This window comes from Spirosoma endbachense (genome assembly GCF_010233585.1).
Taxonomy (GTDB): Bacteria; Bacteroidota; Bacteroidia; order Cytophagales; family Spirosomataceae; genus Spirosoma; species Spirosoma endbachense.
This window is the reverse complement of the sequence record NZ_CP045997.1, coordinates 9,696,808-9,812,150: the sequence shown is the minus strand read 5'-3', so window position 1 is coordinate 9,812,150 and position 115,343 is coordinate 9,696,808. Positions and strand designations below refer to the sequence as shown.

The 115,343-nt window shown below is 48.3% G+C and carries 78 protein-coding genes, 2 pseudogenes and 1 riboswitch (1 of these 81 running past the window's edge); of the genes and pseudogenes, 39 read left to right on the top strand and 41 right to left on the bottom strand.

Features of this window, described 5'->3' with window-relative positions; genetic code table 11:
• The 3 genes in view from GJR95_RS39440 to GJR95_RS39430 are tightly spaced (at most 37 nt apart) and all read right to left on the bottom strand, a layout consistent with a single transcriptional unit that may run on beyond the window.
• Positions 1-60 carry the start of a nuclear transport factor 2 family protein gene (locus GJR95_RS39440; protein ID WP_162391094.1) on the bottom strand. Its footprint begins 369 nt before the window's first position, so only the first 60 of its 429 coding nucleotides appear in the window; it begins with the start codon at positions 58-60; its stop codon lies beyond the left edge, outside the window.
• A 37-nt stretch (positions 61-97) separates the two neighbouring features.
• Positions 98-1,420, bottom strand: coding sequence for a serine hydrolase domain-containing protein (locus GJR95_RS39435; RefSeq protein ID WP_162391093.1), 1,323 nt, complete (start codon positions 1,418-1,420; stop codon positions 98-100).
• 35 nt (positions 1,421-1,455) lie between these two features.
• Entirely contained in the window at positions 1,456-1,965 is a 510-nt protein-coding gene (locus tag GJR95_RS39430; RefSeq protein ID WP_162391092.1) for a hypothetical protein, read from the bottom strand.
• Positions 1,966-2,427: 462 nt separating this feature from the next.
• Between GJR95_RS39430 and GJR95_RS39425 the strand changes: the two genes are divergently transcribed.
• The 3 genes from GJR95_RS39425 (at position 2,428) to GJR95_RS39415 (ending at position 6,951) form a co-directional block, all read left to right on the top strand.
• Positions 2,428-4,068 (top strand): TldD/PmbA family protein, encoded by a 1,641-nt coding sequence (locus GJR95_RS39425; protein WP_162391091.1) that lies wholly within the window; start codon positions 2,428-2,430, stop codon positions 4,066-4,068.
• A gap of 83 nt (positions 4,069-4,151) precedes the next feature.
• Positions 4,152-5,492 carry a TldD/PmbA family protein gene (locus GJR95_RS39420; RefSeq protein WP_162391090.1) on the top strand — a complete coding sequence of 447 codons (1,341 nt, stop codon included), beginning with the start codon at positions 4,152-4,154 and terminating at the stop codon, positions 5,490-5,492.
• Between the two features lie 163 nt (positions 5,493-5,655).
• Positions 5,656-6,951, top strand: a complete 1,296-nt coding sequence (locus tag GJR95_RS39415) for an FAD-dependent oxidoreductase (RefSeq protein WP_162391089.1) — start codon at positions 5,656-5,658, stop codon at positions 6,949-6,951.
• Here the strand turns inward: GJR95_RS39415 and GJR95_RS39410 are convergent, their stop codons facing one another.
• Complete coding sequence (locus GJR95_RS39410) at positions 6,952-7,776, bottom strand: SGNH/GDSL hydrolase family protein (protein ID WP_162391088.1); 825 nt, start codon at positions 7,774-7,776, stop codon at positions 6,952-6,954.
• Between the two features lie 319 nt (positions 7,777-8,095).
• On the opposite strand from GJR95_RS39410, the gene GJR95_RS39405 reads away from it, so the two are divergent.
• The 6 genes from GJR95_RS39405 to dnaE all read left to right on the top strand — a co-directional run bounded on the left by GJR95_RS39405 (position 8,096) and on the right by dnaE (position 21,884).
• Positions 8,096-8,707: an RNA polymerase sigma factor gene (locus tag GJR95_RS39405; protein WP_232541012.1), complete on the top strand. Its 612-nt coding sequence runs from the start codon at positions 8,096-8,098 to the stop codon at positions 8,705-8,707.
• Between the two features lie 81 nt (positions 8,708-8,788).
• Entirely contained in the window at positions 8,789-9,862 is a 1,074-nt protein-coding gene (locus tag GJR95_RS39400) for a FecR family protein (RefSeq protein ID WP_162391087.1), read from the top strand.
• A 195-nt stretch (positions 9,863-10,057) separates the two neighbouring features.
• Positions 10,058-13,666, top strand: a complete 3,609-nt coding sequence (locus GJR95_RS39395; RefSeq protein ID WP_162391086.1) for a TonB-dependent receptor — start codon at positions 10,058-10,060, stop codon at positions 13,664-13,666.
• 15 nt (positions 13,667-13,681) lie between these two features.
• Entirely contained in the window at positions 13,682-15,457 is a 1,776-nt protein-coding gene (locus tag GJR95_RS39390; RefSeq protein WP_162391085.1) for a RagB/SusD family nutrient uptake outer membrane protein, read from the top strand.
• Positions 15,458-15,552: 95 nt separating this feature from the next.
• On the top strand, positions 15,553-17,703 hold the full coding sequence (locus GJR95_RS39385) for an outer membrane protein assembly factor BamB family protein (RefSeq protein ID WP_162391084.1): 2,151 nt from the start codon (positions 15,553-15,555) through the stop codon (positions 17,701-17,703).
• A gap of 545 nt (positions 17,704-18,248) precedes the next feature.
• Entirely contained in the window at positions 18,249-21,884 is a 3,636-nt protein-coding gene (gene dnaE, locus GJR95_RS39380) for a DNA polymerase III subunit alpha (protein WP_162391083.1), read from the top strand.
• Positions 21,885-21,887: 3 nt separating this feature from the next.
• Here dnaE and GJR95_RS39375 read toward each other — a convergent pair whose 3' ends face one another.
• Positions 21,888-22,331: a hypothetical protein gene (locus GJR95_RS39375; RefSeq protein ID WP_162391082.1), complete on the bottom strand. Its 444-nt coding sequence runs from the start codon at positions 22,329-22,331 to the stop codon at positions 21,888-21,890.
• Between the two features lie 272 nt (positions 22,332-22,603).
• Here GJR95_RS39375 and GJR95_RS39370 point away from each other — a divergent pair, with 272 nt between their 5' ends.
• The 5 genes from GJR95_RS39370 to GJR95_RS39350 all read left to right on the top strand — a co-directional run bounded on the left by GJR95_RS39370 (position 22,604) and on the right by GJR95_RS39350 (position 30,505).
• A complete protein-coding gene (locus tag GJR95_RS39370) occupies positions 22,604-23,623 on the top strand; it encodes a fasciclin domain-containing protein (RefSeq protein ID WP_162391081.1) in 1,020 nt (339 codons plus the stop codon).
• Between the two features lie 212 nt (positions 23,624-23,835).
• On the top strand, positions 23,836-26,904 hold the full coding sequence (polA, locus tag GJR95_RS39365; protein ID WP_162391080.1) for a DNA polymerase I: 3,069 nt from the start codon (positions 23,836-23,838) through the stop codon (positions 26,902-26,904).
• A 556-nt stretch (positions 26,905-27,460) separates the two neighbouring features.
• On the top strand, positions 27,461-28,636 hold the full coding sequence (locus GJR95_RS39360) for an MFS transporter (protein WP_162391079.1): 1,176 nt from the start codon (positions 27,461-27,463) through the stop codon (positions 28,634-28,636).
• A gap of 94 nt (positions 28,637-28,730) precedes the next feature.
• Positions 28,731-29,693, top strand: coding sequence for an SPFH domain-containing protein (locus GJR95_RS39355; RefSeq protein WP_162391078.1), 963 nt, complete (start codon positions 28,731-28,733; stop codon positions 29,691-29,693).
• Between the two features lie 89 nt (positions 29,694-29,782).
• Positions 29,783-30,505, top strand: coding sequence for a universal stress protein (locus GJR95_RS39350; RefSeq protein WP_162391077.1), 723 nt, complete (start codon positions 29,783-29,785; stop codon positions 30,503-30,505).
• 115 nt (positions 30,506-30,620) lie between these two features.
• Here the strand turns inward: GJR95_RS39350 and GJR95_RS39345 are convergent, their stop codons facing one another.
• Entirely contained in the window at positions 30,621-31,064 is a 444-nt protein-coding gene (locus GJR95_RS39345) for a GNAT family N-acetyltransferase (protein ID WP_162391076.1), read from the bottom strand.
• Positions 31,065-31,222: 158 nt separating this feature from the next.
• On the opposite strand from GJR95_RS39345, the gene GJR95_RS39340 reads away from it, so the two are divergent.
• The 5 genes from GJR95_RS39340 (at position 31,223) to GJR95_RS39320 (ending at position 48,124) form a co-directional block, all read left to right on the top strand.
• The gene (locus tag GJR95_RS39340) at positions 31,223-35,290 is read left to right on the top strand and encodes a hybrid sensor histidine kinase/response regulator transcription factor (protein ID WP_162391075.1); all 4,068 of its coding nucleotides are present in this window, start codon (positions 31,223-31,225) and stop codon (positions 35,288-35,290) included.
• Positions 35,291-35,607: 317 nt separating this feature from the next.
• The gene (locus tag GJR95_RS39335) at positions 35,608-42,027 is read left to right on the top strand and encodes a putative Ig domain-containing protein (RefSeq protein WP_162391074.1); all 6,420 of its coding nucleotides are present in this window, start codon (positions 35,608-35,610) and stop codon (positions 42,025-42,027) included.
• Between the two features lie 308 nt (positions 42,028-42,335).
• Entirely contained in the window at positions 42,336-46,412 is a 4,077-nt protein-coding gene (locus tag GJR95_RS39330) for an ATP-binding protein (protein ID WP_162391073.1), read from the top strand.
• Positions 46,413-46,842: 430 nt separating this feature from the next.
• Positions 46,843-47,421, top strand: coding sequence for an RNA polymerase sigma factor (locus GJR95_RS39325; protein WP_162391072.1), 579 nt, complete (start codon positions 46,843-46,845; stop codon positions 47,419-47,421).
• Positions 47,422-47,677: 256 nt separating this feature from the next.
• On the top strand, positions 47,678-48,124 hold the full coding sequence (locus GJR95_RS39320) for a LytR/AlgR family response regulator transcription factor (protein ID WP_162391071.1): 447 nt from the start codon (positions 47,678-47,680) through the stop codon (positions 48,122-48,124).
• Positions 48,125-48,316: 192 nt separating this feature from the next.
• Here the strand turns inward: GJR95_RS39320 and GJR95_RS39315 are convergent, their stop codons facing one another.
• The 4 genes from GJR95_RS39315 to GJR95_RS39300 all read right to left on the bottom strand — a co-directional run bounded on the left by GJR95_RS39315 (position 48,317) and on the right by GJR95_RS39300 (position 50,814).
• A complete protein-coding gene (locus GJR95_RS39315; protein WP_162391070.1) occupies positions 48,317-48,793 on the bottom strand; it encodes an OsmC family protein in 477 nt (158 codons plus the stop codon).
• A gap of 12 nt (positions 48,794-48,805) precedes the next feature.
• Positions 48,806-49,438 (bottom strand): FMN-binding negative transcriptional regulator, encoded by a 633-nt coding sequence (locus tag GJR95_RS39310; RefSeq protein WP_162391069.1) that lies wholly within the window; start codon positions 49,436-49,438, stop codon positions 48,806-48,808.
• A 107-nt stretch (positions 49,439-49,545) separates the two neighbouring features.
• On the bottom strand, positions 49,546-50,178 hold the full coding sequence (locus GJR95_RS39305; protein WP_162391068.1) for a LysE family translocator: 633 nt from the start codon (positions 50,176-50,178) through the stop codon (positions 49,546-49,548).
• 6 nt (positions 50,179-50,184) lie between these two features.
• Complete coding sequence (locus GJR95_RS39300; protein WP_162392033.1) at positions 50,185-50,814, bottom strand: pyridoxamine 5'-phosphate oxidase family protein; 630 nt, start codon at positions 50,812-50,814, stop codon at positions 50,185-50,187.
• Between the two features lie 149 nt (positions 50,815-50,963).
• Between GJR95_RS39300 and GJR95_RS39295 the strand changes: the two genes are divergently transcribed.
• Positions 50,964-52,487: an aminotransferase-like domain-containing protein gene (locus GJR95_RS39295; RefSeq protein WP_162391067.1), complete on the top strand. Its 1,524-nt coding sequence runs from the start codon at positions 50,964-50,966 to the stop codon at positions 52,485-52,487.
• Here GJR95_RS39295 and GJR95_RS39290 read toward each other — a convergent pair.
• The 3 genes from GJR95_RS39290 to GJR95_RS39280 all read right to left on the bottom strand — a co-directional run bounded on the left by GJR95_RS39290 (position 52,449) and on the right by GJR95_RS39280 (position 54,376).
• Entirely contained in the window at positions 52,449-52,709 is a 261-nt protein-coding gene (locus GJR95_RS39290) for an Ada metal-binding domain-containing protein (protein WP_162391066.1), read from the bottom strand. The genes GJR95_RS39295 and GJR95_RS39290 overlap by 39 nt on opposite strands.
• Positions 52,706-53,401 (bottom strand): 2OG-Fe(II) oxygenase, encoded by a 696-nt coding sequence (locus tag GJR95_RS39285; protein WP_162392032.1) that lies wholly within the window; start codon positions 53,399-53,401, stop codon positions 52,706-52,708. The genes GJR95_RS39290 and GJR95_RS39285 overlap by 4 nt, the downstream gene beginning before the upstream one ends.
• Positions 53,402-53,509: 108 nt before the next feature.
• Positions 53,510-54,376 (bottom strand): bifunctional transcriptional activator/DNA repair enzyme AdaA, encoded by an 867-nt coding sequence (locus tag GJR95_RS39280; RefSeq protein ID WP_162391065.1) that lies wholly within the window; start codon positions 54,374-54,376, stop codon positions 53,510-53,512.
• A 141-nt stretch (positions 54,377-54,517) separates the two neighbouring features.
• Here GJR95_RS39280 and GJR95_RS39275 point away from each other — a divergent pair, with 141 nt between their 5' ends.
• From GJR95_RS39275 to GJR95_RS39240, 8 genes are all read left to right on the top strand, one after another.
• The gene (locus GJR95_RS39275) at positions 54,518-55,081 is read left to right on the top strand and encodes a Crp/Fnr family transcriptional regulator (protein WP_162391064.1); all 564 of its coding nucleotides are present in this window, start codon (positions 54,518-54,520) and stop codon (positions 55,079-55,081) included.
• A 112-nt stretch (positions 55,082-55,193) separates the two neighbouring features.
• Positions 55,194-55,643, top strand: a complete 450-nt coding sequence (locus GJR95_RS39270; protein WP_162391063.1) for a hypothetical protein — start codon at positions 55,194-55,196, stop codon at positions 55,641-55,643.
• Between the two features lie 28 nt (positions 55,644-55,671).
• Positions 55,672-56,400, top strand: a complete 729-nt coding sequence (locus GJR95_RS39265; protein WP_162391062.1) for a DUF4386 domain-containing protein — start codon at positions 55,672-55,674, stop codon at positions 56,398-56,400.
• 265 nt (positions 56,401-56,665) lie between these two features.
• Complete coding sequence (locus GJR95_RS39260) at positions 56,666-57,403, top strand: (Fe-S)-binding protein (protein WP_162391061.1); 738 nt, start codon at positions 56,666-56,668, stop codon at positions 57,401-57,403.
• Positions 57,403-58,794, top strand: a complete 1,392-nt coding sequence (locus GJR95_RS39255; protein WP_162391060.1) for a lactate utilization protein B — start codon at positions 57,403-57,405, stop codon at positions 58,792-58,794. The genes GJR95_RS39260 and GJR95_RS39255 overlap by 1 nt, the downstream gene beginning before the upstream one ends.
• A gap of 75 nt (positions 58,795-58,869) precedes the next feature.
• Entirely contained in the window at positions 58,870-59,463 is a 594-nt protein-coding gene (locus tag GJR95_RS39250; protein ID WP_162391059.1) for a LutC/YkgG family protein, read from the top strand.
• A gap of 414 nt (positions 59,464-59,877) precedes the next feature.
• The gene (locus GJR95_RS39245) at positions 59,878-60,126 is read left to right on the top strand and encodes a hypothetical protein (RefSeq protein ID WP_162391058.1); all 249 of its coding nucleotides are present in this window, start codon (positions 59,878-59,880) and stop codon (positions 60,124-60,126) included.
• A gap of 289 nt (positions 60,127-60,415) precedes the next feature.
• Positions 60,416-60,658 (top strand): hypothetical protein, encoded by a 243-nt coding sequence (locus tag GJR95_RS39240; protein ID WP_162391057.1) that lies wholly within the window; start codon positions 60,416-60,418, stop codon positions 60,656-60,658.
• Positions 60,659-60,687: 29 nt separating this feature from the next.
• Here the strand turns inward: GJR95_RS39240 and GJR95_RS39235 are convergent, their stop codons facing one another.
• The gene (locus tag GJR95_RS39235) at positions 60,688-60,951 is read right to left on the bottom strand and encodes a helix-turn-helix domain-containing protein (RefSeq protein WP_162391056.1); all 264 of its coding nucleotides are present in this window, start codon (positions 60,949-60,951) and stop codon (positions 60,688-60,690) included.
• A gap of 363 nt (positions 60,952-61,314) precedes the next feature.
• Positions 61,315-61,557 (bottom strand): type B 50S ribosomal protein L31, encoded by a 243-nt coding sequence (locus tag GJR95_RS39230; protein ID WP_162391055.1) that lies wholly within the window; start codon positions 61,555-61,557, stop codon positions 61,315-61,317.
• A 602-nt stretch (positions 61,558-62,159) separates the two neighbouring features.
• On the opposite strand from GJR95_RS39230, the gene GJR95_RS39225 reads away from it, so the two are divergent.
• Complete coding sequence (locus GJR95_RS39225) at positions 62,160-64,640, top strand: ribonucleoside-diphosphate reductase subunit alpha (RefSeq protein WP_162391054.1); 2,481 nt, start codon at positions 62,160-62,162, stop codon at positions 64,638-64,640.
• 119 nt (positions 64,641-64,759) lie between these two features.
• Here the strand turns inward: GJR95_RS39225 and GJR95_RS39220 are convergent, their stop codons facing one another.
• The 6 genes from GJR95_RS39220 to GJR95_RS39195 form a co-directional block, all read right to left on the bottom strand.
• Positions 64,760-65,374: a hypothetical protein gene (locus GJR95_RS39220; RefSeq protein ID WP_162391053.1), complete on the bottom strand. Its 615-nt coding sequence runs from the start codon at positions 65,372-65,374 to the stop codon at positions 64,760-64,762.
• A gap of 170 nt (positions 65,375-65,544) precedes the next feature.
• A complete protein-coding gene (locus tag GJR95_RS39215) occupies positions 65,545-67,014 on the bottom strand; it encodes a sulfatase-like hydrolase/transferase (protein WP_162391052.1) in 1,470 nt (489 codons plus the stop codon).
• 48 nt (positions 67,015-67,062) lie between these two features.
• Positions 67,063-68,757 (bottom strand): RagB/SusD family nutrient uptake outer membrane protein, encoded by a 1,695-nt coding sequence (locus GJR95_RS39210; protein WP_162391051.1) that lies wholly within the window; start codon positions 68,755-68,757, stop codon positions 67,063-67,065.
• Between the two features lie 13 nt (positions 68,758-68,770).
• A complete protein-coding gene (locus tag GJR95_RS39205) occupies positions 68,771-72,328 on the bottom strand; it encodes a SusC/RagA family TonB-linked outer membrane protein (protein ID WP_162391050.1) in 3,558 nt (1,185 codons plus the stop codon).
• Between the two features lie 213 nt (positions 72,329-72,541).
• On the bottom strand, positions 72,542-73,564 hold the full coding sequence (locus tag GJR95_RS39200) for a FecR domain-containing protein (RefSeq protein ID WP_162391049.1): 1,023 nt from the start codon (positions 73,562-73,564) through the stop codon (positions 72,542-72,544).
• Entirely contained in the window at positions 73,561-74,184 is a 624-nt protein-coding gene (locus GJR95_RS39195) for an RNA polymerase sigma-70 factor (protein WP_162391048.1), read from the bottom strand. The genes GJR95_RS39200 and GJR95_RS39195 overlap by 4 nt, the downstream gene beginning before the upstream one ends.
• Positions 74,185-74,732: 548 nt before the next feature.
• Between GJR95_RS39195 and GJR95_RS39190 the strand changes: the two genes are divergently transcribed.
• Positions 74,733-75,200, top strand: coding sequence for a protein-tyrosine phosphatase family protein (locus GJR95_RS39190; protein ID WP_162391047.1), 468 nt, complete (start codon positions 74,733-74,735; stop codon positions 75,198-75,200).
• Between the two features lie 223 nt (positions 75,201-75,423).
• On the top strand, positions 75,424-77,001 hold the full coding sequence (locus GJR95_RS39185; RefSeq protein WP_162391046.1) for a M20/M25/M40 family metallo-hydrolase: 1,578 nt from the start codon (positions 75,424-75,426) through the stop codon (positions 76,999-77,001).
• Between the two features lie 43 nt (positions 77,002-77,044).
• Here the strand turns inward: GJR95_RS39185 and GJR95_RS39180 are convergent, their stop codons facing one another.
• From GJR95_RS39180 to GJR95_RS39145, 8 genes are all read right to left on the bottom strand, one after another.
• Positions 77,045-78,151 (bottom strand): DUF5074 domain-containing protein, encoded by a 1,107-nt coding sequence (locus GJR95_RS39180; protein ID WP_162391045.1) that lies wholly within the window; start codon positions 78,149-78,151, stop codon positions 77,045-77,047.
• A gap of 104 nt (positions 78,152-78,255) precedes the next feature.
• Positions 78,256-78,957, bottom strand: coding sequence for a Dph6-related ATP pyrophosphatase (locus GJR95_RS39175; RefSeq protein ID WP_232541011.1), 702 nt, complete (start codon positions 78,955-78,957; stop codon positions 78,256-78,258).
• Positions 78,954-79,487, bottom strand: coding sequence for a bifunctional adenosylcobinamide kinase/adenosylcobinamide-phosphate guanylyltransferase (gene cobU / locus GJR95_RS39170; RefSeq protein ID WP_317167033.1), 534 nt, complete (start codon positions 79,485-79,487; stop codon positions 78,954-78,956). The genes GJR95_RS39175 and cobU overlap by 4 nt, the downstream gene beginning before the upstream one ends.
• Positions 79,432-80,400 carry an ABC transporter substrate-binding protein gene (locus GJR95_RS39165; RefSeq protein WP_162391043.1) on the bottom strand — a complete coding sequence of 323 codons (969 nt, stop codon included), beginning with the start codon at positions 80,398-80,400 and terminating at the stop codon, positions 79,432-79,434. Before GJR95_RS39165 ends, cobU begins: the two co-directional genes overlap by 56 nt.
• Positions 80,401-80,563: 163 nt before the next feature.
• A complete protein-coding gene (locus GJR95_RS39160; protein WP_162391042.1) occupies positions 80,564-81,151 on the bottom strand; it encodes a DUF6580 family putative transport protein in 588 nt (195 codons plus the stop codon).
• Positions 81,152-81,218: 67 nt separating this feature from the next.
• Positions 81,219-83,219 (bottom strand): TonB-dependent receptor plug domain-containing protein, encoded by a 2,001-nt coding sequence (locus GJR95_RS39155; RefSeq protein WP_162391041.1) that lies wholly within the window; start codon positions 83,217-83,219, stop codon positions 81,219-81,221.
• Between the two features lie 149 nt (positions 83,220-83,368).
• A riboswitch (cobalamin riboswitch) is annotated at positions 83,369-83,558 on the bottom strand.
• A 120-nt stretch (positions 83,559-83,678) separates the two neighbouring features.
• A complete protein-coding gene (locus tag GJR95_RS39150; RefSeq protein WP_162391040.1) occupies positions 83,679-85,055 on the bottom strand; it encodes a M16 family metallopeptidase in 1,377 nt (458 codons plus the stop codon).
• 84 nt (positions 85,056-85,139) lie between these two features.
• The gene (locus GJR95_RS39145) at positions 85,140-86,483 is read right to left on the bottom strand and encodes a M16 family metallopeptidase (protein WP_162391039.1); all 1,344 of its coding nucleotides are present in this window, start codon (positions 86,481-86,483) and stop codon (positions 85,140-85,142) included.
• A gap of 181 nt (positions 86,484-86,664) precedes the next feature.
• Here GJR95_RS39145 and GJR95_RS39140 point away from each other — a divergent pair, with 181 nt between their 5' ends.
• The gene (locus GJR95_RS39140) at positions 86,665-88,953 is read left to right on the top strand and encodes a GH92 family glycosyl hydrolase (protein WP_162391038.1); all 2,289 of its coding nucleotides are present in this window, start codon (positions 86,665-86,667) and stop codon (positions 88,951-88,953) included.
• An 80-nt stretch (positions 88,954-89,033) separates the two neighbouring features.
• Here the strand turns inward: GJR95_RS39140 and GJR95_RS39135 are convergent, their stop codons facing one another.
• The 5 genes from GJR95_RS39135 to GJR95_RS39115 are packed head-to-tail and all read right to left on the bottom strand — an operon-like array spanning position 89,034 to position 100,247.
• Positions 89,034-91,745 carry an ABC transporter permease gene (locus GJR95_RS39135; protein WP_232541010.1) on the bottom strand — a complete coding sequence of 904 codons (2,712 nt, stop codon included), beginning with the start codon at positions 91,743-91,745 and terminating at the stop codon, positions 89,034-89,036.
• Between the two features lie 59 nt (positions 91,746-91,804).
• Entirely contained in the window at positions 91,805-94,504 is a 2,700-nt protein-coding gene (locus GJR95_RS39130) for an FtsX-like permease family protein (protein WP_162391037.1), read from the bottom strand.
• A 59-nt stretch (positions 94,505-94,563) separates the two neighbouring features.
• Entirely contained in the window at positions 94,564-97,263 is a 2,700-nt protein-coding gene (locus GJR95_RS39125) for an ABC transporter permease (protein WP_232541009.1), read from the bottom strand.
• A 12-nt stretch (positions 97,264-97,275) separates the two neighbouring features.
• Entirely contained in the window at positions 97,276-99,912 is a 2,637-nt protein-coding gene (locus GJR95_RS39120) for an ABC transporter permease (RefSeq protein ID WP_162391036.1), read from the bottom strand.
• Positions 99,909-100,247 carry a PadR family transcriptional regulator gene (locus GJR95_RS39115; protein ID WP_162391035.1) on the bottom strand — a complete coding sequence of 113 codons (339 nt, stop codon included), beginning with the start codon at positions 100,245-100,247 and terminating at the stop codon, positions 99,909-99,911. The genes GJR95_RS39120 and GJR95_RS39115 overlap by 4 nt, the downstream gene beginning before the upstream one ends.
• 370 nt (positions 100,248-100,617) lie before the next feature.
• On the opposite strand from GJR95_RS39115, the gene GJR95_RS39110 reads away from it, so the two are divergent.
• Complete coding sequence (locus GJR95_RS39110) at positions 100,618-101,403, top strand: SDR family oxidoreductase (protein ID WP_162391034.1); 786 nt, start codon at positions 100,618-100,620, stop codon at positions 101,401-101,403.
• Between the two features lie 2 nt (positions 101,404-101,405).
• Here GJR95_RS39110 and GJR95_RS39105 read toward each other — a convergent pair whose 3' ends face one another.
• On the bottom strand, positions 101,406-102,017 hold the full coding sequence (locus GJR95_RS39105; RefSeq protein WP_232541008.1) for a DUF1684 domain-containing protein: 612 nt from the start codon (positions 102,015-102,017) through the stop codon (positions 101,406-101,408).
• 157 nt (positions 102,018-102,174) lie between these two features.
• Here GJR95_RS39105 and trxA point away from each other — a divergent pair.
• Positions 102,175-102,501 (top strand): annotated as a pseudogene (gene trxA / locus GJR95_RS39100) (thioredoxin); the annotation flags it as partial.
• 71 nt (positions 102,502-102,572) lie between these two features.
• Here the strand turns inward: trxA and GJR95_RS39095 are convergent.
• The gene (locus GJR95_RS39095) at positions 102,573-103,055 is read right to left on the bottom strand and encodes a hypothetical protein (protein ID WP_162391032.1); all 483 of its coding nucleotides are present in this window, start codon (positions 103,053-103,055) and stop codon (positions 102,573-102,575) included.
• A gap of 201 nt (positions 103,056-103,256) precedes the next feature.
• On the opposite strand from GJR95_RS39095, the gene GJR95_RS39090 reads away from it, so the two are divergent.
• Complete coding sequence (locus GJR95_RS39090; RefSeq protein ID WP_162391031.1) at positions 103,257-104,603, top strand: D-arabinono-1,4-lactone oxidase; 1,347 nt, start codon at positions 103,257-103,259, stop codon at positions 104,601-104,603.
• 68 nt (positions 104,604-104,671) lie between these two features.
• Here the strand turns inward: GJR95_RS39090 and GJR95_RS39085 are convergent, their stop codons facing one another.
• Complete coding sequence (locus GJR95_RS39085; protein WP_162391030.1) at positions 104,672-106,270, bottom strand: Na+/H+ antiporter; 1,599 nt, start codon at positions 106,268-106,270, stop codon at positions 104,672-104,674.
• Between the two features lie 265 nt (positions 106,271-106,535).
• Between GJR95_RS39085 and GJR95_RS39080 the strand changes: the two genes are divergently transcribed.
• Entirely contained in the window at positions 106,536-107,066 is a 531-nt protein-coding gene (locus tag GJR95_RS39080) for a gluconate 2-dehydrogenase subunit 3 family protein (protein ID WP_162391029.1), read from the top strand.
• Positions 107,067-107,165: 99 nt separating this feature from the next.
• On the top strand, positions 107,166-108,881 hold the full coding sequence (locus GJR95_RS39075; RefSeq protein ID WP_162391028.1) for a GMC oxidoreductase: 1,716 nt from the start codon (positions 107,166-107,168) through the stop codon (positions 108,879-108,881).
• Positions 108,882-109,028: 147 nt separating this feature from the next.
• On the opposite strand, the gene GJR95_RS39070 is transcribed toward GJR95_RS39075, so the two are convergent.
• A complete protein-coding gene (locus tag GJR95_RS39070; RefSeq protein ID WP_162391027.1) occupies positions 109,029-109,265 on the bottom strand; it encodes a GlsB/YeaQ/YmgE family stress response membrane protein in 237 nt (78 codons plus the stop codon).
• Positions 109,266-109,459: 194 nt separating this feature from the next.
• On the opposite strand from GJR95_RS39070, the gene GJR95_RS39065 reads away from it, so the two are divergent.
• Complete coding sequence (locus tag GJR95_RS39065; RefSeq protein WP_162391026.1) at positions 109,460-112,582, top strand: PVC-type heme-binding CxxCH protein; 3,123 nt, start codon at positions 109,460-109,462, stop codon at positions 112,580-112,582.
• 127 nt (positions 112,583-112,709) lie between these two features.
• Positions 112,710-113,645, top strand: a complete 936-nt coding sequence (locus GJR95_RS39060; RefSeq protein WP_162391025.1) for a hydroxypyruvate isomerase family protein — start codon at positions 112,710-112,712, stop codon at positions 113,643-113,645.
• Between the two features lie 99 nt (positions 113,646-113,744).
• Here the strand turns inward: GJR95_RS39060 and GJR95_RS39055 are convergent, their stop codons facing one another.
• The 3 genes and pseudogenes from GJR95_RS39055 to GJR95_RS43015 form a co-directional block, all read right to left on the bottom strand.
• Positions 113,745-114,053, bottom strand: a complete 309-nt coding sequence (locus tag GJR95_RS39055; RefSeq protein ID WP_162391024.1) for an isoamylase early set domain-containing protein — start codon at positions 114,051-114,053, stop codon at positions 113,745-113,747.
• A gap of 146 nt (positions 114,054-114,199) precedes the next feature.
• Positions 114,200-115,183: an AAA family ATPase gene (locus GJR95_RS39050; RefSeq protein WP_162391023.1), complete on the bottom strand. Its 984-nt coding sequence runs from the start codon at positions 115,181-115,183 to the stop codon at positions 114,200-114,202.
• A gap of 42 nt (positions 115,184-115,225) precedes the next feature.
• A pseudogene (locus GJR95_RS43015) lies at positions 115,226-115,343 on the bottom strand (IS701 family transposase); the annotation flags it as partial.

Below are 115,343 nucleotides of genomic sequence, written 5' to 3'. Positions count from 1 at the left end.
CGACTGAGCTCGTACCAATTGGACGAGGAAGAAAAGGGAGAGTGTAAGGACGTATTTCATGATCTAAAAAGAAATGAATGCCGGATTCCTACCGTATTTAGTTAGCCTGCATCTGCGTGATTGCCTGGTAGACCAGTATTTTGAATTTATCGTTCAGATCGCCATAACTATTCGGGACTTTCTGGGTGTATAGTAGCCCTACAATGCCTTCTTTGGGATCAACCCAGTAGGTTGTGCCGAAGAAACCTCCCCAATCATACGACCCCTGCGATACCGGCAGGCGAGCCGCACTGCTCTCCGAGGTGATGGAAAATCCTAATCCGAATTTATTGGCTCCCTGATTCAGAGCGCCAATCTGATTCGTCGTGATAAGGCGTACCGTTGTCGGGCTAAGGATGCGCTTCCCGTTGTATTCGCCCCCGTTCAGCATCATTTGGAGAAAAATAGCGAAGTCGTAGAGCGTAGAGGTCAAACCGGCTCCCCCCGAATAGTATGTACCCGGTTTATTCGGATAATCGGCTGATATACCATTTTGAGACGGCATTAGCCGAACAGACTTGGTTGAGTCTTCGGTATACACTTTTGTCAGACGATTCTGCTTCGTTGCGGGCAGGTAAAAATAAGTGTCGTTCATGCCCAGCGGATCAAACAGCCGTGTTCGCAGAAACTGATCGAGCGACTGGCCCGAGAGTACTTCTATCAGATAGCCGACGACATCAACGCTGAGACCATAGCTCCAGCGGTCGCCGGGATGATGGATGAGGGGTAAGGTTCCCAGCCGGTTCATGGCATCGGCAAGGGTTCCGTCGGGTGTCCCGATACCGCTCGGAATTTTATTCTTGGCATAAATCGCAACTGCTTCTTTCGTACCGATACCTGGGTAACTGATGCCCGACGTATGCGTGAGCAAATGCCGAATGGTAATTTCGCGCTTGGCAGGAACGGTCGTGTAAGTCGTATCTTTCTCGTTGTACTTGTCCAGCACTTTCGGGTTTTTAAAGGCCGGAATGTACTTCGAAATTGGGTCATCGAGCAGAAATTTACCTTCTTCAAACAAGATCATCAACCCAATGCTCGTCAGTGCTTTTGTTTGTGAGGCAATCCGAAAAAGAGCATCCCGTTTGAGGGGTGTTTTCGCCTGAATGTCATCCTGCCCGTACGCTTTGTGATAAACGATTTTCCCATGTCTGGCCACTAGCACTGCCACACCCGCCTGACGCCCCCTGGCAATGTAATCGTTGATCACAGCATCGATTCGCTGAAGCCGGTCTGTACTCATACCAACGGATTCTGCCGGAGCATCCTGCAAAAGAGATGACCTGGTCGCTCCGTTTGCCGATGCAGCAGGCGTACTGGTATTCTGTGCGGAGGAAGATAGAAAAAAACCGGCCAGCAGGCCGGTTAAAACGAATGTTTTCATGAAAGAACCGGAGTTAGGAAGCGGCACGAAGATAGTTATTTTCGTGAGCCCGTATAGATCTCCGTCCGTCTGATTGGGGAGCCATCTTTCAGCGTTTCCGTCGTTGCCGTAATGGCAATCGCATTCTTACCAGATGCCTGATCGACCCCGAAGACGCCCGTTGCTTTATACGTACCTGTGTATGTATTGCTGGGCGGGATAAAAATCTGGCTGCTTGACTTATCAATTATCGTGAAATTAGCGCCATCGAGTTCAGCGGTCACTTTATACGATTGCTGCCCTGATTCAATATACAGTTCTTTCGGATTTGACCCCTTCGTAACGACAATACTCGCTGTTCCGTATTCGGGATTGAATGTTACCGCGCCTACAGTAATAATACTTTGGTAACCTTTGTCTCCGCCGTCATACGTTCCTACGTACTGATCGCGTGGATCAACGTCGGAGCCTGAGCTGGATTTCTTACAGGCGGTCGTAAAACAGCCAATAATAGTTACAGCAACAAGCATTGTGCGGAGTGATCGAAAGGCATTTCGATTAGCCATGATTAAATTTAGATATGGGTTATATTTACAAGCTGTCTATCAAACGCCGTGCCGGGATTGTCAAGTATAGACTACCGTAAAAAGAGCAAATTTAGATACGTTTACGAGATGGCGTCGTTTCAATAAAATTTTTTAGTCGCTTGCTTTTAGTCTCCACAGCAAAATTGACTTTAAACCAGGTTCAGCGAATAGCCTAAGAATAAATCGGTCCAGGTTACTTGTTAATGAATATACCAGTCTAGTGTGAAAGTCTAATAGTTTGATATTTTATTTTGATATATTAATTAATTTTAGAATTTTATCTATAATAAATGAGAATAAGTTGAAATAATATTGCGATACTATTTTGAATAGCCTACTTTTCCTCCTTGTTCAATTGCCTCTGTTTAGCAACAGTGCTGATTGCTGTCTATTGCGCTAAACAAATCAGTTAGTTGTAAACCAAAACGCAGGAAAACAATCTTGAATCGAAGAGATTTTATGTACGTAACGGGAAAAGGTATCAGTGCATTAACGCTGACACAAATTCCCGTTTTTGGTCGTCAGGTATCGCCCGAAGCCCTGCTGAATCCGGGCCTGGATGTATCCGTAAAAAAAAGGCTGGCCGATGCTGCTCTGAATGCCGCCAAGTCGAAAGGGGCAACGTATGCCGATGTCCGCATCGGCCGCTATCTCAACCAATTCGTAATTACCCGTGAAGACAAGGTTCAGAGCATTACCAATACGGAGTCTTATGGTGTAGGTGTGCGTGTCATTGTCGATGGCTGTTGGGGGTTTGCTGCTATCGGTGATGCGAAGACAGAAGCCGAATTGGCAAAAGCCGCCGAAAAGGCCGTAGCGATGGCAAAAGCCAATGCCATGCTTTCGGAAGAGCCTGTGCAATTGGCTCCTCAGAAAGGCTTTGGCGAAAGAAACTGGAAAACGCCGATTCAGAAAAATGCGTTTGAGATTCCTATCAAGGAGAAAGTGGACCTGCTGATGGCGGTCAATGGGGCAGCGTTAAAAAACGGAGCCAACTTTGTGAACTCCCAATTATTTCTGGTTAACGAACAGAAGTATTTTGCCTCCTCAGATGGTTCTTATGTCGATCAGGATATTCATCGACTTTGGCCTGGCTTTACCGTAACGGTTATCGATCCCAAGAGCGGTAAGTTTGAAACAAGAGATGCCCTCAGCGCCCCAATGGGTATGGGCTATGAATACCTGCAGGTTAATCCGAGTGATAAAATAACGGGCATCACGACCCGGTATAACCAGGGCTATGACATGCTGGAGGATGTTGTAGCGGCTGCCAAACAGGCCAAACAAAAACTCACGGCTAAATCGGTTGAAGCGGGTAAATACGACCTGGTGCTCGATCCATCGCACACCTGGCTGACCATCCACGAATCGGTTGGGCACCCGCTCGAACTCGACCGTGTCTTAGGCTACGAAGCCAATTTTGCCGGAACCTCATTTGCCACCCTTGATAAATGGAAAACCAAACGTTTCAATTATGGTAGTAAGCAGGTCAACCTCTTTGCCGATAAAACACAGGTTGGTTCGCTGGGAGCTGTTGGTTACGACGATGAGGGCGTGCAAACAAAGCGTTGGGATCTGGTCAAAGATGGGATTCTGGTCAATTATCAGGCTATTCGCGATCAGGTCCATATGCTGGGTGAGAGCGAGTCGCAGGGATGCTGTTATGCCGATAACTGGGGGTCTGTTCAGTTTCAGCGCATGGCCAATGTGTCGCTGGCCGCCGGGAAAGAACAACTGTCTGTCGATGAATTGATTAAAGACGTGAAAAAAGGTATCTATATCATTGGCGACGGTTCGTACTCAATCGATCAGCAGCGGTATAACTTCCAGTTTGGAGGGCAATTGTTCTACGAAATTAAAGACGGTCAGATTGTCGGCATGCTCAAAGATGTGGCCTATCAGTCAAATACGCAGGAATTCTGGAATTCCTGCGTCAAGGTCTGCGATGAACGGGACTATCGGTTGGGCGGGTCATTTTTTGATGGAAAAGGACAGCCCATCCAAATCAATGCCGTTTCTCACGGCAGCGCAACGGCTCGTTTCAACGGTGTCAATGTGATTAATACCGCCAGAAAAATCTAATCGCTTTCCGGAATGTGGTTTACGATAGGGCTTATTGCGTTGGCTGCTGTAAACCAGATACCGTAAGAATCAAATCGATAACCATGTCTATAATTCTTCCCGAAGCTGACGTAAAAGCCCTATTGGCTAAAGTGTTAACGTATTCCAAAGCTGATGAATGCGAGGTGAATTTACAGGGCGAGGAATGGAGCAATATTCGGTATGCCCGTAATAAAGTCTCAACCTGTGGCTCATTGGTTTATAAGCGGTTAGCCGTACAGTCGGCTTTTGGTAAAAAAGTTGGGGTGGCTACCATCGATGAATTTGACGATGCCTCGCTGGAAAAAGTTGTGCGCCGATCGGAGGAACTGGCCAGGCTGGCTCCCGAAAATCCTGAATACGTCGAATTGCTGGGCCCTCAGTCATATTTACCACCGAGCGGCTTCTTTGATTCAACGGCTACCATTTCAGCGGAAAATCGGGCCAAAGCCGTTGCCCAAAGTATTCAGATCGCCCGTTCGAAAAACCAGACTGTGGCCGGTTATCTGGAAGATCGGGTTGGCTACTCAGCCATAATGAATAATAAAGGCTTGTTTGCCTATTACCCCCGAACGATCGTAAACTTCAGTTCGACGATCCGTACCGAAGACGGAACCGGCTCGGGTTTTGCCGCTCAGGGAGTGAGCGATTTTACGAAGCTGAATACCAACTCCTCAACCCAGATTGCCCTTCAGAAAGCCCTTGGCTCTGTAGGAGCGCGAGCCATTGAGCCGGGTAAATATACCGTTATTCTGGAACCGCTCGCGGCTGCCGTACTGCTCGAACACCTGTTCCGTAGTCTGGATGCCCGTAGTGCCGACGAAGGCCGCTCGTTTCTGAGCAAACCCGGCGGGAAAACGAAACTCGGGGAGCGGATTATGGACGAGCGGGTTACGATTTATTCGGACCCGACTAATCCGGAGTTGCCCGCTTCACCCTGGTCGTCGGATGGTCGGACTCAGGAGAAAATCAACTGGATCGAGAAAGGAGTGGTCAAAAATTTATCGTATTCACGTTTCTGGGCCCAGAAAAAAGGCGTAAAGGCGGTACCGCCCCCGACCAATTTCATGATGGCAGGAGGGAGCGCCACGCTGGAAGAACTGATCAAAACCACACAACGTGGTATTTTGGTAACCAAATTCTGGTATATCCGCTCCGTTGATCCTCAATCGCTGTTGGTCACCGGTCTGACTCGTGATGGGACATTTTACATTGAAAACGGTAAAATAAAGCATCCTGTCAAGAATTTCCGGTTTAACGAAAGCCCGGTTATCATGCTTAACAATCTCGAAACACTCGGTAAGGTGGAACGGGTCGTGAGTAGTGAAGGCTCATTTGCCAACTACCTCATTCCGGCCATGAAAATCAGGGAGTTTACGTTCACATCCCTTTCCGATGCTGTCTAGGATCACTCCGTTAATTTCCTTTCGCTTATAATCATAGGACTTTGGCTTCGAGCCATAGAGCCGTGCCACGGTTACTGGTAATGCGCAAACAAACCACGGTCTGCCGTGCGGTGGCACGGCTCTATGGCCCGAAGCCAAAGTCCTAAATCAATGAATTGATAACATGGCAATCAACAGCCAGAATGAAGTTAAGCCAGGGCACATCGACCGACGCCAGTTATTGACGTATGGTCTCCAGGGCGCAATGCTGAGCGCCTTAGGAACCGCTTTGCCTTTAGAATCGCAGGCGGGTACGGCATCGTTCATCAAACAGCCTGCGAAAAATGGGAAGATTGTGGTTGTGGGCGCGGGAGCGTTTGGTGGCTGGACGGCTTTGCATTTACTGCGAAAAGGGTATAAAGTAACGCTCGTTGATCAATTCGGACCTGGTAACAACCAGTCAAGTTCGGGTGGAGAAACCCGCTTGATTCGGGCCTATTACAGTGATCCCATATACGTCGACATGGCGATGCGCGCCATCACACTCTGGAAGGAGAACGAGCCTCGCATGGGGCAAAAACTTCTGCACCAGAATGGATTGCTCCTGTTCAATTATCCATCCAGCAAAGCTGAATCGGAAGCCGCTGTGGCCATCTACAAAAAGGCTGGCCTGCCCCTCGAGAAAGTAAGCCTTGATGATGCCGTCAAACGATGGCCGCAAATAGGAACAGAAGGACTGGATCATGTGATGTACGATCCAACGGCGGGTTATCTGGATGCCCGCAAGGGATGTCAGGCGGTGTGTGATTTGTTTGTCAAAGAAGGCGGTACGTTTCTACAACAGCAGGTAAAACAGGAATCCATTAAAGGCGGCAAAGCAACTTCGGTGACCCTTGCCAATGGCAATGTGCTTGAGGCCGATCAGTTCCTGTTTGCCTGTGGGCCGTGGTTGACGCGTCTTTTCCCGGAACTCACGAAGAAACTCGCCGTGACCCGAGCGTTAGTTTTCTTCTTTGCAAGCCCGGCGGGTCAATCCGACCTTATGGAAAATAAACTGCCGACCTGGATGGATCGGGACATGACCGGCCCATTCCGCTCCTTTGGTGTGCCGGGAAGTGATTTTCGTGGGTTCAAACTGGGATTAACTCCCCCAGACAATAACGTTACCGATCGATTTGATACCTACAATCGCTCAGTAAAACCAGAAGAACTGGATATGGCATTAAACGTAATTGCCAGACGGTTCCCTAAAATGGTTGGCCAGCCACTGATCGAGCAACGTGTCTGCCAGTATACCAGCACCCCCGACACCGATTTTATTCTGGATACACATCCCGGCGCCAATAACCTATGGGTAATGGGTGGCGATTCGGGCCACGGCTACAAACAGGGTGCTTCGTTTGGTGAAATAGCCGCCAATACCGTTGCAGGAGAGCGGGAGAAATTAGAAAAGTTTGGCCTGAAACGATTGATTGGATAGCTAGTATCTTTTCATGGCCTTTACCAATTTACGGCTGATCAGGGCGTATCCTTTATCGGATGGGTGCAGACCATCATACGTTCGGTCTATCGCGTCAACCGGATACGGATACTCGTCCTTTTCAGGATCAAAGGGCACATCAATGAATTTAGGATAGGGATAATTGGTGTAAACACCCGTCTCCGGATTTTTCAGTCGCTTATACTTAACGAGCTTTTTTAGCTGCAAGCCATTCTGGTGATAAAGATCAACGACCTCAAATTTTTCGTGACGGCCAATGGAATCGATGGCATTGGCGATGGATTCGAGGAATTGCCCGTTTTTGGCTTTATATGAGCCAAAAGCGTTATTTTTCATATTGGCCAGATAGACAAAATCCACCCGTTGCATGGGAGTGATCAACAGGATATGCGCTTGCGGGTTAAGACTACGTAGTTTGTCGATAATAATCCGGAACGAGCCATACACAGTCGTGCTCCCTGTATTCCGTTGATAATCGTCAAAACGACCCAATGGCCGGCCAGCCCACCAATCGTTGGTGCCCAGAAAGACCGAATAAATATCCGCTTTTGTCAATCCTAACTTCTCAATTTCCTGCGCAATCTTAATAGCAGTCCAGCCATTGTGGCCTTGATTGGTGTAATGAATATAGGGAAGTTGTTCCGTAACTCGGGTCATGTATCCTTTTGTAATCCGATTCCCGGTTTCGTCCCGATGCTCATTCAAGTACGTGATCGAATCACCGATCGCGATCCAGGTAAGCTCTTTGGGTTTAAAGGAGCTGATTAGACCAATCAGTGCAATGAGTATTAGCCAATTTCTCATGTTCATTTTAGTTGATTCGGCATAGCTATGCCAATAATGCGTTTTTATCTGATGCCTTCGTACAAAAAAGAGGGTTTTCGTGAACGAATAGACTAGTGAAGTAATTTGCACTAAAGCAACTATAAAATTGAAACCTATTGAAAAATATTTTATAGCCGAAATGGAAAATTTCTTATAGTATACTTATTGGTTAAGACATATAATCTTCCCTTTTGAATACAATCTGTTCGTAATCACTAAAACTAATTAATCGAAGCTGTTTTTGTATAGCTTCGATTAATTAGAAGAATAATAGGGAAAAATCGCATTATTTTGTGGCGTGAAAGATATTGGAGCATCCGATCAGGAAGATCGACTCTATTGGAATCGTTTCAGGAATGGTGAGGAGGTCGCTTTTGCCTGGATCTACCAACGCTTTGTTCGCGTGCTGTATAGTTATGGCATGAAAATTAACCGCGATTCGACCGTGGTTGAGGATGCCATTCAGGATTTGTTTACCGATCTGTGGCGTACTCGTTCTCAACTGGCTGAAGCCAAGTCCGTTCGATTTTACTTATTTCGCTCGCTACGCCGTAAAATTCATCGCTCGCTCCGTCCTGAGGATGAATATACCAAACCATTTAATCCCGAAGCCGATTATGAGCAACCTACCCTGGACTCAGTAGAAGCAGATATAATTTCTGAGGAAGAAATTGAGATTCAAACCACTCAGCTTAAATCCTGGCTGACCTGTTTGCCTGCCCGTCAATATGAGGCTTTACTGCTACGCTATTATCAGGATTTTAGTTATTCCGAGATAGCCGCCATCATGAATATTAGCGAACAAGGGGCCCGTAATGTGATCCAAAAAGCACTACATACCCTGAGAAGACTGGCGTTCATGGTCTGCCTTTTAGGCATTGGCTGGGGACTTAAATTTTTTTATAGTTAAATAGGTTTAAATCGAGTTAAAGCAGTCTCTTTCTTAGTGAGTTGAAATAATGTACTATTCTCACTAAAAAGAACTGCTTTGATGTACCAGAATTATACGACTGATGATTTTTTGCAGGACCCCGCTTTTCGGAAATGGGTGTTGCAGGGAACGCCCAGTGACGATGCTTTCTGGGCTGACGTTTTGCTAAACTTTCCTCGTCAACGGGATTCCATCCGGCAGGCGCGGGAATTTCTGCTTACTTTACATGGGCAGGTCGAGGCTGATTTTCCGTCGGAACAGCAAGTTGACTTAATCTATAAGCGAATTTTAGAAAATAAGCAGGAAACGCCCGTTCGTCCTTTACATCAATGGTCGGGTTGGTGGGTCGCGGCCTCCATTAGCCTACTTATTGCAGTTGGAGGCTGGTGGTTTACGCAGAAAGATACCTCCCGAATCGCCTATTCTGATGCGACAGTTCCCCTTGATTCCAGGCTGTTTGAGCAAGTCGTTAATACGACTGCCACCGTCCAGATAGTGAACTTGCCTGATGGAAGCCAGGCATCACTGGAACCCCGTTCACAACTTCAGTATCGAAAAGCATTTGCCGATACCATCCGAGAGGTTTTCCTGGTCGGAGAAGCTTTTTTTGACGTACAGAAAAATCCAGCCAAACCCTTTCTGGTCCGTGCGAATGCCATTACGACGAAGGTACTGGGCACTAGTTTCCGCGTGAGCGCCTATGACCAGGATCAGCAAATCAAAGTAATGGTGAAAACTGGGCGGGTATCTGTTTTCCCGACCCAAAGCCGAAAACATCCTGATCCTGAACAGGACGGACTCATCCTGACTCCGAATCAGCAAGCCGATTTTACAAAAACGGACGCTCACTTTACCCGTACTCTCATCGACAAACCAATCCCGATTATCCCGCAAACTGAGTTGCAGCAGTTTTCATTTCGGAACGCACGCTTGCCTGAGATTTTGCAGGCCATTGAAAAAACGTATGGGGTAGAGCTCATTTTCGACGAGCAACAACTGAGCAATTGCCGACTGACAACTTCGCTGGACAACGAAAATTTATTTGAAAAAATGGATATACTCTGCGAAGCGATTGGGGCCACCTATAAACTTGTAGATGCCCAAATTATTATCGAGAGTAAAGGCTGTGAATAATCCAATTCTGAACGTATCCAAACCTACCTGCCTATGCCACAATAGCTCAATCCGATAATCCATTAAAAAAACCGGTAACGGTTCCAGCGTTACCGGCTTCTAAATGACCTTCTCTACTGACATAACCAGTATCCCGTTCCAGCGGGTGTGAAGGTTCGTTTTTGTGTCTTTCAATTACAAAAACCCGTCAAATCAATGAAAAAAACAGTACGAATCAAAAAAAAACTGATTCACCTCATGAAACTATCGCTCCTGCATATTTCGATAGCGATCATATTCGCAGGGGTGTCTTTGGCTCGGGAAGTTACAGCCCAGGAACTCTTGGATCGAAAAATAAACCTGCGAATCACTAACCAGGACTTTATCAGTGTTCTGGCAAGTATTGAGAAACAGGCGGAGGTAAAGTTTACCTACCGATCCAAACTCGTGATGGCTACCCAACGTATGACGTTTACTATCGTCAATGAATCGTTAGGGCAAGTGCTGGACCGGCTGCTTCATCCCCTACAAATCAAGTATAAAGTCATTAAAAATCAGATTGTTTTATCGCCCTTGACGACGCAATCCGATGAAGTAAGGATTCAATATGAACCAGATTCCGACACAGAATCAATTGCGGATATATCCGTTTCTGGTACCGTTACGGACGAAAAAGGCGAAGCACTACCGGGCGTCACAGTAGTGGTTAAAGGGACTCCGCGTGGCACAACAACCGATGCGGGCGGTGTGTACCGAATTAGCGTTACCGATGCGAGCTCAGTTTTACTATTCAGTTTCGTCGGCTATACGACAAAAGAGGTTTCGGTAGGAAACCGAACCGAAATCAAGGTGCAACTGGAAGCGAGTAACAACCAACTCACCGAAGTAGTCGTAACGGGCTATACCACCCAACAGAAAAAAGACATCATCGGGGCCGTATCCGTCGTGAAAGCCAGCGACCTGAATGCTACACCATCTGCAAATTTGATAGCCCAATTGCAGGGCCGGGCAGCCGGGGTTACGGTCAGTAGCACCGGCGATCCAGGTAGTTCGGCCTCTATCCGTATCCGTGGCTTTGCCTCCTATGGAAACAACAATCCACTCTACGTAATCGACGGCGTTCCAACCACCGATGCCTCGCGTATTAATCCGCAGGATGTAGAATCGATCCAGGTGTTGAAAGATGCCTCCTCGGCATCGATCTATGGGGCCAGAGCTGCCAATGGGGTCATTATTATAACGACTAAAGGCGGAAAAATGGGCAAAACGACCCTTACCTACGATATGTATTATGGTATTCAGTCAACCCCGCTCAACCGAATTCCTAAGCTGTTAAACACGAGTGAATTACTGACGTATCTGGATAAAACGACCGCATCCACGTTTGTGGACCCGATTTTTGGTCAGCATGGGTCATTTGCCATTCCTGATCGCTACATCGTTAGCAATGGATTCAAAGGGGGCGTCTCAGCCAGTGACCCGCGCGCAAATCCAGATTTATATACCATTGCTGATTATACGAATCCGTACCAGATTTTTCAGACCAGTCCGGGTACCAACTGGTTCGATGCTATGTCGCAAAAGGGCATTATTCAGAGCCATCAGCTAACGGCTAGCGGAGGCAACGATAAATCGACCTTTTCGCTGGGCATGAATTATTTTAATCAGCAGGGCACCTTCAAAAATACGGGCTACGATCGGTATTCACTACGACTTAATTCCAGCTTTAGTCCCACTAATTTTTTAACCGTGGGGGAAAATATTCAGGTTTCGTACGACAATCGGCGGGGCGATGCTACCGTCATTGGCGAAACCAGTGCCTGGGCGTATGCGCTCCGAAGTGCGTCCTTTATACCCGTTTATGATAGTAAGGGCGGCTACGGGGGCTCACTCGTTGGAGGAACTGCTGGCGTTGGCTATAATCCGGTATCGTATCTGGAGCGCCGGAAAGACTGGACAAATCAGAATCTGAGAGCGTTTGGGAATGTCTTTGCACAGGTGAACATCAATAAAGACCTGGCCTTGCGAACCTCTATCGGTGTTGATGCACGTAATGGAACGCTTCAGCGGGCCTTTTTAAAAGAATACGAGGCCAGCCAGTCACGACGAGTGACCCAGTTGACCGAGGCTTCGAATAATTACCTGAGCTGGACATGGAGCAACACGCTGACGTACCAGAAAAAGATTGCTCAGTTGCACGACGTAAAGGTTTTGCTCGGTACCGAAGCCATTAAAAATACAGGACGAGGTTTGTTTGGGGCCAAGAGTAACTATGATTTTGAGTCCAACAATTTCCTGTCGCTCAATACGGGTTTGCCGCAGTCGCTGGGCGATGTTAGTGCCAACGATGCTGATATTAACCGGAATACGCTGCTATTCAGCAATTCACTCTTTTCCTATTTCGGTCGGCTCGACTATATTTTTAAAGACAGGTATTTGTTGAATGCTACCTTTCGTCGGGATGGATCATCGCTCTTTGGACCCAATGTACGCTATGCCAATTTCCCGTCTCTCGGTGTCGGCTGGCGTATTTCCGACGAAGCATTCCTGAAATCGTTTAGCTGGCTCAATGAGTTAAAACTACGCGCTGGCTGGGGTCAGATGGGCAGTATTTCCAACGTGCCCGCCTTCAATCAGTATTCAACCTACAGCGCTTCGCCGGGCAGTAACTACTACGATATTAATGGGATTAATATCGGCTCAACGCAGGGTTATGGGGCTAGTTCACAGGGTAATTTGCTAACCAAATGGGAAACCACCGAAACCACCAATCTTGGTCTGGATGCCACCATAATGCAAGGCAAATGGAGTTTCGCCGTCGACGTGTATACAAAAAACACGCGTGACTTACTGGTGCCTAGTCTGCGAAATGGACTGGAATTGCTGGTAACCAAGCCATTGGTCAATCTGGGAACCATGCGCAATACAGGTATAGACCTGCAAATAACGAATCAGGGGCGTATCACATCGGAGTTGAAATATGATGCGACCCTGACATTTACCCACTACAAAAACCAGCTGACCAAACTCAACGACGAAAATACCGCGCAGCTGGTAGCCGCGAGCCGGATAACCAATGCCCTGATTACAACGCAGGGACAGGCTGTCTCGTCCTTTTACGGGTATCAACTAGATGGTTTTTATAATAGCCAGGAGGAGGTTAATGCGGGCCCTAAAATCAATGGTGCATCGGGTGTAGTAGGTTCCTGGAAATATAAAGACATAAACGGAGATGGTAACATCACTACTGCCGACCGAACCGTGCTGGGGTCTCCCCATCCCAATTTTCAAATGGGACTGAACCTCGGCTTTAGCTGGAAGGGATTTGATCTCAGCAGTTTTGTATTCTGGAACCAGGGAAATCAGCTCTATAATTATACCAAGTACTTTACCTACATGGGTGTGTTGGGAGGTTCCGTTGCTTCCGGGAAATTATATGATGCCTGGACACCCGAAACTGCCGCTACCGCCAAGACGCCCCAATTGGGTGTAGGAGCCACCAATGGCTATACGGCCTTCGTGACGGGCAATTCGAGTTCGTTTTACGTAGAGAATGGGTCGTATCTGCGGGGTAAAACCATCCAGTTGGGCTACAGCTTTCCCAAAACGTTACTGAAGACCATTAAGCTGAGTAACCTTCGGATATACGCGCAGGCGCAGAATTTCTTCACCATTACCAAATACAGCGGAGCTGATCCTGACCTGGGACTCGTATCGGGCGCATCGGTTGAGCAAACAGCCAGCAGCGACCAGAATCTGGGCGTTGATTATTCCGGGTATCCCAATCCGCGTCAGTTTTTATTGGGCCTAAACGTATCCTTTTAACTCCGCCATTCCGCTATGAAACCGATTCTAAATTATACGGCACTCACCTTATTGCTTTCGCTGGCTACCCTTTCGGCCTGCAAACAACAATTTCTTGACCTGGGGCTCCAGGGCGTTTATAACGAAAGCGATCTACTTAGCAAAAAAGGGATCGATGGGTTTTTAATTGATGCTTATGCTACGCTAGATGGAAATTTATCGGCCAACTTCCTGGGCCTTAGTGGAACCTACAACTGGATATGGGGCAGTATAACCGGGGGAGATGCCTATAAGGGCGGCACTAATTTCACCGACCAAAGCGAAATTAACCAGGTGATGCAGTATGCAACCCCCACCACGAACTCCCAATTACTGGCCCGCTGGAATGGTATTTTCGATGGTATTGGCCGGACCAATATCGTCTTGAAAGAACTGGCCAAAGCAACCGATCCTGCCCTAACGGATGCCCTGAAAAAACAGATCGAGGGCGAGGCTCGTTTCCTGCGTGCTTTCCATCATTTTGAGGGAAAGAAAATCTTTGGCAACATTCCCTTCGTGGATGAAAAAGCCACTGATTATAAAATCCCGAATACCGATGCGAGTGGTAACTATGTCAACATCTGGCCTCAACTGGAAACCGACTTTAAATTCGCTTATGATAATCTGGACGAAATGAAAACGGGGAAAGGCCGGGTCAATAAATGGACGGCCGGGGCGTATCTGGCCAAGGCGTATCTGTATCAGAGTAAATTCACGGAGGCCAAGGCACTATTTGATGTTATCATTGGTCAAGGTAAAACCAGTCAGGGTGTAAAGCTGGACTTAACGACGGGCTTTGGCGAGAACTTTCGGATCGCGACACAAAACAGTAAAGAGTCGATGCTGGAGGTACAAAGCGCCATTGGTGATGGAGCCAGCGACAATACGAACGGGTTTCGGGAAGCCATCCTTTGTTACCCCAACGGTATTGCAGGTGGCACGAACTCCTGGTTTTACCGACCGTCACAAAACTTGGTCAACGCGTTCCGCACCGATGAAAATGGCCTGCCCTTACTTGATACGTATAACGATGTCGATGTTACGTCGAATGAGATGGTGCCGGATGCCAGCTCGTTTACGCCCTACGCGGGTAATCTGGACCCTCGTTTAGACCATACTGTTGGGCGCCGGGGTATTCCCTATCTGGACTGGGGTATGATGACGGGGGTTGCTTTCACGGCCCCTCCTGGTGAGTCGATTACCAATGGTGGGCCATTCACGGGTAAGAAGCACGTTTTCGCGTCGGTCGAGTATAGTTCGGGGCAGGTGGTCCGGGCTAGTTTTGGCATTGCCAGCGCCTTGAATTATGATTTGATGCGGTTTGCCGACGTGTTATTGATGGCGGCTGAATGCGAAGTAGAAGTCGGTAGTCTGGATAAAGCGCGTGAATACGTCAATCGCGTTCGTGCCCGAGCTGCGGCTTCACCCATCAAAACGCTGGACGGAACCGCCAATGCTGCCAGGTATGTAGTTAGTCCCTATGCTACAGCCTGGGCCAGCAAAGAGGTTGCCCGAAAAGCCGTTCGCTTTGAACGGAGAATCGAGTTAGGAATGGAGGGGCACCGCTTCTTCGACCTGGTTCGCTGGGGCATTGCCGATCAGGTTATTAACACCGAATATTTACCTAAAGAAAGTGTGCGCCGTTCGCTGGCCTTGGGCAGTGGCGTTAAGTTTACCAAAAACAAAAGTGAATACCAGCCCATTCCGGATTATGCTATCACGCAAAGTTTTGTTGCTGGCAAGCCAACACTTAAACAGAATCCTGGTTATTGATCGTCCTGTGTCGAAACCATAGTTAGACAAGGGTAGCTCAACGATAAGCTACCCTTGCCAAACATTTCTCCTGAATCCATTTGTGTATAAGTGTAATGAAACGCAGTACTCTTCCTTTTCTTTTTCTAGTTGCCGTTAGCTTAACGGCTGCCCAACTGATCTATATACCTGGAGAAACTGAGTCGGTAACCGACTGGCCAGAGTATTTAGGCGGGCCAGACCGGAATCATTATTCAACGCTAACCCAGCTCAATACAGGTAACGTTAATCAGCTTAAGGTTGCCTGGGAGTATCATTCCCGCGACTCGGGTCAGGTACAGTGCAACCCGATTATTGTGGATGGCACGCTCTTCGGCGTAACGGCATCGAATCAGCTATTTGCGCTCGATGCTGCTACGGGTCAGCAGAAGTGGCGTTATGTGGAACCAGCCACCAAAACGTTCAATACCAACCGTGGTGTTACCTATTGGAAAAGTAATAAAGCCGGAGACACCCAACCCGCGCGGCTTTTGTATGCCTATGGCTCCTGGCTATATGCGATCAATGCCCAAACCGGAGAACCGATTTCTGGCTTTGGCGAGAATGGCCGGGTGAGTCTGAAAGTCGGATTAGGGGAATCGGCGAAGGATAAATTTGTGATTTCCAACACGCCGGGTACGCTTTTCGAAGATTTATTAGTCATGCCCCTACGCGTTTCGGAAGGAGCGGATGCGGCCCCCGGTTCGATTCAGGCGTTTAATGTTCGGACGGGTAAATTAGCGTGGGTCTTTCACACCATTCCGCACCCAGGCGAATATGGGTATGAAACCTGGCCTAAAGACGTCTATAAAAATACGGAAGTAGGAGCCGCCAATAACTGGGCGGGCATGGCGGTCGATCGTAAGCGTGGAATTCTGTATGTACCGACGGGTTCGGCCGGGTTTGATTTTTATGGCGGAAATCGTAAAGGCCAGAACCTGTTCGCCAATTGTTTACTGGCACTGGATGCCCGGACCGGCAAACGAATCTGGCATTACCAGCTGGTTCATCATGATATCTGGGATCGCGATTTACCGGCTCCACCTAACCTGATTACTCTTCACCAGAAGGGCCTGTCTGGATCCATAAAAACCATTGATGCGGTAGCCCAGGTAACCAAGAGCGCCCATGTCTTTATTTTTGACCGCGTAACGGGTAAGCCACTTTTCCCGATTCGAGAGATGCCTGTTCCTATATCGTCCTTGCCGGATGAAGTGGCCTGGCCAACGCAACCTGTTCCCACCTTACCAGCCCCTTTTGCCCGGCAAACCATTGCCGAATCGGAATTAAGTCCCTATGCTACCAACCGTGATACGCTGATAGCGCAGTATCGACGGGCAAAAAAAGGCCCGTTTCAGCCGTTAAGCAAAACGCCAACGCTACTGTTGCCAGGTGCCGACGGTGGGCCGGAATGGGGCGGTGCTGCCGTTGATCCCGAGGGCATTATGTATGTCAATGCCAACGAAATGGCCTGGATGTTTAGCCTGAGTGCAACGCCCAAAGTGGATGAACTGGCTCATTTAAGTCCCGGTCATCGACTCTATACAACCTACTGCGTGGCTTGTCATGGGCCAGATCGAAAAGGGAATCCGTCAAGCGGTTATCCATCCCTGGTGAACATCAGTCAACGGCGCGACCGGGAGTATGTAGCCAGGTTAATTACCAGCGGTAAAGGAATGATGCCGGGCTTCTCAGTTATTACTACCGCGCAAAAGCAGGAACTACTGGCGTTTTTGTTTAACGATGAAAAAGTGGAAACAGTAACTATGACTCCTGGTACGCTCACTAAACCTGGCCCCTACGTTCCTTATCGTTTCAACGGATACACGAAATTTTTAGATAGTAAAGGATACCCTGCCATCAAGCCGCCCTGGGGAACGTTGACCGCTATCAACCTCAATACAGGGCATCAGGTTTGGCAAAAGACGCTGGGCGAGCTCCCCGAATTAACGAAACAGGGTATTCTGCCAACTGGCACCGAAAACTACGGTGGCCCTGTCATCACAAAGGGAGGTTTACTATTTATTGCGGCTACTAAAGATGGAATGTTTCGGGCTTACGACAAGAAAACGGGCAATTTATTGTGGCAGACCCAACTGCCAGCAGCCGGTTTTGCCACGCCCAGCACGTACGAAGTAAACGGGAAACAATATATCGTAGTTGCCTGCGGAGGGGCAAAGTTAGGCACTCGCAAAGGGGATAGTTACGTAGCCTTTGCTTTGCCCTGAAACGGATTTCCCTATTAACGATCTCGCCTTTACAATGTCAAAAAATAATGAGCTTAAAAATTAGGATTAAGGATGGTTCGTAAAGCCCCGGTGGGATGTCTGCCGGGAGTTTTATTTATTCACTCAGATAGATCCCAAATCCATATGCTGAAATCGGTTGTCCGTTTTCTGCCTAATGTTGATCACCAGGTACGGCCAACTTCGCAATGGTTTGTGTGAAAATTCAATTGAACGTTTTCCATTTTATAAACTACAAGGCTGAATCGATAGATAAGCTGTTTTTAGTTTGCCGATCGAGGAGTTAATAAACCATTTACTATGTGTTGTCTTTAATCTTACTGGCCAACCGTTAAGTCGACCAATAAGATAGAATAGATAAAGCCAGGCTAAGGCGATTCTCTTTCAGGCTTTTACCAAATTCTTTTCAAAAATCCCCGCTCCTCATTACCTGTTGACCGTTCAGTTTGCCTATTTTTACAGAGGAACGAATCCCGTAAATCCGGGAAATCGACTAATACCGGCCGCGTCGGCGGTCTGATCAGACTATGCAATTTTCTCATCTCCACTGCCATACTCAATACTCGCTGCTCGATGGGCAGGCCGACATTAAAAAGCTGATTAAGAAAGCTAAAAATGACAACATGCCTGCCGTTGCCATCACCGACCACGGCAACATGTTTGGCGTGTTTGAGTTTGTGGCCGAAGCCAGCAAGCAGGGTATCAAACCCATTGTTGGCTGTGAATTCTATGTGGTAGAGGATCACACCATCAAACAGTTTACGAAAGAAAAGAAAGACATTCGATACCACCAGCTTCTGCTTGCCAAAAATGCTCAGGGCTATAAAAATCTGGCGAAACTCTGCTCACTTGGCTACATGGAGGGCCTTTACGGCAAATACCCCCGTGTTACGAAAGCACTCATCGACAAATACAAAGAGGGGTTGATTGCTTCTACCTGTTGTATTGGCGCGTCGGTGCCGAAAACCATTCTGAAAAAGGGCGAGGAGGCTGGTGAAATAGAGTTTAAATGGTGGCTGGACCGCTTCGGTGAAGACTATTATGTCGAATTACAACGGCATGAAATTCCGGATCAAATCAAGGTCAACGAAGTGCTGGTGCGGTTTGCCCGGAAATATAATGTCAAAATCATTGCCTCGAACGATTCGCATTACGTCGATCAGGACGACTGGGTAGCGCACGACATTCTGTTATGTGTGAATACCAACGAAAAGCAAAGCACGCCGTCGATGAAGGAATTCAGCGACGACGAGGTGATGCCCAAAAATACCCGCTTTGCCTTCTTCAGCGACCAGTTCTATTTTAAGAACACGCAGGAGATGACGACGTTGTTTAAAGATCTGCCCGAAGCGATCGATAACACCAACGAGATTGTAGGTAAGGTAGACACGCTGAAGCTGAAGCGTGACATCATGCTGCCCAACTTCCCGATTCCACAGGAGTTTCAGCAGCATACCGACGATGTGCTGAACCAGTGGGAATACCTGCGCCACCTGACCTATACCGGAGCCAAAGAACGCTATGTAGATATTTTGCCGCATATCCAGGAGCGTCTTGATTTTGAGTTGTTTACGATCAAAACAATGGGCTTCGCCGGGTACTTCCTGATCGTATCTGACTTCATCAAAGCCGGGCGTGATCTGGGCGTTATGATCGGTCCGGGTCGTGGATCAGCGGCTGGGAGTGCCGTGGCCTATTGCACAGGTATCACCAATATCGATCCCATTAAATACGACCTGCTGTTCGAGCGGTTCCTGAACCCCGACCGGAAGTCGATGCCCGATATCGATACAGACTTCGATGACGAAGGCCGTCAGAAGGTGATTGATTATGTCGTGCAGAAATACGGCAAGCAACAGGTTGCCCAGATCGTTACCTACGGCACAATGGCGTCTAAATCGTCGATCAAAGACGTCGCCCGTGTCATGGATCTGCCCCTTCAGGATGCCAATGCGGTTGTGAAACTCGTGCCCGACAAGCCGACCTACAACATGACGCTCAAGCGCATTTTTGAGGACCCGATTGATGGGCCGGGTGGTTTAGCGAGCGTTATTCAGCCCGAAGAGGTCGATAATGTGAAGCGAATGCGTGCGCTCGAAGCAGGCGACAAGAGTGCGGCCCAGGCCATGCGAATCGTCGACTATGAAAAGGTATCGGCAGTACTCAAACAGGCCCGAAAACTTGAAGGTACGGTTCGTAATACGGGCCTGCACGCGGCTGGGATCATCATCGCGCCCAGCGACCTGTCGGACATCGTACCGGTGTCAACCTCGAAAGATACGAACCTGATTATTACCCAATATGAGGGTAAAGTCATTGAGGATGCGGGCGTTATCAAGATGGACTTTCTGGGCCTGCGTAACCTTACGATTATCAAGGAATGCCTGCGGCTCATCAAGCAAAATCATGGTGGTTTTCTCATTAATGGCGTGGAAACCGGCATTGATGATATTCCCCTGGATGACGAAGAAACATACAAACTCTTCCAGCGGGGCGAAACCAATGCCGTGTTTCAGTTTGAATCCGACGGCATGAAAAAGCACATGAAGGATCTGAAGCCTGACCGCTTTGGCGACCTCATTGCCATGAATGCCCTTTATCGACCGGGCCCGATTGCCTATATTCCGAACTACATCAACCGCAAACACGGTCGCGAGGAAGTTAAGTACGATATGCCAGAAATGGAGGAGTATTTGGCTGATACGTACGGTATTACGGTTTACCAGGAGCAATTGATGCTGCTGTCGCAAAAGCTCGGAAACTTCACCAAGGGCGACGCTGACGTACTGCGGAAGGCGATGGGGAAGAAAGACAAAGCCACGCTCGACAAGATGAAAGGGAAATTTATGGATGGCTGTACGGCCAACAATCTTCCCCTGAAAGTCTGTGAAAAGGTCTGGACTGACTGGGAAGCTTTTGCTTCCTACGCGTTCAACAAATCGCACTCGACCTGTTATGCATTTGTTGCCTATCAGACGGCCTACCTCAAAGCACACTACCGGGCCGAATACATGGCTGCGGTGTTAACGAGCTGCCTGGGTACCATCGACAAGATTACGTTCTTCATGGAAGAATGTAAAAATATCAACATTCCGGTTCTTGGACCCGACGTAAATGAGTCGGAGCGGTTTTTCGGGGTAAACAAAAACGGAGAGATTCGATTCGGGCTGGGTGGTATCAAAGGCGCGGGCGACGCGGCTGTAGAGGCCATCATTGAGGAGCGCAAAGCAGGTGGGCCATTTAAAGATATTTTCGACTTTGCGATTCGGGTCAACCTTCGAACCGTGAACAAGAAAACGTGGGAATCTCTGGCCTATGCTGGTGCTTTCGATAGCATCGACGAATACCACCGGGCGCAATATTTTGAGATGGCTGAAGGCGACACTTCCCCATTTCTGGATAAGATCATTCGGTACGCCAACAACTACCACGCCGAGAAAGCTGCCGCTCAACAGTCGCTGTTTGGCGCCATGATGAATGGCGAACCAATGCTGGCCCGCCCCAAAGCGCCAACCGTAACGGAATGGAATCAGATCGAAAAGCTGAAGTTTGAGAAAGACGTTGTTGGTTTTTACATCACTGGCCACCCACTCGATGAATTTAAGCTCGAAATGGAGGGGTTCTGTAACTGTACCCTGGGCAACATTTTCGAGACAAAACAGCCCGAAATAAAAGTTGGCGGCATTGTATCGGCCGTACAAATGCGGATAACCAAAAGCGGAAATCCGTTCTGTATTTTTAAAATAGAAGACTATAACACGTCCCTTGAAATGGCTCTTTTCGGTGACGACTACGTCCGATTGGTGCAATACATTGAGGTTGGGCGTTTCCTGCACATTACGGGTAAGACGCAAAATAAATGGGGCTCTGAGCAGTTGGAGTTTAAGCCGGTAAGTATCCGGTTGCTGAACGATATGCGCGAAAAATTCTGCAAGGAACTGCGTGTATCCTTAACGATCGACTCGTTGAACGCGCAACTGGTTGCCAAAATCAATGAGCTTGTCAATGCACATCCCGGCACTTGTACGCTCTCGCTCAACGTAGTTGACCACGCCGAGCGTATCGAGGTCAGTTTGCAGTCGCGTACACTGAAGGTCTCACCGGCTAACTCCCTGCTCCGATCGCTGGAAGCCATGGAGGGCGTAACCTGTAAGGTGGCGTAGAGGTCAGCGACAGTCTGTCTTATTCAGAACATATTCATAGCCGCGTGTAGGTTGTTTGAGCACCCATACGCCCTGTTTTTGAACTCGTTCACCTTCGTGCCAGGTAATGGCATCGGCTTTAAGATGCAGGTCGAGTGCGTAGCGTTGAACGACACCTTCGCCCGAGCGATCCCAATTGGCCTGAATCTGATTACCCTTGATCGTTCCCTGAACAGGGCCTCGTGCCCGATCTTTTTCATAGGGATTAATGTCCAGATAGCCAGTGGCCTTCGTTCCATTCATAATTAACCGTATGGTTGTCGTATCGCGTTTTAGTATCTGTTGAAAGCAGAGGGTGTCAGGGGCTACTGCTGTTTCAGCGGAGGTAGTACTTGCTGATTCTTGCGAAGGACGGCCCTGACAACCGAAGAGGAGGCTTGTTGAGATAATAATCAGTGTAATACGCATGGTACGTCAACTAATTTGGACGATTGAGTTTTCTGAATAACGTCGAATATTCCTGATGGTTTATAGGGTAAGGCTGATAAAGTATGAAAAAGGAGTCAGGAAGTCCGTTAAGTCACCTTCTGCCTCAGAGCGAAATGGAAATTATAAATTGCTTATTCGTTTAACGCCTGATAAATATTTAAGAACAAAGTCGATAAATAGTCGTTTTTTTGCAGGATGGGGTTAACGACTCATGCCCTGATCCTTTTTTTTACACCAACTCCCAATCAATCATGACCAGTAATCAATACTCGCCCTCCGGACGAAAGTGGGGCTTGTTATCGGCTCTTTTAGTTGCGCTGATTTTTACGTTCTCTGCCTGCAAAAAAAATGATGATAACACACCAACCGTTCCAACGATCTATGATTTAATCAATAATGGCAATGGTACTACGAACCAGTTTACGCTGTTCAAAAAGGCTATTACCCGTGCCAATTTGGCTGGTGCATTGAGGCAACCAGGCACCTATACTGTTTTTGCTCCGACAGACGCTGCCTTTAAGCTATTAGGTCCTGCTTACGCTGATACAGTAGCAATTAATAATATTCCTATAGTGCAGTTAACAGCCGTTCTTCAGTACCACATACTCAGCACAAAGACAGAGTCGGCGGCTATACCGACGGCACTGCTAACACCCGTTCCGACGCTTGGTGGATCATCGTTGTATCTATCAAAAGTAGCCTCAACATCGGGGACCTCCAGTAGTATATCTGCCAATGGCGCACGAATCGTTCTGGCAGATCAACAAGCCAGTAACGGTGTAGTGCACGTAATAGATCGGGTATTGGTTCCACCGATTCTGGGCGATCTGGTTGGTACTATTCAGGCTATACCCGGATTATTTCCAACCGTATCGTTTACGTTCCTACAGGCTGCTGTAGCCAAAGTAGGGGCGGCTAGTTCCTTAACGGGTACTACACCATTGACCGTATTTGCGCCAACCGATGCCGCCTTTACCGCTGCTATACCCACTATTAAAACAGTAGCAGACATAAATGCGCTACCAGTAGCTACATTAGGCCAGATTCTTCAGTACCATATTGTACCGGGCCGGGTGTTTACACCGCTGATTTCCAGTGGATCAAGTTTGACGACTGCCCAGACCGGTACAATTACCTATGCTGCCAGCACAACGGCAATAACCGTAACCGGTAAAGGAAATGGGGGTACAGCATCGAATATTATATTTCCTGACATTCCGGCAACAAATGGCGTCATCAATGTTGTTGATCGATTGTTGCTGCCTCAGTAGATAGGTTAGTAACCTTTCTTCCTGCACAAGCCGAGCCCATATCAGAGCTCGGCTTGTGCGTTTTTGTGCGTTTTATGGCTGTTTGGGAGGAATCAAAACCCTGCTCCATCTGTTTTGTTTATAAGGATAAAGCATCAAATTGTTAAACCGAAATCGCGGGATTGTCCGTAAGACTTTCGACCTTTGGCACCTTGACTTGTGACCTGTATCGAATGGCTAAACCACAAAAAAAACTCTTTCTGTTAGACGCGCTGGCTCTGATCTATCGCGCTCATTTTGCCTTTAATAAATCGCCCCGTATTTCGTCGCGGGGCGTAAATACGTCAGCGATCTTTGGATTCATGAATGCCATGATCGAGGTATTGACCAAGGAAAAACCCACCCACATTGGTGTTGCATTCGATTCATCGAAGAAAACATTTCGGCACGAACAGTTTCCAATGTATAAGGCCACCCGACAGTCACAACCCGAAGACATCAGTGTGGCTACACCGTATATCAAGCAGATTGTTGAGGCCATGCACATTCCGATCCTGATTCTGGATGGCTATGAGGCCGACGATATAATTGGGACCATCGCAAAAAAAGCAGCTCTGGCTGATTTTGAGGTCTATATGATGACCCCTGACAAAGATTATGGGCAATTGGTTGAAGAGCATGTCCATATCTACAAGCCTGCGTTCATGGGGAAACCTGCCGAAAAACTGGGCGTAAATGAGATTCTGGAACGCTGGCAGATTGAGCGGATCGAGCAGGTAACGGATATGCTTGGCCTCATGGGCGACTCGGTCGATAACATTCCGGGAATTCCGGGAGTTGGTGAAAAAACGGCGCAAAAACTCATTGCCGACTTCGGTTCAGTCGAAAATCTGATTGCCAACGCCGACCAGTTAAAAGGTAAACTCAAAGAAAACGTTGTCAATTTTGCCGATCAGGGCCTCCTCTCGAAGCAATTGGCAACCATCCATCTCGATGTGCCGGTTGCTTTCGATGAAGATCACCTGCGTCATACAGAATATGACAAACCACGGCTGGCCGCACTGCTGGACGAACTGGAGTTCCGGCAGATGAAAACCCGCTTACTGGGCGGCAATTACGACGAAAAACCACTCCCCGAAGCTTTCAAGAATACGGCACCAGCCCAAATGAATCTGTTCGATTCACCCGGCGGGGACACGCCTGCGTTTCTGCCTTTCCCGAATATGGGAGCCCTGAAACCATCAGGTGCTAATGATTTGCCGTTTGATTTTGGCTCTGGCGATGCAGTGGCTACACCAACAGGCAAACCGAAAGAGAAACGGACCAGCGTTAAAGCCCCAGCTGCTTCTGCGTCGGCTGCAACGCCGGATTTCGTAACTGATTCTGCCACGATTGAGGATGGCGAACGTGTTGCAACTGAGCAGGACCAACCCGCTTACCTTGATGTGTATCCTGACTATGAGATCGATGAGGTACAGCCTGAGCGCCGGAGGAATATATTATCGGTAAAGCACGATTATCGCCTGGTCGATACGGCCGAACTGCGGGCCAGCCTGGTGCATTATCTGAGTCTTCAGGAAAGTATCTGTTTTGACTCCGAAACGACTGCTATCGATCCGGTAGAGGCCGATCTGGTTGGTCTATCGTTTGCTTATCGCACCGGCGAAGCGTTTTATGTGCCCGTTCCGGAAGACCGTGACGAGGCTCAGGCCGTGGTCGATCAGTTTAAGCCGGTATTCGAAAATCCGACCATTGGCAAGATCGGGCAGAATCTGAAGTATGATCTGTTGATGCTCAAAAAATACGGTGTCGAAGTGCAGGGTAAGTTGTTCGATACGATGATTGCCCATTACCTCATCGAGCCGGAGATGCGCCATAACATGGATATGATGGCGATGACGTACCTGAACTACCAGCCCGTTGAGATTGAGGCATTGATCGGCAAAAAAGGTAAAGGCCAATTGACGATGCGGGAAGTCGATGTGCAGAAAGTGGTCGACTATGCAAGCGAGGATGCCGATATCACCCTTCAGCTAAAAGAAGCCTTTGCGCCCCGACTTGAAAAGGACAGCCTATACAAACTCTTCGACCAGGTCGAAATGCCGCTTGTACAGGTGCTGACTGACCTTGAATTAGAAGGCGTTGCGATCGATACCAATGCTCTGGCTGAATTATCGGCGACGCTTGAAGTAGACATGCGGCAAGTGCAGCAGGAGATCTTCGAGATTGCGGGCGAATCATTCAATATCGGTTCGCCAAAGCAACTGGGTGAAATCCTGTTCGATAAACTCAAGCTCGATAAGAACGCCAAAAAGACCAAAACCGGCCAATACGCTACGGGCGAGGAGATTCTGTCGAAACTGGAAGCCGAGCATGAAATTGCCCGCAAGATTCTGGATTACCGCGAATTGATCAAACTCAAAAACACCTACGTTGATGTCCTGCCGTTGCTGATCAGTAAACGTACCGGGCGGATTCATACGTCGTTTAATCAGGCTGTTGCATCGACTGGGCGCTTGTCGTCGGTTAATCCTAATTTACAGAATATCCCGATCCGGACACCACGAGGGCAGGAAATTCGAAAAGCCTTTGTGCCGCGCGGACCGGAGTTTGTGATTATGTCGGCCGATTATTCGCAGATTGAATTGCGGATCATGGCGGCCTTCAGTGGCGACCAGACCATGCTTGACGCCTTCAACAATGACGTAGATATTCATACACAAACGGCCAGTAAAGTCTTTCACGTGCCGATCAGTGAGGTGACGACCGAGATGCGCCGGAAGGCTAAAACCATCAACTTTGGGATTATCTATGGTATTTCGGCCTTTGGGTTAAGTCAGCGCTTAAAAATTCCGCGTAAGGAAGCGGCTCAAATCATTGACGAGTACTTTGCCGAGTTTCCGGCTGTAAAAGCCTATATGGACCAGAGCGTCGAAAAAGCACGAGGGTTTGGCTATGCCGAAACGATTTTGGGGCGCCGTCGGTATCTGCGCGATATCAACTCACGAAACCAGACTGACCGGATGTTTGCTGAGCGGAATGCGGTCAATGCGCCGATCCAGGGCAGTGCGGCCGATATGCTCAAGATTGCCATGATTCGTATCCATGAATTCATGCAGGCCGAGCGGTTAAAGTCGAAAATGATTCTGACCGTTCATGATGAACTGGTGTTCGATGCTCACCGTGACGAAATCGACCTGCTGCGTGATCGTGTTGCCGACATCATGAGAAATGCGATTCCAATGGCCGTGAAGATGGAAACCGGAATTGGCATTGGTGAAAACTGGTTACTGGCTCACTAACCTGTTTTATGCTGTAGGCGACTTTTTTTTTGTGTTGGTTAAGCGATACCATCAAACAGGTAATCATTCAAAATCCCCAGCCTGAGTCAGGCTGGGGATTTTGTAATTACACCACTTCTGATCACGAATTTTCTTCGGGAATGTGAGATAATTTACAAATATTACATACGTTCAGTGTGTTTATATAGAGATTAGGAATTGAATAATACGAAGATTATGCTTTAATGCGTCTATACAGTTTAAAGGATTCTATCGCTTGTTATTTATCATGGACAGCCATTGTATTCCGCGCAAAGTAGCCTTATGAAATTGCTCTTATTTAGATAATAGTGCCATTTAGAGCTAAATGGAAGCGCTGTACTTTAGAAAAAGTAATGCTACTCCTGTTTAATAGTCCATTCAATTGCACCGGCTGGCTAATAAATTAGATCATTTATAGAACTGGGAACGTTTTTGTACTTTTTTTATTTGCCTGATAGAGTAGCCTTCGTTTTAAGGAGGCTACGGTGCGTTTTAGAGGTAAAACGCACGAGCTGTCAGAAAAAAGTAGCTGCAAATGAAAAAGAGTTTATTGCCTCTCGCCATCGGAGGCTTCGGCATTGGAATGACCGAATTTGTCATGATGGGCATTCTGCCTGATATTGCGAGTGCACTACGCATCTCGATTCCCGTTGCTGGTCATTTAATCTCGGCTTATGCGCTTGGTGTCGTGTTAGGCGCTCCGTTGCTGGTTGGGATTGCCGGAAATTATCCGCCTAAAAAGATTCTACTGGGCCTGATGGCCATCTTTACCTTTTGTAATATCCTGTCGTCATTTGCCCCCAATTATGAAACCATGATGATAACCCGGTTGCTATCGGGCCTGCCGCATGGTGCGTTCTTTGGTGTTGGGGCGGTAGTGGCGAGCCGATTAGCGGGTAAGGGCAAAGAAGCACAGGCCATTTCGATGATGTTTGCCGGGCTTACCATTGCTAATATTATTGGTGTGCCGCTGGGCACCTACATTGGTCATACCATGAGCTGGCGCATAACATTTGTGGTTATTGCGGCTGTTGGGCTGATCACCATGTTCTGCATCCAGAAACTGCTTCCTGCTATGCCGGTAGTCGGCGAATCCAATCTTCGCAAAGACCTCAAACTGTTTACCCATGTAGAACCCTGGCTGATTCTGGGCATTACGGCTATTGGTACAGGCGGGCTATTTGCCTGGTTCAGTTATATCGCTCCGTTATTGACCGAAGTTGCTCATTTTAGTAGCGACCAGATCACCTGGATTCTGGTCCTGGCCGGTTTAGGTATGGCCGTGGGTAACCTGATTGCCGGGCGTATGGCTGACTTTATTTCACCCATTAAGGCCACGGCTTTATTCCTATTGCTGATGGTAATCTGTCTGTTACTTGTCTATGCGGTTGCGCCCTTTAAGGTGCCGCTGCTGATCATGACCTTCATTACGGGAGCCATTGCTTTCTCATTGGGTGCACCGATTCAGATTCTGATGATCCGGGCCTCCAATGGGTCCGAAATGCTGGCTTCATCGGTTAGTCAGGCGGGTTTCAATATCGGTAACGCGTTGGGTGCTTATCTGGGCGGTATGCCAATTGCAGCCGGTTTAGGCTATTCGTCTCCTCAATTGGTAGGAGCTATGCTGGCATTTACCGGGTTTGTACTGGCTATGATGGCCTACTTCCGGCAAAAGAGTGTTGTTAATTACGAACTAGCGCATGGCAACTAGGAACTGACCGATCTAACAAATTTTTCATACGTGTATTAGCGGATTCTGTACCTTAACACAGAATCCGCTTTTTTGTGTTTAACCACGTCACTATATGAGCTTTTTAGGCATTTTTGCCGTCCTGGCAATCATCATTATTTATTTGTCCATCGTTATCGTGCAACAGGGTACGGTGGCTGTTGTAACAATTTTCGGGAAATATGCCCGTGTTCTGGGTCCGGGTCTGAATTTTAAAATTCCGTTTATTGAGGTTATTTACCGACGTATTTCCATTCAGAATCGCTCCGTTGAACTGGCATTTCAGGCAATTACGGCCGATCAGGCAAACGTGAACTTTAAAGCAATGCTGGTCTATTCGGTACTGAATCAGGGCGAAGAAACCATCAAAAATGTTGCCTTCAAATTTATCGATGAAGCCTCGTTTATGCAGGCGTTGATTCGAACCATCGAAGGATCGATCCGTAGCTTTGTTGCCACCAAACGCCAGTCAGAAATTCTGGCACTACGTTCTGAAATTATTGAACACGTTAAGGCTCAGCTTGATACGCTACTCGAAAGCTGGGGTTACCACCTGACTGATCTGCAATTGAATGACATTGCCTTCGATGAGGTAATTATGCGGTCGATGGCGCAGGTAGTGGCTTCGTCTAATTTGAGAGCAGCTGCCGAAAACGAAGGCCAGGCTTTGCTGATCACAAAAACGAAAGCCGCTGAAGCCGAAGGTAACGCCATTAAAATCTCGGCTGAGGCTGAAAAAACAGCCTCTCAATTGCGTGGTCAGGGTGTTGCCCTGTTCCGGGAAGAGGTAGCGAAGGGTATGGCCGAATCGGCTAAAGTCATGACCGAGGCTAATCTGGATGCATCACTGATCCTGTTCTCAATCTGGACAGAAGCCATTAAGCACTTTGCCGAAAATGGCAACGGTAATGTCATTTTTCTGGATGGGTCAACTGAAGGCATGGATAAAACCATGAAACAGTTACTGGCTGTCGAGAAAATGAATAGCGGTAGCGGAACAGGGCGGATCATAACGCCACCAGAAGAGTTAAAGAAGTAGCCGTGCGCTGAAAAAGCAATAAAATTGGATGATTGTCGGGAACGTTGAGCCTTTCGTTTGTTCATCTAACAAACCCCTGTTCACCAAGTATGACAAACCTGCTTTTTCCTACCGATTTTTCGATAACTTCCGCGTCAGCCCTCAACTGGGCACGGCTATTTGCTCACAAAACAGGTGCAACCATAACGCTACTGCATGTCAATCAACCCATGATTCCCGATTCGACCCTGCCAACGATGGGTGAACCTGGTCTGGGGTTGCTGGCAGCGCAGGAAGTGGAACAGATCAGCCAACAGCGATTAAAGCAACTCCAAGCCGATTTAAAACTGGAAGGACTATCGGTGCGAACAGAATGGCGGATCGGTATAGTCGATGATGAAATTCTGGATGTCGCCAAAGAAATTTTGGCCGATCTGATTGTGATGGGTCGAAGCGATTTAAGCACATTTTTTGATCGCCTGGCGGGCAGTGCCGCAACCGACGTAGCCGACGAAGCCATTTGTCCGGTGTTAATTGTGCCGATTCCACCCGAAGGAGAGCCTGTTCGACCGGCTCAGGTGCGGACAATTGCCTATGCTATGCAGTCGCAAACCACACAAAGTACAGTATCTGAACAAACCGACTCGCTGATCAAAGCATTTGATGCACACCTTTCGGTTTTAACGGACGATCAACTCGATAACGCCCATACTGACCTGATTGTCATGCAGCTATATCCACAATCGGGTTTTCTGGACAACCTACTCCATCCGAACCACACTGCGCGCCTGATCGAAAAATCGACAGTACCAGTACTGGTCTATCATAAATAAGCTAGTACTCAGCCAATTTAAACCTATAAGCCGGGCCGCCGATGCGGTTTCAAAAACCGCATCGGCGGCCCGGCTTATAGGTTTGTAATCAATCGACAATCTCACAGTGTATTGCCTACTGCAAATTGAGCGTCATGAAGTAGAGATCAAGGCCCGGAGCCCAGACATTCGGCTCGGTATACTGAAGCTGAAAGCCTGATTTCTCGAAAAATTGGTACGCGACCTGAGAGGTTCGGCATTCCACAAGCTGACTTCCTGATCGTTGGCGAATAAGCCCGAGATTATACGCTAATAAGGCTTTTCCAACCCCTAAACCCTTCGCATCCGGATCGGTAAGAATCCAGCAAATCCGGCTAACCTGCCCATCCGAAGTTATATAGTGGCCACAGGCACCAACCACTTGCCCGTCGTGGTCGGCCACGAAATAAGGATCCGTATTTGTTCGGAGAAATTCAGCGTACTCACCCAGTTCATTCACACCAAATGCCGTTGGTATGTTCTTTCGGAACGCAGCCAGCAGCTGGCCAGAATCAGAGCTTTTAAACGGACGGATCAACATCAGTGTGCTACACCGGGGCTTTTAAGGTAAAATACTGCAGGTTATACAAATCTACCGAATGATCTTGTTCGCCGGGTTTACAATGGAACGTTTATTGCTGAGAGTCACTCAGAGATGGCCATATTTACGTATTATTGGCCGTAAATTTGGCATTGTAAATGCGTGTAGTCTTTTTCCTCTTTTTTCTACTTCCGTTTACCCTGTTTGCCCAGCTTAAAGGCTGGCAGGAGCTTACCATTTCGGATGGCCTGTCGCAGGGAATGATCTTCGATCTGAAGCAGGATCAGAAAGGGTTTCTGTGGGTAGCCACTAAAGATGGGCTCAATCGTTATGATGGGCATAATTTCAAGGTATTCACCCATGACCCCTATAATGACTACAGTATTTCCGACAATGCCTGTTCGGCTTTACTACTGGATCGACATGGACGGCTTTGGATCGGTACACTCAACAAAGGTCTTAATCTCTACGATGACCGGACCCAGCGATTTTACCACATTACGCTTGGTGATGAGTCGTCGACAAAGTCCAATAATCATGAAGTTCAATTGCTCGACGAAGACCCCGAAGGCAATATCTGGGTAAGTACTTCGGTAGGAAGGTCGTTCAAAATTCAGTTACCGGCATCGCTTCAGCAGGGGTTTCCCGATCAGGCCAACTTTACAAAGCAAATCCAGCTAATTTCCCTTCGCCTGAATAGTGAGCAAATAAATCAACCCCACTTTCATTTCAGTTTTAAAGCCAATGGCCAGGGAATAACCGGTGTGGATAATGGCGTGTATGCGTTTAATTGGCGCAATCCGGCTTCATTTTCGAAACTTAATCTGTTTGTCGGCGAGACGCCAACCATTTTTGATCTTTATGAAGATCCCATTCAGGATTTTCTGTTTGTCAGCACCGGTCAACAAATCAAATGCTGGCATCGGGGCTATTCAAAAACGATTGCATTGCCCAACTCGTCTCCCTACGGTGTACGTATCAAATCTATTGATAAAAATACCCTGGCCATCTCAACGGTCAGTCACTTGTGGCTACTGTCAGCTTCCCAGCTGTTTGGTAAAGACAGCCTGACCGTCGGCGATGCGTTTGTACAGTTTCCCCCTAATCTGTTTGCAATTACCACCGTTCTCCGGGATAAGACGGGCAATATCTGGGCAGGGACCAGTGGCTACGGCCTCCGGAAATTTAACCCTAGTGTTAAACAGTTTCATTCATACCTACCCAAGACATCCCTTTCGCATTTGTATGTAGATCAGCAGGGACGGACGTATGCCCGCTACCAATTCGCGTATGGTCAGTTGGATCGATCGACAGATCGGCTGTTGCCTTTTCTGGATGAACGCCTTCCGGAAGCCGACAAACGGCAGCGCTATTTTATGCAGGATCGGCAGGGCTTTTTCTGGGTGTCTAATGCGCATTTTAAAACCCACGAGCAGCACCTGTTCAAATTCTCCAGTACGTGGCAATTGCTCAAAAAATATCCGCTGCCTGCCGGAATAGAATTCGGCTTTTGGGCCAACCAGACCCTCGAAGATCCATCCCGAAACCTGTGGATCGGAGCCATGAAGGGGAAGTTGCTCCGGTTCAATCCACAGACAGAAACGTTTCAGGTATTCAGCTATCTGGCCCAGAATGAAACGGAAACCTACGCGCTGTTGCGGGAGCCCAACGGATCATTCTGGATAGGGACGCAGCAAGGGCTTATCAAAGCCGACCATCTGCTGACAAAACCGACGTATTCGTACTACAGAAACTCGGCCACGAATCGCCAGAGTTTGAGCAATGATTTTGTATCCAGTCTGGTCAATGATCCCAGTGATCCTGCCCGCTATTTATGGGTCGGTACGAAAGGAGGGGGGCTGGACCGGCTCGATAAGAAAAACGGGCAATTCGAACACTTTACAGAAGCACAGGGGTTGCCCAATAAAGTAATCTATGGGATTTTAACCGATTCATTTGGTCATCTCTGGCTAAGTACCAATCGGGGTTTATCGCAGTTCAATCCCAAAACAAATCAGTTCCGCAACTACACCCAGACAGATGGGCTTCAGGACGATGAGTTTAATACGGGGTCTTTCTTCAAAACAGCGTCGGGAGAATTGCTTTTTGGCGGTGTCAATGGCCTGAACAGCTTTCGACCCTCCGAACTCGCAGGGGCAAGCCAATCAATTCCAATGGTGAATATTATTGGGTTGAAGGTAAATAATAAACCAGTTGAGGCCGGAGGAGTCGATGACGTGTTAACGCATGGAATAGAATATGCCCAGCGACTCGACCTGTCACACGACCAAAACCTCCTCACGTTCGAGTTCGGGCTGATGGATTACACCAATTCTGACAACAATCGGTATCGCTACCGGCTGGATGGAATCGACAACGATTGGGTGGAGGCTGGAACGAATCGTTTTGCCAATTATGCTCAGCTGCCTGGCGGCAAGTACCGGCTGGAGGTGATGGGTTCGGCCGATGGCGAAGTGTGGAGCAAATCCGTTGAACTCCTGATTCGAATTCATCCGCCATTCTATCGAACCTGGTGGGCTTATCTGCTCTATGCGCTTATCGTTGCGGTGGTGGGCTGGCAGCTATACCTGTTCCAGACCCAGCGGCTCCTGCTTCAACAGCAGGTTGATTTTGAGCAGAAAGAAGCCAGTCGATTATCGGAGCTGGACGCGCTTAAGACGCAGTTTTTTACCAACATTTCACACGAGTTCCGAACACCGCTCACGTTGATTCTTGGTCCATTGGGTAATCGGAAAAACAAGCCACTCCGCGAGGCCGACCTGTCGATGATGGAACGAAATGGCCATCGGTTGATGACGCTGATCAATCAACTGCTCGATTTGAGCAAATTGGAGGCTCGCGAATTGACTACCGAATCGGAGCCGGGTGACATTGCGTCCTTTTTTCGGATTATAGCCAGTTCATTTAGCTCGCTGGCCGATAACCGTTCCATTCAATTCAGTTTTGCCCAGAGCCGATCTGCCTTCTGGGTGAATTTTGACCGGGATAAGCTGGAAAAAATTGTGACGAACCTGCTCTCCAACGCCTTTAAGTTTACGCCCGATGGCCATACCGTGCGCATGGATGTTTCCTATCAGACTGAAGGTAAAGCGGGTTTTGTGACGCTACGGATTGAGGATACCGGTATTGGCATCGATTCGGCCAACCTGCCCAAAATCTTTGATCGGTTTTATCAGGTCGATAGTAAATACAGCCGGAATTATGAGGGAACGGGTATTGGCCTGGCATTGGTCAATGAATTGGTGAAGGTTCTACAGGGTTCGATCTCAGTAGCCAGCACCGAAGGGATGGGCACTACATTTACGGTTCGTTTACCGTTGGTGATACTGAATGAACCAGAACATAGCACAGCCGTTACGGGTCCGTCCCCGGCTAAGCTGCCTCAGCGAGTGCTTGTGCCAACAACGGCTGGGACCCCCATACCAACTATACCACAGGAACAGGTGTTAACTACCGAAAATGTGCTGCTCATCATCGACGATAATGCAGATATCAGGGCCTATATACGGCGCATTTTTGAAGCAGATTTTCAGGTGATCGAAGCCGAAGATGGACAGGATGGTCTGGAAAAAGCAACCGCTGTAACGCCCACGATTGTTATCTGTGACCTGATGATGCCTCGACTGGACGGCTTCGGCTTTTGCCGGATACTGAAAAACCAGGAAGCTACCAGCCACATTCCGGTGGTGATGCTGACGGCTAAAGCGACCCTCGAAGATCGCCTGGAAGGTTTTGAGCTGGGCGCCGACGATTACCTGACAAAACCCTTCAATACCGACGAGATCCGGGTACGGGTTCGTAACCTGCTCGATAAACAGGAGCGGTTGCGGCACTATTTCAGTCATAACCTCCTCCTGCCTAAAACTCCGCCAATACCTATCCGTTCGCAGGAAGAAACGTTCCTGCAAAAGGTCCGTGAGATTATCGACCGCCATTTGGGCGACAGTAGTTTCGGCGTTGATCAGTTGAGCCAGCACATGAACCTGAGTTCGTCACAACTACTCCGTAAACTCAAGGCATTGACCAACCTGACTACCGTAGAATTTTTGCGGCAGTACCGGCTGGAGCGAGCTGCCGTTTTGCTGGCAGAACGGTCGGGAACCGTTTCTGATGTTGCCTATCAGGTAGGCTTTGAGAGTCTGCCTTACTTCACGAAAGTATTTCAGGAGCAGTTTGGCGTACTTCCTTCTGAGTATACAGTTTAGTGTTCTTTGGTTGTAAAACTGCAAAAAGGCCCTAATAAGGGCCTTTTTTTTTACTTATGCTGGAAATGAGGAAAAGAATGCCGGATTTGTGCTAACACCTGCGCTGGCTAAAGAATCACATTTGTGCCTGGCTTACTGCCTGCCTCTAAAACAAATCTACCATGTACAACTACACGATGAAATCGAAAAACCCATGACTGCCTGTTGATCGATTGGCAGCCACTATGTACATCAATGGCCTGCCCTATTGGTAGCAACGTCACCATTCTTTGTGTTGACCCGACCATTTCCTGAGTAAAATACTTATCTCAATCTTTATGAAACTAAACGTTTACTTTCTCTTTCTCGCGCTGAATTTATGTTTTTCGCAGCACCTCTTTGCCGGTAACAAATACTGGACAGGTAATACCAATACGGATTGGAATACCGCCAATAACTGGAACCCTGTGGGGGTACCCACTGCATCCGACAACGCTTTTATTAGAGGTGGAACCGGAAACCCTGTTATCGCAGCCGGAACAACCGTTACTATAGCCAGTATACAAATATATGAAAAAACGCTGACAATAAGCGCAGGGGCAACCCTCAATGTGAGGGGTGATGGAACCCTTTTTCGGTATGTTGACCTGAATGTAAGCTCAACACTGATCAATTATGGCACCCTTGCTATGGAAGCTGCTGGAGGTGGGCCTGTTGCTGGTGTATTCGGCCCCGGCGATGACCACTCACTCGTAGAAAATTATGGTCTTATACGGATAAATTCGTCCAATAATAGTACGGCGGTTGAAATGGGGGGGCCGGTTGGAGGTACTACCTCTTCTGCTATAATCAACAACTATGTCTGTGGTCAGTTTATCGTGGTTTCCTATAATATTTTACTGACCGATATTGCTAGATTTAATAACAATGGCTATACGTTTGTAGGTGGAAGAATTAGTTTTAACGGTGGCGGTGGCGTATTTACCAACAATGGTGTATTAAAGTACGGCTCGGCGGGGACAATAACGAGTAACAATGGGTCTGTTATAGTCAATGACAACCCGACTAATAGTACCATCTTCACCTATACCGGTACGTTTTTAGGAACAGTGAATGGTATTTATAAAAACGCAAATGCCACCGCGTCAGCGGGTACATTCACCGCACCCAACACGTTTGCACCTTCGGGTCTATCTGCCGGCGAACAAACGCTCTACGCCAAAATTACCCCGTCGGGTGGGGGCTGCACGTATATAGTACCGTTTACCTATACCTATGCAGATCCACCCAATTTTACAACCAGTCCTACTACAAAAAGTGTTTGTTCGGGCAGCAGTACTACCTTCACTGTTGCGGCTTCTAATGCTACTGGCTACCAATGGCAGGTCAATACCGGTGGTGGTTTTACGAATTTGACTAACACGGCTCCCTACTCAGGCGTCACAAACACGACCTTAAGCATCAGCAATGTAGCAGGGCTCAATAGTTATCAGTATCGCTGTGTGGCTACGGGCGCTGGCGGCTCCACCAACTCCAATTCGGCTACGTTAACCGTCAATCCGCTACCGACAGCTAATATACTCACTCCGTCAAGCACAACGGTTACCTGTAGCACGCCGAGTCTGTCATTGACGGCCACGGGGGGCGGCACCTACCGCTGGGACAATGGCACTACCAATGCATTACGTACAGTCACTGCATCAGGAACCTACTCAGTTACTGTCACATCAACTGGTAGCTGTACGGCGGTGGACAGTCAGGTCATCTCGGGCAACACCACCGCCCCCACGGCCAACATTCTGGCTCCGGCCAGCACGACCCTGACCTGTACGACGACCAGTCTGAGCCTGACAGCCACGGGGGGCGGTACGTATCGCTGGGATAACAACTCGACCAGCGCCACCCGTACCGTGACTACGGCAGCCACTTACTCAGTGACGGTGACGGCCCCCAACGGGTGTACGGCGGTGGACAGTCAGGTCATTTCGGGCAACACCACCGCTCCATCGGCCAACATTCTGGCCCCGGCCAGCACCACCCTGACCTGTACGACGACCAGTCTAAGCCTGACAGCCACGGGGGGCGGTACGTATCGCTGGGATAACAACTCGACCAGCGCTACCCGCACGATCACCACAGCGGGTACTTACTCGGTGACGGTGACTGCCCCCAATGGCTGTACGGCAGTGGACAGTCAGGTCATCTCGGGCAACACCACCGCCCCCACGGCTAACATTCTGGCCCCGGCCAGTACCACCCTGACCTGTACGACGACCAGTCTGAGCCTCACAGCCACGGGGGGCGGCACGTATCGCTGGGATAACAACTCGACCAGCGCTACCCGCACGATCACCACAGCGGGTACTTACTCGGTGACGGTGACTGCCCCCAATGGCTGTACGGCGGTGGACAGTCAGGTCATCTCGGGCAACACCACCGCCCCCACGGCCAACATTCTGGCTCCGGCCAGTACCACCCTGACCTGTACGACGACCAGTCTGAGCCTGACAGCCACGGGGGGCGGCACGTATCGCTGGGATAACAACTCGACCAGCGCTACCCGCACGATCACCACAGCGGGTACTTACTCAGTGACGGTGACTGCCCCCAACGGCTGTACGGCGGTGGACAGTCAGGTCATTTCGGGCAACACCACCGCTCCATCGGCCAACATTCTGGCCCCGGCCAGCACCACCCTGACCTGTACGACGACCAGTCTGAGCCTCACAGCCACGGGGGGCGGCACGTATCGGTGGGATGACAATTCGACCAGCGCCACCCGCACGGTGACCACGGCAGGGGCCTATTCGGTGACGGCGACTAGTCCAATTACTGGATGCTCAGGTACGGCCAGCACAACTGTAGTTAGTACAACGGCTTCGGTATCAGTAAGTAATCCGATCGTTACGACGGCCACCCTGAGTACTGCCTTCAGTCAGACCTTCACCGCTTCAGGTGGAGTGGCACCATTTAGCTTCAGTCTGGCCAGCGGCAGTTTGCCTTCAGGATTAAATCTGAGTCCTGAAGGTGTGTTGTCGGGTATCCCTACCCAGAGTGGACCTTTCACGATCACGGTCCGGGCTGCTGATTCCAATGGTTGTTCAGGTGAGGGAGCAAGCTATCCGTTGACTGTGCTTAATGCAACGCCGACGATTTCCGACTTTACGGCAAGTCCTGATCCGATTTGTGTAGGTGGCCAGGTGACTTTCAGTGCGAACATTGCCAATGTAACGGGTAGTTATGCTTACACGCTGACGAACGGTAGCAGCACCACGACGGGCACTAGCTCTAACCCCAGCTTCGGCCAGAATTTGACGACTCTGGTGGCCGGTATCCAAACCTTTACGTTGACGGTGAACAGCAATGGTCAATCTGCCACGGCTACCTATGAATTGACTGTCAATGCTCCTCCCACGTCCACGCTGATGGCCAGCAATAGTGGTGTGTTGACCTGCGCTCAGTCCAGTCTAACGCTGACGGCCGAGGGGGGAGATGATTATACCTTTAGTGGACCCGGCATTCTGAGCCAGAATGCCGAAACAGGCGTCGCGATAGTCAACGCATCGGGCGTCTACTCGGTGACGGTGACCAATACAGAAACGGGTTGTTACAGTACGACAACGACGACGGTAAGTAGCTCGACGGCAGCCCCATCAGTGAGCATCACTCCTTCGGGTGCGACCCTAAGCTGTGCCAGTCCGAGTGTGAGCCTGACAGCGGTGGGCGTAGGAAGTGTATTGTGGAACACAGGCTCGACCAATCCTATTTTGACGGTGAGTTCAGCGGGGACGTATTCGGTGACCTTGACCTCGGGCAGTGGCTGTACGGCTGTGACCAGTGTGGAGGTGAGTGCCGACCAAACCGCTCCTTCTGTGAGCATCACTCCTTCGGGTGCGACGCTGAGTTGTGCCAGTCCGAGTGTAAGCCTGACAGCGGTGGGTGTAGGGAGTGTACTATGGAACACGGGCTCGACCAATCCTATTTTGACGGTGAGTTCAGCGGGGACGTATTCGGTGACCTTAACCTCGGGTAGTGGCTGTACGGCTGTGACCAGTGTGGAGGTGAGTGCCGACCAGAGTGCGCCCTCAGTGAGCATCACTCCTTCGGGTGCGACCCTAAGCTGTGCCAGTCCGAGTGTGAGCCTGACAGCGGTGGGTGTAGGAAGCGTATTGTGGAACACGGGCTCGACCAATCCTATTTTGACGGTGAGTTCAGCGGGCACCTATTCGGTGACCTTAACCTCGGGTAGTGGCTGTACGGCTGTGACCAGTGTGGAGGTGAGTGCGGATCAGAGTGCGCCCTCAGTGAGCATCACTCCTTCGGGTGCGACCCTAAGCTGTGCCAGTCCGAGTGTGAGCCTGACAGCGGTGGGTGTGGGAAGTGTATTGTGGAACACGGGCTCGACCAATCCTATTTTGACGGTGAGTTCAGCGGGCACCTATTCGGTGACCTTAACCTCGGGTAGTGGCTGTACGGCCGTGGCCAGTGTGGAGGTGAGCCAACAACCGGCCCAGACTATCGCCTTTACCCAGCAACCGGCTTCATCCTCCAGTGTCACGGTGGGCGCTAATGTCACTACTGCTGTCTCGGTCACTGGCAATCCTACCGCTTTCCAATGGTATAAAGACAACCTGAGTAACCCCGTTGGTGGGCAAACCTCGGCTACGCTGACCCTGGCCAATGTCCAGCTCTCCGATGCGGGTAGCTACATGGTGGTAGTCACGGGCGCTTGCAATAGCCTCACCTCCAATGCGTTTGGTTTGTCGGTGACGCCCGTCCAGACGGCGCCCTTCGCCATCACGGCCGTGACGACGGTAAGTTGTACACCTATTCTGCCGAACCGCTTCAGTGTCAGCTTTACGCCCCGCTACAGCGGACTCAATGGTCAACCGCTGTCTTTCTCGGTGGCCAACGAATTGCTGCCCACTACCGAGTCGGGGCCTTATACCCTCCAGCTCTATACGGATAATCCGATCCTTACTCTGAAGGCTACTCAGGGAGGTACTCCACCCGAAGCCAGTTATAGCTACAACTGGCTGGAGGCCTGCCGCACCTCGGAGTCGCCCAACACGCCCCCTCGAGTTGTGAGTACGTTGAGTAGCCAGACGGCCACAGCAGGCACCTATTTCACCTATGTGATTCCTGAAGGTACCTTCACCGACACCGAGACGCCCCTGAGTCTGCGGCTCTCGGCCAGTGGGTTGCCAGCAGGCCTGGGTTTTGCGGGAGCCACGCTGAGCGGGATATCGTCAACAACAGTAGGTTCACCTTTCACGATAAATATCACGGCTACCGATCCGGGTGGGCTTTCTGTGAGCACTCCGTTGTTATTAACGGTGCTGCCTGCCACGACGACCCCACCACCGACTCAGCCTTTTGCGATCACAGGGGTAACCACGATCAGTTGTACGCCAGTGGCTGACCGGATCAACATCAATTTTGCCCCTCGTTATGCCGGGCTGACCGGTCAGTCGATTGCCTTTGAGATCGTTAATGAGCTGGCTCCGACGACCGATCCGGCTCCTTACTCGCTGACCTTGTATAGGGACAATCCGGTGCTGACCTTAAAGGCGACCCAAACAGGAAGTGTTGAGGTGGCTAGTTTCAGCTACAACTGGTTAGCGGCCTGTGCCAGTGCGGGACAGGATAACACGCCCCCTCGCGTGAACAGTCCGGTGGGTAATCAGACGGCTGTAGTGGGGCAGGGGTATAGTCTGAATCTGGCCAATACGTTTGCCGATCAGGAGACACCGAATCAGATTACACTGGTGGCCAGTGGGCTACCAGCAGGGCTGAGTCTGGTGGGTACCCAGATTTCGGGTACGCCGAGCGTGAGTGGGGTCTCGACAGTGGTACTGACGGCGACCGATCCGGGCAGCCTGAGCACGAGCACGAGTTTTGTCCTGACGGTGGTCGGGGTTGGGCCGAGCCCATTGACGGTGAACCTGCAAGCGAGTCCGAGTCAGTTCCTGACCAATGGGTCAACGACGTTGACGGCGAATGTGTCGGGGGGAACAGGTCCATATAGTTATGTTTTCTCGGGTCCGAATAGTATCAGCCCTACCGGCAATTCGGCAACCGTGTCGGGGCTAAGTGCGGGAGTGCAGACTTTCATGGTGATGGTGAGCGATGCGACCTCACCGGTTTCCCAGACGGTAACGGCCATGGTTAGTGTGACGGTGAATGAGCCGGGTAACCCGCCAACGGGTGTGTTCAGCATCACGGGCGTAAACACAGTAAGTTGTGAGGTGGTGAGTGCCGGTCTGCGCCGATTGACCTTTACACCGTTGTATGGAGGGGTAACAGGTCAGCCCATCAGCTTCCGGGTGGTCAATGAGCTGGCGTCTACAACAGCCAGTGGGCCTTACAGTCTGAATCTATACACGGATAATCCGAGTATCACCCTGAAGGCGATCCAGCAGGGAAGTGATGGAGAAGCGAGCTATGTCTACAACTGGCTGGCAGTGTGCTCTACAGGTGCTCGGGTAGGGGTAGAAGCTGCGGCTCGTTTGACCGTAGAGGTGCTGGGTAACCCGGTAGTAGGCGACCGTGCAGAAGTCCTGATAAAAGGTGCTGGTTCCCACGAGGTTGGCCTACGGGTAGTGGATACTCAGGGGAATGTGGTCAGCGAGAGGACAATCGGTTCAGGCGAGTTGTCTCAGCCGCAGACAGTGCAGTTGGGCCAGCCAGTGGGTCAGTACATCCTTCAGGTTAGCACGCCTATTCAGCGTCAGACGGTTAAGATTCTCAAACGGTAAACCTGATGGACTAATACCGGCACCAGCGTGCCCAAATTGATTCATGGAGGCTGCTAGTACTGACTTGACCTGGTCAGTGCTAGCAGCCTTTTTTTGCCCTTTTCTCTGGTTGAGCACATGGCAGAAAGAGACTGGTGCAATTTATCCATTAGTCATCTCATCATTGGATCATCTACATCCCTTCGATTTTTTCGTATTATTGACCAGGGCTTTCGTTTCGAGCCGTGCCACGGTTAATCATGACACTCTAAAATAACCGTGGCACGGCTCGAAACGAAGCCCTATTGACTATAAATTGAGCATTTTAAATGCGGGTCCTCTACTTTCTGTTTTTACTTCTTCCTGGTGTACTCCTTGCCCAGCCCAACGGCTGGCAGGAATTAACTATTTCCGATGGTCTGTCGCAGGGGATGATTTTCGATCTAAAACAGGATCAGAAGGGATTTATCTGGGTAGCTACCAAAGATGGACTAAACCGCTTCGATGGGTATAATTTCAACGTATTTACTCATGATCCATATAACAAATACAGCCTTTCGGATAACAACTGCTCAACGATGCTGGTCGATAGCCGGGGGAGGCTGTGGGTGGGTACCCTCAATCAGGGACTGAATCTGTTCGATACGCGTACCCAGCGGTTTTATCATCTCGATATTCGTGATCAGGCGTCTTCCAATGCAGGAAATTATGCCATTAACTATCTGTTCGAGGATCCACAGGGGGCTATCTGGGTGATTGCGGAGGAGACTAAATTGATTAAAATCAGTTTAGCTACTTCGCTTAAAAACAGCTTTCCCAATCACGCTAATTTTGCTGATCAGGTTCAACTCACACAGATTCCGATCGATAAGAAGAAGACGGGTGGCATTGGGCACATTAGTTTCCGTCCCGATGGTCAGGCTGTGTTGGTAGGCAATACCGGTTTACTGTCATTTAACTGGCAATACCCTCAGAAAGGAAGTACGTTCACTCTTTTTACGGATGAATTCCGGGGGGCTTATACCGTATACACCAATATAAATCAGGATGCGTTGTTTGGCCTTAAAGACAATAAAATCCTCTATCGTCAGCATGGCAGGCTGAAAACTATTTATCTGCCGAAAAATGAGGATGCCGTCATTAGAGAGATCAATCCGAAAAAAATGTCTATTGCTCAGGGTGGGCTCTTGTGGTTGATCTCGCCTGATGATCTCATGGTACAGGACAGCCTGACGGCACGCAATGCGTTTACCGCCCTGCCCGGCAATCTCTATGCCATTACTACGCTGCTCGAAGATAAGACGGGCAATATCTGGCTGGGTACAAGTGGCTATGGTCTTCGAAAATTCAACCCCAAAATCAAACAGTTTCATTCGTTACTGCCTGATAAAACCCTTTCTTATCTGTATGCCGACCGGAAGGGCCGGGTTTATGTACGGCATGAGTTTGCGTATGAACAACTTGATCGGGCTAATAACCGGACACAGTCTTTCCTGCCTGATGGATTGCCGCCCGTTGATAAACGGCAGCGTTATATGATGCAGGATCGTCAAGGAACGTTCTGGGTATCGAACACGAACTTCCAGACGCACGAAATGTATCTGTTTAAGTTTAGTGCCGATTGGCAACTCCTCAAAAAATATCCTCTGCCCCCCAATACGTCGTTTGGTTTCTACAATAACCAGACGGTTGAAGACAAATTCGGTAAGCTTTGGATTGGAGCCATCAATGGCAAGCTTCTTCAATTCGATCCCCAGACAGAAAAATTTCAGATTTTCTCGTATCAATCCCTGTTACCGCAGAAAGGAGCCGAAATAGAAACCTATACGATCTACTTCGATCAGGACGGTACGCTCTGGATCGGTACCCAACAGGGGTTGATACGGGCCGATCACCCACAGACCAGGCCGGTTTTTTCACTCTTTAAAAATAGCCAGACGAACCGTCAGAGTTTGAGCAACGATTTTGTGTTGAGCCTGCTCAATGACCCAAACCAGCCCGCCCGCTACCTATGGGTAGGTACCAAAGGCAGCGGGCTGGATCGTCTGGATAAACAGACGGGCTACTTTGACCATATCACTGAAAAACAGGGATTGCCCAATAAAGTAGTGTATGGAATACTGGCAGATGAGTTCAGGAACCTCTGGCTAAGTACTAACCGGGGCTTAGCACAGTTCAACCCCAAAACTAAAACGTTTCGCAACTTCACCAAAGCCGACGGCTTACAGGACGATGAGTTCAATACGGGCTCCTTTTTCAAAAGCCAATCGGGCGAGTTGATGTTCGGGGGCATACATGGGCTAACGACCTTTCGGGCAGCCGACTTGGTTCGGGCCAGTGGCCCGGCTTCACGAGCACATTTGATTGGTTTGAAAGTCAACAATGAAACCGTTGACGTGGGCAGCTCCGATGGGATACTGACCGAAGGAATCGAGTACAAGCAACAGCTCAATCTGTCGCATACCCAGAACCTGATCACGTTCGAATTCGGGCTGATGGACTTTGCGAACTCAGCCAAAAATCAATACCGCTACCGGCTCAATGGGATTGACCGGGATTGGGTATCGGCGGGTACCAACCGCTTTGCCAACTATGCTCAATTACCACCGGGCAACTACACTTTTCGGATGATGGGTTCGGTTGATGGCGAAGTCTGGAGCAAACCTGTCGAACTCCAGGTACGAATTCATCCGCCATTTTATCAAACCTGGTGGGCTTATTTGCTCTATGCGATAATTATTGCAGTGGTGGGCTGGCAGCTCTACCGGGTTCAGACCCAGCGACTATTGCTCGAGCAACAGGTTGTTTTTGAGAAAAAGGAAGCGAATCGGTTAGCAGAACTGGATAGTCTGAAAACCGAGTTTTTTACCAATATCTCTCACGAATTCCGTACCCCCCTAACCCTGATTCTAGGGCCACTGGACAACCTGAAAAAACAATTTCCTCATCATCCTGAACTGACGCTGATGGAGCGAAACGGCCATCGGCTGATGACACTGATCAATCAATTGCTCGATCTGGGGAAACTGGAAGCGGGTGAGTTAAAGCCCGAATTGGAACCGGGCGATATGGCTGCTTTTTTTCGAATGATAGCCGGTTCATTCAACTCCTTAGCCGAAAGCCGTGGAATCGCGTTTTCATTCGATCAAAATCAAACGACGTGGTGGGCTCGTTTTGACCGGGATAAACTGGAAAAAATAGTGACGAACCTGCTCTCCAACGCCTTTAAATTTACTCCGGCGGGCAACAACGTCAGCATGAACCTGCATTATCCCGACGAAGGGGCTGGGAATCAATTGCTAATAACGATTCAGGATACCGGCATTGGCATTCCACCCGAACATGTGCCTAATATTTTCAACCGATTTTATCAGGTCGATGGCAAGCTAAATCGTACGTACGAAGGCACTGGTATAGGGCTGGCACTGGTCAATGAACTGGTCAGGGTGCTGAATGGCACGATCGACGTTGTCAGCGCCGAAGGTCTTGGCACCACATTTACGGTTGCACTGCCGCTGATGACGATCGATAGAATGCCGGCATCCTGGACTGAACTCTCCTTGTCTGCTCCTATTGCATCCGTATCAGTACCAGCGGAAACGGAGAATCTGGACCCCTCCGCGCCTGGAACCGCTAACATTCTGCTGATCATAGACGATAACGAGGACATCCGGTCGTATGTACGTAGTATTTTTGAGCAGGATTATCAGATCATTGAAGCCATTGATGGACAGGACGGCCTCGAAAAAGCGACTACTGCACTGCCCGACATGGTTATCTGCGACCTCATGATGCCCCGGCTCGATGGATTTGGGTTCTGCGAGGCACTGAAAATGCAGCCAGCCACCAGTCATATTCCTGTGATCATGCTGACGGCCAAAGCTACTGTCGAAGACCGAATCGCAGGCTTTGAACTAGGCGCCGATGACTACCTGACCAAACCTTTCAACCGGTCTGAAATTCAGGTCAGGGTACGCAATCTGATCGAGCAGCGCGAACGCCTGTACCAGTGGTTTTCTATGAGCCAGCCCACTCCGGATAGCCAGATAAACATTCCGGCTCCATTAACGGCTGAACAGCAGTTTATCGACCGGATGACGGCGCTTGTTATTCCGCACATAGATAATACCGGATTTACCGTTGAGGAACTGGCCGAAGCCGCCAACCTAAGCAGGGTGCAACTTCACCGTAAGCTCAAAGCGTTAACCAACAAACCTGCTACCTCCTTTATCCGGGATATCCGGCTTGCCAGGGCCGCCGAACTACTGACCGAAGGCCAACAGAACGTAACCCAGGTGGCTTATTCGGTTGGTTTTGACAACCTGTCTTACTTTGCCAAAGTGTTTCAGGAGCGTTATGGCGTCTTGCCTTCGCAGTATGGAAAGCCCACGTCAACGTTGGGTTAAGCCCGTTCACAGAACATTGTTTTGTCTTTATTGGTCCTTGAATTCGTCTGTAAAGCAGTCGATGTGGTGTCAGTTTGAAGAAACTGACACGGAAAGGTTTCTCAAAACCGACAGGGGAGAACGGTTCACTGTGGTGATTCTCCAAACCTCATCCAGACTATACACTCGGTTTTAAGAATCGCCACGGCGAACCGTCCGCAGGGGTCTGGTTTAAGGCCCTGACCTCACACCAAAGGGACATTTTTGCCATTTAAGCCCGGATTTTCGGGCTTTTTTATTGTCATGTAACATAAGTGCTAATGAATGCAACGAGTGTGTTAGCAGACCAACCATCAGTGCCGCAACTTGCGGACTTATTGACAGGGCTGATTGATCCATTGAATCGCTTCATGTCTTTTACTTACTCACTTTATAGAATTTTTCTGCCGCCATGAAAAAAACACGTTCAGCCGACAACCAGATAATCGATACGTTTCAGACCAGTTATTCAGACAACAGCTTTGAGATACTCTATAACCAATATGCCCATAAAGTGTATCGGACGTGCCTGGCCATGACTAATGATTCCGCCGACGCTCAGGACTATACCCAGGACATCTTCATCAAGGTATTTGACAAGTTGAACTCCTTCCAGAATCGCTCCTCATTTTCTACCTGGCTGTATGCCATTTCATACCATTATTGTCTGGATCGGCTTCGGTTAAACAAGCAGCTTAAAACCGAGCCATTGCCCTATGATTTATCGGATACGCTATCTGACGAGGAACTGATTGATGGCATACCAGGTATACGCCTGAAGGAGGTGGTAGAACGGCGGATACAAGCTCAGGAGCTGGCCCTTATGAAACTACCGGACGAGGAGCTAACCCTACTTCGACTAAAGTATGAACAGGGCTTATCAATTCGAGACCTTAGCGAATACTACAAGTTGTCGGAAAGTGCGGTAAAGATGCGTCTGAAGCGAACACGTGATAAACTACAGGCAATACAGACTAGTATAGATTGCTAATAACTCAGTCAGGATGACTGACCATACGATGTGAGTTAAAATCAGGCCTTTCGCTTCGAGCCGTGCTACAGTTAATGGTCCTACTTGTGATAACCGTGGCACGGCTCGAAGCGAAAGGCCTGAAAATGTAACATGAGTGTTAAGGATTGCAACGCTTGTGGTAGCAGACGTATATGGATTGGCTTTATTTATCTGCCAATTTCAATCCATCCATTGAATCAACGAGTCTTTTCAACCTTCCTCTTTTTAGTATGTTATGAAACAATCGCTCCTACAACCCGGAGACATGCTCAAAATGCACGCCCATAAAACGGGCAAAATTAGCCGCCCGATAGCTGATCTGATGTTTTTACAGGCCACCGGTAACTATAGCTGGCTTCACTGGAAAGATGGGCAACGGATGCTGCTTCCCCGCACCTTAAAATACTATGAACCCCAGTTGCCTAAAGAGTGGTTTATACGGACTCATCGAAACTGCATCATCAACCTCCAGTACATAGCCTATCTGGGGCCTGTGCAGCCGGATAATACCGGTCTGGTTTACCTGCATTCGGGCGATGTGCTGCCGGTGTCGCGTCGTCGGTGGGTGGCCATGCAAAAAATTTATCGGAACCTGTCTGCCAACGATAATGGCTCGACGACCGGAACGGCTAGTATTTCCCTCGATTCGCTCCTTCCGGATTATCTACCAGGCGATCAATAAAAAAACTATTGTCCGTTTAATAGAGCGGTGCTGTTTTTTCGGTCGTAAATGCGTTTTCTTTTCAGCTACTTAGCTCAGTCCAAATGAAAATAAAATTTACTTTTTCTTCTTTTTCCTGGATTTAAGCAACCATCCGTATTCTGTTATTTAAACCTATAAGGTTTCAAAAACCTTATAGGTTTGTAATCACGACTATTTTTCTGCGACTCTACAGATGGGTTTATGATAAACCGGGAAATTACAGGAATTGGCAATAAAGCATAATTTGTTAGCCTGATGATGCAATTCGTTCGCTTTGGCAATCATCGCTTCGTCGGTGACAAGTACGACCGGCGAAAGCGTTACTTCACTGAAATGGCCGCCACCGTCTGGCGTCTCTATCATTGTTCCTGTTGCCTGATCCGTATAATCGACAACAACAACGCCTGCTTCGGCACACAAATGCAGGTACCAGAGCATATGGCAGCTTGCCAGGGAGGCAACAAGCAATTCTTCCGGATTGTATCGGCTTTTATTGCCCCGAAACGACGGGTCCGATGACGCAGGAATGTCAGGTTTGTTTTCGGCCGAAACGACATGATCTCTGTCGTATGAACGGTAATTGGTAGTCCCTTCTCCTTTATTTCCGGTCCATCGAGTGGTTAATGCGTACGTGTGTTGCTTTGCCATAGTGCATTCGTATTACTTGTCAATCGTTGGTCGTCGGGTAGCCATTTCGTTGGCCATTTTTTCTGCATCAGCATTACCCGTCTGACGTAGTTCGGAGATAATGGACTGGTAGTTTTTGTCGTCTCGATTTTGGCTGAGCTTAGCCGCTCCCTGCATCGTATCAATGGTCATTTTGAAAGCGACTACGCCACGCATTTGTTTCCGAACGTAGTCTGCGGTCATACTTTCAACGGATACCGGATGCCTTGAATGAGCCTCATAGCGATCTACCTGCTGGCGCAGAAAATCAAGGGTTTCATCGTCGCTTAGCATGCTCGTTCGCCCAGTAATATGCACCGACAGATAATTCCAGGTGGGTACATTAACATGATCGTACCACGAAGAGGAAATGTAGCTATGCGGCCCCGAAAATACGGCCAGTGCAGGTCTATCCTGTCCCAATAGTTTCCATTGCGGATTGGCTTTGGCCAGGTGGCCAACTAATTGAAATTGGCCATCGGTATCAGCCAGAAGTTCAATGGGCAGATGTGTGGCTACCGGAATACCATCGTGGCCCGTCGTAACAAGCAACGCAAAGGAGTTATCGCGGATGAACTGCAACAGTGTAGGGCGGTCGGTTTCCTGAAAGGCGTGTGGTATATACATTGTCGTATAGTTGTTGATATCGGCTATTGATTATTGCATGACTTTGGCTTCGAGCCGTGCCACGGTTTGGCACCGTGGCACGGCTCTTTGTGAAAGGCCTGTATTGTTTATTTCCCTTTGTCGATTGCCATGCGCACAGCCAATCCTGTCAGAATACTGGCCATAAACCATTTCTGCACCCGAATATAAACCGGACGAGCCTGAAACCAACTGGCCATCCGGGCGGCCGATAATATGATAACCATATTGACTGATCCACTAATGGTTAGCTGAATCAAGCCCAACTGAACGTTTTGAGTCAGTAACGAACCGTATTCAGGGTGCGTAAACTGCGGAAAAAATGATAGATAAAACAGGGCTACTTTCGGATTGAGCGCATTGGTCAGCAGGCCCATCCGGAATAGCTTCCAGTCAGAATCGTGCGATAGAGCTCGCGTCTGGAAGGGGGAAGAACTGCCGGGTTTAACGGCTTCCCAGGCTAGGTAGAGCAGGTAGCCGACACCGAGCCATCGTAATACGTCATACGCCAGCGGAATTGCCAGAAACACGGCTGATAACCCAAAGGAAACCAGAAAAATATGACCCAGAAACCCAGCCAAGACACCGGCAAGCGACACTAAACCTGCACGCCGTCCCTGGGTGATGGAGCGGGAAATCAGGTAAATCATGTTCGGTCCGGGGCTGAGTACGAGACCCAGCGCAGCCAGCGCAAAAAGGAGTAATTCGTTGGCAGGAATCATCTTGTGTCAAGCGTTCTGTAAATAATCAGGCAATGGTGTCCCTAGGCTATTTTCGGCAGCAAGCGGGGTTAATCGCACTGTCTGCATTGGAATTACACCCGCCCAGGTTGGCAGGCCCTCATCTTCAGGGTCGTCATTGGGGCCACCGGTGCGTACTTTGGCCGACGCTTCGGCCAGCGAAAATGCCAGCACGGTCGTTTTTCGCATTTCACTGCTGGTCGTTGGGCGCAGATCGTCCCAGCGACCGGGAATCAAGTGATCGGTAATCAGTGCCAGCGCTTCCATGCGTTCGTTCTCGTCGGTTACTTTCTCAGCAGTTGCAAAGATGACCACCGAACGGTAATTGACCGAGTGATGAAACGCCGATTTGGCCAGAACAAGTCCATCCGTCAACATCACTGAAATGCAGACCGGACCACCCTGTTCGATTGTACGAATGAAGTGGCTGCCAACAGACCCGTGGATATAAACCCGGTCGCCTTTTCGGGCGAATGCGGTTGGAATGGCCATCGGTTGACCATCGACGGCGAAGCTAACTGTGCAAAAAAGGGCTTCGTCCAGAATGGGGTGAATTGTGGCTTCGTCGTAATGAGCACGCTTGGCTAAACGACTGGGTGTTGTGCGGGCGGTTTGCATCGTTGGTGATTTTTTAGGCAGGACGTTTGATACGGATAAGTAGACAACAACTTTCCCAAAATCAGGTGCCCTGTTCTTTTTCAAAACAAATGTCGTTATTTGCCGGTCTACTCAAGTCGTCCAGTTTTTAGATTTCTGCTAGTCCGGTTATGCCGCCATTCAAATCGCTGATTCAGGTTGACAAGACATTACCTACCCCAGTTTTTCTACAGTTAAGCGAACAACTGGGCCAGCTTATTCGCGCAGGAACGCTCGTGGCTGGCCAGCGATTGCCCGGAACGCGTCAACTGGCCGACTTACTTGAGTTGAACCGGCAGACGGTTGTAGCCGCTTATGATGAGGGTTTGGCACAGGGCTGGCTCGAAAGCCGGGCTGGTAGCGGCACCTATGTGGCCGCTCATTTTCCTGACATTAAGCCGCAGCTATTGGCGAGCAACGATAGTACAGCCAGCGTTTTGGGAACGGATAGCACCGGAACACAGCCGGGTTATGCCTTCGATTCGCTCAATTTTCTGGTCAGGCCCGTGTTGACTAACTCAGCCGGTTTACACCTCGACGATGGGTTTCCAGATATTCGACTGGCTCCAATGGACGAATTAAGCCGGGCTTATCGCTCGTATTTCCGGTGGGGAAATCCACAGACTCATTTCGGTTACGGCGATACCAAAGGGCATTTGCTGTTACGTGAACAGCTTTCTCTTCATCTAAACGAAACCCGAGGGCTACGGACCACACCCGAGAACATACTCATTACTCGCGGAAGCATTATGGGTTTGCACCTGACGAGCCAGGTTTTACTGCGATCCGGCGACATCGTCGTAACTGGCGAAACGACCTGGGCAGGTGCTACGATGAATTTTCGAAAAACCGGTGCCACGATCCTGACCGTTCCTGTCGATCAACATGGTTTAGACGTTGATGCACTGGCTCGTTTGTGTGAGCAAAAGAACACTATCCGGATGGTATTTGTGACTCCGCACCATCATTATCCAACCACGGTGACACTCCGACCCGATCGGCGTATTCGGCTCCTGCAACTGGCTGAACAATACCGATTTGCCATTCTGGAAGATGACTATGATTATGATTTTCATTACCTGAGCCGCCCGATTCTCCCCCTGGCGAGCGCCGATCGGGAAGGAATGGTTGTTTATGTCGGTTCGTTGACGAAGTCGGTTGCTCCGGCTTTTCGGATTGGCTATGTAGTGGCCCCAACTGCACTGATCGATGAACTGGCCCGGCTACGGCGTATCATTGATCGACAGGGCGATCCTATGCTGGAGTTTGCTATTGGCCAATTACTTAAAACCGGCGATTTGAAACGTCATTTTCGCAAGGCCCTTCGCACCTATCACGTTCGCCGGGATCGGTTCTGCGAGCTGCTAACCAGTGAATTGGCACCTATTGTTCAGTTCACGAAACCCGATGGGGGTATGGCCGTATGGGCGCGTTTCGATCCGGCGATCGATATGGATGCGTTGGCTACCCGTGCAGGCCAGAAAGGTCTTTTTCTGTCGAGTGGTGTGTTTCATAATCCACCCGGCCAGCAGTTGCATGGTACTCGATTGGGTTTTGCGTCGAGCACAGAGGAGGAACTGGAGCGAAGCGTGATGGTACTCAGGAATGTACTAGGTTCAAGTTTTGGATTTCCAGGCTTTATACGCCCCTGGTAAACACACAGCACACGGTCGATACCCCAGTTCAAGTGCTTCTGCTTCATTCCAGAAAAACACTCGGTTTTCGGGCTTCATGCGTTTCCCGGCCCGGCAGTCGAGCCGACCGTAGATCTTACCGGGACGGTTGCCGCCCAGCGTAATGAGGCACTGCTGGAGTAAGTCTAACAGTTTTCGACGCTGGGCAAATGAAGATGATCCTAAATCTGTATGTCGAATCATGCGGCATCGTGAAAAATAAGCCCCACATTAACGCGTGTTCCGGTTCGCACTTCACTAACTCCGTGCCGCATGGCTACGCGGTAATAGCCACGAGTGCCCTGGGCGGGTCTGTATTTAGTCGTGAACAATAGAACCTGCCCTTGTTCTGGCAGCAATACCGTTGCTTTTGACTGCATCCTTGGGCGCTGTTCGAGCATAACGAACTCTCCACCCGCATAATCCTGGCCCGGCTGGCTCAGAAAAAGGACAGCCTGAAACGGGAAATAAAGCTCACCATACATATCCTGGTGAAGCGCATTCCAGTCGCCAGGGCCGTATTTCAGAATCAGTGGCGTTGGGCGGGTTTGTCCGGCTGCGTGGCAGGTAGAAAGCCATTCGTTAAGATCGGTTGGGTAGCGCAGGTTAATCCCCAACTTTTCATTCCAGTCATTGGCAATGGGTGCTAACTGAGAGAACAACTCATGCCGAAGCGTATCGACAACTGATGGTAGGGGGTAGCTGAAATATTTGTATTCGCCACTGCCATAGCCGTGATTCTGCATGACGATGCTTTTTCGATACAGGTTTGGCGCATCAAATAAGTCTGCCAGTTCACGACATTCTTCGGATGAGAGGAGTGAAGGCAGCAGGGTGAACCCGGTTTGGGATAGGTCAGACTGGAAATGGGGCCAGTCAATTGTTTTTTGAGTCATCATATGAGTTACACCAAGAGCATAAAGGAGCGACGAAAATCACAAAACCCTTGACGCTAATTATGGGACATTCGTTGCTACTTTGTGCTCTCCTTGTTCTATAAAATCTTAACTGTCAAGCCGCGCAGCTTCCCAGCCAAGCATGGCCTGTTTGCGTTCCGTTCCCCAGCGATACCCGCCAAACAGCCCGGTTTTTTTGATGACCCGGTGGCATGGTATCAGGTAACCGACCGGATTACTACCGATGGCTGTGCCGACTGCCCGCGAAGCTGTGGGTTGACCGATGGCTTCGGCAATCTGGTCGTAACTCGCCAGTTTGCCTTCCGGGATTTTAAGCAAGGCTTCCCATACTTTTAGCTGAAAGGCAGACCCGCGTACTAGAACAGACAGCGGTTTGTCTGATTTCTGGGGGAAAGCTTCCGTGGTCATACCATCAGTTGTTGGGAAAATCTGGTCAGCCAGAAACTGAACAGCTGTTGGGTCGTGATGGAGCGATGCTTCGGGCCATGCTGTTGCCAGAATGCTTTCGGGATCGTTTTCATCGTTCAGGAAATGCAAAAGAGCGATTTTTTCATTGATGGCCCCTAAAAGATAGTCGCCAAATGGGCTATTGAATACGCCGTATGACAGATCTAGGCCAGAGCCAGCCTGTTTGAATTGCCCCGGTGTAACGCCTTCGATGGTTACGAATAGATCGTGCAATCGACCCGTACCGGAAAGGCCGGAATCATAAGCGACATCTGCCAGAGGATCACCCTTGCGAAGCCGGGTTTTGGCATGTTCGAGGGTTAGGTATTGGCTAAATTTCTTGGGGCTTACACCAGCCCATTCCGTAAATAACCGCTGAAAATGAAATTCGCTCATATTCACTTTCTCCGCCAGTTCGCTTAAGGACGGTTGTTCCCGAAAATGGGCCGTCAGGTGTTCGATGGCGCGGGCAATCTGCTGATACGTGTGGGTGCTGTTCGTTGTCATAGTAGTTGTGTTTTGACTCTACAAAAGTCGCTATAACCCAACGGGTAGCAAACCCGATTCTTGCGGAGTTTTCCGGGTGATTGTTTCACGGAAAAATCAGCAATTTTAGCTACTTTGCTGATCATACCGACTCATAAACAGATGGATATACTCCGGGAGTTTCTTCAGGAAAGTGGATTCGATGCCGGGGAGCAATCTTCAATTATTGGTCAGTTTCATCGTCGGGAATTAAGTAAAGGTAATCTTTTTGCCCAGGCCGGACGCGTTTGTGATCAGCTGGCGTTTGTCGAGAAGGGATTGTTCCAGTTTTTTGCGGATCGCGACGGCGACGAAATTACAACGTACACGGCGGGTACTGCCGATTTTGTTGTATCGCTGGGTAGCTTTCTGAAGCAGCAGCCTTCCCGCGAATCCATCCGAGCCCTGACCGATAGTGTGCTATGGAGCATTAGCCGACAATCGTTCAATCAATTACGGCAGACTATTCCCTCGTTTGAGCTGTTCTATATGGGCTTGCTCGAAGATCAGATCAACTGCATCGAGGAGAGTCGCTATAATCTACTGACACTCTCTGCCGAAGAGCGCTATCAGAAACTAATGACCGATGAACCACATCTGTTGCAGGAAGTGCCACTTCAATACCTCGCTTCCATTCTTGGTGTTACTCCCCGTCACCTGAGCCGTATCCGTGGTCAGATTCGATAGCTAACGATCAATCATCAGGGCAAGCTCACTGAGCGATCTGGACATTTGTCTAAGAGATTGGCCTTTCTGGCAGGCCACCTTTGTATCGTCAACCAATTAACAAAAAGACGATATGAAATTGCCACTAGCAATCGGGTTATTATTTCTGAGCTATTCCACATTGGCTCAGCGCTTTCCGCGTAATGAATTCAGTATTAACGGCTTTCGGAACCCGTCTATTGGGTTGGAATATCGCCGGGGTCACGTTTCCGCTCATGCGGGCTACTACGTAACAAGTTTCACCGCCGGTATCACGACGCAATTTACCAAAACAGGCCTTACGTACTGGTTTCTGCCGGTTGGTCAACGCGAAAACCCATCCTCGTTTTATGCGTCGGTGTCGTATCTGCGCGGCCTCAACCGGGACTATGAGCGGCAGAACGCGGCTTCGGCTGAGGTTGGCTTTCGATGGATGGTCTGGCGTGGACTGAACCTGCGCCTGGGTGTGATCGCCTTAGCCAGCGATGGAAAAGACCTTAAAATCAATCCTACACCTGGCATCAGCTATTCCTTTCACTGGTAATCCGAACAAGCCTTTCCAACATACACAGATGAAAACATCCACAATGCCTGCTAATCGACTCATTGGAAACCTGCTCATTCTCGGCGTTATGCTGGTGATGATTCCTTACACGACGCTAACGATTGTGTTCGATTATCCGGATATTCTTCGCCAGGAACCCGGTGTTATTCTGACTCGCTTCCATACCGGGGGGGCCTCCCTGATTGGTGTTTGGTGGCTATTCGCTATCGGCGGATTTCCGTTGCTGCGAGCCTATGTGCTCATTGGGCAGAAATTTGAGAAGCAGGTATATGCCCTGCGATGGGCTACAACTCTGGGCGTAATTTCGGCTCTTGTTCAGCTTATAGGACTTCTTCGATGGCCGTTTGTTGTGCCCGTTTTAGCAACTCAGTACGTTACGACCACCGATCTGGCTACCCGGCACGCAATCGTTGTTGCCTTCAAGGCTATTCACCAGTATGGCGGTGTGGTTCTGGGCGAACATCTGGGACAATTACTGACCATTGCTTACACACTATTGCTCTCCAGAGCTTTTGCGCAGATAGACTTGTTTCCCAAATGGATAATCTATTTAGGTTATGTTGCTTCAGGCATTTATTTGCTGGCTCAGGGGGATTTATTCGCTACCGTAATTCCGGGCTTTCCAACCTGGGGGCTGGCTGGTTTACTGGGTAGCAGCCTGTGGTTAATCTGGCTGCTGGTTGTTGGTGTCTGGTTTCGGCGGTTAGCCGATGTCGCCAATGAATGGGGTGAGTAGTATTTCTTGCCAAAATACCTGCATAAAAAATAACGGTGAGACCATGTTATCAGGCATCCATTTTAAAGCGTAAACGAATTAAGAGCCAGTGTTTTACATCAGCCGGGCGTAGCTGCGATCCTTTGAACGAGATTTGTTGTGCAGCCTTATCAGTGAAAACAGCTATGGTCCGGGCCGACTTGACCGATAATTGTTTAGTAAATAGATCGACTTCAGGGCTTTAGACTGGAAGAGAGCCTTAGCAAACCTGATTCTATATTATTTTATGACTGTCGGACTTTTCATTCCCTGTTATGTAAACCAGTTTTACCCCCAGGCAGCCATAGCAACGCTTCAGTTGTTGCGGAAAGTAGGGGTTGAAGTAGTCTACCCATCTAAACAAACCTGTTGTGGACAGCCGATGGCCAATTCAGGGTTTGAGCACCTGACGCAGGAATGCAATGATCTTTTTCTGGAAAATTTTTCCAAATTCGATTACATCGTAGCCCCTTCGGCTAGTTGCGTATTACACGTTAAGCAACACCTGCATTCGGCAACTGATCCGGCGGAGGCAGACCGTGTTCGGTCAAACGTATACGAACTGGTCGAGTTTTTAACCGATGTCTTGAAAGTAGAAAACTTGCGGGCCCGATTCCCTCACAAAGTAGGAATTCACCAGAGTTGTCATGGATTGCGTGGTCTTTATCTGGCCCAGATGAGCGAGCTCAATGCCCTGCCCTTTTCCAAGCCTGTCCACTTGCTGAATATGGTAGAAGGTCTGGAACTGGTTACGCTGGATCGCCCGGATGAATGCTGCGGTTTTGGTGGGACGTTTTGCGTGGCCGAAGAAGCCGTATCGGTAAAAATGGGAAAAGACCGGGTAACCGATCATACAAAAAATGGGGCCGAGTACATTACGTCCGTCGATCTTTCCTGCCTGATGCATCTGGAAGGGATTCTGCACCGGAATAAGAGCGCCATTAAAGCTGTACACATTGCAGAAATATTAAACTCGACCTTGTGATGGAAAAAGGAATGAAAGATCATGCTGCTTTGGCCGAGGCTTTTATCAACGACGAAGAGCGCGTCGACTGGCACGACGGAGCTCTCTGGTGGATCAGACAGAAACGGGATATTGCCTCCAAACAAATTCCGGAGTGGGAGGATTTACGCGAAACCGCATCCCGAATAAAGAATAATGTACTCTCTAATCTGCATGACTACCTGTTGCAGTTTGAAGCCAATGCAACCTTGAATGGGATAAAAGTACATTGGGCCGCCGATGCCGAAGAACACAACGCCATTGTGTATTCCATCCTGAAAGACAAAGACATTAAACAGATGGTAAAGAGCAAGTCCATGCTCACCGAAGAATGCCATCTGAATGAATACCTGATTGAACGCGGTGTCGATGTCATTAACTCCGATCTGGGCGAATATATTCAGCAGCTTGATAATGAGCCACCGAGCCACATTGTGCTGCCCTGTATTCACAAACGAAAAGAGGAAATCGGAGAGATTTTTCATGAACACCTGGGTACCGAGAAAGGCGTGTCGGACCCGACTACGCTGACGCGATTTGCCCGCCGACACCTGCGCGATGTTTTTATTACCCGACGAGCAGCCCTGACTGGGGTTAATTTTGCCGTGGCCGAAACCGGCGAGTATGTAGTCTGCACCAACGAAGGAAACGCCGATATGGGTGCTCATTTATCAGAAGTGCAGATTGCCTCTATGGGGATCGAAAAAATCATTCCTAAAAAGGCCCATCTCGGCGTATTTTTACGGTTACTCGCCAGAAGTGCTACCGGGCAACCCATCACCATTTATTCGAGCCATTTTAAAAAACCACGTGAAGGCCAGGAAATGCACCTGATTCTGGTCGATTTGGGAAGAAGCCGTCAGTTGGGCCGGGTCGATTTTCGGGATTCATTGAAGTGTATCAAATGCGGAGCCTGTATGAATACGTGCCCCGTTTACCGGAAAAGTGGAGGGCTTAGTTACCACAATACGATTGCCGGTCCTATCGGTGCTATTCTGGCTCCTAATCTGGACATGAAAAAGCACGCCGATCTGCCCTTTGCGTCGACGCTCTGCGGTTCCTGCTCGAATGTCTGCCCCGTAAAGATTAACATTCACGATCAGTTGTATCAATGGCGTCAGGTTATTGTTCGGGAGGGTTATGCCGCCAATACGAAAGTGCTGGGTATGAAAGCGATGGCCTGGACGTTATCGTCGCCGACATCGTATTCCACGTTGGGTAAAGCCGGACGATGGGTTTTAAATAACATTCCGTTCGCGGTAAACAACAAGTTCAATCCCTGGTACAAACAACGTGACATGCCAGATGGACCGAAGGAGTCGTTTGATGCGTGGTATGCTAAAAACAACAGCCAGGATAGCGAAAAGGATTAAATCCTGATCATTGTCTGGAAAACATTCGTTTGATAATCAATAGAATAGTGTAATTTTTAACCGATAATGCCTGAAATGAGCAGCAGAGAAAATATTCTGGCCGCTGTTTTGAAAAACCAGCCTCCCGCCAGTCCGTTGCCCGATATTGGTTTTTTGAAAGGCAACGCAGGCGATGTGGTGGCTCAGTATAGTGGTGTTTTTACCAGTATTGGCGGGAATGTATTTTTGGTAAAAAACCTGGCAGCCGTTGATGCCCTGATCAGAGAAAACTTCGATGCCACAAAGCGTATTATAACCACCCTGCCAGAACTGGGTAATTCGTTTGAACTGCTTTCTGCCACTGTTGATCCGCATACGTTTGATGATGTCGAGGTAGCGGTGATCGAGGCCGAGTTGGCAGTTGCTGAAAACGGTGCGGTCTGGCTTCCGGAGCAACGGATGGGGCAACGGATTGTCCCCTACATCTGCCAGCATCTAGTGGTGGTTGTGGCGGCCGAAACTATCGTTCCTACGCTGCATGAAGCCTATGGTCAAATTGGGTTGGGGCAATACGGTTTTGGGGCTTTTATTGGAGGGCCCTCCAAAACGGCCGATATTGAGCAGGCGCTGGTGATGGGAGCACACGGGCCTATCACGATGACAGTATTTATTTTGGATCAGGTCAACTAGTGCATCCAGGCATTAATCCGGCTTTACGGGTGAGTGATTCAATCCGTACAGTTGCTGAGATAGTACCTGTTTAGCAGTTAGTAGCGTGGGGCCGGGTTTATTGACGTGAGGTCAGGTTCTTCAACCTGACCTTTGCAGCTTGAGAAACCGCATCGAACATGAACGACTAGGTTTTGAGAATCACTTCGACGAACCGTTGCATCGGCAAACCGTCCTCACTGTGTCGGTTTTAAGAAACCGACACCACATCACCACCCAAACTATGGCTATGGATTATGAAGGTGTAAGCTGTTCATACACTCAGGTTACAGTTCATATTGGCTTTCGACCGTTGAATCATATTTTTTTTGTGTATAGAAGGTAGGATAATTAATTTTGGCCGCAATTATAAACCCGGGCATTTTTGAACAAGTCATGAGTGTTGTCATCAAACCAACCGTCAGCAATATTATCAATCTTTGGTTTGGCGCGGATACGCCGATTCGGCAGTATAGAATTAAATTGAATCCTGATTTATGGGTAGCCTGCCAGAACATCGATCAGGATTTTTGTCCACCCTCAAAGATACAGCAGACGGAGAATTACCGGAAGTCGGATAAAGTAGCGTTCGCTAAGGCAGTGCAGGAGCAATTAGGGTATATCGCAGGGTCAAACGATAACTAATCCAACTCTTCAGGTAAGTGAAAAAAGCCAGGATCGAATCCTGGCTTTTTTCAGTTCTGATCGAACTTAAGCGGAATAAGCTGGCAAAACACTAAAATTATTAGTTTAGGTAAAGCTTTTTGTAAGCTACAAGGGTTGGTATAAGTTACTGGTTATCTGGGTATTTGCCTTTTTTGTGAAACTAATGTGTTTTGCTATTTATTTTTTTTCTTTAACATTTAAAGACTTGCAGAAATCCGCCTGTAGAATATATTCGTATATAGCCGCAGATAACAAATAGTGTACGCCTATGCAGTACGTATCCGTATTTACGTTATTCGCTCTACCTGTGGCTAAAGGGTTCTCATCGCTCCAACAGGCGACAGACTATCTTCGCAGAGCCAATGCCGATCAGGACCTTTCCCCACTTGGGATCTATGATGCCAAAATGGGGCTGGTAATACCATACATGAGCGACGGTTATTCACTCATTGATACCGACGAAAGCCTGATTATTCGACTGGCTCAGGAGCATATTGAGCACATTGCCTGACAGCAACGATCACTGACCGTAGACCGTCGCTATATGGTGAGTCGATTGATAACCAGATCGGGGTTTTCCCGTTCGTATTCGTCAATGCAGTCCATTCCAGCGTCGGTTAGTTCATAAAACGTCTGCTCTTCATTGCCTTCATTACAGATGTTTAGCAATCCACTGCGAACCAACCCTGTGATAAGGTAGCTAACCAGCGTACGATCAAAATTGGTGTGCTCAGATAATTGAGTTCGGTTCACGCAGTGACGTGTAGCTGTAAGAATGTTGTATTGGCCAAACGTAAGTATCATGGTAGTTGCCAAAGTAGTATATAGCGTTAAAAAGGAAGGTTAAGTATCTATCTATAGGATAACTCGACAAAATGCGGGCCAATGTACGCTGTAACGGAGAAAATTATAAAATAAGATCTTTTTACTAACTTTTTTTAGACTGGCTCAGCCTCCTGAAAGAACTGTTTTAACTGCCTTTTTTCTTGACTTCTGCTACATCATGGGTAGCCCCATCCTGCAATAGTTGTGCAACGTGCTGATTTATTAATTGCTACTTTTCGAAAATGCCCATAAAAAAATCTGCCAGGCTAAAACCTGGCAGATTTAAATAGAATTCTAAAAACAATCACACGTTTTTAGGGGAAGATATAGCTCTTCTCAAACTTACTTCGTGCCGTAGCGCTTGCGGAACTTGTCCACACGACCAGCTGTATCGAGCAGCACGTTCTTACCTGTATAGAATGGGTGCGACTGCGAGCTAACTTCAATTTTAACGAGCGGATAGGTTTTCCCTTCAAACTCGATAGTGTCTTTTGTTTGAACCGTCGAACGTGTCAGGAATTTGTAATCGCTCGACAGGTCGTGGAATACCACTTCGCGGTATTCCGGGTGAATGCCCTTTTTCATGATTAATCTCAGTTTCTTGTCATCTTCTCGGTTTCCGACCGAAAAGGACTGCAAAGGTACGGCGTTTCGGGCGGATTGGCAAACAGTTTTAGTGGTTCTTTTTGGGTTTGATTATCAACCGGATAGATGTGTCCCGTTGCCTAATAATGGCGTAATAAAGGATTGTTACTATTCCGTTTTTTGCTTATCTTTAAGAACGTTTACGCTTCTTCATTCCGACTCGCTTCACTTGCCTTAGGCGTGAACCGGTCAGTAAAATCGCTCTTTTATTTTTTTTAGCATAGCTCTCCTACCGGGTATTGTTAAGTCGCTAAGCATTACGGCTTAACAATTTCTTAACCTGTCTGGTAGAGTTGCACGTTTCAATGAATTGCGAAAACACCCGAACCTTCGGGGTTGCTTTTCCGTCTATTTCAATAGAACTTTAAAACTCCGGCCCAATTGGGCTTCGTTTGAACGAAATGGTTTTATGCTCCTGGTTACTTCTGTGTTCTCCTCATTGGAATCATACGTGTCAATCTTAGCTTAAGTGAAACCACTGAGTCGGTGTTTTTAATTGCATTCAACATTTTTTTACTATATAAAAACTAACCCAAACGCTCATGTACGTAATCAAACGTGACGGACGCCGGGAGTCGGTCAAGTTCGACAAGATTACCGCCAGGATCGAAAAACTGTGCTACGGCCTTGATCCGGCTTATGTTCAGCCTGTTGAGGTCGCCATGAAAGTGGTTAACGGTCTCTACGATGGTGTAAAAACCACCGAGCTGGACAATTTAGCCGCCGAAACAGCCGCTTCGATGACCACCAAGCATCCCGATTATGCCATTCTGGCCGCTCGGATTGCTATTTCGAACCTGCACAAAGAGACGAACAAATCGTTCTCCGGAACCATCAAACGGCTATATACGTATGAAGACTCTAAAACCGGCGAAAATGCAGCGCTGATTTCGAAAGAGGTTTATGAGGTTGTCCGTCAACATGCGGCTCTGCTCGACTCAACGATCATCTACGATCGGGATTATGGCTATGATTATTTCGGCTACAAAACCCTCGAAAAATCGTATCTGCTGAAAATCGACGGTCGCATTGCCGAACGTCCGCAGCACATGCTGATGCGCGTAGCCGTTGGTATTCACATGGAGGATATCGATGCGGCTATTGAGACCTATAACCTGCTGAGTGAAAAGTGGTTTACGCACGCAACGCCAACGCTGTTCAACGCCGGAACGCCAAAGCCGCAGATGTCGAGTTGCTTCCTGTTGACGATGAAAGATGATTCCATCGACGGGATCTACGATACATTGAAGCAAACCGCCAAGATTTCGCAGTCGGCGGGTGGTATTGGGTTGAGTATCCATAATGTCCGTGCTACAGGAACGTACATTAAAGGCACCAACGGAACGTCCAACGGGATTGTGCCGATGTTGCGCGTGTTTAACGATACAGCCCGCTACGTAGACCAGGGGGGCGGCAAACGTAAAGGTTCATTTGCGGTCTATCTGGAACCCTGGCACGCTGATGTTTATGACTTCCTGGATCTGAAAAAGAATTCAGGTAAGGAAGAAAACCGTGCCCGTGACTTGTTCTACGCTCTCTGGACACCCGATCTTTTCATGAAACGGGTAGAAGACAACGACGTTTGGTCGCTGTTTTGCCCACACGAGTGCCCCGGTCTGGCCGATTGCTATGGCGACGAATTTGAAGCGTTGTATACGCGCTACGAACGCGAAGGCCGTGCCCGTCGGACAATAAAGGCACAAGATTTGTGGTACAAGATTTTGGAGTCTCAGACCGAGACTGGCACGCCCTATATGTTATACAAGGATGCTGCCAACAAAAAATCGAACCAGAAAAATCTCGGCACCATCAAGTCGTCGAACCTGTGTACCGAAATCATCGAGTACACCGCTCCCGACGAAGTAGCGGTTTGTAATCTGGCGTCGATTGCCCTGCCGAAGTTTATCAAACGTGATCCGGATGGTGTACTGCGGTTCGATCACCAGAAACTGTATGAGGTCACGAAAACGGCCACACGCAACCTCAACAAGATTATCGACATCAACTACTACCCAGTTGAAGAAGCGCGTCGGAGCAACATGCGTCACCGGCCGATTGGACTGGGCGTACAGGGGCTGGCCGATGCATTCATCATGCTGCGGATGCCGTTTGAGTCGGATGAAGCGCGTCGCCTGAACGAAGATATTTTCGAAACGATCTATTTCGGCGCTATGACTTCTTCGATGGAGCAGGCTAAAGAATACGGTCCGTATGAAACCTGGAAAGGTTCACCAATTTCGCAGGGGCAGTTCCAGTTCGATATGTGGGGTGTAAAGCCTAAATCGGGCCGCTGGGATTGGGAAAGCCTACGCAAAGAGGTTGTAGAACATGGTGTTCGGAACTCGCTGCTGCTGGCGCCAATGCCGACCGCATCGACCTCGCAGATTCTGGGCAACAATGAGTGCTTCGAGCCATATACGAGCAATATCTATACGCGTCGCGTACTGTCGGGTGAGTTTGTCGTGGTAAACAAGCACCTATTGAAAGATCTCGTGAAACTAGGTCTGTGGAATGATGTGATGAAGAATAACCTGATTCTGGCCAACGGCTCGATCCAGGCTATTCCGAACATACCGCAGCATATCAAAGATCTCTATAAAACGGTTTGGGAGATCAAGCAGAAGCATATCATCGATATGGCTGCCGATCGGGGTGCGTACATCTGTCAGTCGCAGTCGCTGAACATCCACATTCAGGATTCGAACTTCGGCAAACTGACATCGATGCACTTCTATGCCTGGAAGGCGGGTCTGAAAACGGGTATGTATTACCTGCGGACGAAGGCTGCTGCCGATGCGGTGAAGTTCACGGTTGTTCAACCACAAGCCGAGCCACAACTGGAGCCCGTAATGGCCGAAGCGGTAACTGTCGAAAAACCACTCGACTACGTACAATACGCTAAAGAGCACGCTCAGAACACAACGCCAACACCCGTACCGATGGTGACGGATCTTGAACAGCAGTATGCGGCTATGACCTGCTCGCTGGATGATCCGGAAGGTTGTGAGATGTGTGGCTCGTAGGCGTCTGGACTGATAAGTTGCTAACCCATAACGCCCGGCTGTGTTCGACATGTCCGGGCGTTATGGGTTAATTTTTAGGCTACTTTTATTGGTCCGATTTTTAAGGAATTGGCACAGTTTTAAAAGCGATAGCCTGCATTTACCCCTACGTTTAGTACGGTTTCGCCATTCTCATAGTTTTGAAAAGAGGTTCTTACGCCGGTAATCCATCGGGGACTAACATTTAGCTCCCCTTCCAGAACCACAGTATAGCCTATAGTCCACTGATTCCGAGGACGTTGGTAGGCAATTGGAATTAATGCATACTGATTACCTGTTGGTAGGCCTGGGCTATCTACCAGACGTAAACCAAATGAGCTAGGAAAAGACTCGGATAAGAAGCGTATGGATGGCCCAACACCCAGCCTGATTTTATGTCGCTCAAATCGCATTGGGGAAACAAAAAGGTTAGCATCCAGCGCAAAAGAAGCCTTTACAAAACGGAATTCCTGATAAAATCCATCGGCCATAAGCCGATCCACTTTTGACCCGTAGCCGACATGTAAAGAGGGGGCAAACGTCAGGAATCGGTTAATGCTGCGGTTATACTCATTGTAGTAGTTGACTCCGATCCGATCGCCACGACCAAACAAAACGTAAGTAATTCCGGCTTTGACACTGCTACGAATATTGCCCTGACAAACGGCTAAGTGGCTGTTGGCTAGCAAGACCAGAACAAAAACAAGTTTTTTCATTTGAGTAAGTCCGTTTTCATAGAGCCTTTTTCTAGGCAAAAAAATTATACAAGTATATTAAAATAAATATAAAGTATAAGAAGATTGAAAGGTTTATCTAGAAAACGGACTGGGTTTTGTTTTTACATGTCTAGCGTTGCATACAAGGAATTACATTAAAGTCTCTTTTCCTAAGAGCTGCCTAGTAGCGCCTTAAGATCCAGTTTGTCATTAAATTGCTGTTGCTGCTGGATAAGTTTAGCTTTCAGTTTCTTCAAAATTGGTTGACTTGAGGGAAGCTGGGCAATGTCCTTCATTTCTTCGGGATCGTCTTTTAGATTGAACAATAGCATTTTCCCGGCTGCCGGATACACAATCAGTTTATACTGTTCTGAGCTTACCATCCGCTGAAGGTCGGTGTAGCATCCATAAATACTTGGATAGTTGCTAGGAGCGCTATCGCTTTTTAGCTGTGGCAGCAGACTGTTGAAGAAAACCCGTGATGGCTTTTCTATACCCGCCAATTCCAGCGACGTGGCCATGATATCCTGCAAATACACGGTCTGATGCCTTTTCGCGTTCTTAACGATTTTGGGTCCACTAATAATCAGAGGGGGACGGACACTATGTTCGAACATATTTTGCTTGCCCATCAGGCCGTGGTGGCCTATCGAAAGGCCATGATCGGCGGTAAAGAAAATATAGGTATTTTCGAGTTTACCACTTTTTTCCAGAGCCTCCAGAATCCGTCCAATCTGTTCGTCCATGTATGAAATGCTGGCGTAGTATTCCTGGATATTCTTTCTGATGGCGTAAGGAGTTCTCGGAAAAGGGGCCAGCACTTCATCCCGTAAGTTCTTTCCGCAGCCTATTGCATCTTTATAAGGATACTCATCTAAATAACTCGCTGGCAGTTTAATTTGCTCAACGGGGTACTTATCAACCCACCTTTTAGGGGCTTGTCTGGGGTCATGAGGGGCATTGAAGGCCAGATACATGAAGAAAGGAGTCGATTTTTTTGACGCGTCGTTGAGGAAACCAACTGCATCGTCGGCTAGTACTTCGCTCCAATGTTTGCCCCCTTTCCAGTATCCTCCGTACTCCTCCTTCCAGGGTGCCCAGGTCGTGTCCTGTGTTGATAAAGGGCGGTTATAGCCCTCTGGCGCCTGATTGGGCATACCCCCCCGTTCGTGTGCAACATGGTCGAAAAGTTGGGTTACGTCTGTTTTTACGTGCCATTTTCCGGTCATGTAGGTTTCATAACCCGCCTGTTTCATCTGCTGAGGCCAGAAGCCCTTGGCCTGTTTCAACGGTTCATAATCCTTTTCCTGTTGCTGGACATCCCAAACGGATAATCCTGTAAGCAGCATGGACCGGCTTGCAATGCAAACTGCTGGCTGAAAGGACCCCATATTATAGGCGTGAGTAAAGGAGGTACCGTTGTTTACAAGCCGATCCAGATTAGGTGTAATGACCTGTTTGTCACCTAAGGCGTGAATCGCGTTGTAGCGAAGGTCATCGGCAAAGATGAACAGGATGTTTGGTTTCGGGGCAGGGGGATCGAGGGTATTTTTAGGAATTCCTCCCCAAATAACCAGAGACAGGGCCCCCAGTAACGGTAACTGGCAATATAATTTAAGAAAATTTGGTTTTGTAGTCATAATAAAAAATTTGGTTTTGTAGTCATAAAAAAAGTAAAGCGGGATAAATCACCAACCTGGATTTTGTTTCAAATTTGGATTAAGGGTAAGTTCATCGAGGGGTAGTGGCAGGAAATAGTTTTTAGCTTCGTCGAAGGTGCGGCCAGCGGGCAATGAGGTGGCATAAGGTAAAATGTACCCTTTGTCGTTAAGAAAAATAGATTTGCCCACCACAGCTTTTGGGTAGTGCTTCTGAACGAACTTCATCCCAAGGACAGGCTTATTCAGGAGCTTACCAGCCTTCCAGCGAACCAAATCATCGAATCTTAATCCTTCAATTGCCAGTTCAACCCTGCGCTCCCGTCTTATTTCATCGATCAATACGGGGATGTCGGAGAAGTCAGACCGTATATCTTTGACTAACTGACTTATAATCATGTTCGGCATGCCCACCCTTTTTCTCAGCAGATTGATCGTATTGTCGATCGTTGTCTGGGTTGCTAAGCCCAGTTCTGCGTTAGCCTCGGCATTGATGAGCAGCACCTCAGCAAAGCGATAAATCGGTGCATCAAGTAGTCCATTCTGAATGCGGACAAATTCGGCCTGGTCGGCTACCCAATACTTCTGCAACTGATAGCCGGAAGGTACTATACCCACCCCGCTAAAGCCCGAACCCGGAATGGCGGCCCCTCCGAAGCCAGCCTGGATACCCGTTCCCGGATAAACGACCGTTTGCGTTAGCCGGGGGTCTCGATTTTTCATTTCAACCTGAACACTGTCATCACCCAGATACAATGGACTCTGAGATATTGGCTTCCCGTCGCTCGCTAAATACGACTCAATCAATGATTTTGAGACGCTGGTGTTGAAATTGTTCAATTGAACATTCCAGGAAGTAGCCGTACCACTAAGACCAGTCAAGTAGGCCCGGTAGAACATTACCTCTTTGTTGGTACTCAAATCGAGCGAGTTGAAAAGTGCCGCATAGTCGGCATTGGGATTACCCGTGGCGTTTAATTGATACCCTTTGTCAGCCATGATCTGGCCCGAAGCAGCTACTGCCTCCTGCAAGAATTTTTCGCTGCCAGCCAGGTTGCGGTACTTTCTGAACGTTCCTTCATAGAGACAAATCCGTGCTTTAAGCAGCAGAGCCACATCTTTGTTGATGCGCCCTGGCTCAGCTATACTCCTGGCTGGCAGGTTGGCAATAGCGGTATTGATAGTAGCCAGCAACGAATCCATGACGAGAACCCGGCTATCGCGGGGGGCGTATAACTCAGTTGAATTGATAGCCAAATCTTTGGAAAGCCAGGGTACATCACCAAAGCTTGCCACCTTTTCGAAGTAATCCTTTGCTTTAAAAAAGCGGATTTCGCCGGCATACCTGTCTTTGATTTCCTGACTTATCGGCGTTCGATTGTATCGGGTCAGAAAGTAGTTACAGGTTCTAATCACGCTCCAGTCCCAGCCGCCACCTGATGCTGGGACTATATTTTTGCCCGCAGCAACCAGGTCAAAATTTAGGGGAATCATATTGTCGCTCTGACTGTCACCTAAAATCAATGGACTTTGAGAGGTTGCAGTAGCATGCCCCACAAAGGTGCGATATAGGTCGTTGGCATACTGTTTCAATTCATTTTCATTGTGCCAGAAATTAGTCTCGCTGAGCGAATCGGTAGGAGTAAGGTCCAGAAAACTATCTGAACACGCCGAGGTCAACAGCACAATGGTGGCAAGCAGGAGTCTTGAGACGTATTTTTTCATGAGAAGAAGCACCTTAGAGAGACAGTTGAACACCAAATGATACCACACGCTGCAACGGATAAAAGACGCCCACGTCACCGGTTCCGGTCACTTCCGGGTCGAAATTTCCTTTTAGGCTCGTCCATTCCCAAACATTTTGTCCGGTTACGTATATACGAGCCTGCGACAGTTTTATCTTCTGAAGTAGCGTTTGAGGTAATGAATAGCCCAGCGAAATATTTTTCAGCCTCATATAAGCCGAGCTTTGCAGGTAGCGAGTTTGGGGTAATATGTTGTAGGTAGAACCGGAGCGATAGATCGGGTAGTAAGCGTCCGGATTTGTTGACGACCAGGAATTCTGGTATACTTCCTTCGTACCGACAGCCGCTCCGCTATTAATGGCACCCCAGAAATAACTACCCTGGGGAACAAAGTCGCGCTTTCCAACGCCTTGAAGGAGTATATTCAGGTTGAAATTGTGCCAGGTAAGATTCCCCGTTACACCATACTGATACTTTGGTGTCGTGTTCCCGATAATGCGCTGGTCGCCCGGATTGCTTACTGTATTGGCTCCTCGAGTAATGATTTTATCGCCATTTAAATCGGCGTAATGGACATCACCCGCTCCCCATTTGCCTGAGTTGCCAAGCTGGTCCTGATTGGCAGCCGCCGACACTTCACTGTTAGCCTGAAACAGACCTGACGATTCAAAACCCCAGATTTCGCCCACTTTCTGACCTACGTAATAGTTATTGATCAGCTTGTTTGGGTTGTTGTCAAACTTAGAGATGACTGCCTGATAATTGGACAACACGATGCCTAAATCGTACCGCAGGGGGTGAGTTGAGCCAATCTGATCACTCCATTTTAGGCTTAATTCGAAACCGGTGGTTTTCAGTTCGGCACCGTTGCGTTGGGGAGCTGCTGTACCTAACACGGCCGGTAACCGGTCGCCGGCAACCAACATTCCTGATGTGATTCGTCGGTACCAGTCGAAGCCGACGTTTAACTTGCCCCATAGGTTGGCATCTGCCCCAAAATCAAGCGTAGATACTTTTTCCCAGGTTAAATCAGGGCTAACCAGGCCCGGAGCCTGAATGCCTGATGGTAATGTACTGCCAATGATGAAAGGCACTTGCAGGTTAATTCCAAAAAGGGAAACATAGGGGAAGTTGTTAGCCAGCAGCTGATTCCCTAAACTGCCGTAAGAAGCCCGGAGTTTCAGGTCCTTAAGTCCCCGGCTTAGCGGTTCCATAAATTTCTCTTTGGAAACCCGCCACCCTATCGAAACGGACGGGAAGTAGCCAAATCTACGACCGGTTGGGAAACGGGAAGTTCCATCGTAGCGGCTGTTCAATTCGACTAAGTACTTGCTTCGATAATCGTAGTTGAACCGCGCAAATACACCCCTGATGGCCCATGCTGTCTGTTGATCGGAGGTGGTGATGATACCTGTGGCCAGATTCAGAACGGGGGCACTTATGCTGATCAAATCCTGCTTTCTGACAGAGGCAGTCGTCAGATTGTACCATTCCTGGTTATAGCCAATCAGCGCTGAAATTTGATGATCCTGCTTTATAGATGTCTTATAGTCCGCAAATAAATTACCCGCGAAATAGCCTGATGTAGTAAAATCCCGTTGCACGAATGAGGGAGATGTGCCAGATATCTGAGGGATCCAGGTATCCCGGATGTAGGGGAATGCCACCTGGGTTTCTTTGATATCCTGTCGCATGGACGTATAGGCGAAATTACCACTGATTTTCAATCCATCAATAACATAGGCGTCAGCATTTACGGCATAAATGCCTGTTGATGAGGTATTTACTTTACGAGAGCCACTTTCGAGGAAGTTAACGAAGTTTTCTGTCGCGATACCTTCACCTACCGGAGAATTGGCAGGTGTTTTAACCGGAAATAAAACCTGAGGCTCTCCCCGAGTCATCTGCTCCCACCAGTCTGACCCCTTATTGGGGTATTTGTGAGGTTCATCGTAGGTAGTGGATATATAGTTTGCTTTGGCACCTACGGTCAGCCAGCCTGTTAATTCGGTACTGACGCTCGTAGTAAAATTATATCGTTTGAATACATCGGTAGCTGTTGTAAACAAACCATCCTGTTTCAATGAACCGGCCGAAACGTAATACGAGGTTTTGGCATTGCCCCCGTTTATGTTGAGGGTATGGGTTTGTCCGGGTGCCCATGGCTTCACCATTGCCTCAATTACATTATTGGAAGCGTTCCAGAAAATCTTGCCGTTTGGCAGAATGTGATAGCTGGGGTTATTGACCGGATCGCTGCTGTAATCCTTTACCCACTTTACCTGATCATCCGTGTATTTCTGGGTGCCGTTTAAATTTAGTTGAGCAACGTTCTGTGATTCCAAGTATTCCTGAGTACTCAGGAGGTCAGGCAGATAGGTAGGCCGGTTGAATTGCAGGCTACCGGCGTAACTAATAACAGGTTTTTTATCTTTACTCCCCTTTTTCGTCGTTACTAAAATAACCCCAAATGCCCCGCGTGCTCCATAAATTGCAGCAGAAGCTGCATCTTTCAACACGGTGATTGTCTCCACATCGGCCGGATTTAACAGATTCATGTCCATCTGAATGCCATCAACTAACACCAGGGCGCTACCGCCCGACAAGGATGTGTTACCCCGCACATTAAAGGTCGGGCTGGCATTGGGATTACCGTCGGGGTTTGTAACGTTCAGGTTTGGGATTAATCCCTGCAATGCCTGCCCAAGTTTAGTGATCGGTCGACTTGTCAGAGCCTCGCTACTTACCTGAGCAATAGCACCCGTTACGTTTTCTCTCTTTTTTGTTCCATATCCGACCACAACTACCTCATCGAGTGACTTATTCGTCGTCACCATGTGAATATCGATCGTTGTCCGGTTTCCCGTCAATACTTCCTGCGATACATAACCGACAAAGCTAAATACCAGTGTTGTAGTAGTCGCTTCGTCGTTGCGGCCGGAAATACTCAGCTTGTACTGCCCTTTGGAATCGGTTGTCGTACCCCGCTGAGTTCCTTTTACCACAACACTTACGCCCGGCAGGGCCTCATTTTTTTCGTCGGTAACAGTCCCTGTGACAACAATGTCGGCCATTTCCATATGTGCTGTCAGTACAGCTTGTGGCTGTATACCATCCAACTGGTTCAGGGCAGGAATTGTCGTTGGACTAATGCCTGACTGGTCCATATCGGTCGATGCCGAGCGGAGCCTTTTGTTGGCGCTATTCGACAGAATAACGTAGTTGTTTTTTATCTTCCGATAGTGCAGGCCAAAGGGTTGAAGCAGCGTTTGCAAACTGGCTTCGAGTGTTGCCTGGGGGCGAGCCGCTGCTACTGGTACAGTCAGGCTTTTCAGGAAACTTTCTTCGAATAGAATATTGACGTGATACCGTTCTTTCAACTGTTGAATAACATCCGACAGGCGGTATGTTTCGGATTGATGAATAACGGTACGGTGGGTATTCTGGGCTAGCATCTGCGCCGTGACAGGCAGTTTTCCGATCATCAATAAACTCAACAATAAAAAACGAAAGGTTTGGCTATACCCCTGTTTACCAAGAAGTCGGTTCATACGATACTACGATTAGAGGGTGATTGGAAAGCAGTAAACACTATAAATCATGTATATTTATAGCCTTACTTTTGATAAATAGATACAAAATACGTCACCTACCCTAATGAAAAAGTGTAATTTTTTGAGAAAAAAAATAATAAAGTAAATAGTGAAAAAACAGTATGTCGTAGTGCTGACTTGTCGATGCAGGGAAACAACTGCTTCGCCAACTTACTGGGTGAGTACATATACCGTTTTGGATTGGTCGATATGCAGATTCATCATCAATGTCAACGCCTGGAGTAAGTCATCGGCAGTTTCAGCCTGGAAAGTTCCAGACACGTTACGGACCTTCAGGTCGGATTGAGGAATTTTTACCGTCACACCGAAAATGTCGTGCAATTGATTGGCAACATCTGCTAGCGGAGTATCGGCGAATACAAATCGATGATCGTGCCAGGTTACGCGAGTGGGTGTAATGGACGGATGCTGCATTTTCAGATGCCCCTGGGCAGATACGGTTGCCATGTCGCCTGGCGTGAGTACGACTGGACGGGCCGTGCGGGGAGTGTTCAGTTCAATGCGACCACTTTCCAGTACAATTCGTGTAGTGTTCCGGCGGCTGTTGATGACAAATACGGTTCCCAGTACCTCCACGGTTGTCTTGTCAGGTGTTTCTACCATGAATCGCTGTCTGTTGGGTTGATGAACGATTCTAAATTCAGCTTCACCATCCAGCCAGACTCGCCTTGTCCCTCGTGAAAAGCCAAACCGGGCGTACTTTACCGAAGAATTAGCCCCTAGCAAAACTCTGGACCCATCTGGAAGCGTTAACGACTGGATTTGTTTATATCCATTGCGCTGAGTCGTGTAATACCAGTAGTTGGTAGTGATCCAAAGGCTAATGAGTAGCGCGACTGAAGCGGCCATCCACAGGAACCCGCCTGATTGCAGCCAGTGCGTCGGTTTATGACTGGAAATGGATTTGAAATAAACTTCATGCCCACTGAGTTCGGTTGGTTCAACTGAAACGGATTGCCCCATAAATTGGGAAAAATGGTGACGAGCTGCATCCATGTCCGGGTAAAACTGCGGATGTAAGCGTTCCCATTCGTCTAAGTACGTATAGTACAGCGTATTTCCTTCGTCGGTCTCTAGCCAGGCTTCGATGGCCTGACGTTCTAAAGGAGTGGCTTGCCTGGTAAAATAAGTGAATACAATGGCTTTGGTTGGCCCTGGTTGAGAATGGTTCATGGCTGTAGAACTTTGCGAAAAAGGACCAGAGCTTTGGTCATATGGGCCTCGACTGTTTTGATTGATATATGAAGTTCGTCGGCAATTTCCTGATTTTTACGACCCTCGAACCGGCTCAACAGAAACACCTGTCGAACAGAGGGGGTAAATGCATTAATTACTGCTTCAATCTGTGCGCTGAGCTCATCGAACTGAATCTGTTCGTTGGGAAGCGTAGTCAAACCTATCCGGTCAGCTTCCGTGATTGATTCCTGCGAGATTATTCGTCCAGCTTCCCGTTTTAGGTAAAGCAAACAATTTTGACGAACGGCCCGATAGAGGTACGCCCGGTATGAGAACGTAATACGCTCGAACAGCCTTTTCTGCCAGAATACCTGAAACAGATCGGCCACGATATCTTCGGCCAGCATCTTTGAATAAACGTATCGGACGGCATGACTGCAGAGCGGCTCGTAATACCGACGGAATAGCAGATCGCAACCCTGATAAGGATCGCTTTCAAATGACCGCCGAATAAGCAGTTCATCATCTGGACCAACCGATATGGTTTGACTACACGCAGTTGAGCGCAATGAACAACTGGACAAACTGTCCTCCGGCGAAGGATTGGAAGATATCATAGTTCGGCTGTTACGTGGGTTCTCTGAAGATACCATTTAGACGAGTTACCCTAATGGCTCGTAAAAAAAGTACGAATCAGGCCTGGCGTTAAAAGTGAAACAATAAGTGTTAAGCGATTTAGCCGGTACACTGAAGCGGATAAAAAGCTACGATTAGACGATCAAGTGTGGCTTTTGGACAATTTGATTCGATGAATACACTTTTAAGACGATAATTACCAGGTGCCTGAGCCAGCTATGCCCTATGTTTGGATCATAGTTGCCGGGAATACATTGATGAGAATGGCCAGGACTGGAAGACAAGTCAATACTATTGTGGCTAGCTAGTAATAAGGGATGCTACTTCTGGAACAGACCTTACGCTTTTACCGCTCAATGACTCGCTACATTTTCAAAAAAGTGTAGTTTATAACCTTATACGAACTAGTCCTTGCCGCTACGTAAATACAGAAGGAGGCTAAAGAGATTAATCACTAGCTTTGGTTATTGACACCAGAGCCGGTTTTAACGGGTCGATACCCTATAAAAACTAGTAAAACCTACATGATATGGAATTGTACCAGATTGATGAAAGAGGTTCTTTATTTATTTCGCCTTCCATCGATAATTGGGAGCCAATATCGCAGCTTACTATTGATGTAGTATTTAATCTGGACTATACGCTGGATCAGAATATTCCGGAGGAAATGAATAAAACACTTTATATCTTTTTCCCATTCGAAGATAGAGAGTTACCCGATCTCCAGAAATTGCATGCCCTGGCTCAATTTGGGGCCAGTTTGATTCACGATGGCCATCAGGTTTTGTCACACTGTGGTATGGGACATAATCGTTCGGCTCTATTGGCGGGCCTCATCCTGACGTATCTGGGCTTCAGTGGAAAAGATGCTGTTCGTATGATTCAAGCCAGAAGACAGGGTGCTCTGTATAATAAAATGTTTGCTGCCTATCTTGAAACGATACCAGCCTCTAAAACAGATCCTGTTTCAGATCGTCCGATTTCGTTGTTTAATTAACGTATCGCTTTCTCGCAGTTTTCTGTAAATAATCAGCATATGGCTAGGGTCCAGTCTTTTCTGCACAACCATGTAGTCAATAGCTGTACTGCTTATTAGTAGGAGATTTGTTGGATTATTTAAAATTTTATACTGGAAATTGAATTATAGTTGATAGAATATTTGTGTATAACGCCTTTTTGTCTTACTTAGCTGTATTCTTCCTGAAAGACTCCTCTTTAGAATGGCTACCAGACAAAAAGAATCGGCAACCCGATTCATTATTCATGTAATCACGGCCGCTTTCTGGCTTGGCCTCATCCAGTTGCCCTCGGGCCTTGTTGCCCAGAAATTGAGTCCCCAAAAACTGGATGCCCTTGTCGATAAGCAGATGTGGCTGGCCATTGATGAACTCAGCGATTATGTGTCCCTACCAAATGATGCCGTTAACCCAGCCAACATTCTCAAAAATATAGCCTGGACTGAAAAGGCGATGACGAAGCGGGGTTTTCAGACAACGGTGCTTAAAACCAATCAATTGCCTTTAGTTTTAGCGGAGAAAACGTTTCCGAAAGCTACTCAAACGGTTTTGTTCTATTTCCACCTGGATGGCCAGCCCGTACGACCCAGCGAGTGGAATCAGAAAGACCCTTTTGTGACGGTGCTTAAAGAAAAAACCACCACTGGCGAATACAAAGACTTAAGTGGCAACTTGCCCAAAACGGGGGTTAACGACGAGTGGCGCCTGTTTGGCCGTTCTACCTCGGATGATAAAGGGCCAATTATAATGATGCTCAATGCCCTCGATATTCTCCAGACCGAAAAGCAAACCCCGCCTTTTAACATCAAGATCATTATTGATACCGAGGAAGAGAAAGGGTCGGGCGGGTTGAAAGGGGCGTTGGCTTCCTATAAAAACAAATTGCAGGCCGATTTTATGATTGTGATGGATGGCCCCATGCATTCGTCTAATTTACCGACCCTAACGTTCGGTTGCCGGGGTAATGCGGGTTTCACCATAACTACCTATGGGCCAGTTACGCCACAGCACAGCGGGCATTTTGGCAATTATGCCCCAAATCCGGCATTTCGGCTGGCCCGGCTGATAACGTCAATGAAAGATGAGCAGGGGCGGGCCTTGATTCCGGGATTCTACGACGGCATTACGTTTGACGACGAGACCAAAAAAATCATGGCGGCTGTGCCCGATAATAAACAGGCTATCAACAAGGCGCTGATGATCGTTGAGGAAGAGAAGGTAGGAAATAACTATCAGGAGTCTCTGCAATATCCATCGCTCAACATTAAGGGAATGAAGGCGGCTGTAGTTGGTAAAGGGTCTGGAACCATTGTGCCCGAAGAAGCCGTAGCGACTTTCGATATTCGCCTGGTGCCCGAAACCGACGGTAAACGGATGGTCGAACTGGTTAAAAAGCACATCGAAAAGCAGGGCTTCACCGTGCTGGATCATGCACCAACGCCCGAAGAACGGCTAAAATATGCTCAGATCGTTTTTTTTGAGGGTAATGCCGGTACGCCCGCTTTTCGCACAAATATCAACGAACCGATGGGCGTTTGGCTACGTAAAGCTGTATCTGATGGATTTGGGAAAGAGCCGGTAATAATTCGGATTATGGGCGGAACGGTGCCTGTTGTGCCATTCATTCAGGCACTTCAGGTTCCTGCGGTCATTGTTCCCTTAGTGAATATGGATAACAATCAGCATAGCCCGAACGAAAACCTAAGGCTTGGCAACCTGCGAACCGGTATAAAAACCTGCCTTTCTATTCTTACTGAACCACTTCAGCAAAGGGCTCATTAATTCAGGATAGTTTTGTCGAAAGATTAATCTTAACAGGCATGGCTCACCGAAAAAAGAATCGGGTAGGGGCAATGTCGGCCTTGATCGAATCGACCAATGCGCCACTTGGCTGGTAGCGTATTGCATATCCTGGCTGATTCGCTGAGGGTGTTACGGCTGCATAAAGCAAACCTCTGGCATCATATGGATCGACACTTAAGCCGCTAAATAGCCGGCGGATAAATGGCGTATTGGCCTGAATAGTCACATCGTTGATTGAAAAGCGATAGGTTTCGCCCTTTAACTTACCGTTGTCGGCCGGATCATTGAAGGAATTGACGAAGAAAAAAATCGTTTTGTCGGCGTTTAAGGTAATTGCACTGGGTGTTTTAGGACCTCTACCCACTTTAAGCCGGGTCTCGACTATTTTGCTCGTCGGGTTAATCCGAACCATCTCATTGGTTGATGATGCATAGGCCCACAGTTTCTTATTGGCATCAAAGGCAATCGGGTTGGCATTTACGCCCGCGTCAATGCCCGGCTGAACCACTTCATCCGTATCCGTATTAATAACGGTCAGGACCTGCTCCCCACCAACGCTCCCCACAAAGACCTCTTTGTTGACAAGTACCATACGCTCCGCACCTTTCGTGACCGGAATTTTCTTTACAACAGTCCGGGAACCCAGATTCAGGACCAGAATATAGCCGGGTTTAGTATACGTGTTTGCCCCACTGCCGGTTGCATCCCAGCAGCTGATATAGGCTTTATTGGGACCAGCATAAACAACGAATCGTGGATTTTCAACATCAGGAGCCTGGAAGGTTGCCAGCGATTTGAATGTGCCTGACTCAACAATTTCAACTTTATCTTGTCCGCCCGCATTATTATCGACCAGAATGACGCCTTTACCGTCAATTTCTGTGTAATCCTGAACGGTGCCTCCCAGCGCTCTACCATTGGCAGCGTTAAAAATATCTACTGTTGGCGTAGCGGTATTGCGGGCTATGAAGGAAATTGACCCGTTGCTGGCACCAGGAGTGCCTGCATTGACGATATAAGCGCCTTCTTCATAGGGCGAAGGTGGGGCATCCTCAACTTTGCAGGCTCCGGCAATAAGCGTTAATAAGGCAATGCTAATACCGCTGAGTAAACGATTACTACTTGTCATGAAACTGTACAACTGGGCTCTTTTTATTCAACAAAGAACAGATTTATTGAGAATAAACCCTATCTGAAGCCTTTTTTGTTTTTAACTAACCACCCGAAGTTCCGTCAATTCAGTTGCAGATCAGCAAAATAATAGGTCGATGTCACTTGCTCGCCAGTGGCCGTTTTAAACGAATACGTTTTGGTTACCGTACCGACAACCTGTACGCTTATTGGCTCAGCAAAATAGGGAGCCTGATAGACGAAGGTATGGAATTCGCCATTTTCTCCGCAGGGATCGACGTTCTGTGGCAGGTCATCGACAAACGACTGATCGAGGATGCGTCCGCAAAAGGACTCGTCGAGGTATTGGCTATTGACACTAACAACGATCGTTGAAAAGCCTGCTGCCCAGAATTCATCGAGCAATTGACGGGATGGAATACGCCAGAGTGGAAAAACCCCGGTCAGGTTCTTACTGGCCAATTGAGTTTCACGCCACTTTCGTAAGTCCTCCAGAAAGATATCGCCGAAAATCGCATGAGTGACCCCAGCGGCAACGAGCGGCTCCAGCGTATTGGCCATTCGTTGCTCGTAATCGCCCATTGAGCTTTCTTCAGGCAGATAGAGTTTAGTCTGCGGTAAACCCAACTGCTTTGCCTGGGCATCAAGTAAATGTTCAGGCACACCGTGCATCGAAATGCGCCGGTTAGCCGCATTCAAAGTCGTCAATAGTGTTTCGATCTGATAATCGCCTGCCTGAAGTAGTTGCCACAAGGCGAAGGCCGAATCTTTCCCGCCCGACCAGTTCATGATTGCTTTGGTCATAAAACAGGTGTTTTGACAGGTAGAGGCAACCCGCTAACCATGAGCGTAACGGCATCAGCCTGGCTGGCTACGTACTGATTCGCCCACCCCTGTAGGTCGGTGAATGCTCGACCTATAGCCGTTTCGGCGTGTACGCCCATGCCTAGCTCATTGGTGACGATAATAAACCGACCTGGTAGCTTCACCAGTTCGTCAACCTCTTTTTGAAAGAGCCTCAATGACTCGGTAACATCGCTTTTTGTATCGCCAAAAAAGTTAGTCAGCCAGAGCGTCACACAGTCAATAACGACCGTCTGACCAGAGATAGGAAGCTGACTGACCTGGCGAAGCTCTTCAAAGACGGTCCATTCCGGGCCACGATCCTGCTTATGATGCGATACCCGCTCCGCAAACTCATCGTCCCATATCCTGGCCGTTGCTACGTAAACCGGTGTCGGACTCCATTCGCGGGCCAGTTGCTGTGCATATCGGCTTTTACCGCTCCGTGCTCCGCCCGTAACCAGATGCAGGTACGCCTGTCTTGGAGGCATATAAGTCATAAACTTTTGATTCTAAAGCAGCCGGAATAGCGAATATATCAGGGTGGAAGCAAGCTGCCAGCAGTTCGATACCATCCACTAGCGTTGCCGCTGAAGGCTGGGTGAATAAATCATAGTCGGCAATGTAAACCGCTTGATTGGCTACGGCTCGTAAGCTATGCCAGCCGGGTTGTTTCTCAAGTAAGGGTAACTCCTGTAGGGTGCGTTCTGTGGTGAAGCCACACGGAGCAATTACCAGTACTTCCGGATCATACCGGCGTACTTTTTCCCAGGATGTAACGATGCTATCACCCGATGGATTACCCAGCATATCGATGCCACCCGCATACGCAATCTGATGCGGAATCCAGTGGCCACAGTTGTAGATTGGCGCCATCCATTCCATAACCATCACCCGTTTGGGCAACACCCGCTTTGCCCGCAGTCGGTCAATGACAGCGTCAATTCGGGTGCGCAGCCCTTGCAGATAGGTGTAAGCCGCTTCTTCGTGGCCTAGCGCCGATGCAATTGTTATCGCGGTATCGAATACATCGGTGAGACTTTGAGGAGTCAAAGCGACAACGTTGGGCATGTTGGGCAAGCGGTCAAGTACCGCCTGCGTGCATTTCGTATCGATCTGGCACACCTCGCAGACGTCCTGCGTGAAAATTACATCGGGAGCGATCTGATGCAGTTTCTCTTCTTCAACGTAATAGAGGCTTCTTCCCTCAGCTTTTGAGGCTGAAAAAATCCGGTCGATCTCTTCACTACTGTAATCGTGACCTTCCAGTACGCATCGTACTAAAATTTCGTTTTCGGCGCGAGAGGGCTCCGGGCATTCAAACGTAACCCCATACAGCAAATCCTGTAGGCCCATGTCATAGACCATCTGCGTAGCTGCGGGCAGAAAAGAACAAGCTTTCATAAAGATGAAAGAGCGAATGAGTGAAAGAATGAATGAGTGATTGAGTGAAGCTCGGGCTGTCTTGCAAACCTAGCGATGAACAAGGCAATAGCAACCTGCATCCTGCGGTTAGGTCAACTATAAGTTCACTCAAAACAACAGGATGCAGGCTATTCCTAAATCATCAGGCTATTGCCAGTTTGGGGTAGCGTGTTTGTAGCCATTCGAATGCGCCGAAGAATAGGGCACTATAGGCTAAAGTACCGGCCAGAAAATTACGCATGTACGGAAAACCTTGTGCAATGCATTGCAACCAACCGGCGAAGTCGCGCGATAGGGGCAGGTTGGTGCGCATATCCAGACCACCGGCCAGCCAAACGCTGGTGTCGGCCAGGAGCCAGTGCGACACGGACCCGATCAGGGCGGCTATAAGCACATTCTTAACCGACACTTTTTGCAGCAATACCTTGCCATACCAAACGATCAGGGCAAAAATGCCATAAATCCAGTACCAGCCATTATACATTATACCGAACTGCCCGTTGTAGAGTACCACATTGATGACCAGATCGCTCAGAAACAACGTTATCAACGGTAGACCGAATGCTTTCCAGTAATTTTTGAAATACGATCCACCAAAGAGCGCCATCGCGCCAATGGGCGTAAAGTTAGCCAGCGGTAAGCACTGCGCCGAGTTGGCAATCCGAAGAACGGCCGCCAGCACAATGAACAGCAGTAATACTGTAAAACGAGGATTAAGTTGTTGCTTCATATGCACTTCAAATATTTTCTTGTAAAACAAAGAGCCTGAAGCTCCCTGTACGCTTTAGTTTAACCACTTACCAGGTAAAGCGGACGCCAACGCTGGCGTTTCGACGGCGGGTATTGTAGCCGTAAATATCGTAATACGTTTGGTCAAATACATTACGAACGTCGGCATACAAGCGCAACAGTGGGGTAAGTTTCCCTTCCGCATAGAGATCGACCGTTGTATAAGCGGCAAGCGTTATATTGTCGGTATTGAATGTTTCGCTGTTGTAGAAACGATCGGTACGTTCTCCTATCGACCGAATTGTTGCCGAAACGAACAGTTTCGGAATAAAACGGTAGCCTACGGTTAGATTTACCTGCGTTTTCGGGCGCCGGAACAGGTTATTGTACGTTGTATCGCGACCCGCCACCTTCGTCTTCACCTCGCCTGTGAGCAGCATAACGTTCCCTGTTAGCGTCAGTTTATTCAGTTCGGTTTGCGCTTCTACTTCCAAACCATGATCATGCTGGCGGTCGAAGTTAATGTATCGACCGTACGGAGCTGAATTCAGCGATTCAAAGAACAGGACGTCCTTAATCTGCCGGTCGAAATAGGCAGCACGTACCCAGGCGTTTCGGCTACGGGTAAATAGCTGAACGCCCACTTCCGTTGACCAGCTATGTTCGGGACGAAGCGCTTTGTTGCCATAGGGCGAAAACAACTGATATAACGTTGGAGCCCGGAAACCGGATGACAGGTTGACAAATACTTTAATCCGGTCAGAAATCAGGTACGACGGATTGAAGGAATAGGTAAATACGTTGCCATACAGCGAATTGCGGTTATATCGACCCCCTAATTCAACGGATAAACCCTGGTAAGGTGTCAGAATTCCCGTAGCATAGACGCCTACCTGCCCGATCCGGGCGGTGTCGGCTCCGATAGGGGGCGACTGATACGGCCCAAACGAGCTGACCGACAAGTAGCTTTGATCCGTATTGCTGAAGCGATAATCGGCCCCGGTCAGCAATTCGCCCCAGGAACTCAGTTTGAGGTTATGATAGATCTCGGCAAAATGGGCAATACCACCATACTCCTGGGATGAATAGCGTTCAGAAGCGCCCGGCTCAACTTTTGTTGAATCGTTTTTATACGTTCGGCGACTGTCGCTAAGGCCATAATTGATCATCAATCGGCCATGTTTGTGTTTATATTCCAGACCAGTAGCCAATCGCTTAAACTGGTTCTTATAGGTATAATCTTTTTCGTCGGCGAAAGCACCATTGTCAATGTCGGCCGTATAGCCCGTTGTCATGCCCTGTAATTTCCAGCTCAGGCGCGATGTCAATTGTAGGGTCAGATTGGCCAGTAGCGCATTCTGTTTATAGCCGTCGTTGTCAAAATTCTGATTACCAGTACGGTCGGTAGCCGCCGAAAACCCGTCTGAAGACAGCCGCGTGTATTGGACGTTATAGGAAAGTCGGCTTGTCTGACCGCTCACGCCAACCGTTCCCCGGAAGGTATTATACGTCCCGTAATTGACCGAAGCCGTTACGCCAACCGGTTTGTTGCCAACGGCATTGCTACCTGCCCGTTTCGTGAAAATATTGATTACACCAGCCACCGCATCGGACCCATAACTGGTTGACTGCGCTCCCCGTAGAATTTCGATCCGGTCGCATTCTCCAACCGTAAGCAGATTCAGGTCAAATGTGTTGGCTGTTCCGGACGGGTCATAAACGGGCAGGCCATCCAACAGAATCAGCGTATTCCCGGCCGAAGCGCCCCGCAGATAAATGTCAGGATTGGTGCCTAATGGACCATTAGAACCCACAATTTGGAGACCGGCCTGCCGGGAGAGCAGTTCACTAACCGATTGCGTGGCGTAACGTTGTAGCACCGAATCTGACAATACCGTAACGACTTTACCGGTTTGCGAGAGTTTTTGCTCGATCTTGTTGGCCGTAACCGTTACGGCATCCAACTGAAGCGACCGCGCTGTAGACGATGGAGGTGTTTCCTGACCCAATGCAGGCAGACAGGATACGGCCAGACAGGCCGATAATAAAGTAATGATTTTGCTCATCATTAATCAGCTAAACTGAGATTAAGTAATGAGCTGTCGGAAACTGAAATAAAAGACAAACAGCACTTTTGGCCCGTTTGTGACCGTACAGGTGATCAGACCACCCAACCGAAACATGTCTTTCATCCCCGGCTTTTTACCCGAAAGCTCGAATCATGAATTCGTTTGAGGCAGGTCTTCTGGCTCGTTCTACCAACAAGGCCTTCCCGTCGAGAGACAGTGGCTTTTATCTTGCTGGCTGGTCACTAGAACTTACAGCTACGGGAATAGCCCCGGATTTACACCGGTGTTCCCTTTTAATCACCCTTTCTGATTGGGTAAACCTTAAACGCGGGGCAAAGATAGAGAAATTGAATGGAAAGTAGGCAGTAGGAAGTCTTCAGTAGGCAGTGAGCAGTCTACAGTTACCGCGCTCTGAATATCTGCCTACCGTAGACTGCCAACTGCTCACTGCCTACTTTCTTAAAATCCGTCGGCTTTTATTTCCTTCTCCGTGATGGTTCCGTATTTTTTTACCTTTTCCCGAATCGTGTCGGCTTTACCAATGAGTACGAATTGAAGGTTTGTTTTAGGAAAATACTGGTCAATGATTTGCCGGGTTTTGGCTACGGTCAGCCCGTCGACGTTCTTCTGGAAGTTGTTGATAAACGACTCATCGAAACCAAGACTGAACATATCCGTCAGCAGATTCGCTAGTTCACTGGCCGATTCGTAGCGGGGTGGAAAGTCGGCTTTTACGTAGTTTTTCGCCGAAAGGAGTGTTTTTTCGTCAATACCCGTTCGATGCAAACTGTCCAGAACCTGGAGGGCCATGTCTATTGCCTCGGTGGTAGTGCTGACCTTTGTAAACGTCGAAATGGCAAACGTGCCACTGTTGCGGAAGGTACCGAACCGGCTTCCAGCTCCGTAGGTAAGGCCAGAATTAACGCGCAGTGCGTCGTTTAGCCAGGAGGTAAATCGACCGCCCAGAATTGTGTTGACAACTGTAACCGGAATGAAGTCGGGGTTATTTTGCGTAATGCCTTTCCCGCCAATCAGAAACGTTGTTTCGCGGGCGTCGTCTTTATTGACCAGCAACACCCGGTTCTTATCGAACGCAACCGTCGGTTCGGTTAGTTTGAGCGATGAAGCAGCCGCTGTTTTCCAGTTGCCAAACAGGTCGGTTATCAGTTTTTTCATCGCCACCGTGTTGAAATCGCCTACTATAGCAATGGCGGCCCGATCGGCAGTATAATTCTTCTGATAAAACTGTTTGGCATCGATGGCCGTAATGGCCGACACGGCCGTTGGCGTTCCCGTAATGGGATTTGCATACGGATGACCCTCATATACAAACCGATTGAAATACGAGTTGATCACCCCTCGTGGACTCTCTTTCTGCTGGGTTAACTGGAGGAGTTGGCGTTGTTTGTATTTGTCAAATTCGCCCTGATCAAACGTTGGTTTCGTAATAACATCCTGAATGATGTCGAATAGTAAATCCTGATCTTTTACGGCAAACGAAGCCGTCAGTTTGGCCACTTCCTTACTGCCATACGTATCGATACTGGCTCCAACGTATTCGGTTTTTTCTTCGAGTTGCGCTTTGGTATATTTTGAACTGCCAAACAACAGTGCATCGGCGGTCATATTGGACAGGCCATATCGATTTCCATCCTGAATCGCCCCGGCATCGAACACCGCCGAAACGTTGATGAGTGGCACCTCATGTTGCTCCATCAGATAGATGGTCAGGCCGTTTTTGAGCTTGAATTTCTGGTAGGGCGGCACTTTAAACGTCTGCGCCAGCGACGTGCCCGCCGTCAGCAGGGCTATAAAAATAAAGGCTATTGGTCTCATTCGTAAAGTCTTTAGGGTAACACAGTACAGCATCTTGAGCACAATCTTTCGGTTGAACTCGTTGTTGCTCTGTGTTTATAAAAATCAATTGTTTTTCGCCGGATTAGCTTTTGGTTCTGGCAATAGATAGCCTACCGTACGATTCCGGGCGGTCAGATACGTTTTGGCTACGCGCTGCACATCTTCTTTGGTCACTTTTTCGTAAAGGGCCGGGGCTTCGTACAGCTTTTTATAATCGCCAAAAAACAGCTCGTAGGTGCCGAGGGAGTTGGCCTTGCCATTGATGCTTTCCATCGTTCGGTAAAACTCCATCAGCTTCTGATTTTTCAGTTTCTGTAGTTCAACATCCGTTATGCCATCCTTAATAACCTTGTCGATTTGGTTCAGTACTGACCGCTCCAGTTGTTCCGCTGAGATGTTACTGGCGGCAATGGCGTAGACTGAAAAGAGATTCGGATCGAATGACTCACCGAAGTTTGAAAACGCCCGCGACGCAATCGTCGAATCCAGAACGAGTGATTTGACCAGCCGGGATGAGTTTCCTGAACTCAGGACACCGCTTAGCAGGTCAATTGCATAATAGTCGGGGTGGCGACTTTCGGGCGTGTGGTAAGCCAACAGAATATTGGGTGTAGCTACGTCTTTGTAGGTCGTGGCACGCCGTTCGCCATTTTGTGGGGGTTCAACGGTGCGCAGGCTGTCGGGCAGTTTCTGAGCTGGAATGGGTTCGATGTATTGTTCTGCCAGCTTTTTTACCTGAGCTGCCGTTACATCACCGACCACAACAGCCACTGCGTTGTTGGGGGAATAATACATTTTGAAATACTTCTCCAGATCGGCCTGCGTCCACTTTTTGATGTCGGACTCAAAGCCAATGACCGGAAACATATAAGGGTGCTCGGCAAAAGCTACCGACTGAACCAGTTCACTAATGACTCGGTAGTTACTGTTTTCCAGGCCGGTACTTCGTTCTGATAAAACAACACCCCGTTCGCTCTGTACCATCTTAGGATCAATGGCCAGATCGCGGATACGGTCTGATTCGAGATCGAAAATTGTTTCGAGTGCACCGCTCTGAAACCAGTCGGTGTAAACCGTTGTATTTTCGGTAGTATACGCATTGTTCGAGCCGCCATTGGCTTCCATAACCCGGTCGAACTGTTTGGGACCGTATTTTTTAGCCCCATTGAACATCATGTGCTCAAAAAAATGCGATAGGCCCGTAATGCCGTGAACCTCATTTCGGGAGCCTACTTTCCAGAAGGTGTAGAAGTTGGCATTAGGGATAGAATGGTCTTCGAGCACCATGAATTTCATGCCGTTTTTGAGCGTAAACGTCTGCACGTCTTCTGGCTTGGGCTTGTTCTGCGCCAGCGCAACACCCACCAGGAGTGTCAACCCAGCGAGTAGCCCGATTCGTTTGTTCATGAGAATGGTTTTAATTGGTAAATGCTAAAAATAACACCGGTGGGGCGTAATACAAAAGCGGTTACAAAATGGAACCATTAAGTGGTAGTAATTGGCGTAGTTTGGGTGATTTAGTATGCGTTTATCTAACTTTTCGTACCTTTTAGCCCCTGTTTATCGCAACTGTGCATATCCTCAAAAAATGACAAAAGTTAGCCTTACGATCCTCTTTCAACTCCTCTTATCACTCTCTTTTGCGCAGCAAAATCTGGTTCCTTACGTCCATCCGTTAATTGGCACCGAAAAGATGGGACATACGTTTCCGGGCGCTACTGTACCATTCGGAGCGGTTCAGTTAAGCCCAGATTCGGATACGCTGTCTTACGAATTCAACGGAAAGTATAACGGGGCTGTTTATAAATACTGTGCGGGCTACAAATACGAAGACAAAACGATTGTTGGGTTTAGCCATACACATTTTAGTGGCACAGGGCACTCCGATCTGGGCGATTTTCTGATCATGCCGACACAGGGAGCTTTGCAGCTCAATCCGGGCGTGGCTTCAGATCCGAAGAGTGGTTATCGGTCTGCGTTTTCGCACACCAATGAAGTGGCAGAAGCGGGCTATTATAAAGTCAAACTGGATGACCATGCGATTGTGGCCGAATTAACCGCGTCCAGTCGGGTTGGCTTTCATCAGTACACGTTTCCCAAATCCAACCAGTCGCATATCATCCTGGATCTTACCCACGGCATTTACAATTATGAAGATAAAGTTGTCTGGACGTACGTGCGGGTCGTAAACGATACATTGATAACGGGTTACCGGCAAACCAACGGCTGGGCACGTACCCGAACCGTCTATTTTGCTCTGTCGTTCTCAAAACCATTTAAATCATACGGCCAGAAAAATCTGGATAAAGCGCAGGTGTACAAAGGGTTCTGGCGGAAATTCGATCAGACCCGGAATTTTCCCGAAATAGCAGGCAAACGGATACGGATGTATTTTGATTTCGACACGGAAGAGGGCGAGAAAGTAAAATTAAAAATGGCCCTGTCGCCGGTAAGTCAGGAAAACGCGCTGGCCAACATGCGGGCCGAAATCCCACACTGGAACTTTGAGCAGGCAAAAACAACAGCGCAGGCCGACTGGAATCGGGAATTAAACAAAATCCAGATCGATGCGTCGGAAACCGATAAAGTGAATTTCTATACGTCACTCTATCACTCGTTCATTAATCCGACAACCTACATGGACGTGAATGGCCAGTACAAAGGGCTTGATCAGGGCGTTCATCAGGCAACCGGATTTACGAATTACACCACGTTTTCATTGTGGGATACCTACCGGGCGCTGCATCCTTTTTTCAACCTTATTCAGCCGTCCCGCAACAACGACATGGTACAATCCATGTTGAACCATTACGACCAGAGTACGCTGAAAATGTTGCCCATCTGGTCGCACTATGCCAACGATAACTGGTGCATGAGCGGTTATCATAGTGTGTCGGTGCTGGCCGATGCAGTGGTCAAAGGGGCTTACAGTGGCGATGCACAAAAAGCACTGGACGCCTGTATTGCGACTTCGAACCATCGCAGTTATGAAGGAATTGGCGAGTACATTGATCGGGGCTACGTACCATCGGCTTCCAGCGGCACTTCCGTATCGAATACGCTCGAGTATGCCTATGATGACTGGTGTATTGCGCAGTTGGCAAAGAAACTAAACCGGCAGGACGTATACGAAACCTACCTGAAACGTTCCGAAAGCTGGCAAAATGTTTTCGATAAGTCGATTGGCTTCATGCGCCCCCGGTTGGCCGATGGTTCGTTTAAGAAAGAATTTGACGTCTATAAAACAGACGGTCAGGGATTTATTGAAGGGAACTCCTGGAATTTCAGCTTTTTCGTGCCGCAAAATCCTACCTCGCTGATCCAGTACATGGGCGGCCCTAAAAAGTTTTCTGCCCGGCTCGATACACTTTTTTCGATGCACTTACCAGACGAGTTTTTCGCCGAAACCGAAGACATTACCCGTGAAGGCATAATTGGTGGCTACATTCATGGGAATGAACCAGCCCACCATATTGCCTACCTGTACAACTGGGCCGGTCAGCCCTGGAAAACGCAGGAACGGGTACGCATGATTCTCAACATGCAGTATAAATCGACGCCCGATGGCCTGGGTGGCAATGACGATTGTGGCCAGATGAGTGCCTGGTATATGTTTTCAAGCATGGGTTTTTATCCGGTGGCACCCGGTTCAGAAGACTACTCGTTGGGTAGTCCTTCGGTTAAGAGCGCCCGTCTGAATCTGGAAAATGGCAAGACATTTACCATCGAAGCCATCAATCAGGGCGATAAGAATGTGTATGTGCAGAAGGTGTTGCTAAATGGCAAACTGCTCACCCAGCCAACGATCACCCATACTGACATTATGAAAGGCGGTACGTTAACCTTCTATATGACTGCTAAACCGGTGAAGAAATAAACTAAATCCTCCAATCAGGAAAGAGTAACTAGAAAGGGATGTTCCAGCTTTCTAGTTGCTCTTTCCTGATTGGCGAAAGCCTACTCCGCCCGTAAGCTTTTCGCGGGATTCATCAGGGCCGCTTTGAGACTTTGGAAGCTGATCGTTACCAGCGTAATAGCCACGGCTACCAACCCGGCCAGTACAAATACCCACCACTCAATATCGACCTTGTAGGCGAAATCCTGCAACCATTTGTTCATCGCCCACCACGCAATCGGAGAGGCAATAATCAACGAAATCAGCACTAATTTCAGGAAGTCCTGGGACAATAGCGCAACAATGCTCGAAACGGATGCGCCCAGTACCTTCCGAACCCCAATTTCTTTGGTCCGTTGTTCGGCCGTGAAGGTGGCCAGTCCGAATAAACCCATACACGAAATCAGGATTGCAATCGCTGTTGCCAGATTGACAAGCTGGGCCGTTTTCTGCTCTTTCTCATAAAGTTTGGCGATGGAATCATCCAGAAATGAGTAATCAAACTTATTGTCGGGATATACCTCATTCCACTGTTTCTCAATACTCGCCAGCGTCGTTTTTAAATTATCGATCTGGCGGCCTTTTGTAGCCAGTTTGACCCCAATATTCTGCGCCTGCCGGGGCATATAACTAATAAATACAGCCCCGATTTTCTCGTGAAACGATTGCTCATGAAAATCGGCCACGACACCAACGATTGGATATTGTCTTCCTTGAAAATCAATGAGTTGATTGACGGCATCGGCTGGTTTTTTGAAACCCAGCGCTTTAGCATAGGAGGCATTGATGACCATTTCGCGTAGTGAATCGCTTTTATGATAGTTTCGCCCGGCCAGCAAGTGGAGTTGATACAACGGAATAAAATTCTCGTCGCCAACCTTAGCCGACACATCCATCTCCACTTCTTTCTTGCCCCGGTATTTGAGTTTGGTTACCATAAAGCTCTGACCCATTGGCGGAAACCATTGCATCGTTACCCGGTCAACATCGGCCAGTTGTTTGATCTTTTGGGCCAGTACCCGACTTTTATCGTCGTGGAGTGTATGTACGTCAATAATGGCATCTGTTGAAAAACCGAGGTCTTTATTGCGCATAAAACTAAGCTGACGACCAACGATCAACGTTCCGATAATAAATGCCAGCGAAATCGTGAACTGAAACACAATCAGGCCTTTGCGCAGATACCCTTTCTGACCCCCCTTGAGCGCGCTTTGCCCTTTTAGCGTTAGCGCAGGCAGGTACGAAGACAGCATCCAAGACGGATAAAATCCGGCCAGCAACGACGTAATGACAATAAGCCCCGTCAGGAAAAGCAAGGTCTGGAGACTGATGAGGTTGAACGTTAAGCCAGTGGGCGTCAGCGACTGCATAACCGAAAGAATAGGCCCGACGATCAGCAATGCAATGAGGACCGCCATACAGGTTAACAGGGCTGTTTCGCTGAGAAACTGAAAAATCAGGCTCGTTCGGCTACCGCCCATCACTTTCCGAATGCCAATTTCTTTAGCGCGCTGGATGGATTGAGCCGTCGATAGATTGATAAAGTTAATGGCTGCAATCAGCAGAATAAACGCAGCCACGGCCATCAGTCCATACAAGGTCGGCAAGTGTGCTTTTCGGGAATAATTATCCTGGTAATTTTCATTGAAATGCAGGTCGGATAGCGGTTGTAAAGCCGGCCAGAATTTCATTTCCTTTGCAAAATGCTGTTTCGAAAATTGGTGGAATAGGGGTGTTAGTTGAGCGGGCGTTGTGCCTTGAGGAAGTTTGACGAAAGCCTGCGACGCCGACCAGTTGTCATTCCATTCATCGAGATTGATCTCACCCTTTAACTTGCTGGCCCGTATCGTTGCCATCGAAATAAAATCGGTGAATGTAAAGTCGGTTGGCTGTTTCCAATCCTTCACGATACCCGCTACACTGACCCGTACCGAATCCCGATAAATCACATCCTTGCCCATGATTTGAGCAAGTGGTAAATCACCAAAATAGTTACGCGCCTTTTGTTCCGATAACACCACCTTTAGGGGTTCGTTCAGGGCTGTTTTGGGATTGCCAGCCAGCCACTCATAGCTGAAAATGTCGAAATACTGGGGGTCAACAACCACAATATCAGCGGTTCCGCCGGTTTGTCTTCTGCTTTCGAAATGCTTTGGCTTTTCGTTCCCATCGGGCACAAGAACATCTGTTTCAATGTTGTGAAAAGCCGCAACCGTTTCCAGCCCCGCAATCTCTTTTCGGACAGCAGCCGGAACGGCATTCGGAATGAAACCAACGGAGTGTTTTTCGTCAGTTGCGTTATATTTTACATCACCGACCAGCCTGTAAATTCGCTCCTGGTCGGGATGGAATGAATCATAGCTTAGTTCATAGTTGGTGATCAGGTAAATGACCAAACAGGCCGTTATGCCCAGTGTGAGACCAAATAGGTTGATTAGCGTACTGACTTTGTGCTTCGTCAGATTGCGGAATGCGATTTTAAAGAAATTGCGTAGCATGACAGGACTTGCGAAAAAAGGTGACGGATATTCAGTTGGTTTACGCTTTATGGCGAAGGGTAGTCCAGAGCGGGGTTTTAGAAATCCCAACACTTCCCTGCCATATTGCCGCCGGGCCGAGGTAAGCCCAAACAGGCGGCAATTCCGCTCAAAGCGCTCCTGCAAATCGCCCTCCAGCTCCTCCAGCAAATGGGGAGCACTGAACCATTCCAGGAGCCGATTGGCCCAGCGGGGCGGTCTGACCGGTCCGTCGGCGCGGTTTCGGGGAGTGTTCATAGGAGCGAATGACTGATGGAAAGCAATGGATTGATTGGCAATGCTAAGTGCGCTGTTTTTTAGTCTGACCGCAGGGAGGTAACCGGATTCATCAGGGCCGCTTTGATGCTTTGAAAGCTTACCGTCAGTAGGGTTATCGCAATAGCTACCAAACCGGATACGGCAAAAATCCACCAGGAAATCTCAGCCCGATACGTATATTTCTGAATCCAGTTACCCATGAAATAGTAAGCAATCGGTATTGCGATAAAAAGCGAAATGAATACCAGGACGACAAAATCTTTTGACAGAAGCCGCCATAAATTAAAAACAGATGCACCCAATACTTTCCGAATGCCGATTTCTTTGGTGCGTTGTTCGGCAATGAACGATGACAGGCCGAAAAGACCTAAACAGCTAATGAAAATGGCCAGTACGGCAAACAAGGAGGCCAGTTTGCCGATTCGGTCCTCGGCGGCAAATTTCAGCGCGTATTCCTGATCCGCAAATTTGTACTCGAAGGGGGCCGTCGGAATTAGCTTTTTAAATACCGCTTCAATTTTAGGTAAAGCTTCGTTTGCACTTGCATTGGGATCGATTTTGATGTGTATCCAGTTCGTTCCTCCGTGTGCTCTAATCATAAAAATGGTAGGCGATATGGGCTCATAAGGTGACTCCATCACCATATCTTTGACAACCCCTAAAATGCGATAATGCATCAGTTCCCGCTCCTGAAATTTCCAGCTAACTGCTTCACCAACTGGATTTTCCAATTCCATGTATTTGGCGGCTGCTTCATTGATGACCATTCCTGATGAATCCGACATGAATTCTCTCGAAAAATCGCGCCCCTTGACAAATTGCCAACCTACGGTTTTTCCATATTCCGGTGTTACGACCAACGTGCCAAAGCTGTCTTTAAAGGAGGGGTTTTTCCCTTTCCATGTAAACCCGTCGTTTCCCGACCAAACTTCGGTGACTCTGCCCATCGATTCAGACATTTCGGCTACAACACCCGTCCGTCTTAACTCACTTCTGAGTAGTTCATGTTTGCCGTAAAAATCGCCTGATTTCATTTCTACCATCAACAGGCCATCCCGCGAATAACCGACCGGCCGATTTTTAGCAAACTGAATCTGGCGAAAAACAATGATGGTGCCGATAATCAGCGTAACAGAAACCGTGAACTGTAAAACCACCAACACTTTGCGGGGCATAGAGGCAAAACGACCGATGATCACAGTTCCTTTGAGTACGTTGATCGGCTGGAAAGAAGACAGATACAGGGCCGGATAGCTTCCTGCCAGAATTCCTGTGAAGCTGATAAAGAGTAAACCAGCTATCCAGAACCATTGGTTGGTCCAGGGAATGGTCATTTGCTTGGCAGCCAGATCGTTGAACCAGGGCAGAGAAATCGTAGTCAGCAAAATGGCTAGTACGAAGGCCAGAATGACCACTAAAAATGACTCGCTAAAAAACTGATTCACCAACTGCATCCGTACCGAACCGACCGCTTTGCGAATACCGACTTCTTTGGCGCGTTTTTCGGAGCGGGCCGTACTCAGATTCATGAAGTTAATGCAGGCCAGCAGCAACACAAAGGCGCCGATTATACTGATTAACCAGACCATTTGCATCGGCCCGTTGTCGAGGGCTCCTCGTTTGTAATTATGCAAATGCCAGTCGCGCATGGGAAGCAGAAAGACTTCCGGGGCTCGTTTGGCCTCTTCCGCAAAATTGGTAAGGTTTTTCAGCTCAGCATCTTTGATGTCGGCAGAGACTTTCTCAAAATCAGTGTCTGGATTGATTTCAGCGTAGATTTTAAGGAAATGATTTTGCCAATCCGTCATGGCCCGTTCTTTTATCCAGGGATTGTCGGATACCCACAAATCGAACGGCGCCAGAAATTTGACCTGATTGAATTGCGTATTCAACGGCAAATCTTCATACACACCCGTGACCTTTACGTCGAGTTTATTATTGATTTTCATGAGCTGATTTACGGGGTCAGTATCCCCAAAAAGTGCTTTGGAAGTCGATTCGGAAAGCAGGATCGAATGCGGGTCCTGTAAGCCTGATCGGGTACCATAAATCATCTTCAGCGTTAGCATTTCGGGTGCCGCGGCTTCCATGAATAGCCCCTTCCGTGACACTTGCCTTTGGCCCGCCGACAGAACATTGTCAACATCCCACGATGCTTCAACAATGTGTTTAAAGTTGGCTTTATAGTTTCTTTTTAACTCCGTAATCAATGGGTATTGTAACGACGAATTAATCCCGACGCCATTTTTTCCATATTCACGCGATCTTACCTGAGCGATATGGTCGTAATTCTGATGATACGTATTGAACGATAGCTCATCCCATATCCAAAGCCCATTCAGCATAGCCACGGCCATGCCGGTTGCCAGACCAAAGATGTTGATGAACGAATAACCTTTGTTTCGGGCGAGGTTTCGCCAGGCGATTGTCATATAGTTGCGTATCATAACAGGGCTGAATAAGGAATAAGAAGAATAAGTATCAACACGGTGAACGGTCGGTTTTCGTTTCAGGAAAAAGGGTAATCCGGCACGTGGTCTGAAAAAACCAATCACCTCCCACCCATATTGTCGCCGGGCTGACTGAACTCCAAACAGGCGGCAATTCCGCTCAAAGCGCTCCTGCAAATCGCCCTCCAGCTCCTCCAGCAAATGGGGAGCACAGAACCATTCCAGGAGCCGATTGGCCCAGCGGGGCGGTCTGACCGGTCCGTCGGCGCGGTTTCGGGGGGTGTTCATAGGAGCGAATGACTGATGGAAAGCAATGGATTGATTGGCAATGCTAAGTGCGCTGTTTTTTAGTCTGACCGCAGGGAGGTAACCGGATTCATCAGGGCCGCTTTGATGCTTTGAAAGCTCACCGTCAGCAAGGCCGTGCCCAGTGCCAGCAAACCAGCCAGCGCAAATACCCACCACTCAATATCGACCTTGTAGGCAAAATCGTGCAGCCATTGGGTCATGCCATACCAGGCGATGGGTGTTGCAATCAGAATGGCAACTAATATCAATTGTAGAAAATCTTTGGAAAGCAAAGCCACAATACTCACCACCGAAGCACCCAGCACTTTCCGGATGCCAATTTCTTTGGTACGCTGTTCCGCCGAAAAAGCAACCAGCCCGAATAATCCCAAACAGGCAATCACAATAGCAATGAGGGTGAAATACAACACGATGCTGGAGGTGCGCTGTTCTTTTTCGTAATTCCGTTGAAAATCCTGATCAAGAAAAGAGTACGAAAAAGGCGTATCCGGATTTACCTTTTTCCAGGATTTTTCAATAGTCGCCAGTAGTTTGGTGTATTCTTTTGGGTGAACATTGGCAATAAAATAGCGGTGTTTATCCCCAATTGTGGTCGTTAACCCATAAGGTTTGATTGCCTGATGCAAACTCTGGTAATTAAAATTTCTGACAACGCCAACGATCTGCATCGGGTGACGCCCATTCTGCCAGTCGAAGTAGATGCTTTTTCCTACAGCGGTTTTGGCGTCATATCCCAATTGGTTGACCGCTACTTCATTGAGTATGATACTCGTTGAGTCGGCAGTGAAGTTTTTTGAGAAAGCCCTGCCATACAGTAGTTTAAAGCCCAACGTTTCAAGATAATCGTTCTCGACTGTAGCAAAATTTATATCAACGGCCTCGTGTACTGATTTCCCTTCCGCATAAAAAAGCAAATCATCTGACGCTTCCAGGCCAGGGTAGGTTGAGCCGCTCGCAGCCGAAACCACTTGCGGGTTCTTGAGTAGCTCGTTTTTTAACGTGATGTAATTGCCGGTCGCCTGGCTGCTTTGAAGAGGTATGACAAGTTGTTGGGTTTTGGTGAAGCCCAGGTTCTGATTCTGAACAAACGACAATTGCTGCCAGATGACGATGGCTCCCAGAATCAACACAATTGAAACCGTAAACTGAAAAACCACTAAGCCTTTGCGGAGTGCAGTTGCCGAAATAGTCGTTATGAGCCTTCCTTTGAGTACGGCAATTGGTTTAAACGACGACAGATAAAAAGCTGGGTAAAAGCCTGCCAGCAATCCTGTTAGCAGCGTTATTGCTACGATCCAGCCCAAAAAAGCGGGATTTTGAAAAACACTCAAGTCCTTTCTGGTGAGGTCGTTAAAGACTGGAAGGATGAGTTGCATAAATGCCAGAGCAAAGCAAAGAGCCAGTATGGACATCAGTAAGGATTCGCCCAGAAACTGACCAATCAATGAGGTTTTAAAAGCGCCCATTGCCTTGCGAATACCGACTTCTTTAGCCCTCTTTTCGGAACGGGCCGTGGACAGGTTCATAAAGTTGATGCAGGCGATCAGCAACAAAAATGCCGCTATCGAGCCAAAAACATACAGATACGTCATGCTTCCACCAGGAGCAATTTCATTATCCAGACTAGATTTTAGATAAATATCGGTTACGGGCTGAAGAAACAGGCTTTTAGAAACGCCCAGCGCTCTTAAATCTGCCGCACCGTGGCGGTTCAAAAAATCCGGCAATTTTCGTTCAAATGACTGGGCATTTGCGCCCGCTCTCAATTTCACGTAGGCATAGAAAATATTATTTGTTGCCCAGTTTCTTTGTTGATCGACCCAACTGCCTACATCACCATTGCGCATTGACAGAAAGAAATGCGCATCGATGTGAGATTTATGACTTTTTCTGAATACGCCATTGACGGTATAGTTGAAATCGCCAAAAGGAAGCCCGAGATTGATGACTTTGCCAATTGGATTCTCGTCACCGAATAGTTTATTAGCCAGGCTTTCAGAAAGAACTAAAGTGTTGGGTTGATTGATGGCATTTTTGGGATTCCCGTATTTGAACTTGTACGTAAATAGTTCGAAGAACGTGGAATCCACATAATAGCCGTTGGTTTCAAAAAAATGCTTTTGTTCATGGTTATGATCGTACTTCAACAGCATTTTTTCCATGTTGGGCATCTTCAGTATCCGGGTAACCTGTTCGACTTCGGGAAAGTCGTTTTTCAGCCCCCAGGCCGTAGGAGCCGCTGTAGCTGCCCAATTCTCCTCTTTGGTTGCGGTAGCGACTCGATAGAGCCGATTAGCATTTTCGTGATGTTTGTCGTAACTAAGTTCATCGAAAACATACAGTGTAATCAACAGGCAAGTGGCCAAACCGACCGCCAATCCAAAAATATTGATGGCCGAATAAGCCTTATTGTTAATGAGGTTCCGCCAGGCGATTTTAAAATGATTTCTGAGCATAACAGGGCTTAGTAAGAAGGGAACGGTCTGGTCGGTTTGCCGGAGCGATTCCGGAGATCGATAGGCATTAGGTTGTCTTTGCCGGGCAAACGATCTGAGAAACCCCAGCACACTCAGCACATAATTTCGATTCGCACTCGTAATCCCCCGTTGCCTTATATCCCGCTCGAAGCGCTCCTGCAAATCACCCTGAACTTCCTCCAGCAAATTAGGGGCGCAGAACCATTCCAGCAGGTAGTCAGCCCAGCGGGGCGGACGTTGAGGGCGTTTGGGAGCGTTCATAAACAACCGGAGTTAGTCAATTTTTAAACTCTTTACCGGATTGGTCATCGCAGCTCTTAATGATTGCCAGCCAACGGTTAAAAAGGCGATAGAAATTGAAATGAAAGCCGTCAATAAGAATACGCCTATGCTGATATTGATTCGATAAGGGTAATTTTTGAGCCATTCCTGCATGGCATACCAGGCTGCCGGGAAAGCAAAAATGAACGAAATGGAAACGAGTTTCAGGAAGTCGGTTGAGAGCAGCTGAACAATGCCGGTAACCGATGCACCCAACACTTTCCGAATGCCAATTTCTTTGGTTCGTCTTTCGGCCGATAGTGTAGCCAATCCGAAGAGACCAATGCAGGAAATGAAAATAGTTAGTATGGCCCCGAAGAGCATCATTTGTTTCCACTTGGCCTCCGACTCATACCGTTTGATGTTTTCCTGATCCAGAAATTTATAGGAATAAGGATTGAGCGGAAATAGCTTTTTTGCCGTTTTTTCGATGTACTGAAGACTGGCTGTTTCTGTGTTGGGCTTAATCTTGATAAATACTTTTCCGTAAGGATTACTAGCCTTCATGGTAAATAATTGCGGCTTAATTTCACGGTTCAGCGCTTCAAAATGATGATCTTTCACGACGCCAATCACATGGTATTTTTCGGGCTTTTCGGACCAGAAAAAATTGACGAGTTGTCCAATTGGTTTTTTCCAGCCAGCCTTTTTAACAAATGTTTCATTGACCAATACCGACTGCGACGAATCGGACGGAAAATCCGGCGAGAAGTTTCGACCTTTTAACACCGGTATTTTGAAAAGTGGTAAATACGTTTCATCAACGGTTTCGTAGGCGAAACTTAATTGTGTTTCACCATTTATTTTAGCGACTGTGCCCCAGAAACCTCCATTCTTTGGTGCCACATCGATAATGTCCCGATTTTTGGCCAGCTCTTCCTTTAGTAATTTTGCCTCGCTCCGTTTTAAATTCGATTTGTCTATAATGATCAGATTTTTATCGTCGTAACCTAAATTTTTACTGGTTAAATAATTGAATTGTAAATAGATCGTTAATGACGCAATAATCAGAAAAGAAGCAAGCGTAAATTGTAAAACAACCAGTGACTTTTGCAGGTAATTCTTGCCTGAAAGGTTGAAGCGGCTATAGAGTGTTTGAACGGGATTGTAGCCCGATAAAACAAGCGCCGGATAAAAGCCAGATAGCAGGCTTGTTATGATAAAGAGAATAAAATAGCCAGCAACTAATTCAGTATCAAATAAATAGGAGAGAGCAAGCGCTTTGTTGGCAAGTTGATTGAACGTTGGTAAGGCTAATTCGATCAGAATAATACCCAGTAGAAAGGCCGCAAAACATAGGATAAACGATTCGCCCAGAAACTGAATAATAAGTTGTGCTCTGGCTCCGCCGACTACTTTTCTGACGCCGATTTCTTTCGCTCGTTTCAGTGAACGGGCCACGGTCAAATTAATGAAATTAATGCAGGCAATCAATAAAATAAATAGTGCGATACCCGACAAAATATAAGAGAACGTAGGATTACTTTCGTCGACGAGCCCGTTGCTTGCCGGAAGATCTTTACTGAGATGCATATCGGTAAAAGGCTGAAGAGCATATACCGTTCTACCGGTCTCGTTAAATTTTTCGGCCATCTCTTTTATACTTTCCTGTGCGTCGGCTAAATAAACCCGATTCATTTTTGCCTCTACGGCCTTAACGTTGGCATTGGGCTTAAGAATGACAAACGTGTTCATAAAGACACTGAACCAATTCTGGTTTTTTGCCATATCCTCGTCCTTAACGAGGAAGGGCATGAGCACCTCAAATTTGATGGAGGAATTTTGTGGGCTTTTTTTCGCTACGCCGGTTATTGTATAAGGCTCAAATTTGTCTTTTTCCTTAAAGAGCATGGTCTTGCCCAGTACGTTTGTTGAACCAAAAGTTTTCTCGGCAACTTCTTCCGAAATGACCACCGATTGTGGATTTTTTAGAGCCGTTTTTGGATTGCCGCTAAGTAACGGAAAGGTGAATACCGAGAAGAAACTGGTATCCGCAAAATGTACGGTCTGGCTCTTTACCTCTGTGCCCTGTTTCAGGTCTTTTCGGTTTTCCTGATACCGTACGAACGATGTTATCTCCGGGACACCCGCATGAAACTTCGGGCCTGGGAAAATCCCGGTGTACGGCTGCAGATTTTCTAAAACCCCGGCTGCGGTCAGGTGTTTGCTGGTGATTCGATAAATAGATGGATTGTTGCGATGAAAGCGGTCATAGCTGACTTCATCTTTGGTATACAGCATAATCAGCATGGCCGCTGCCAGGCCAATGCTCAACCCGATGATGTTAATGGCCGAATACGCCTTGTTTCGGGCCAGATTTCTAAAGGCGATTTTAAGGTAATTTCGTAGCATAGCAGGGCTGAAAAAAATAGGTTGAGGATATTCGCTGGGCTGTCTTTTCAGGGCAAACGGCCTGAGAAAACTTAGCACTTCTCGTTCATATTGCCGCCGGGCCGATTGCATACCGTATCGCAGGAGATTCCGTTCGAAACGCTCCTGCAAATCACCCTCTACTTCTTCCAGCAGATGAGGGGCACAAAACCATTCCAGCAGGCGGTAGGCCCAGCGAGGTGGCATGGCAGATTTCATATACTGATAGCTGGTAAAGCATTGGGCGCAATGGAACCCCATAGCTGGTCGCGCGTTGCCCGTATGTCGTGCAGGGTCCGGCTACCCAGTACCGTAACCGTGAACAGACGCTTGCGACGGCCACCGCGTTCGGCCGTTGCATCGCCCATACGCGAGGATAGCATACCTTTTTCTTCCAGCCGGTGTAAGGCTGCATGAACGGCACTGATGCTTACTGAGCGCCCGGTCTGCCGATCCAGCTCGTCGGTAATCGCTACACCGTAAGCGCCTTCGCCGAGTACGGCAACAGTCAGTAAAACGACTTCTTCAAACTCACCTAAATAAGATCGTCTCATAAGAAAGAGATATAATCAATTTTTGTAGAACAAATGCCTTGCCAAAACATCAGATCGGCATCTGGAGCTAGATAGGGTGGTTTTCATGGACCGAACTGTACGATTTCGGACAATCAGGATGTCCGAAGCCGAACAGATAAATTTTGTTCTGGGCTGGTTTAACCAGCTATTTTTGTCGCAGACCGGAATCAACTTAAGCTGTGCAGTCATTGATAACATCCGATTTGTTAGTTTGAAGCCTGAACGATCAACTGAGGATAACTTCAATATTTGTAGAATAAATAAAGCCAGACAGCATTCCATACTCTACATCAACCTAATAGAGTGATAAAAATGGAAATTGTTGCATATTCCGAAAAGAAAACAATTTATGAACCAACCTCTCTGGTCGCTCAGCGGCCAACGTGCACTGGTAACGGGCGGAACCAAAGGAATTGGCGAGGCCATTGTCCGGCAGTTTCTGGATCTTGGAGCCGCCGTATTTATCGTAGCCCGCAACAACGAATTACTTCAGAAACAGTTGCTCGACTACCGCCAGCAAGGGCATACTGTTGAAGGGATTGCCGCCGATGTAAGCCAGCCTGGCGTAGCGGCCCAGGTCATTCAGGCCGTACAAACAAAGTGGAATAGTCTGGATATTCTGGTCAACAACGCCGGAACAAACATTCGAAAACCTACCGCCGAATATAGTCCGACCGAGTATGATTATATCCTGAATACGAACCTGCGTTCGGCCTATGAACTAAGCCAGGCGGCTTATCCGCTGCTGAAAGTGTCTGAAAACGGTTCTTCGGGCCAGAGCAAGATCATTTTTGTTTCGTCGGTATCGGGTCTGACCCATACCAGCAGTGGGTCGCTCTATGGCATGACCAAGGCGGCTATGCTGCAACTGACTCGTAATCTTGCTGTTGAATGGGCTCCTGATGGTATTCGGGTCAACGCAGTTGCGCCCTGGTATATAAAAACGCCTTTGGCTTCGCCAGTTCTAAATAATCCCGAAAAATTAGGTGGTATTCTGAAGCGAACGCCCATGAATCGAGTGGGGGAGCCGGAAGAGGTCGCTTCAGTCGTGTCGTTTTTAAGTATGCCCGCATCCGGTTATGTCACCGGCCAGATCATTGCTGTCGATGGCGGATTGATGGCCTGGGGTTTTTGATATCAGTGGGCTTTCCCGTACGTTTTTTCACCGGCTTCAATAGGCACCGTCAACACGTTGTTTTTGGGTGGAATAGGGCAGGGGTAGCCTTCACTGAAAGCGCAATAGGGGTTATAGGCTTTGTTGAAGTCAATAGTCAGTTGCCCGTTTTTGATGTCGCTCATACGAAAGTCGAGATAGCGACCTCCACCATAGGTGGCAAATCCTGACGTAGCATCTTTGAAAGGCAGGAACAGGTAGTCGCGATACTCGGGCATTCGAATTAGGTTCAGGTTGCGGTAAAGGGTCAGCTTCTGCGGTTTGCCATTCAGCACGAACGATACTACAGCATACTCGACGTGTGGCCTGGTCATGCCGTTATAGGTGGGCATCTCGAAAGGTTCGGCTTTGGGCGTTAGCTGTACGGTTGCTACGACCCGATAGGTCGAGTCGGGCTCGTAAAATCGCAGATACGATAACTCTTCTTTCGATTTCAGCGGACTTCCCTTTGACGTCAGAAGGTCGTTTTTATACGTCTCCCGGTGTTTCGCGATTTCTTCCGAAAAAGGGGTTTGGGCAACGATCTGTGTCGATAGAAAACCCGTTAGTAAGAGCAACAGGAAGCGTATAACCATTTGGACGAAGCTGAGTTTATAGAAGTAAAATGATAAGCGGGTAACTGGCCCGATTAACCCGGTTACCATTCACACAATTACTTTTCATTACGGCTTTTATCGTGAACTGCCGTGAACTGGGTTATGTTCTTAATGTACGAAAGAACCACATCAGAACAACAAACACAATAAAACGATGGATCAGGCTAAAGAATCATTCAACGATATAATTAAAGGCGATAAGCCCGTGCTTGTCGATTTCTACGCCGACTGGTGTGGTCCCTGTAAACAACAGGCTCCCATTCTGAAGCAACTCACAGACCGTGCTGGCGATAAAGTCCGTGTCGTAAAAATCAATGTCGATAAGGCGCAGAAAGCGGCCGACCAGTATCAGATTCGGAGTATTCCGACAATGATCCTGTTCAAAGAAGGTAAAATTGTCTGGCGGCAGTCGGGCGTTCAGCCACTACATACGCTGGAAGGTTTAGTAAAGCAGTTTAGTTAACTGACCAGTCATACCTAACAAAAAGCCCGCCCGGTCTCATGACCGGGCGGGCTTTTTGTTACTCCCGATTCTTACTTTGTTTTTTGCGCCAAGCCGAAATTTTTCAGGTTCGTTAGCGCAATGACATTAATGATCTTCCACTGACCATTGAGTTTTTCAACTACCCGTGTCTCTTTCGAACTTGTCTTACCATGACTGTCCAGAAGAGTCTGATCGTAGGTAACAAAGGCCATATTACCGTTCTGATGAATGGTATAATTGGCATTCTGCACCGTTACATTATCCGTTACTTTTGAGCTCTTAAACTGGGTGGAAAATTGTTTTTCCAGGTTATCCCAGCCCTTGATCAGCATAAAATCTCCTCCGTACAGATTAGCAGCAAAGTTTACATAGGGCACATGTGCCCAGGCGCTGGCCCATCTTGCTTTATCTCGTTTGAAAAAGCCTTCGGTCTCATTAAACAGCACGCGCTTGATCGCTTCGTTGTCGGTCTGTGCCAGACTGGTCGAAACAGCACTCAACAGAAGAGCGACTACCAAAAATGACGTTTTCATGGCCGGTAAATGTTGATTTACTGGTCAATGTAGATAACTAAACTGTAATAATCAACTATTTTTTTGCACTTTTAGCAATAGTGTAACTACTGCTATTTCACTCGTTTCTTTTGCGAATAGTACGTAGGTAATCAATGATTTTCGGCAGGCTCCAACTGTATTCTCAACTTGTTCAATTAGATTCGCAGAAACCCTGTGACCATGAAAAAAAGAACCTTTCTTAAACTATCTTCAGCCTTAATGGCAACTCCTATCATATCTCCGCTGGCGAATTTGGTCCCTGGCGAAAAATTGAAAAACTGGGCCGGAAATTACACCTACAGCACCGATCGGCTCTATTCGGCCAAGTCAATAGAACAGGTTAAGGAAATCGTAAAGAAGTACAATAAACTGAAGGTACTGGGTACGCGTCACTGCTTCAACGGAATTGCCGATAGCAAGAATAACTTCATTTCGCTTCGGGAAATGGATAAGGTTTTGTCCCTGAATGCTGCTGCCCATACCGTAACAGTTGATGCGAGCATGCGCTATGGTCAGCTGGCCCCTTATCTCGACAGCAAAGGATACGCCTTGCATAACCTGGCTTCTCTGCCTCACATCTCCATTGCGGGAGCCTGTGCAACGGCTACCCACGGTTCGGGTGTTAAGAATGGTAACCTGTCCACAGCGGTGGCGGCACTGGAAATTGTTACGGCCAATGGCGACGTGCGGACATTATCGCGGGCCAAAGACGGTGATGCGTTCCGGGCAGCTGTCGTTAATCTGGGCGCACTTGGCGTGGTAACCAAGGTTACACTCAATCTTCAGCCAACCTTCAAAATGCGCCAGTACGTGTATGAAAACCTGCCGCTGGATCAAGTGAAAGCGCATTTTGATGCGATCATGTCGGGAGGTTACAGCGTCAGCCTGTTTACCGATTGGCAAAAGAAACGAATTAACGAAGTCTGGATAAAAGAGCGCGTAGAGGGGGGGAATAAGCAAGTAGCCAAACCAACGTATTTCGGGGCGACTCTGGCGACCAAAAATCTTCACCCAATTGCCGAACTATCCGCCGAAAACTGTACTGAGCAGATGGGTGTAGCGGGGCCGTGGTATGAGCGATTGCCCCACTTCAAGATGGGCTTCACACCCAGCAGTGGTAAGGAGCTCCAATCGGAGTATTTTGTGCCCCGGAAGAACGCCGTTGAAGCCATTCTCGCTGTTGAGCGGCTTCGCGATCACATCAGCCCTCATCTGATGATTTCGGAACTACGAACCATCGATGCCGACGATTTCTGGATGAGTACGGCTTACAAACAGCCAAGTCTGGCTATTCACTTTACCTGGAAACAGGACTGGGCATCGGTGAGTAAGGTATTGCCGATGATTGAAAAAGAACTGGAGCCGTTTCGAGCCCGGCCACACTGGGGTAAGCTGTTTACACTTTCGGCGTCGAAGCTGCAATCCCGGTACGAAAAGCTCCCCGATTTCAAGAAACTGGTCAAAGAATATGATCCTCAGGGCAAGTTTCGAAATGCGTTTCTGGACTCGACTATTTATGGTAGTTAAGGGCTAATTAGGTTATTAATAGGGCTATGTCCTCTTGTCAAATCATGGCATAGCCCTATTAATGCCCCTTAACGCATTGTTTCCAGGAGTAACCTGGATTCTTCGAGGTCTAATTCATACAAAATAGTTCGGAGCACCTCATCATCCTTTTGCCCCTCCCGACGCAAACGAGTGGCTAGCTCACGCTCGACCCGAATAATCTCAAGCTGAATACGCATTGTTTCCCGAACTTCGGAAGCATTGGCGTTTGCTCGACGGCCATTCTGGTGCAGCCTGAGCCTATCGATACGGGTTTCGTACTTGTGTTTGAGCAAAGCCAATGCCTCGTCTGACACCTCTTCGCTAAGCGAATAATTGGCTTCCAGGTGTTCAATGGCCATACTGGCCAGTTGAATTCGCAAGTTGATTTCTTCCTGTTTTGCCCGTTGGTCGGGCGTGATGTTCAGCCAGCGAATTAGGTAGGGCAAGGCCAGGCCCTGCAAAACCAGCGTCGAAAAAATGACACAGTATGTAAAGAAAATGATCAGATCACGTTGGGGAAATGGCGATCCATTTCGTAGAGTCAGGGGTAAAGCCAGGGCTGTAGCCAGCGATAATACACCGCGCATACCCGTCCAGCCAATGACCGTATTCAGTTTTCTATTGAAAAGTAAGCCAGATTTCGCTGTTCTGTTTACAACTAAACGGGGGAGATAACTCGCTAAAAAAACCCAGATAAACCGGCTCAAAATGACGGCCAGACTGACAAGGGCGCCATAGAGAAGGAGCTTACTGGGCGAGTAGCCGGAGGTAGTCAATAAGATCCGGCGCAACTGTAACCCCATGAGCACAAACACGATACTATTTAGCAGGAATGTGACTACGTTCCAGACATTAATGGTTTGTAAATGGGCCTGCCGGGATAAAAACTCCGACGACCGGAGCGTTAGAAACAGCCCCGCCGACAGTACGGCCAATACACCCGAAACGTGCCATTCCTCGGCAATCAGATAGCCCGCAAACGGCGTCAGAAAAGTCAGCGTAGTTTCAACAACAGGGGTATCGTCGGTTAGCTGATGAATACTTTTTACGACCCAGGCTAAGGCTAGCCCGATCAGTATACCCCCTAAAACGACCACAAAGAATTGCTCTCCTGCTTCAATCAGTACAAACTGCCCAGTGGTTACGGCGGCAACCGCATAGCGATATACGATTAGCCCTGTTGCGTCATTGACCAGACTTTCGGCTTCCAGAATAATAACTACCCGGCGTGGGAGCCCCATTTGTTTAATGATCGATGTGCCGGCAATGGGGTCTGTAGTCGATACGGTTGCCCCCATAACAAATGCCAATGGCCACGAAAAACCGGGAACGAACGTGTGCACTACCCAGGCAACGCCCACCGTTGAAAACAGGACCAGGCCCAGGGCAAGCAGCATAATGGGCCGGAAGTTTGCTTTGAAATCGGCCCATGATGTGTTCCAGGCGGCCGAATAGATCAATGGGGGCAGAAAAACCAGAATAACGATATCTGGTCTGAGTACGACCGATGGTAGACCTGGAATCAGACTAATGGCAATGCCCGCCAGCACCAACACGATGGGTGAGGCAATACGTACCCGCTCGGCCAGAGCTGCCAGTGCAGTGACAATTGCTAACAGGGTAATAAGTAAAGCAACACTACTCATAACTAACACAACCGTATGGCTGAACAGTCTGTTCAGCGAAACATGCCAGTCTAACGAGTTTATCCAGTCTGGTAATGACTATGACACGCAACAATTTTCGATAATATATGAGGATATTTAACTCTTTTTCGGCTTTTCGGGTGAATGCCATTCTGTGTTTGAAAAATATAGATAATTTGCTGGTTAAAGGCATATGTTTTTGAGCACCCTATTTTCGTTTTACCTCTGAAAAACTCACTTTAAAATCACTTTTACTTACCTGTCTATGAAACGTAGAGAAGCCATACAGCAAGCGGCCCTGATGATGGGAGGTTTGTTGTCGGCACCCACACTAGCGGGGGCAATGGGGCGTATCACCAACACTGGCCCTAGTGTAGTTGTAACAGCCGAGCAGGAAACCCTGCTGGCTGAAGTGGCTGATGTGATCATCCCGACCACCACAACACCGGGTGCCAAAGCCGCTGGGGCCGAGAAATTCATCGTTCGTGTCATGCGCGATTGTTATCCCAAGAAAGATCAGGATAGCTTCTATGCCGGTCTGGCAAAACTGGATGCCAATAGCAAAACCAAGTTTGGGAAAGGATTTACAGAACTGGACTTGCCTCAGAAAAACGAAATGGTGAAGCAGACCATGACCGACGACAAACCGTTTTTCCTACGGATGAAGGAACTAACGACGACTGGCTACTTTACATCCGAAATAGGAGCGACGAAAGCACTGGAGTACCTGCCAGTACCCGGTCAGTTCAATGGCTGTATGCCCCTCAAACCCGGCCAAAAAACGTGGGCCCTATAAGTACAATGAATAATTGAGATGGGAAATGGCTCCATCCCGGACCATTATCCATTTTGCCGCACTGGCGGCCCCGATTATTCACTATTCAATCAAAAAAATATGTCTTATCTCAATATTGATTCCATAAAAGAACAGAGTTACGATGCCATTGTGATCGGCTCTGGAATATCTGGCGGCTGGGCCTCCAAAGAACTGACGGAGAAGGGGTTACGGGTACTGATGCTCGAGAAAGGGCACCAGCTCGAACACGTATCCGGTTATGAAAACGCGATGAAAGACCCGTGGCAGACCAAATACAACGGTCGGCTTACGGAAGCACAAAAGGAGTCGCATCCAAAACTGGCGCGCGATTATCCTTATAACGAAATGACCGAAAAATACTGGATGAACGATTCGGATTCGCTTTACAAAGAAGTGAAACGTTTTGACTGGTATCGGCCGAATATTGTTGGCGGAAAGTCGATCATGTGGGGACGGCAATCGTATCGGCTGAGCGATATCGATTTTGAAGCCAATCTTAAAGACGGTATCGCCGTCGACTGGCCAATTCGCTATAAAGATGTGGCTCCCTGGTATTCATACGTTGAAAAATTCGTCGGCATTTCGGGTGAGAAACTAAACTTACCCCAATTGCCCGACAGCGAGTTTCTGCCACCGATGGAGATGTATTGTGTGGAGAAAGAAGTTCGTAAACGCATTGAAAAGAACTTCCCCGGTCGCACGATGACCATCGGACGGGTAGCCAACTTGTCGAAAGCTGGTGAGGCTCAATTAGGTGTGGGCCGTGCGCCCTGTCAGTACCGGAACAAGTGTTCGCTGGGTTGCCCCTACGGCGCTTATTTTAGTACACAGTCGTGTACACTACCGCCAGCCGCCAAAACCGGCCGGTTGACGCTCCGTCCCGATTCGGTCGTTACCGAAATAATTTACGATGATAACCAGAAGCGCGCAACGGGTGTACGCATCGTTGATGCTGTGACGCTCCAGAGCCGCGAATATTTTGCTAAAGTTATTTTCGTTTGCGGCAGCACACTGGGGTCAACATCAGTGCTGCTGAACTCAAAATCGAGCCGCTTCCCGAATGGCCTGGGTAACGATTCGGAGCAACTGGGTCATAACCTGATGGATCACCACTTCCGGATTGGTGCATCGGGCGATTGGGAAGGTGATCTGGACAAATACTACATCGGTCGTCGGGCCAATGGCATTTACGTACCTCGTTATCGTAACATTGGTACCGACAAACGCGATTACGTGCGAGGCTTTGGTTATCAGGGTGGAGGCAGTCGGCAGGGCTGGCAGCGTAACATTGCTGAAATGAGTTTCGGGGCCGATTATAAAGAGGAACTGACCAAGCCCGGACCCTGGACTATGGGTTTAGGTGGATTCGGGGAGACATTGCCTTACTACGAAAATCGCATGTATCTCGATAAAAACGAGAAGGACAAGTGGGGCATGCCGCTGGTCGTTTTCGACGCAGAACTCAAAGAAAATGAGAAAAAAATGCGCGTCGATATGATAAACGATGCCAAGGAGATGCTGGAGTCATCGGGCGTCAAGAACGTTAAAGGATACGACAGAGGGTCTTACCTGGGTATGGCCATCCACGAAATGGGCACCGCCCGGATGGGTCGTGATCCGAAAACGTCGGTACTGAATGGCAACAACCAGATGCATGCTGTCAAGAACGTATTTGTTACCGATGGAGCCTGCATGGTTTCTGCGTCTTGCGTGAACCCGTCGCTTACCTACATGGCCCTAACGGCGCGGGCAGCTGACTTTGTCGTGAAAGAGATGAAACGGAAGAGTATCTGATTCTGAAGAATAGTATACGAAAACGGCCGGATCGATGATTTTTCGATCTGGCCGTTTAGTTTTGAGCGATTTGGAACTTTCACCAGATCCCGTGCTATGGTTAATTTCGCAAAAGACAAAAGATATGTCTCTACAAGGGTTTTTGGTTTAGAATAGCCTTCCTAAAAAGATGAGTACAATTGCCCCACCTACAGCAATCAGCAGGTTCATGACTAAGCCATCGTTGTCGGGGTCATTGCCAAGGCGACGGGCGATAAAACCACCGATGAATCCGCCAACAATACCGAGGATAATGTTAACCAGGGCTGAATGATGACTGCCCATAACAACACTGGCCAGGTAACCGGCGATTCCGCCAATAAGAATTGAATATAAAAAGCCCATAAGAAAAAAGTTAACTGTTTTAAGAATAGTGTTGTAATGGTACAGGAAATAGCGATACTTTGCTACTAAAGCAGGGGAAAATGATGACAAAATTTAATAGGTAATGGGTATAAACACCTGGGTCGGGCGTTTATATACCAATGGAGTATCACTACTTTTACGTCGTATAATCCAACCCTCTTGCCTGTTTAACTATGAATCCTTTTCGATCGGCTAAGCGATCCCTGCTTTCCCGCAAGGCGATAGCCCTCTCCACTGCTGGTTTAGTAATAGGTGCTGCTTTTGTTGGGGCATACCAGAACCGAAATCTCAATGCCGCTTCGGGTACTTACCTCTCAAAGCTGTTTGCCCAACTCAGTGACGACGATAAACACGATCCTAAATATGCCGTTGGTAGTCTGAATGTCGCGCCGGGTCTGGAAGCAACTCTTTTTGCTGCCGAGCCGATGCTGAGCAATCCAACGGATATTGATGTCGATGCCAGAGGTCGCGTATGGGTATGTGAAGCTTATAACTACCGGCCAGCTATCAACGGCAATCCGACCCGTAAAGAAGGCGACCGGATCATCATTCTGGAAGATCAGAATGGCGATGGCAAAGCCGATATTACTAAAGTATTTTATCAGGACCCAAGTATCGAATCACCCTTGGGCATCTGGGTGCAGGGGAACCGGGTAATTGTTGCCGACAGCCCCAACGTGTGGGTACTGACAGACGAAAACGGCGATGATAAGGCCGATAAAAAAGAACTCCTATTTACGGGAATCGGTGGTGAACAGCACGACCACGGTATGCACACGTTTGTGTTTGGCCCCGATGGTAAATGGTATTTCAACTTCGGTAATGCTGGTGAACAACTCCTCGATAAAGATGGAAAACCGGTTGTTGATATCGCTACCGGCAAAACCATCGACAAACAGAATTTCAAGCAGGGCATGGTGTTCCGCTGTGATCCTGATGGTAAAAATGTTGAATTGTTAGGCCAGAATTTTCGCAATAACTACGAAGTGGCGGTTGACTCATACGGTACGCTCTGGCAGTCAGACAACGACGATGACGGCAACAAGGGCGTTCGGATCAACTACGTAATGGAGTACGGAAACTACGGCTATACCGACGAAATGACGGGTGCGGGCTGGCAGGCAAACCGTGATAATCTAGAACCCGAAATTCCACGGCGACACTGGCACCTCAACGATCCGGGTGTTGTGCCAAACCTGCTCCAGACCGGTGCCGGCTCACCAACGGGTATTATTGTTTATGAAGGCAAGCTTTTGCCCGAAGTGTTTCGTAATCAGGTGATTCACTGCGATGCCGGACCGAATGTCGTACGTTCCTATCCGGTACAGAAAGACGGGGCGGGTTATAAAGCCGAGATTGTAAATGTGCTGGAAGGTGCCCGCGATCAGTGGTTCCGCCCGGCCGATATTTGCGTGGCTCCCGATGGTTCGCTTATTATTGCTGATTGGTATGATCCTGGCGTAGGTGGTCACCAGGCTGGTGATCAGAACCGGGGCCGCGTCTATCGCGTAGCTCCGCCAAACTCGCCCTACACCATGCCGAAAGTAGATGTTTCGACCACCGAGGGTGCTATCGAAGCGCTCCAAAGTCCGAATATGTCGATTCGCTATGCTGGATGGCAGAAACTGCGTGAGTCAGGCACCAAGGCCGAAAAACCCCTGGCAAATCTCTATAAATCGTCGACTAATCCCCGGATGCAGGCCCGTGCTCTATGGCTACTGAGCAAGCTGGATAAAGGACAAAAATACATTGAGACCGCTCTCAAAAGCGATAATCCGGATTTGCGCATTACGGCGCTACGGGCCGCCCGTGAACTCAAAATGGATATTATTCCCTATGTGAAGCAACTGGTCAATGACCCGGATACACAGGTTCGCCGTGAAGCAATTATTGCGCTTCGCCGGAACCAGACCGCCGGACCGCCCTCGCCTGAAGCACCAGCTCTGTGGGCGCAACTGGCTAGTAAATACGACGGCAAAGACCGTTGGTATCTGGAAGCGCTTGGGATTGGAGCCGATGGTAACTGGGACAGTTACTACACCGCCTGGCTGAAGCAACAAAGCGGTGATCCATTGGCGAATGCCAGTGGGCGGGATATCGTTTGGCGTGCCCGCACCAGGGAGTCTGTACCGCTGCTGGCGAAACTGGCTGGCGATCAGGGAACAGAGCTGAGCCAGCGATTGCGCTACTTCAGGGCGTTCGATTTTAACCCCGGTGCCACCGAAAAATCAGCGGCACTATTGGGTATTTTGCAGGCAAATAGCGCATCGACAGATGTGACGAAACTGGTTCTCCGTCACCTCGATCCGGCCTATGTCAAGAATTCTGCCGTAGCAACAACTGCACTGAATAAACTACTTACAGATGTATATGGAACACCCGAATACATCGAACTTATCACCCGCTACGAACCTACATCTGAGAATGCCAAGCTGAGCCAACTGGCACTTGCCAAGTATAACGATGCGATGGGGCGGGATGCCGCCAGGCAGTTGATCAAACAAAATGGTAGCTCATTGGTCTGGGCTGTTATCAATGGGTCAAATGCCGATGAAGCGTCGCAAATGGTAATGGCCTTGCAGCGGGTTGGTAACAAAGAATCGCTCGATATTCTGAAAACTGTTGCCCTTGATGAGAAGCGTTCACCGTCGCTACGGATGACAGCTACCCGTGCATTGGGTGGTAGTATGGATGGAGCTGACAAGGTGATTACTCTGTTGAAATCGGGCGATATCAAAGGCGATTATAAAAAAGCCGCCGTTCAGGGAGTCAGCAATGACTGGCGTAAAAACATCAGACAGCAGGCCGCCAGCTTCCTGGATGGTGTGCAGGGGGCCGAAGGCAAAAAGCTACCTGGTCTGAACGAATTGATGGCCATGAATGGCGAAGCTACAAAGGGCGTAAGCGTATTCAAAAACAACTGTGCCATCTGTCATCAGGTCAATGGAGAAGGGATGGATTTTGGTCCGAAACTTTCCGAAATAGGTTCTAAATTGCCTAAAGAAGGCCAATATCTGGCTATTTTACATCCAGATGCCGGTATTAGTTTTGGATTCGAAGGGTGGGAGGTGAAGTTTAAAGATGGTAGTACCATGTCGGGGATTGTCTCCAGCAAAACCGAGACCGATTTGCAAATGAAATTTCCCGGTGGTGCGGTACAGAACTACAAAATGGCCGATGTTGTCTCGATGAAAAAAATGGATAGTTCCATGATGCCATCGGGCCTACAGGAAGCCATGAGTACGCAGGATCTGGTTGATCTGGTCGCTTATTTAACGAGTTTGAAGAAAAAATAATCCGAACCCGGATTACACTAATTAACGGATTACCTTGATTTTGATCTATGCACCACTTTATTGAAGTGGCTAACAAAATCCTGTAAATCCGTTAATCAGTGCAATCCGGGTTCAGAAATTAACCACTATGCAACGACGCAATTTTGTAAAATCGACAGTTGGGCTTGCTGGGGCCGCTGTTTCGGGTGAATCATTAACCACAAACTGGCATTCGCAGCCTAATTTTCTGGCTAAGAACAATTTTAAACTCAAATATGCCCCCCACTTTGGTATGTTTGAAAATAGCGCGGGTAAAGATCCCATCGACCAGTTAAAGTTCATGGCTGATATGGGCTTTACGGCTCTGGAAGATAACGGAATGATGGGTCGAGATCCGGCACTACAAACCAAAATCGGTGAGGAAATGGCCCGGTTAGGTATAACAATGGGGGTGTTCGTTCTAGACAAGGGCGGAAATTCACAGAATTCTCTCGCAACGGGAAAGCCAGAGTTCGTTGAGATTTTTCTGAACGGATGCCGCAAGGCGGTCGAAACGGCTAAACGCGTCAATGCCAAATTCACCACGGTCGTTCCCGGAGATTTTGAACGGAATCTACCCATTGGTATTCAAACGGGGCACGTTATCGATGCCTTGCGCCGAGGGGCCGATATTCTGGCTCCGGCTGGCCTGACCATGGTGCTGGAGCCCCTTAGCGATACACCAAACCTGTTTTTACGGACATCTGACCAGACCTACGAAATCTGCCGGGCCGTGAATAGCCCTTCCTGTAAAATTCTGTTTGATATTTATCACATGCAGAAAAACGAAGGACACATTATTCCGCATATAAATTGGTGCTGGAGTGAAATCGGGTATTTTCAGATTGGCGATAATCCGGGCCGTAAAGAGCCAACAACGGGCGAGATCAATTATAAAAACATATTCAAGCACATCTACCAGAAACAGAAAGCCGAAAACAAGGAATTTATTTTTGGGATGGAACACGGTAATTCGCAGCCAGGAAAAGAGGGCGAGGTTGCCTTAATCAAAGCCTATGTCGAATCAGATAGCTTTACGGTGTAGATAAGCGAATAGCATTAAAAACAGTTAGCCCCGACAGATTTTTCTGTCGGGGCTCTTTCAGTAATGTCCCTTCATAGGTAGACGAATGGTTGATCTGGCTTACAGAACGACAACCGAATTTTCTTCACCCGCAACGCCACTGGCTACATATTTATCAGCGGCCCAGTCATTTGTCCAAATTGTACCGTCCAGAACGTAGCGGTACTGATATTCGCTACCAATTGGTAGTTCGACCGTCGTTTTGTACGAACCATCCTTTTGCTTTTTCAGAACTTGGGCAGAGCTATCCCAGCTATTGAATTCACCGGCCAGGGCGACCGTTTTTGCACCGTTGACAGCTTCAGCCGGCAACTCAAACGTAACTTTTGCAATAGGCTTGCTTTTGAGGAATTGTTTGGCAACCGCCATAGTAGTTCATTATTTGGTTTGCAATGCAAAATTATATTGAAAAAAAAGTAATATCATAGTTATCAATTCTTTAAGAGCTAATATTCTTTAAATAATTATGTTCATTGTGTTAAGTTTTATAGTTGAATCTAAAAAATGTACTATTTTTAATTTGTGAGCCGAAAACCATTCAGTAATTTTTCGATTGTTGTTTTGATCGACGTAAGTCGGTCCGTATAAGAGCCGCCTATCAATACGTAGTTCAGTCCTCTCCGGTCGAGTTCATAACGAAAACGAGCCAGCATTTCAGGACGACGATCACCCTGATCGCGTAAATCGTCGGCAACCCAGGGCACATCGATATCGAGTAAAAAATAAATATCGTAGTGGACCTGCTGTTCCAGTTCCTGTAAAACAGGGGACACTTCCCGCAGGTATAAATTCGAATAGATCTGGGTTGTAATGACGTCTGTGTCGCAAAAAAGCAGGCGATTGGCCTGACGTTCGGCTACTTGCACTGCTTGCGTTTGAGCCTGGCCAATACGGACGAAATCGTTGCTTGTGAACTCGTTGGAAGTAATTAGACTACGGGCCATTTCGGGTACAAAAATGGTTTGGTAGTCAATCGCCAATTGCTTAGCCAGAGTTGTTTTGCCAACACTTTCGGGGCCGTACAGGCATATTTTTTTGACGAAATGGGGGCGGACAACATCCGGAATGTAATCCCAATACTGAAACGGGTGCTGTCGAATCAGGGTAGCCGATACCGGGACCTGTTGTCGGGGTGGATCGAATGAAATATGCCGTAAACCCGAATGATAGGCTAATGGAATTGCGTATGCTTCGGATGAAAAAAATACACTCACAGTCGGGAAACGCCGTTTAATGAAAGCGGCCCATAACTTCGTGGCTTCCCAAAGTGGTAAGTCTGGATCATGAAAATCGTCGGGCTCGGCCACCACCTCAATAGTGGGGTAGGGAGCTAGTAATTCGGTTAGCCAGCGGAGCCGAAATTTGGGCGAGATTGGGTCATCTGGCGTGATACTCATGGATACAATGAGCCGATCACACTGTTGACGAGCAAACTCAATAAGGGCAAGGTGGCCTTTATGCACAGGCAAAAATTTGCCGAAGATTAGCCCTGTGGTCATGCTAATCTGGTTTGTTGGTTTTGTTCAATTTTTTAACTGATGTTACGCCAACTCCATTTGTGGATGTTGGCTGAGTTGATTTTTGAGGACGGCCAGTTCCGCAAAAGCCGCTTGCAGGGCTTTGAGGTATAACCGCCCTTTCAAGGCAAAATGATTGGTA

Bases quoted from the DNA above. Each gene is read 5' to 3' on its own strand.
- GJR95_RS39435 (WP_162391093.1), bottom strand. From the start codon at position 1,420: ATGAAAACATTCGTTTTAACCGGCCTGCTGGCCGGTTTTTTTCTATCT.
- GJR95_RS39430 (WP_162391092.1), bottom strand. From the start codon at position 1,965: ATGGCTAATCGAAATGCCTTTCGATCACTCCGCACAATGCTTGTTGCT.
- GJR95_RS39420 (WP_162391090.1), top strand. From the start codon at position 4,152: ATGTCTATAATTCTTCCCGAAGCTGACGTAAAAGCCCTATTGGCTAAA.
- GJR95_RS39415 (WP_162391089.1), top strand. From the start codon at position 5,656: ATGGCAATCAACAGCCAGAATGAAGTTAAGCCAGGGCACATCGACCGA.
- GJR95_RS39410 (WP_162391088.1), bottom strand. From the start codon at position 7,776: ATGAGAAATTGGCTAATACTCATTGCACTGATTGGTCTAATCAGCTCC.
- GJR95_RS39400 (WP_162391087.1), top strand. From the start codon at position 8,789: ATGTACCAGAATTATACGACTGATGATTTTTTGCAGGACCCCGCTTTT.
- GJR95_RS39395 (WP_162391086.1), top strand. From the start codon at position 10,058: ATGAAAAAAACAGTACGAATCAAAAAAAAACTGATTCACCTCATGAAA.
- GJR95_RS39390 (WP_162391085.1), top strand. From the start codon at position 13,682: ATGAAACCGATTCTAAATTATACGGCACTCACCTTATTGCTTTCGCTG.
- GJR95_RS39385 (WP_162391084.1), top strand. From the start codon at position 15,553: ATGAAACGCAGTACTCTTCCTTTTCTTTTTCTAGTTGCCGTTAGCTTA.
- dnaE (WP_162391083.1), top strand. From the start codon at position 18,249: ATGCAATTTTCTCATCTCCACTGCCATACTCAATACTCGCTGCTCGAT.
- GJR95_RS39375 (WP_162391082.1), bottom strand. From the start codon at position 22,331: ATGCGTATTACACTGATTATTATCTCAACAAGCCTCCTCTTCGGTTGT.
- GJR95_RS39370 (WP_162391081.1), top strand. From the start codon at position 22,604: ATGACCAGTAATCAATACTCGCCCTCCGGACGAAAGTGGGGCTTGTTA.
- polA (WP_162391080.1), top strand. From the start codon at position 23,836: ATGGCTAAACCACAAAAAAAACTCTTTCTGTTAGACGCGCTGGCTCTG.
- GJR95_RS39360 (WP_162391079.1), top strand. From the start codon at position 27,461: ATGAAAAAGAGTTTATTGCCTCTCGCCATCGGAGGCTTCGGCATTGGA.
- GJR95_RS39355 (WP_162391078.1), top strand. From the start codon at position 28,731: ATGAGCTTTTTAGGCATTTTTGCCGTCCTGGCAATCATCATTATTTAT.
- GJR95_RS39350 (WP_162391077.1), top strand. From the start codon at position 29,783: ATGACAAACCTGCTTTTTCCTACCGATTTTTCGATAACTTCCGCGTCA.
- GJR95_RS39345 (WP_162391076.1), bottom strand. From the start codon at position 31,064: ATGTTGATCCGTCCGTTTAAAAGCTCTGATTCTGGCCAGCTGCTGGCT.
- GJR95_RS39340 (WP_162391075.1), top strand. From the start codon at position 31,223: ATGCGTGTAGTCTTTTTCCTCTTTTTTCTACTTCCGTTTACCCTGTTT.
- GJR95_RS39335 (WP_162391074.1), top strand. From the start codon at position 35,608: ATGAAACTAAACGTTTACTTTCTCTTTCTCGCGCTGAATTTATGTTTT.
- GJR95_RS39330 (WP_162391073.1), top strand. From the start codon at position 42,336: ATGCGGGTCCTCTACTTTCTGTTTTTACTTCTTCCTGGTGTACTCCTT.
- GJR95_RS39325 (WP_162391072.1), top strand. From the start codon at position 46,843: ATGAAAAAAACACGTTCAGCCGACAACCAGATAATCGATACGTTTCAG.
- GJR95_RS39320 (WP_162391071.1), top strand. From the start codon at position 47,678: ATGAAACAATCGCTCCTACAACCCGGAGACATGCTCAAAATGCACGCC.
- GJR95_RS39315 (WP_162391070.1), bottom strand. From the start codon at position 48,793: ATGGCAAAGCAACACACGTACGCATTAACCACTCGATGGACCGGAAAT.
- GJR95_RS39310 (WP_162391069.1), bottom strand. From the start codon at position 49,438: ATGTATATACCACACGCCTTTCAGGAAACCGACCGCCCTACACTGTTG.
- GJR95_RS39305 (WP_162391068.1), bottom strand. From the start codon at position 50,178: ATGATTCCTGCCAACGAATTACTCCTTTTTGCGCTGGCTGCGCTGGGT.
- GJR95_RS39300 (WP_162392033.1), bottom strand. From the start codon at position 50,814: ATGCAAACCGCCCGCACAACACCCAGTCGTTTAGCCAAGCGTGCTCAT.
- GJR95_RS39295 (WP_162391067.1), top strand. From the start codon at position 50,964: ATGCCGCCATTCAAATCGCTGATTCAGGTTGACAAGACATTACCTACC.
- GJR95_RS39290 (WP_162391066.1), bottom strand. From the start codon at position 52,709: ATGATTCGACATACAGATTTAGGATCATCTTCATTTGCCCAGCGTCGA.
- GJR95_RS39285 (WP_162392032.1), bottom strand. From the start codon at position 53,401: ATGACTCAAAAAACAATTGACTGGCCCCATTTCCAGTCTGACCTATCC.
- GJR95_RS39280 (WP_162391065.1), bottom strand. From the start codon at position 54,376: ATGACAACGAACAGCACCCACACGTATCAGCAGATTGCCCGCGCCATC.
- GJR95_RS39275 (WP_162391064.1), top strand. From the start codon at position 54,518: ATGGATATACTCCGGGAGTTTCTTCAGGAAAGTGGATTCGATGCCGGG.
- GJR95_RS39270 (WP_162391063.1), top strand. From the start codon at position 55,194: ATGAAATTGCCACTAGCAATCGGGTTATTATTTCTGAGCTATTCCACA.
- GJR95_RS39265 (WP_162391062.1), top strand. From the start codon at position 55,672: ATGAAAACATCCACAATGCCTGCTAATCGACTCATTGGAAACCTGCTC.
- GJR95_RS39260 (WP_162391061.1), top strand. From the start codon at position 56,666: ATGACTGTCGGACTTTTCATTCCCTGTTATGTAAACCAGTTTTACCCC.
- GJR95_RS39255 (WP_162391060.1), top strand. From the start codon at position 57,403: ATGGAAAAAGGAATGAAAGATCATGCTGCTTTGGCCGAGGCTTTTATC.
- GJR95_RS39250 (WP_162391059.1), top strand. From the start codon at position 58,870: ATGAGCAGCAGAGAAAATATTCTGGCCGCTGTTTTGAAAAACCAGCCT.
- GJR95_RS39245 (WP_162391058.1), top strand. From the start codon at position 59,878: ATGAGTGTTGTCATCAAACCAACCGTCAGCAATATTATCAATCTTTGG.
- GJR95_RS39240 (WP_162391057.1), top strand. From the start codon at position 60,416: ATGCAGTACGTATCCGTATTTACGTTATTCGCTCTACCTGTGGCTAAA.
- GJR95_RS39235 (WP_162391056.1), bottom strand. From the start codon at position 60,951: ATGATACTTACGTTTGGCCAATACAACATTCTTACAGCTACACGTCAC.
- GJR95_RS39230 (WP_162391055.1), bottom strand. From the start codon at position 61,557: ATGAAAAAGGGCATTCACCCGGAATACCGCGAAGTGGTATTCCACGAC.
- GJR95_RS39225 (WP_162391054.1), top strand. From the start codon at position 62,160: ATGTACGTAATCAAACGTGACGGACGCCGGGAGTCGGTCAAGTTCGAC.
- GJR95_RS39220 (WP_162391053.1), bottom strand. From the start codon at position 65,374: ATGAAAAAACTTGTTTTTGTTCTGGTCTTGCTAGCCAACAGCCACTTA.
- GJR95_RS39215 (WP_162391052.1), bottom strand. From the start codon at position 67,014: ATGACTACAAAACCAAATTTTCTTAAATTATATTGCCAGTTACCGTTA.
- GJR95_RS39210 (WP_162391051.1), bottom strand. From the start codon at position 68,757: ATGAAAAAATACGTCTCAAGACTCCTGCTTGCCACCATTGTGCTGTTG.
- GJR95_RS39205 (WP_162391050.1), bottom strand. From the start codon at position 72,328: ATGAACCGACTTCTTGGTAAACAGGGGTATAGCCAAACCTTTCGTTTT.
- GJR95_RS39200 (WP_162391049.1), bottom strand. From the start codon at position 73,564: ATGAACCATTCTCAACCAGGGCCAACCAAAGCCATTGTATTCACTTAT.
- GJR95_RS39195 (WP_162391048.1), bottom strand. From the start codon at position 74,184: ATGATATCTTCCAATCCTTCGCCGGAGGACAGTTTGTCCAGTTGTTCA.
- GJR95_RS39190 (WP_162391047.1), top strand. From the start codon at position 74,733: ATGGAATTGTACCAGATTGATGAAAGAGGTTCTTTATTTATTTCGCCT.
- GJR95_RS39185 (WP_162391046.1), top strand. From the start codon at position 75,424: ATGGCTACCAGACAAAAAGAATCGGCAACCCGATTCATTATTCATGTA.
- GJR95_RS39180 (WP_162391045.1), bottom strand. From the start codon at position 78,151: ATGACAAGTAGTAATCGTTTACTCAGCGGTATTAGCATTGCCTTATTA.
- GJR95_RS39175 (WP_232541011.1), bottom strand. From the start codon at position 78,957: ATGACCAAAGCAATCATGAACTGGTCGGGCGGGAAAGATTCGGCCTTC.
- cobU (WP_317167033.1), bottom strand. From the start codon at position 79,487: ATGCCTCCAAGACAGGCGTACCTGCATCTGGTTACGGGCGGAGCACGG.
- GJR95_RS39165 (WP_162391043.1), bottom strand. From the start codon at position 80,400: ATGAAAGCTTGTTCTTTTCTGCCCGCAGCTACGCAGATGGTCTATGAC.
- GJR95_RS39160 (WP_162391042.1), bottom strand. From the start codon at position 81,151: ATGAAGCAACAACTTAATCCTCGTTTTACAGTATTACTGCTGTTCATT.
- GJR95_RS39155 (WP_162391041.1), bottom strand. From the start codon at position 83,219: ATGATGAGCAAAATCATTACTTTATTATCGGCCTGTCTGGCCGTATCC.
- GJR95_RS39150 (WP_162391040.1), bottom strand. From the start codon at position 85,055: ATGAGACCAATAGCCTTTATTTTTATAGCCCTGCTGACGGCGGGCACG.
- GJR95_RS39145 (WP_162391039.1), bottom strand. From the start codon at position 86,483: ATGAACAAACGAATCGGGCTACTCGCTGGGTTGACACTCCTGGTGGGT.
- GJR95_RS39140 (WP_162391038.1), top strand. From the start codon at position 86,665: ATGACAAAAGTTAGCCTTACGATCCTCTTTCAACTCCTCTTATCACTC.
- GJR95_RS39135 (WP_232541010.1), bottom strand. From the start codon at position 91,745: ATGAACACTCCCCGAAACCGCGCCGACGGACCGGTCAGACCGCCCCGC.
- GJR95_RS39130 (WP_162391037.1), bottom strand. From the start codon at position 94,504: ATGAACACCCCCCGAAACCGCGCCGACGGACCGGTCAGACCGCCCCGC.
- GJR95_RS39125 (WP_232541009.1), bottom strand. From the start codon at position 97,263: ATGAACGCTCCCAAACGCCCTCAACGTCCGCCCCGCTGGGCTGACTAC.
- GJR95_RS39120 (WP_162391036.1), bottom strand. From the start codon at position 99,912: ATGAAATCTGCCATGCCACCTCGCTGGGCCTACCGCCTGCTGGAATGG.
- GJR95_RS39115 (WP_162391035.1), bottom strand. From the start codon at position 100,247: ATGAGACGATCTTATTTAGGTGAGTTTGAAGAAGTCGTTTTACTGACT.
- GJR95_RS39110 (WP_162391034.1), top strand. From the start codon at position 100,618: ATGAACCAACCTCTCTGGTCGCTCAGCGGCCAACGTGCACTGGTAACG.
- GJR95_RS39105 (WP_232541008.1), bottom strand. From the start codon at position 102,017: ATGGTTATACGCTTCCTGTTGCTCTTACTAACGGGTTTTCTATCGACA.
- GJR95_RS39095 (WP_162391032.1), bottom strand. From the start codon at position 103,055: ATGAAAACGTCATTTTTGGTAGTCGCTCTTCTGTTGAGTGCTGTTTCG.
- GJR95_RS39090 (WP_162391031.1), top strand. From the start codon at position 103,257: ATGAAAAAAAGAACCTTTCTTAAACTATCTTCAGCCTTAATGGCAACT.
- GJR95_RS39085 (WP_162391030.1), bottom strand. From the start codon at position 106,270: ATGAGTAGTGTTGCTTTACTTATTACCCTGTTAGCAATTGTCACTGCA.
- GJR95_RS39080 (WP_162391029.1), top strand. From the start codon at position 106,536: ATGAAACGTAGAGAAGCCATACAGCAAGCGGCCCTGATGATGGGAGGT.
- GJR95_RS39075 (WP_162391028.1), top strand. From the start codon at position 107,166: ATGTCTTATCTCAATATTGATTCCATAAAAGAACAGAGTTACGATGCC.
- GJR95_RS39070 (WP_162391027.1), bottom strand. From the start codon at position 109,265: ATGGGCTTTTTATATTCAATTCTTATTGGCGGAATCGCCGGTTACCTG.
- GJR95_RS39065 (WP_162391026.1), top strand. From the start codon at position 109,460: ATGAATCCTTTTCGATCGGCTAAGCGATCCCTGCTTTCCCGCAAGGCG.
- GJR95_RS39060 (WP_162391025.1), top strand. From the start codon at position 112,710: ATGCAACGACGCAATTTTGTAAAATCGACAGTTGGGCTTGCTGGGGCC.
- GJR95_RS39055 (WP_162391024.1), bottom strand. From the start codon at position 114,053: ATGGCGGTTGCCAAACAATTCCTCAAAAGCAAGCCTATTGCAAAAGTT.
- GJR95_RS39050 (WP_162391023.1), bottom strand. From the start codon at position 115,183: ATGACCACAGGGCTAATCTTCGGCAAATTTTTGCCTGTGCATAAAGGC.